At 52.1% G+C, this 115,343-nt stretch carries 109 protein-coding genes, 1 tRNA gene and 2 pseudogenes (2 of these 112 only partly in view); 64 read left to right on the forward strand and 48 right to left on the reverse strand.

Features of this window, described 5'->3' with window-relative positions; all coding sequences use genetic code 11:
• The 3 genes from ABA45_RS09305 to ABA45_RS19360 all read right to left on the reverse strand — a co-directional run.
• Positions 1-1,671: the 5' portion of an isocitrate/isopropylmalate family dehydrogenase gene (locus tag ABA45_RS09305; RefSeq protein WP_048385574.1), read on the reverse strand. 66 nt of this gene lie to the left of the window's left edge; 1,671 of the gene's 1,737 nt are visible here — the first part of the coding sequence; its start codon is at positions 1,669-1,671; its stop codon lies beyond the left edge, outside the window.
• 37 nt (positions 1,672-1,708) lie between these two features.
• The gene (locus ABA45_RS09310; RefSeq protein WP_048385576.1) at positions 1,709-3,172 is read right to left on the reverse strand and encodes a malate:quinone oxidoreductase; all 1,464 of its coding nucleotides are present in this window, start codon (positions 3,170-3,172) and stop codon (positions 1,709-1,711) included.
• A gap of 280 nt (positions 3,173-3,452) precedes the next feature.
• A complete protein-coding gene (locus ABA45_RS19360; protein WP_227505994.1) occupies positions 3,453-3,740 on the reverse strand; it encodes a hypothetical protein in 288 nt (95 codons plus the stop codon).
• Positions 3,741-4,206: 466 nt separating this feature from the next.
• Here ABA45_RS19360 and nhaR point away from each other — a divergent pair, with 466 nt between their 5' ends.
• The 10 genes from nhaR to ABA45_RS09370 all read left to right on the forward strand — a co-directional run bounded on the left by nhaR (position 4,207) and on the right by ABA45_RS09370 (position 15,453).
• Entirely contained in the window at positions 4,207-5,109 is a 903-nt protein-coding gene (gene nhaR / locus ABA45_RS09325) for a transcriptional activator NhaR (RefSeq protein WP_048385583.1), read from the forward strand.
• A gap of 181 nt (positions 5,110-5,290) precedes the next feature.
• Positions 5,291-8,017 carry a cation-transporting P-type ATPase gene (locus ABA45_RS09330; RefSeq protein WP_048385585.1) on the forward strand — a complete coding sequence of 909 codons (2,727 nt, stop codon included), beginning with the start codon at positions 5,291-5,293 and terminating at the stop codon, positions 8,015-8,017.
• Positions 8,018-8,019: 2 nt separating this feature from the next.
• On the forward strand, positions 8,020-8,640 hold the full coding sequence (locus ABA45_RS18290; RefSeq protein WP_053076159.1) for a Na+/H+ antiporter subunit E: 621 nt from the start codon (positions 8,020-8,022) through the stop codon (positions 8,638-8,640).
• Positions 8,637-8,894, forward strand: a complete 258-nt coding sequence (locus ABA45_RS09340; RefSeq protein WP_048385586.1) for a monovalent cation/H+ antiporter complex subunit F — start codon at positions 8,637-8,639, stop codon at positions 8,892-8,894. Before ABA45_RS18290 ends, ABA45_RS09340 begins: the two co-directional genes overlap by 4 nt.
• On the forward strand, positions 8,891-9,277 hold the full coding sequence (locus tag ABA45_RS09345; RefSeq protein WP_084708315.1) for a cation:proton antiporter: 387 nt from the start codon (positions 8,891-8,893) through the stop codon (positions 9,275-9,277). Before ABA45_RS09340 ends, ABA45_RS09345 begins: the two co-directional genes overlap by 4 nt.
• Complete coding sequence (locus ABA45_RS09350; protein ID WP_048385588.1) at positions 9,267-9,569, forward strand: DUF4040 domain-containing protein; 303 nt, start codon at positions 9,267-9,269, stop codon at positions 9,567-9,569. Before ABA45_RS09345 ends, ABA45_RS09350 begins: the two co-directional genes overlap by 11 nt.
• The gene (gene mbhE / locus ABA45_RS09355) at positions 9,553-10,416 is read left to right on the forward strand and encodes a hydrogen gas-evolving membrane-bound hydrogenase subunit E (RefSeq protein WP_053076160.1); all 864 of its coding nucleotides are present in this window, start codon (positions 9,553-9,555) and stop codon (positions 10,414-10,416) included. Before ABA45_RS09350 ends, mbhE begins: the two co-directional genes overlap by 17 nt.
• Complete coding sequence (locus ABA45_RS09360; protein ID WP_048385590.1) at positions 10,413-10,709, forward strand: NADH-quinone oxidoreductase subunit K; 297 nt, start codon at positions 10,413-10,415, stop codon at positions 10,707-10,709. Before mbhE ends, ABA45_RS09360 begins: the two co-directional genes overlap by 4 nt.
• On the forward strand, positions 10,709-12,235 hold the full coding sequence (locus ABA45_RS09365) for a complex I subunit 5 family protein (RefSeq protein ID WP_048385592.1): 1,527 nt from the start codon (positions 10,709-10,711) through the stop codon (positions 12,233-12,235). The genes ABA45_RS09360 and ABA45_RS09365 overlap by 1 nt, the downstream gene beginning before the upstream one ends.
• A complete protein-coding gene (locus ABA45_RS09370; RefSeq protein ID WP_048385594.1) occupies positions 12,232-15,453 on the forward strand; it encodes a proton-conducting transporter transmembrane domain-containing protein in 3,222 nt (1,073 codons plus the stop codon). The genes ABA45_RS09365 and ABA45_RS09370 overlap by 4 nt, the downstream gene beginning before the upstream one ends.
• 131 nt (positions 15,454-15,584) lie before the next feature.
• On the opposite strand, the gene ABA45_RS09375 is transcribed toward ABA45_RS09370, so the two are convergent.
• From ABA45_RS09375 to ABA45_RS09400, 7 genes are all read right to left on the reverse strand, one after another.
• Positions 15,585-16,763 carry a CynX/NimT family MFS transporter gene (locus ABA45_RS09375; RefSeq protein ID WP_048385596.1) on the reverse strand — a complete coding sequence of 393 codons (1,179 nt, stop codon included), beginning with the start codon at positions 16,761-16,763 and terminating at the stop codon, positions 15,585-15,587.
• Between the two features lie 37 nt (positions 16,764-16,800).
• The gene (locus tag ABA45_RS09380) at positions 16,801-17,373 is read right to left on the reverse strand and encodes an acyl carrier protein phosphodiesterase (RefSeq protein ID WP_048385598.1); all 573 of its coding nucleotides are present in this window, start codon (positions 17,371-17,373) and stop codon (positions 16,801-16,803) included.
• Between the two features lie 57 nt (positions 17,374-17,430).
• The gene (locus ABA45_RS09385) at positions 17,431-18,090 is read right to left on the reverse strand and encodes an alpha/beta hydrolase (protein ID WP_048385599.1); all 660 of its coding nucleotides are present in this window, start codon (positions 18,088-18,090) and stop codon (positions 17,431-17,433) included.
• 128 nt (positions 18,091-18,218) lie between these two features.
• Entirely contained in the window at positions 18,219-18,341 is a 123-nt protein-coding gene (locus ABA45_RS19605) for a hypothetical protein (RefSeq protein ID WP_264753014.1), read from the reverse strand.
• A 71-nt stretch (positions 18,342-18,412) separates the two neighbouring features.
• Positions 18,413-19,663, reverse strand: a complete 1,251-nt coding sequence (locus ABA45_RS09390; protein ID WP_048385601.1) for a hypothetical protein — start codon at positions 19,661-19,663, stop codon at positions 18,413-18,415.
• The gene (locus ABA45_RS09395; RefSeq protein ID WP_048385604.1) at positions 19,663-20,301 is read right to left on the reverse strand and encodes a condensin complex protein MksE; all 639 of its coding nucleotides are present in this window, start codon (positions 20,299-20,301) and stop codon (positions 19,663-19,665) included. The genes ABA45_RS09390 and ABA45_RS09395 overlap by 1 nt, the downstream gene beginning before the upstream one ends.
• A complete protein-coding gene (locus tag ABA45_RS09400) occupies positions 20,291-24,067 on the reverse strand; it encodes an ATP-binding protein (protein ID WP_048385606.1) in 3,777 nt (1,258 codons plus the stop codon). Before ABA45_RS09400 ends, ABA45_RS09395 begins: the two co-directional genes overlap by 11 nt.
• A 262-nt stretch (positions 24,068-24,329) precedes the next feature.
• Here ABA45_RS09400 and ABA45_RS09405 point away from each other — a divergent pair, with 262 nt between their 5' ends.
• The gene (locus ABA45_RS09405; RefSeq protein WP_048385608.1) at positions 24,330-25,256 is read left to right on the forward strand and encodes a DNA replication terminus site-binding protein; all 927 of its coding nucleotides are present in this window, start codon (positions 24,330-24,332) and stop codon (positions 25,254-25,256) included.
• Between the two features lie 50 nt (positions 25,257-25,306).
• Here ABA45_RS09405 and ABA45_RS09410 read toward each other — a convergent pair whose 3' ends face one another.
• The gene (locus tag ABA45_RS09410; RefSeq protein ID WP_048385612.1) at positions 25,307-25,909 is read right to left on the reverse strand and encodes an ATP-dependent zinc protease family protein; all 603 of its coding nucleotides are present in this window, start codon (positions 25,907-25,909) and stop codon (positions 25,307-25,309) included.
• Between the two features lie 261 nt (positions 25,910-26,170).
• Here ABA45_RS09410 and ABA45_RS09415 point away from each other — a divergent pair, with 261 nt between their 5' ends.
• Positions 26,171-27,583 carry a TrkH family potassium uptake protein gene (locus ABA45_RS09415; RefSeq protein WP_048385614.1) on the forward strand — a complete coding sequence of 471 codons (1,413 nt, stop codon included), beginning with the start codon at positions 26,171-26,173 and terminating at the stop codon, positions 27,581-27,583.
• Positions 27,584-27,660: 77 nt separating this feature from the next.
• Here the strand turns inward: ABA45_RS09415 and ABA45_RS09420 are convergent, their stop codons facing one another.
• A complete protein-coding gene (locus ABA45_RS09420) occupies positions 27,661-28,854 on the reverse strand; it encodes a 1-acyl-sn-glycerol-3-phosphate acyltransferase (RefSeq protein WP_048385616.1) in 1,194 nt (397 codons plus the stop codon).
• 322 nt (positions 28,855-29,176) lie between these two features.
• Between ABA45_RS09420 and recQ the strand changes: the two genes are divergently transcribed.
• The 5 genes from recQ (at position 29,177) to selD (ending at position 36,281) form a co-directional block, all read left to right on the forward strand.
• Positions 29,177-31,036 (forward strand): DNA helicase RecQ, encoded by a 1,860-nt coding sequence (gene recQ / locus ABA45_RS09425; protein ID WP_041635222.1) that lies wholly within the window; start codon positions 29,177-29,179, stop codon positions 31,034-31,036.
• Positions 31,037-31,153: 117 nt separating this feature from the next.
• On the forward strand, positions 31,154-32,680 hold the full coding sequence (locus tag ABA45_RS09430) for a bifunctional GNAT family N-acetyltransferase/carbon-nitrogen hydrolase family protein (RefSeq protein ID WP_048385618.1): 1,527 nt from the start codon (positions 31,154-31,156) through the stop codon (positions 32,678-32,680).
• Between the two features lie 92 nt (positions 32,681-32,772).
• Positions 32,773-33,069 (forward strand): hypothetical protein, encoded by a 297-nt coding sequence (locus tag ABA45_RS09435; RefSeq protein ID WP_227505996.1) that lies wholly within the window; start codon positions 32,773-32,775, stop codon positions 33,067-33,069.
• Positions 33,070-33,252: 183 nt separating this feature from the next.
• Positions 33,253-33,966, forward strand: coding sequence for a hypothetical protein (locus ABA45_RS09440; RefSeq protein WP_048385620.1), 714 nt, complete (start codon positions 33,253-33,255; stop codon positions 33,964-33,966).
• Positions 33,966-36,281 (forward strand): selenide, water dikinase SelD, encoded by a 2,316-nt coding sequence (selD, locus tag ABA45_RS09445; protein ID WP_048385622.1) that lies wholly within the window; start codon positions 33,966-33,968, stop codon positions 36,279-36,281. The genes ABA45_RS09440 and selD overlap by 1 nt, the downstream gene beginning before the upstream one ends.
• Here the strand turns inward: selD and ABA45_RS09450 are convergent.
• Entirely contained in the window at positions 36,275-36,718 is a 444-nt protein-coding gene (locus tag ABA45_RS09450) for a hypothetical protein (RefSeq protein WP_227505997.1), read from the reverse strand. The two genes, selD and ABA45_RS09450, sit on opposite strands and share 7 nt — an antisense overlap.
• Positions 36,719-36,935: 217 nt before the next feature.
• On the opposite strand from ABA45_RS09450, the gene ABA45_RS09455 reads away from it, so the two are divergent.
• From ABA45_RS09455 to ABA45_RS09465, 3 genes are read left to right on the forward strand one after another with little or no spacing between them, the layout of a single operon-like run.
• Entirely contained in the window at positions 36,936-37,853 is a 918-nt protein-coding gene (locus tag ABA45_RS09455; RefSeq protein WP_048388915.1) for an ABC transporter ATP-binding protein, read from the forward strand.
• 19 nt (positions 37,854-37,872) lie between these two features.
• Complete coding sequence (locus ABA45_RS09460) at positions 37,873-38,634, forward strand: ABC transporter permease (RefSeq protein WP_048385624.1); 762 nt, start codon at positions 37,873-37,875, stop codon at positions 38,632-38,634.
• A complete protein-coding gene (locus tag ABA45_RS09465; protein WP_048385626.1) occupies positions 38,631-39,143 on the forward strand; it encodes a DUF192 domain-containing protein in 513 nt (170 codons plus the stop codon). Before ABA45_RS09460 ends, ABA45_RS09465 begins: the two co-directional genes overlap by 4 nt.
• On the opposite strand, the gene ABA45_RS09470 is transcribed toward ABA45_RS09465, so the two are convergent.
• On the reverse strand, positions 39,140-39,931 hold the full coding sequence (locus ABA45_RS09470) for an enoyl-CoA hydratase (protein ID WP_048385628.1): 792 nt from the start codon (positions 39,929-39,931) through the stop codon (positions 39,140-39,142). The genes ABA45_RS09465 and ABA45_RS09470 overlap by 4 nt on opposite strands.
• Before the next feature lie 135 nt (positions 39,932-40,066).
• On the reverse strand, positions 40,067-40,552 hold the full coding sequence (locus ABA45_RS09475) for a YehS family protein (protein ID WP_048385630.1): 486 nt from the start codon (positions 40,550-40,552) through the stop codon (positions 40,067-40,069).
• Positions 40,553-40,672: 120 nt separating this feature from the next.
• Between ABA45_RS09475 and ABA45_RS09480 the strand changes: the two genes are divergently transcribed.
• Positions 40,673-41,473: a hypothetical protein gene (locus tag ABA45_RS09480; protein ID WP_227505998.1), complete on the forward strand. Its 801-nt coding sequence runs from the start codon at positions 40,673-40,675 to the stop codon at positions 41,471-41,473.
• 26 nt (positions 41,474-41,499) lie between these two features.
• Here ABA45_RS09480 and ABA45_RS09485 read toward each other — a convergent pair whose 3' ends face one another.
• Positions 41,500-42,147, reverse strand: a complete 648-nt coding sequence (locus ABA45_RS09485) for an alternative oxidase (protein WP_014871307.1) — start codon at positions 42,145-42,147, stop codon at positions 41,500-41,502.
• Positions 42,148-42,643: 496 nt separating this feature from the next.
• Here ABA45_RS09485 and ABA45_RS09490 point away from each other — a divergent pair, with 496 nt between their 5' ends.
• Positions 42,644-43,918, forward strand: coding sequence for an MFS transporter (locus tag ABA45_RS09490; RefSeq protein WP_048385632.1), 1,275 nt, complete (start codon positions 42,644-42,646; stop codon positions 43,916-43,918).
• A 31-nt stretch (positions 43,919-43,949) separates the two neighbouring features.
• Here the strand turns inward: ABA45_RS09490 and ABA45_RS09495 are convergent, their stop codons facing one another.
• The gene (locus tag ABA45_RS09495) at positions 43,950-44,483 is read right to left on the reverse strand and encodes a DUF1569 domain-containing protein (protein WP_048385634.1); all 534 of its coding nucleotides are present in this window, start codon (positions 44,481-44,483) and stop codon (positions 43,950-43,952) included.
• A gap of 228 nt (positions 44,484-44,711) precedes the next feature.
• Between ABA45_RS09495 and ABA45_RS09500 the strand changes: the two genes are divergently transcribed.
• Positions 44,712-45,842, forward strand: coding sequence for an L-dopachrome tautomerase-related protein (locus tag ABA45_RS09500; RefSeq protein ID WP_053076162.1), 1,131 nt, complete (start codon positions 44,712-44,714; stop codon positions 45,840-45,842).
• A gap of 24 nt (positions 45,843-45,866) precedes the next feature.
• On the opposite strand, the gene ABA45_RS09505 is transcribed toward ABA45_RS09500, so the two are convergent.
• Positions 45,867-47,069, reverse strand: a complete 1,203-nt coding sequence (locus tag ABA45_RS09505; RefSeq protein WP_048385636.1) for a CaiB/BaiF CoA transferase family protein — start codon at positions 47,067-47,069, stop codon at positions 45,867-45,869.
• Between the two features lie 221 nt (positions 47,070-47,290).
• Between ABA45_RS09505 and ABA45_RS09510 the strand changes: the two genes are divergently transcribed.
• From ABA45_RS09510 to ABA45_RS09545, 8 genes are all read left to right on the forward strand, one after another.
• Entirely contained in the window at positions 47,291-47,521 is a 231-nt protein-coding gene (locus ABA45_RS09510) for a hypothetical protein (protein ID WP_048385638.1), read from the forward strand.
• A 504-nt stretch (positions 47,522-48,025) separates the two neighbouring features.
• Positions 48,026-49,183: a substrate-binding protein gene (locus tag ABA45_RS09515; protein WP_048385640.1), complete on the forward strand. Its 1,158-nt coding sequence runs from the start codon at positions 48,026-48,028 to the stop codon at positions 49,181-49,183.
• Between the two features lie 87 nt (positions 49,184-49,270).
• Positions 49,271-50,107: a branched-chain amino acid ABC transporter permease gene (locus ABA45_RS09520; protein WP_048385641.1), complete on the forward strand. Its 837-nt coding sequence runs from the start codon at positions 49,271-49,273 to the stop codon at positions 50,105-50,107.
• Positions 50,100-51,929: a branched-chain amino acid ABC transporter ATP-binding protein/permease gene (locus tag ABA45_RS09525; RefSeq protein WP_084708316.1), complete on the forward strand. Its 1,830-nt coding sequence runs from the start codon at positions 50,100-50,102 to the stop codon at positions 51,927-51,929. Before ABA45_RS09520 ends, ABA45_RS09525 begins: the two co-directional genes overlap by 8 nt.
• Positions 51,926-52,660 (forward strand): ABC transporter ATP-binding protein, encoded by a 735-nt coding sequence (locus tag ABA45_RS09530; protein WP_014871316.1) that lies wholly within the window; start codon positions 51,926-51,928, stop codon positions 52,658-52,660. Before ABA45_RS09525 ends, ABA45_RS09530 begins: the two co-directional genes overlap by 4 nt.
• Before the next feature lie 30 nt (positions 52,661-52,690).
• The gene (locus tag ABA45_RS09535; protein ID WP_014871317.1) at positions 52,691-52,876 is read left to right on the forward strand and encodes a hypothetical protein; all 186 of its coding nucleotides are present in this window, start codon (positions 52,691-52,693) and stop codon (positions 52,874-52,876) included.
• Entirely contained in the window at positions 52,873-54,273 is a 1,401-nt protein-coding gene (locus ABA45_RS09540) for an amidase (RefSeq protein ID WP_048385643.1), read from the forward strand. Before ABA45_RS09535 ends, ABA45_RS09540 begins: the two co-directional genes overlap by 4 nt.
• The gene (locus ABA45_RS09545; RefSeq protein WP_084708405.1) at positions 54,248-55,186 is read left to right on the forward strand and encodes a nitrilase family protein; all 939 of its coding nucleotides are present in this window, start codon (positions 54,248-54,250) and stop codon (positions 55,184-55,186) included. Before ABA45_RS09540 ends, ABA45_RS09545 begins: the two co-directional genes overlap by 26 nt.
• Before the next feature lie 80 nt (positions 55,187-55,266).
• On the opposite strand, the gene ABA45_RS19365 is transcribed toward ABA45_RS09545, so the two are convergent.
• Both ABA45_RS19365 and ABA45_RS09550 read right to left on the reverse strand, forming a co-directional pair.
• Positions 55,267-55,554 (reverse strand): DMT family transporter, encoded by a 288-nt coding sequence (locus ABA45_RS19365; protein WP_227506215.1) that lies wholly within the window; start codon positions 55,552-55,554, stop codon positions 55,267-55,269.
• The gene (locus ABA45_RS09550; RefSeq protein WP_227506000.1) at positions 55,452-56,201 is read right to left on the reverse strand and encodes a DMT family transporter; all 750 of its coding nucleotides are present in this window, start codon (positions 56,199-56,201) and stop codon (positions 55,452-55,454) included. The genes ABA45_RS19365 and ABA45_RS09550 overlap by 103 nt, the downstream gene beginning before the upstream one ends.
• Positions 56,202-56,396: 195 nt before the next feature.
• On the opposite strand from ABA45_RS09550, the pseudogene ABA45_RS09555 reads away from it, so the two are divergent.
• A pseudogene (locus tag ABA45_RS09555) lies at positions 56,397-57,290 on the forward strand (LysR family transcriptional regulator).
• Between the two features lie 12 nt (positions 57,291-57,302).
• On the opposite strand, the gene ABA45_RS09560 reads toward ABA45_RS09555, so the two are convergent.
• The 9 genes from ABA45_RS09560 to rutR form a co-directional block, all read right to left on the reverse strand.
• On the reverse strand, positions 57,303-58,196 hold the full coding sequence (locus ABA45_RS09560) for a LysR family transcriptional regulator (protein WP_048385645.1): 894 nt from the start codon (positions 58,194-58,196) through the stop codon (positions 57,303-57,305).
• Positions 58,197-58,651: 455 nt separating this feature from the next.
• Positions 58,652-58,786, reverse strand: a complete 135-nt coding sequence (locus tag ABA45_RS18905; protein WP_157035538.1) for an SDR family NAD(P)-dependent oxidoreductase — start codon at positions 58,784-58,786, stop codon at positions 58,652-58,654.
• A gap of 41 nt (positions 58,787-58,827) precedes the next feature.
• On the reverse strand, positions 58,828-59,757 hold the full coding sequence (locus ABA45_RS09565) for an ABC transporter permease (protein WP_048385647.1): 930 nt from the start codon (positions 59,755-59,757) through the stop codon (positions 58,828-58,830).
• On the reverse strand, positions 59,757-60,851 hold the full coding sequence (locus ABA45_RS09570; protein ID WP_048385649.1) for an ABC transporter permease: 1,095 nt from the start codon (positions 60,849-60,851) through the stop codon (positions 59,757-59,759). Before ABA45_RS09570 ends, ABA45_RS09565 begins: the two co-directional genes overlap by 1 nt.
• Positions 60,844-62,364 (reverse strand): ABC transporter ATP-binding protein, encoded by a 1,521-nt coding sequence (locus ABA45_RS09575; protein ID WP_048385651.1) that lies wholly within the window; start codon positions 62,362-62,364, stop codon positions 60,844-60,846. Before ABA45_RS09575 ends, ABA45_RS09570 begins: the two co-directional genes overlap by 8 nt.
• Positions 62,361-63,452, reverse strand: coding sequence for a BMP family ABC transporter substrate-binding protein (locus ABA45_RS09580; RefSeq protein ID WP_048385652.1), 1,092 nt, complete (start codon positions 63,450-63,452; stop codon positions 62,361-62,363). Before ABA45_RS09580 ends, ABA45_RS09575 begins: the two co-directional genes overlap by 4 nt.
• Before the next feature lie 42 nt (positions 63,453-63,494).
• Positions 63,495-63,881: a VOC family protein gene (locus tag ABA45_RS09585; RefSeq protein WP_048385655.1), complete on the reverse strand. Its 387-nt coding sequence runs from the start codon at positions 63,879-63,881 to the stop codon at positions 63,495-63,497.
• 1 nt (position 63,882) lies between these two features.
• Positions 63,883-64,890: an isopenicillin N synthase family dioxygenase gene (locus ABA45_RS09590; RefSeq protein WP_048385657.1), complete on the reverse strand. Its 1,008-nt coding sequence runs from the start codon at positions 64,888-64,890 to the stop codon at positions 63,883-63,885.
• 266 nt (positions 64,891-65,156) lie between these two features.
• Positions 65,157-65,819: an HTH-type transcriptional regulator RutR gene (gene rutR / locus ABA45_RS09595; protein WP_264753015.1), complete on the reverse strand. Its 663-nt coding sequence runs from the start codon at positions 65,817-65,819 to the stop codon at positions 65,157-65,159.
• A gap of 316 nt (positions 65,820-66,135) precedes the next feature.
• Here rutR and rutA point away from each other — a divergent pair, with 316 nt between their 5' ends.
• The 6 genes from rutA to rutF are packed head-to-tail and all read left to right on the forward strand — an operon-like array spanning position 66,136 to position 70,311.
• Positions 66,136-67,227: a pyrimidine utilization protein A gene (gene rutA, locus ABA45_RS09600; RefSeq protein ID WP_048385659.1), complete on the forward strand. Its 1,092-nt coding sequence runs from the start codon at positions 66,136-66,138 to the stop codon at positions 67,225-67,227.
• A 56-nt stretch (positions 67,228-67,283) separates the two neighbouring features.
• Positions 67,284-67,979, forward strand: a complete 696-nt coding sequence (gene rutB, locus ABA45_RS09605; protein ID WP_198147152.1) for a pyrimidine utilization protein B — start codon at positions 67,284-67,286, stop codon at positions 67,977-67,979.
• Positions 67,976-68,359, forward strand: a complete 384-nt coding sequence (rutC, locus tag ABA45_RS09610; RefSeq protein ID WP_048385663.1) for a pyrimidine utilization protein C — start codon at positions 67,976-67,978, stop codon at positions 68,357-68,359. Before rutB ends, rutC begins: the two co-directional genes overlap by 4 nt.
• A gap of 16 nt (positions 68,360-68,375) precedes the next feature.
• Positions 68,376-69,176: a pyrimidine utilization protein D gene (gene rutD / locus ABA45_RS09615; protein WP_048388928.1), complete on the forward strand. Its 801-nt coding sequence runs from the start codon at positions 68,376-68,378 to the stop codon at positions 69,174-69,176.
• Positions 69,177-69,187: 11 nt separating this feature from the next.
• Positions 69,188-69,778: a malonic semialdehyde reductase gene (locus tag ABA45_RS09620; RefSeq protein WP_048385665.1), complete on the forward strand. Its 591-nt coding sequence runs from the start codon at positions 69,188-69,190 to the stop codon at positions 69,776-69,778.
• Between the two features lie 11 nt (positions 69,779-69,789).
• Complete coding sequence (gene rutF / locus ABA45_RS09625; RefSeq protein WP_048385667.1) at positions 69,790-70,311, forward strand: NADH-dependent FMN reductase RutF; 522 nt, start codon at positions 69,790-69,792, stop codon at positions 70,309-70,311.
• Positions 70,312-70,535: 224 nt separating this feature from the next.
• Here rutF and ABA45_RS09630 read toward each other — a convergent pair whose 3' ends face one another.
• The 3 genes from ABA45_RS09630 to ABA45_RS09640 all read right to left on the reverse strand — a co-directional run bounded on the left by ABA45_RS09630 (position 70,536) and on the right by ABA45_RS09640 (position 72,413).
• Positions 70,536-71,213, reverse strand: coding sequence for an HAD family hydrolase (locus tag ABA45_RS09630; RefSeq protein ID WP_048385669.1), 678 nt, complete (start codon positions 71,211-71,213; stop codon positions 70,536-70,538).
• A gap of 94 nt (positions 71,214-71,307) precedes the next feature.
• The gene (locus ABA45_RS09635; protein WP_048385671.1) at positions 71,308-71,958 is read right to left on the reverse strand and encodes a glutathione S-transferase family protein; all 651 of its coding nucleotides are present in this window, start codon (positions 71,956-71,958) and stop codon (positions 71,308-71,310) included.
• A gap of 128 nt (positions 71,959-72,086) precedes the next feature.
• Positions 72,087-72,413, reverse strand: coding sequence for a DUF1330 domain-containing protein (locus tag ABA45_RS09640; protein WP_053076163.1), 327 nt, complete (start codon positions 72,411-72,413; stop codon positions 72,087-72,089).
• Between ABA45_RS09640 and ABA45_RS18910 the strand changes: the two genes are divergently transcribed.
• The 6 genes from ABA45_RS18910 (at position 72,412) to oppF (ending at position 79,040) form a co-directional block, all read left to right on the forward strand.
• Positions 72,412-72,564: a hypothetical protein gene (locus ABA45_RS18910; RefSeq protein WP_157035540.1), complete on the forward strand. Its 153-nt coding sequence runs from the start codon at positions 72,412-72,414 to the stop codon at positions 72,562-72,564. The genes ABA45_RS09640 and ABA45_RS18910 overlap by 2 nt on opposite strands.
• 885 nt (positions 72,565-73,449) lie before the next feature.
• On the forward strand, positions 73,450-75,060 hold the full coding sequence (locus tag ABA45_RS09650; RefSeq protein ID WP_048385674.1) for an ABC transporter substrate-binding protein: 1,611 nt from the start codon (positions 73,450-73,452) through the stop codon (positions 75,058-75,060).
• Between the two features lie 117 nt (positions 75,061-75,177).
• Entirely contained in the window at positions 75,178-76,098 is a 921-nt protein-coding gene (oppB, locus tag ABA45_RS09655) for an oligopeptide ABC transporter permease OppB (RefSeq protein WP_048385676.1), read from the forward strand.
• Positions 76,099-76,110: 12 nt separating this feature from the next.
• Positions 76,111-77,037, forward strand: coding sequence for an oligopeptide ABC transporter permease OppC (oppC, locus tag ABA45_RS09660; RefSeq protein WP_048385677.1), 927 nt, complete (start codon positions 76,111-76,113; stop codon positions 77,035-77,037).
• A 12-nt stretch (positions 77,038-77,049) separates the two neighbouring features.
• Positions 77,050-78,039 carry an ABC transporter ATP-binding protein gene (gene oppD, locus ABA45_RS09665; RefSeq protein WP_048385679.1) on the forward strand — a complete coding sequence of 330 codons (990 nt, stop codon included), beginning with the start codon at positions 77,050-77,052 and terminating at the stop codon, positions 78,037-78,039.
• Positions 78,039-79,040 carry a murein tripeptide/oligopeptide ABC transporter ATP binding protein OppF gene (gene oppF / locus ABA45_RS09670; protein ID WP_048385681.1) on the forward strand — a complete coding sequence of 334 codons (1,002 nt, stop codon included), beginning with the start codon at positions 78,039-78,041 and terminating at the stop codon, positions 79,038-79,040. Before oppD ends, oppF begins: the two co-directional genes overlap by 1 nt.
• Before the next feature lie 329 nt (positions 79,041-79,369).
• Here the strand turns inward: oppF and ABA45_RS18565 are convergent, their stop codons facing one another.
• The 6 genes from ABA45_RS18565 to ABA45_RS09695 form a co-directional block, all read right to left on the reverse strand.
• Positions 79,370-79,687 carry a glutathione S-transferase N-terminal domain-containing protein gene (locus ABA45_RS18565; protein ID WP_227506002.1) on the reverse strand — a complete coding sequence of 106 codons (318 nt, stop codon included), beginning with the start codon at positions 79,685-79,687 and terminating at the stop codon, positions 79,370-79,372.
• Between the two features lie 154 nt (positions 79,688-79,841).
• Positions 79,842-80,873, reverse strand: coding sequence for a threonine aldolase family protein (locus ABA45_RS09675; RefSeq protein ID WP_048385683.1), 1,032 nt, complete (start codon positions 80,871-80,873; stop codon positions 79,842-79,844).
• 413 nt (positions 80,874-81,286) lie between these two features.
• A complete protein-coding gene (locus tag ABA45_RS09680) occupies positions 81,287-81,718 on the reverse strand; it encodes an MAPEG family protein (RefSeq protein ID WP_048385685.1) in 432 nt (143 codons plus the stop codon).
• A gap of 206 nt (positions 81,719-81,924) precedes the next feature.
• Positions 81,925-82,596: a hypothetical protein gene (locus ABA45_RS09685; protein WP_048385687.1), complete on the reverse strand. Its 672-nt coding sequence runs from the start codon at positions 82,594-82,596 to the stop codon at positions 81,925-81,927.
• A 415-nt stretch (positions 82,597-83,011) separates the two neighbouring features.
• Positions 83,012-83,098, reverse strand: a tRNA-Leu gene (locus ABA45_RS09690).
• A gap of 75 nt (positions 83,099-83,173) precedes the next feature.
• Complete coding sequence (locus ABA45_RS09695) at positions 83,174-83,806, reverse strand: class I SAM-dependent methyltransferase (RefSeq protein WP_048385689.1); 633 nt, start codon at positions 83,804-83,806, stop codon at positions 83,174-83,176.
• Between the two features lie 233 nt (positions 83,807-84,039).
• Between ABA45_RS09695 and ABA45_RS09700 the strand changes: the two genes are divergently transcribed.
• From ABA45_RS09700 to ABA45_RS09720, 5 genes and pseudogenes are all read left to right on the forward strand, one after another.
• On the forward strand, positions 84,040-85,467 hold the full coding sequence (locus tag ABA45_RS09700; protein WP_048385691.1) for a cytochrome ubiquinol oxidase subunit I: 1,428 nt from the start codon (positions 84,040-84,042) through the stop codon (positions 85,465-85,467).
• A gap of 2 nt (positions 85,468-85,469) precedes the next feature.
• Positions 85,470-86,469 (forward strand): annotated as a pseudogene (gene cydB, locus ABA45_RS09705) (cytochrome d ubiquinol oxidase subunit II).
• Positions 86,470-88,236, forward strand: coding sequence for a thiol reductant ABC exporter subunit CydD (gene cydD / locus ABA45_RS09710; RefSeq protein ID WP_048385692.1), 1,767 nt, complete (start codon positions 86,470-86,472; stop codon positions 88,234-88,236).
• Positions 88,229-89,866, forward strand: a complete 1,638-nt coding sequence (cydC, locus tag ABA45_RS09715; RefSeq protein ID WP_048385694.1) for a thiol reductant ABC exporter subunit CydC — start codon at positions 88,229-88,231, stop codon at positions 89,864-89,866. The genes cydD and cydC overlap by 8 nt, the downstream gene beginning before the upstream one ends.
• A gap of 28 nt (positions 89,867-89,894) precedes the next feature.
• Positions 89,895-91,052, forward strand: a complete 1,158-nt coding sequence (locus ABA45_RS09720; RefSeq protein WP_048385696.1) for an iron-containing alcohol dehydrogenase — start codon at positions 89,895-89,897, stop codon at positions 91,050-91,052.
• A 32-nt stretch (positions 91,053-91,084) separates the two neighbouring features.
• On the opposite strand, the gene ABA45_RS09725 is transcribed toward ABA45_RS09720, so the two are convergent.
• From ABA45_RS09725 to ABA45_RS09735, 3 genes are all read right to left on the reverse strand, one after another.
• Entirely contained in the window at positions 91,085-92,326 is a 1,242-nt protein-coding gene (locus ABA45_RS09725; RefSeq protein ID WP_048385698.1) for a saccharopine dehydrogenase family protein, read from the reverse strand.
• Between the two features lie 83 nt (positions 92,327-92,409).
• The gene (locus ABA45_RS09730) at positions 92,410-93,348 is read right to left on the reverse strand and encodes an electron transfer flavoprotein subunit alpha/FixB family protein (protein WP_048385700.1); all 939 of its coding nucleotides are present in this window, start codon (positions 93,346-93,348) and stop codon (positions 92,410-92,412) included.
• The gene (locus ABA45_RS09735) at positions 93,348-94,097 is read right to left on the reverse strand and encodes an electron transfer flavoprotein subunit beta/FixA family protein (protein WP_048385702.1); all 750 of its coding nucleotides are present in this window, start codon (positions 94,095-94,097) and stop codon (positions 93,348-93,350) included. The genes ABA45_RS09730 and ABA45_RS09735 overlap by 1 nt, the downstream gene beginning before the upstream one ends.
• 373 nt (positions 94,098-94,470) lie before the next feature.
• Here ABA45_RS09735 and ABA45_RS09740 point away from each other — a divergent pair, with 373 nt between their 5' ends.
• Positions 94,471-96,123 (forward strand): electron transfer flavoprotein-ubiquinone oxidoreductase, encoded by a 1,653-nt coding sequence (locus tag ABA45_RS09740; RefSeq protein WP_048385704.1) that lies wholly within the window; start codon positions 94,471-94,473, stop codon positions 96,121-96,123.
• Positions 96,124-96,183: 60 nt separating this feature from the next.
• On the opposite strand, the gene ABA45_RS09745 is transcribed toward ABA45_RS09740, so the two are convergent.
• The 5 genes from ABA45_RS09745 to ABA45_RS09765 all read right to left on the reverse strand — a co-directional run bounded on the left by ABA45_RS09745 (position 96,184) and on the right by ABA45_RS09765 (position 100,693).
• A complete protein-coding gene (locus ABA45_RS09745) occupies positions 96,184-96,645 on the reverse strand; it encodes an FKBP-type peptidyl-prolyl cis-trans isomerase (protein WP_048385706.1) in 462 nt (153 codons plus the stop codon).
• A 106-nt stretch (positions 96,646-96,751) separates the two neighbouring features.
• Positions 96,752-97,798, reverse strand: coding sequence for a phosphohistidine phosphatase SixA (gene sixA / locus ABA45_RS09750; protein ID WP_048385708.1), 1,047 nt, complete (start codon positions 97,796-97,798; stop codon positions 96,752-96,754).
• Between the two features lie 64 nt (positions 97,799-97,862).
• Complete coding sequence (locus ABA45_RS09755; RefSeq protein WP_048385710.1) at positions 97,863-98,936, reverse strand: NAD(P)H-dependent glycerol-3-phosphate dehydrogenase; 1,074 nt, start codon at positions 98,934-98,936, stop codon at positions 97,863-97,865.
• Positions 98,937-98,977: 41 nt separating this feature from the next.
• Positions 98,978-99,469, reverse strand: coding sequence for an STAS domain-containing protein (locus tag ABA45_RS09760; RefSeq protein WP_014871361.1), 492 nt, complete (start codon positions 99,467-99,469; stop codon positions 98,978-98,980).
• 18 nt (positions 99,470-99,487) lie between these two features.
• The gene (locus ABA45_RS09765) at positions 99,488-100,693 is read right to left on the reverse strand and encodes a PP2C family protein-serine/threonine phosphatase (RefSeq protein WP_048385712.1); all 1,206 of its coding nucleotides are present in this window, start codon (positions 100,691-100,693) and stop codon (positions 99,488-99,490) included.
• Between the two features lie 171 nt (positions 100,694-100,864).
• Between ABA45_RS09765 and ABA45_RS09770 the strand changes: the two genes are divergently transcribed.
• Complete coding sequence (locus ABA45_RS09770; RefSeq protein WP_048385714.1) at positions 100,865-102,337, forward strand: HD domain-containing protein; 1,473 nt, start codon at positions 100,865-100,867, stop codon at positions 102,335-102,337.
• Here ABA45_RS09770 and ABA45_RS09775 read toward each other — a convergent pair.
• Entirely contained in the window at positions 102,312-103,388 is a 1,077-nt protein-coding gene (locus tag ABA45_RS09775; RefSeq protein WP_048385716.1) for an NAD(P)/FAD-dependent oxidoreductase, read from the reverse strand. The two genes, ABA45_RS09770 and ABA45_RS09775, sit on opposite strands and share 26 nt — an antisense overlap.
• Positions 103,389-103,428: 40 nt before the next feature.
• Between ABA45_RS09775 and ABA45_RS09780 the strand changes: the two genes are divergently transcribed.
• The 10 genes from ABA45_RS09780 to ABA45_RS09825 all read left to right on the forward strand — a co-directional run bounded on the left by ABA45_RS09780 (position 103,429) and on the right by ABA45_RS09825 (position 112,084).
• Positions 103,429-104,385: an acyl-CoA desaturase gene (locus ABA45_RS09780; RefSeq protein ID WP_048385718.1), complete on the forward strand. Its 957-nt coding sequence runs from the start codon at positions 103,429-103,431 to the stop codon at positions 104,383-104,385.
• The gene (locus ABA45_RS09785) at positions 104,382-104,849 is read left to right on the forward strand and encodes a nuclear transport factor 2 family protein (RefSeq protein ID WP_048385720.1); all 468 of its coding nucleotides are present in this window, start codon (positions 104,382-104,384) and stop codon (positions 104,847-104,849) included. The genes ABA45_RS09780 and ABA45_RS09785 overlap by 4 nt, the downstream gene beginning before the upstream one ends.
• Positions 104,846-105,640: an SDR family NAD(P)-dependent oxidoreductase gene (locus ABA45_RS09790; protein ID WP_048385722.1), complete on the forward strand. Its 795-nt coding sequence runs from the start codon at positions 104,846-104,848 to the stop codon at positions 105,638-105,640. Before ABA45_RS09785 ends, ABA45_RS09790 begins: the two co-directional genes overlap by 4 nt.
• Positions 105,641-105,673: 33 nt before the next feature.
• Positions 105,674-106,939, forward strand: coding sequence for an NAD(P)/FAD-dependent oxidoreductase (locus tag ABA45_RS09795; RefSeq protein ID WP_048385724.1), 1,266 nt, complete (start codon positions 105,674-105,676; stop codon positions 106,937-106,939).
• Between the two features lie 87 nt (positions 106,940-107,026).
• Entirely contained in the window at positions 107,027-107,920 is an 894-nt protein-coding gene (locus tag ABA45_RS09800; protein WP_048385725.1) for a DUF1365 domain-containing protein, read from the forward strand.
• The gene (locus ABA45_RS09805; RefSeq protein WP_048385727.1) at positions 107,908-109,191 is read left to right on the forward strand and encodes an SAM-dependent methyltransferase; all 1,284 of its coding nucleotides are present in this window, start codon (positions 107,908-107,910) and stop codon (positions 109,189-109,191) included. Before ABA45_RS09800 ends, ABA45_RS09805 begins: the two co-directional genes overlap by 13 nt.
• Positions 109,188-109,709 carry a DUF2878 domain-containing protein gene (locus tag ABA45_RS09810; protein ID WP_048385730.1) on the forward strand — a complete coding sequence of 174 codons (522 nt, stop codon included), beginning with the start codon at positions 109,188-109,190 and terminating at the stop codon, positions 109,707-109,709. Before ABA45_RS09805 ends, ABA45_RS09810 begins: the two co-directional genes overlap by 4 nt.
• Positions 109,706-110,515, forward strand: a complete 810-nt coding sequence (locus ABA45_RS09815; RefSeq protein ID WP_048385732.1) for a hypothetical protein — start codon at positions 109,706-109,708, stop codon at positions 110,513-110,515. Before ABA45_RS09810 ends, ABA45_RS09815 begins: the two co-directional genes overlap by 4 nt.
• 90 nt (positions 110,516-110,605) lie before the next feature.
• Positions 110,606-111,418, forward strand: a complete 813-nt coding sequence (xthA, locus tag ABA45_RS09820) for an exodeoxyribonuclease III (protein WP_048385733.1) — start codon at positions 110,606-110,608, stop codon at positions 111,416-111,418.
• A gap of 36 nt (positions 111,419-111,454) precedes the next feature.
• Positions 111,455-112,084 carry a TetR/AcrR family transcriptional regulator gene (locus tag ABA45_RS09825; protein ID WP_048385735.1) on the forward strand — a complete coding sequence of 210 codons (630 nt, stop codon included), beginning with the start codon at positions 111,455-111,457 and terminating at the stop codon, positions 112,082-112,084.
• Between the two features lie 23 nt (positions 112,085-112,107).
• Here the strand turns inward: ABA45_RS09825 and ABA45_RS09830 are convergent, their stop codons facing one another.
• The gene (locus ABA45_RS09830) at positions 112,108-112,560 is read right to left on the reverse strand and encodes a phasin family protein (protein ID WP_048385739.1); all 453 of its coding nucleotides are present in this window, start codon (positions 112,558-112,560) and stop codon (positions 112,108-112,110) included.
• Between the two features lie 201 nt (positions 112,561-112,761).
• Between ABA45_RS09830 and ABA45_RS09835 the strand changes: the two genes are divergently transcribed.
• The 3 genes from ABA45_RS09835 to ABA45_RS09845 form a co-directional block, all read left to right on the forward strand.
• A complete protein-coding gene (locus ABA45_RS09835) occupies positions 112,762-113,193 on the forward strand; it encodes a TIGR01244 family sulfur transferase (protein WP_048388932.1) in 432 nt (143 codons plus the stop codon).
• 48 nt (positions 113,194-113,241) lie between these two features.
• Complete coding sequence (gene hemH, locus ABA45_RS09840; RefSeq protein WP_048385742.1) at positions 113,242-114,357, forward strand: ferrochelatase; 1,116 nt, start codon at positions 113,242-113,244, stop codon at positions 114,355-114,357.
• A 119-nt stretch (positions 114,358-114,476) separates the two neighbouring features.
• Positions 114,477-115,343, forward strand: the 5' portion of a protein-coding gene (locus ABA45_RS09845) for an esterase/lipase family protein (protein WP_048385745.1). 336 nt of this gene lie beyond the right edge of the window; 867 of the gene's 1,203 nt are visible here — the first part of the coding sequence; its start codon is at positions 114,477-114,479; its stop codon lies off the right edge, out of view.

Here is a 115,343-nt window from a genome sequence, read left to right on the forward strand (position 1 = left end):
GTCGACGGTCTTGCCTTTGAGATCCGCGGTGACAATACCCCTGTCGACGGTGTCGGTAAGGGCTGCTTTGAGGTTCACCGCGTACATGACCAGAGGTTCGTTGCCTTCGCGCTCGCCCAGGTTTTCCAGGGCGTTAGCGAGCGCGAAAATCAGCGCGGAGGGGTTGAAGTGGGCGTCGCGGCCGTCACTCTCTAAATATTTCAGGTAAAGATCATGAGCTGTGCCGTGGGGCGCCTCAAAAAGCATGGTGCCGGCCTTGCTCTCGATGATAGAGCTGGCAGTGGCCAGGCTGCCGCCGAGAGCGGCAGAGATGTCCGAGAAGATATCGCCGTCCAGATTCTGGGACGGATAGAGCGCATTTCTCGGGGGATCGGTGATCATTTTCTTAAGCTGACTGGAGGGCCGCATGATCATGAAGGACGGCGGCGGTGTATGCTCCCGGGCCAGTTCCCGCCGCACTTCGGTGATAACGTTGCTGAACACTTCGTCGTATTCCATATACTCGCGCTTGAGACCGAAGTAGACCTCTTTGTTCTTGCGGGAAGCGTCACGAAACACCTGCGCCACCCAGTCTTTGATGGCTTCATGGTCATTGGACATGAACAGTATTGGGTCGCCGTTACCAACGCGGCGAGCGTGCTTCTCTTCGCCGTCTACGATCACCTTGAGGATGCCATCTTCCTGCGCCGGCATATTGAAGCTGCCGTACTGATCGCCACCGCCGGCAGTCATGCGAGAAATAGACACATGGGCACTGCGGCTGGGAATACCGACCTCCCTCAGCTGATTGACCAGTTTGAGCAGCTTGCGCCCTGTCGTGTTGTCAGGCACGCCCCAGAGCGCGCGAGCTGGCGGATTAGAGACAATACGCGCGGCCTGGGCGTCGATGAGTTCGTATTGGTAGCTCAACCCCAGGTACTTGATTTTCTGGCGGTAGTCGCTTTGGTAGATGTCTTCAATCACCTCTCGCATGGCACCGTCGTAACCAGGGATAACGGTGTCTTTCAGGCCCAGATAGACATCCCGTTTTTCGTCAATGGCACGCTGAAAAAAGCGGTGAGCCCAGGCTTTGACGTCTTCGACATCGTTCGTGGCCAGCAGCCATGGGTCTCCCTTGCGAAGCTCACGGCGGTGCAGTTCCACAGGGTCGCCGCTGCTGCCGACAAACATCAGCTTGACCACGCCTGTGACCTGGGACAGCTGGTTGAAGCTGTCTTTGATGCCGCCGAACTCCATGGTGTCCACTTCGATATCGCGACCGACCCAGTCCGGACGGCTGAACTTGAGGTTGCGAAACTGGATGTCTTCGCGGGTTATATTGCCGCTGATGCCCTTGCGAATGGCGCCGTTAGGAGATTTGGTGGCCAGTGGGTGAAGATTGTCAGGGTCCACATTTGGGTGTTTGCGAAGCAATTCTTCCAGTTGCTGACGGTTAACTGTCATGCCAGCGTTTTTTACCCCCACACCATGGCGTTTGAGGGCGTCAATGGCATCAGTCACCGCTTGGCCGTTGGTCAGCAAGCGGTGTTCCGCGGACAGGTCTATTTCCTCAAGCTGGATAGTCAGGCGCGCGGTCACGAATTTCTTGAGAATGTGCTCGAAAGCAACTTGGGCCATTTCATCGCCATGAAGAATGACCAAAGTCGACGTTACATTAATCCTGCTGTCCATAGATTACTCTCCGCGATATTGGCAGTGTAGGTCGATTTTATTGCGCCTTGGGCTGAATTATTCCCAACAGTTGGTTAGCTGCATCGCGAACCTCCCGGTAACGATCAGGATGACTGATGAGTGTGTCCAGATCATCCTCGGGGAAAATTTCGCTCTTCTTTTTCCTGGCTTCCTCTTTTGCAAAGACAGACGGTATCAACTGTTCCAAACAGCGCAACATAACCTCAGGCGAAACCGACGCCCCGGGCGATGCTCCCAATAAAGTCCCGTAAGTTTTGTCTTTAGACACAAGGATTTCTGTGCCCATTTGCAGGTCGCCGTCTTTGATGATCTGCGCTCGCTGGCCAGCTTGAACCGGTTTCCAGTCAAACTTTTTACTCAAGCCCGGAGCAAAGCTGTCCAACTCCTCGAACATGGTTTTTTCGCCTTTGAAGGTCTCTGAAATCAGATATTTAACCAAGGGGAAATGCTCTAAAGCGACATTCAGCAAACCAGGGATGTCATGGGGGCGAATTGACCTGACGTAATCAACAAACCCTCGATCTCTCTCGAGGCGGGGCTTAAATGAGGCGAAAGGGCCAAACAATAAGTAATGTTTACCGTCAACTACCCGCAAATCCAGGTGCGGTACGGACATGGGAGGCGCGCCCACTTTCGCTTTGCCATAGGTTTTAGCCCGGTAATAACCGGCTTGCTCTTCACTAATCGGCGCCCGAAGAAAACGCCCGCCCACAGGGAAACCGGCAAAACGGTTTCGGAACGGCAAGTGGGTTTTTTTCAGGAGGGGAAATGCGCCCCCGCCGGCGCCTACAAAAAGCACATCGGCTTTGTGTTGAACAGGTTTTCCGTTGCATTCAGCCTTGATAACCCACCGCCCGGTTGGGCTCTTCTGCACACGCTTAACGTGGGTACCGTACTCAAACTTCACCCCCAGGTGTTGGGCTGCGTAAGCCGCCATTTGCTCCGTTAACGAACCAAAATCAACGTCTGTACCCGTCTCAATGACGGTAGCCGCCATTTTTTCATGGCGTGGGCGCTCGTCCATGGTGTAAGGAATCCAGCTCTTAATTTCATCGAAGTCCTCTGAGTAACGCATGTGCTCAAAGAAATGATGGGCCGACATTTCCTTGAACCGCAACCGCAGTTCCTCAATATCAGATTCGGAAACAATGGTGCAGTGTTTGGTTTGGTTGATAAACGTTTCCGGCTCTTTTATGGCTCCCTTTTCGACCAGATGAGCCCAGAACTGCTTCGCGACATTGAACTGGGCGTGGATCTTCAGCGCTTTTTCAACCGAAATGACCTCTTCATCGACTGGCGTGTAGTTGAGCTCGCAGTTCGCTTCATGCCCCGTGCCAGCGTTCCAGAATGGAGAGGAATTTCCCGCCCCGGCACTGTCTAGTCTCTCTAAGATGGTGATATTCAAATTCGGTGCAATCTCTTTCGCCAAGGTGGCAAAAGTGGTGCCCATAATTCCTGCGCCTATGATCACTACGTTCATAAAGGTCTACTCACCAGCGTCAAATTTCAAAAGGACTCGCTAGAGTCTTGGTTCTGTATCAGCGTTAACTCAGCTGGTTGCCAACAGAAAGGCGACGGACGCGCTTCCCGATGGCCGCATAAATGGCGTTGCACAATCCCGGCACAACCGACGGCAGGCTAGGCCCAGGCCTCGCCTTTTTTCTATCTTGCGCCCCCAGCACGCTTCTGCGGTGGCACGCTCAATCACCCGTCGCATCCGGCCGATATCGATAGGGTGCAGGTCCGGATCCTCACCGTAATTACAGCCATAACCAGCGGTCAGGTTGTGAATTTCCCAGGCCGGCCCAAGCAGGTCCAAGCAGGTCCAGAACATAATCACGATGGTCCTTGCCGGCTGCCACCGCCATTTCAGGGGCAAAGCTCTGAATTACCCAAGCATGAGGCAGATTGTACACCGATCGGAACCAGCCAATACGCACATGAGCCGTTGCATGTGGATTTTCCAGCCGAATAGCAGGAATATCGAATGGCATGGTGTTAAAACTCATGCCCAGCTCGAATTCCCCTTTGTGTTTGGGATCCGGCATGAAAAGCGACGCAATGCTGGGCAAAAAGGTCCGCTGGCGCCAGCTGGTGGCCTTGCCCTCGGCGTCTAGTCACGCTTCCAGATGATCGACGGAAACCGCATGGAAGTAAGCGTGGTGGATATCATCCTCGCGGTGCCTTCGCGGGCTGCTCTTAAATGTTGAACCGAGGCCCGGGCATTGCGACCCTCCATAACGGCCCAAGTATTGGATGCTACCACGGCAACTCCGCCCAGAGGATTAAATGCTGCGGGCGTGCGATGACCACCTCAAACCAGTCCTCTGTATAGCCACCTTTGGCGGACCCATGTGCTAAATTAAAAAAACGTTTATACTTTTCGTAAAGTTCGATTAATTCGAAGTAATAAAATAGCAACAATTGGCGAAAAAATAAGAGCGTACCGGCATCAAAGTGATCTCGACTACCGTCACTTTGATGTAAAAAACTGAACAGCAGAGGCAGCACTGAATGCCAAACGCAATAAATTATAAACACTTGAATTACTTTTGGACTGTGGCCCATGAAGGCAGTATCGCAAAAGCCAGTGAAAAACTTCACATAACACCACAAACAATCAGTGGCCAGCTGTCGTTGCTAGAAAAACGCATGGGCAATGAATTGTTTGAGCGAGACGGTAGAGGCTTACGCTTAACCGAAACAGGCCGTTTAGTCCTGCGTTATGCAGATGAAATTTTTGAACTGGGTAAAGAATTAAACGATGTGTTGCGTGGTGTTCCAGCCATAGGCCCATCAGAATTTATTGTTAGCTCAGCAAGCGCTCTGCCTAAAGCTATTGTTTACAAAATGATTGAACCAGCGCTTCGTATTGATCGGGATATCAACTTAACGAGTCTCGAAGGGCCGATCGAGTCTATTTTGGCCGACTTGGCCATTCATAAAGTAGATCTGGTGTTGAGCGATAAACCTGTAACCGGCGCGCTAAATATCAAAGCCTACAATCACAAGCTAGGCGAAAGTGGACTGACATTTTTTGCATCTCCACTTCTGGCTAAAAAATATAAAAATAATTTTCCTTACTCACTTAATAATGCTCCGTTACTATTACCTACCAAACAAAATGAAATTCGCCAGTTATTTGACCATTGGCTTAGCGAAAAAAATATTTATCCTATTATCCGCGGTCAATTTGATGATAGTGCATTGATGAAGGCTTTTGGTCAGGCAGGCATGGGTATCTTTTTTATGCCGTCCATAATCGCAGATGATGTATGTAGAGCATTTAATGTCAAAGTTATTGGTGAGACCAATGAAGTTAAACAACAGTTTTATGCCATATCTGCTGAACGAAAAGTGAGGCACCCCGCCGTTGCCGCAATTTGTGATGCTGCTAAATTGCTACTCCTAAAATAACGATCGAAAACTCCGGTAATCCATCTAATCACCTTCTGTGTATACGTTTCATTTTCTAATAAGTTCTTTCATTGTAAGTGCAATACATCGAATATTACGAACAAAAAGTAATATTTATTCGATTTTTATATAATCATGGAATAATTTACCATTACTTCAGTCAGAAAAACTGGAGTACTTTATGCACCAAGAAAAATCTTGGCACAGCCAATCTGCCGATTCGGCGGCGATAGAACTCAAAACCGATATCAACGTCGGTTTGTCCAGCAATGAAGTCGACAATCGACAACAAAAATTTGGTTTAAATAAGCTCACTGAGCACAAAGGAGCAGGACCGCTTAAACGCTTCCTAATGCAGTTTCATCAACCACTTGTTTATATCCTACTGGCGGCCGTTGCTGTCACGCTGGCGCTTCAGGCTTGGGTAGACTCCGCGGTTATTTTTGCGGTCGTTTTTCTCAATGCGATTATTGGTTTTGTGCAGGAGTCGAAAGCATTACAGGCTATAAGTGCCTTATCAGGTAGCTTAAAATCCACGGCCACAGTTATTAGAAACGGTAAGCGCGATACCATCGACGCTGAAGGGCTCGTCCCTGGTGATCTGATTGTGCTGCAAGCAGGCGATAGAGTCTCAGCGGATGTGCGACTCACTAAAATCCGTGATCTGCAAATCGATGAATCCGCGCTAACGGGCGAATCGGTGCCAACAGAGAAAGCGACTGCGGAGCTGCCAGATAAGAATCAACTGGGCGATCGTCACAATATGGCTTTCTCCTCAACACTGGTGACCTATGGCACCGGCATTGGGATCATTACTGGAACCGGTGATGACACTGAAATCGGCAAAATTTCAACGTTAATCGCCACCACAGAAACCCTGGATACGCCGTTAACAAAACGCATCAAACACTTTAGCCATCTATTGCTGTACGCCATCGTTGCACTCGCTGTTTTGACGGTCTTTATCGGCTGGCTCCACGGCCAACCTCTATTGGAATCGTTTATGGCTGCTGTAGCGCTGGCGGTGGGCGCAATCCCAGAGGGTCTTCCGGCAGCAGTAACCATCATGCTTGCCATTGGTGTTTCGCGTATGGCCAAACGTCAGGCCGTGATTCGTAATCTGCCGGCAGTAGAAACGCTGGGCAGCACGACCGTCGTTTGTTCTGACAAAACGGGTACCCTCACAAAGAATGAAATGACCGTTGAAGAACTGTGGAGCGGGGGTCAACGCTTTAAAGTCACTGGCAATGGTTACGATCCTCAGGGAGAGATTCATTTTAACGACAACGCCGTCGATGTAGCGTCCCATGTGGCCGTGTTAGCTATATTGGAAGCAGGATTACTTTGCAATAACGCAGACTTACACGAGCCTGTTGGCGATCAAAAGCAATGGCGCATTACCGGCGACCCTACCGAGGCTGCCTTGCTGGTAGCCGCAAGAAAGGCAAAACTCGACACTCAATCGGTTGTCGCTGAGCGATTAGACAGCATTCCGTTCCAATCAGAATATCAATATATGGCAACGCTGCATCAGCGATCGGATGAACGCTGTATCTATCTGAAAGGATCCATAGAAAGTGTATTACCCAAGTGCACCTTTATGCTGGGTGAACGCGGAGAACAACAACCAGTCGATGCTGATGTTGTCAAAATGCACGTTGAAGAAATGGCGGGACGTGGACTCCGTGTTCTGGCCTTTGCTCGTAAATTAGTCGACAGCACACTTGATACCATTAACCACGAGCATGTCGCCGACGGGCTTGAGTTTTTAGGGTTACAGGCGATGATAGACCCCCCTCGCCCAGAGGCCATCCTTGCAGTAGCAGCTTGTTATCAGGCTGGCATTGACGTGAAGATGATCACCGGGGACCACGCGCTAACGGCAACCAGCATTGCGCGGCAGTTAGGCATTCTTACTGACAGCGACACTAATGGTGCCATTACCGGTTACGATCTCGCGCAACGCCCGGAGAGTGAATTTGCCGAGCTAGCCAACAACAACAAAGTCTTTGCACGAGTTACTCCCGATAACAAATTACAACTGGTAAAGGCGCTTCAGCGGCTGGGCCATGTCGTTGCAATGACGGGTGACGGTGTAAACGACGCTCCCGCCTTGCGCCGCGCTGATATAGGCGTCGCCATGGCTCTCAATGGTACTGCTGTCGCTCGCGACGCCGCAGACATGATGCTCATTGACGACAACTTTGCGACCGTTGTAGCGGCGGTGGAAGAAGGGCGCGGTGTGTTTGGTAACTTGAAAAAGTTTATCGTGTGGACATTGCCCACTAATGGCGGCGAGGGCCTGGTTATTTTATTAGCCGTTGTTCTCGGTGTATCGCTACCATTACTACCGGTGCATATTCTTTGGGTGAACATGACAACCGCTATTTTTCTCGGGCTGATGTTGGCGTTCGAGCCAAAAGAGGCTGATATCATGCAGCGCCCACCGAACAAACCCGATGCACCTATCTTAGATTCAGTCCTGTTGTGGCGTATTCTTTTAGTGTCCACCTTGTTGTGTGTCACGGCATTCGGTCTATACAAGCTTGAGCTTTCATGGGGCGCAAGTGAAGCCGAGGCACGAACGGTAGCAGTAGCAATGTTTGTGGTTGGTGAGGCCTTTTACCTGCTGAACTGCCGCTCACTTGAACGCTCGGTATTCTCTGTCGGCTTATTCAGCAACATCTGGATCTGGGTTGGCATCACAGTCATGGCTGTACTACAACTCCTGTTCACCTACTTGCCCATTATGAATGTCTGGTTTGATACAGCGCCCATAAGCGCTGAGGCTTGGCTAAGAGTGTTTGCGTGTGGCTTGCTGATATCAATGATTGTTGGTCTTGAGAAACGCTGGCGGTATCAGAGTAAAGCACAGCAACTTCGGAAAACACCGCTGGCGGGAGAATAAGTATGGCAACTCCCAAGGACAAAGACACTGCGCAAACTCACAGACCCACGAGGGATGAGACAAAGAGTTGGAGTTTTATCACAAGCTTAAAACCTCTGCTCTTTTTTGCGGCTCTGTGGTGGCTGCTGACCGAAGGTGACGTATATTCCTGGGTGATTGGGATTATTGTCGTCCCTTTTGCGGCCTGGCTTAGCATGATTTTGTTTAAGGACATTGGTTTTCGAAAAAATCGCCCGGCGCACTCCGTCAGCCAAATGCAGCGAATTTATGTACTGCGACTCTTTTATTTTTTACCCTTCTTTTTACTAAAATCAATACTTGGCGGCTGGCAAACTGCAAAGTTAGCTATTCGCCCAAGCATGCCGGTAAATCCCGGATTTTTTCGATACAACTTAAGGTTGCAAGGTAGCTCTGCACGCCTGTTTTTTATGCATCTTGTCAGTTTATTACCAGGCACCGTCAGCACCAAACTGCAAGACGATCAACTCTTAATACACGCCTTAGATATGACATCGCAGAATAACAACGATATAACCCAGTGCGAACAACAAGTTGCCAAGCTATTTAGTGGTGAATCGATTCAGTTGTCCACTCATGCCAATAAATCGGGAGATCTACAATGATCGAGTATCTATCTGTCATCGTGGGCTTGTTAGTGTTGGCGCTTTTGGTGGGTTTGGGGCGAATACTGTTGGGTCCGAGCTCAGCCGACAGAATGCTTACCTCACAATTATTTAGCACGGCAGGTGTATCCATACTCATTTTATTGGCCATCATTCAAAATCAATCTGCGCTGATCAATGTTGCTTTTGTGTTGGCGCTGCTAGCACCACTGACGTTAATTACCTTTGTTCGCTTGAGGAAAAGGTCCTTATGAGTCTATTGGATGTATTTACAGTAATTATGACGGCAAGCGGCTTATTTTTCTTTTTCGCTGGCAGTATCGGGATAGTGCGCTTCCCTGACGTATTCTGCCGTCTACACGCATTAACCAAAGTAGACAATCTGAGCTTGGGCTTAATTGTGTTTGGTGTATTGCCACAGGCTGCATCTATTTTCGATGCCTTGCAGATAATTATTATTTGGCTTTTGGTCATGGTGTCTGGCGCCGTAAGTTGCTATTTGGTTGCCAATCAAGCCGAAGAAGATTTGTCGACGGACACTGCCTTTCAACCAAACACTCTTAACAATGCACCTATGAGGCAATTAATTAAACCGATAAAAAACTCATCAACAGGTAGCACGAACAATGGAATTTAATATTTTCATCGACGGATGCCTTGTTATAGGAATATTAATCCTCGCTTGTCTGTGCCTGGCGACTAAGAGCTTATTTACTGCCATTGTTTTGTTTGTCAGCTTAGGCTTACTGATCGCTATTGCCTGGGTGCGATTAAACGCGCCAGACCTGGCGATTGCCGAGGCTGCAATTGGCGCCGGATTAACCGGTGCCTTCTTGTTGGCAACCTGGCGACGGCTGCGCGTTGCACCCGCTAATGATGACGCGAACGCGCCCAAGAAGAGTGGGGGCGACAATGTTCAAAACTCCTGATTTTAAAGAAAACAATCACGCAAATGAACTCCCTGTTGCGACTAGAATATTGTGTGCAATCGCGATTGGTGCTTTGGGTTTCGGCCTAATTTTTGCGCTGATACTGACTGACAATATTTCATCCTTACTACCTGAGTTAGTTCAGAAAAAGCTCACACAGAGTGGCGTCGAAAATCCTGTAACAGCGGTATTACTAAACTTTCGAAGTTACGACACCTTGCTGGAAATTGGCGTATTGCTTACCGTCGCGGTTGCAATGTTGCCGAACTCACATTTTGACTCTGACGTTAATCCTGACATGCCTGGCAGTAATCGATCGGACGATCGCTTGGTGTCCATCGTTAATGACGCTCCTGTCAACCATCCACTCGAAGCATTATTACGATGGCTGATACCGATGATCATTGTTATGGCAGGCTACATGCTTTGGACGGGTGCCGCTTTGCCCGGAGGAGCTTTTCAGTCAGGAGCATTACTTGCCGGTGCAGGTGTGTTGGCTCAATTATCAGGGCGACTCCAGTTTTGTTTTACATCGACAGTGGCGAAATTATTGCTAACTATTGGTCTCATTACCTTCGTGATGGTAGCCGTTGGTGTTGCTACTACTACGGGGGTTATTTTGCAATATCCACTCGAATTAGCGGCGCCTCTCATTTTATTAATCGAAGGTGCAGCCACACTATCAATCGCCGCTATTCTACTACTGTCATATAACACCCTAGCGACTCAAAAATTCGAGAGTTCGTCTGAGCCCTCTGTGTTCGATAAACAGCCGTCAGCTTTGAGTAAGACCTCAGCGCCAAATGAGACTCTACAATCACAGACAACGGAAGGTCCAAAGCCATGATTCAAGATTCACTTTATATTATGGCGAGTATCGGACTGTTTGGCATTGGTTTGTACGGGGTTATTGTTGCACCCCATATTCTTAAAAAGATACTCGCCATCAACATTATGAGCGTGGGTGTATTTATGTTGCTAGTGGTAAGTGCCAACAACATGAATAGCACACCAGACCCAGTGCTTCACGCCATGGTTTTAACCGGCATTGTCGTTGCTATCGCGGGCACTGCGTTGGCTTTATTGCTAGCGGTTAAAATTCATTCATTGAGCCCAGCCTCTGATAAGGATGGCCGTTAATGGACTCTTTGTTTAATCCAGACATACTGCTACCAACGCTAGTGGGCTTGCCACTGATTGCGGCGATTCTGACAACGTTGTTGAAAGGTCCTGGCTTGCGTGCCTCGATCAGCATTGCAATGGCATTAATACAATTAATCATTGTTGCCACCTTATTATTGTGGTTTTCCAACAATGGTACAAACCTGGAAACCCAATATCAGCGGTATTCCTTGGGGGGGTGGGGGGCGCCCTTGGGAATTGATCTGGCCATCGACGGTTTTTCCGCGCTGATGCTTGTGCTGACGGCAGTGCTTACCTTAGTACTCACTGTTTATAGTCGATATTACTTCTTTGAACCACATTCTCGACTGGATAAGACGGCCCGCTTCTGGCCATTGTGGTGGTTACTGATTATGGGTATCAATGCTCTGTTTTTATCAGGCGATATCTTCAATATCTATGTCACACTTGAAATTGTTGGCCTGGCAGCAGTATCCCTGGTTGCGTTGGACGGTAGCCGCGCCGCATTGACAGCCGCCCTGCGCTATCTTTTAGTTGGGTTGTTGGGTTCTTTGTGCTACTTGCTTGCCGTCGTTTTATTATATCGAGCCTACGGTACTCTCGATCTCGCCCAACTCAATGCAATAGCAGAACCGACGGTAATTACTTGGGCTGCACTTGCACTAATAACGACAGGCTTATTGCTAAAGACTGCTTTAGTACCCCTGCATTTCTGGTTACCTCTGGCCCATGGCAGTGCCCCCGCCCCGGTCAGTGCCATACTGTCGGCTTTAGTGGTCAAAACCTCATTTTACCTATTAGCTCGATTTTGGTTGGACACCCTCGCCCCCGCTGCCACAGATTATGGATTGCTTATGCTGGGAGTATTGGGCGCAGCGGCAATCCTTTGGGGCTCGATTCAGGCACTACGAGCAACGCGCTTAAAATTAATGGTGGCCTACTCCACAGTCGCTCAACTGGGCTATCTATTTTTACTTTTCCCTCTCTTCTCGCCTGACGAAGGCGCTCGTGGAGCTGGTTTAAGCGGTCCAGCGGTCAGCGCGGTCGGCTATTTTATAGTGGCTCATGCCTGTGCCAAGGCCGCTATGTTTCTAGCCGCTGGTAATATCATGCGTACGTTTGGTCACGACGAAATTGCTCGTTTACATGGCTTGGCCAAATATATGCCTTTGAGTTTATTTACCTTTGCGATTGCAGGAGCCAGCTTGATTGGCTTACCGCCCAGCGCCGGATTTCTTTCAAAATGGTTACTGCTCAATGTGGCTATTGATACCGCTCAATGGTGGTGGGCAGTCATCATTTTAATGGGTGGATTGATGGCAGCCATGTATGTTTTCCGAGTGCTTAATAGTGCCTTTGTCAGCGTCGACGAAAACGCACAGATCGAGCCAAAAAACCTGCCGACCAACAAACTACCCACGATGATGTCTTTATGTGCATTTTTGCTGGCCATGCTCACTGTCGTCTTAGGATTTAATGCCGAGCTGATTCTCGATCTTGTCACTGTTGGAGAAGACGTATGACCTGGCAAAATACCCTGCCCTTGTTGATTGTGTTAAGCGCATTGGTTCCAGGAATAATTATTTTTCGAATCGATGAGAATCATCGAGGCTTGCGCACCTTATTTAATCTTGTAGCCGCACTTTCTTGTGTGATTTTGATCGGCGTGATGGTTTTTGGTGTTTCTCAAGGTGTCGTTTTCGAAACACGTTTACCCTTGCTGCCAGATATAGAATTGGTATTAAACGCCGACGCACTATCGCTGTTGTTTGTCAGCTTATCTGGTGTGCTCTGGCTTGTAACAACAATCTATGCCATTGGTTATCTCGAAAAATCACCCAATCGCAGCCGTTTTTTTGGTTTTTTCAGCCTCTGTGTCAGCGCAACCATCGGGGTTGCACTGGCTGGCAATTTAATCACCTTCCTGATTTTTTACGAATTACTTACGCTAACAACCTACCCATTAGTCGTGCATAAGGGCAACAGTGCATCACTCAAGGCCGGACGGACTTACTTGATCTACACCATGGTTGGCGGCGCACTCTTACTGGCCGGTGTTGTGTGGCTGACAGCTCTGGCAGGACCATTGGATTTTACGGTAACAGGTGTACTGAAGAATCTGCCCGGCTTAGACCCACTCCATTTACAAATCATTTTTGGGTTACTCATTGCGGGTCTTGGTGTGAAAGCTGCTCTGGTACCTCTACACGGTTGGCTACCAGTGGCTATGGCGGCACCTGCACCTGTCAGTGCACTGCTGCATGCGGTTGCCGTGGTGAAAGCGGGAGCCTTCGGCATTGTACGCGTCGTTTATGATGTTTACGGTATTGAGTTTGCTAGAGATTTGGGGCTAACCATAGCATTGGCAGGCTTGGCTTCATTTACCATTGTTTATGGGTCGACCCGAGCTTTATTCCAGGATGACTTGAAAAAACGGCTCGCCTATTCGACGGTCAGTCAGGTCTCCTATATTGCACTGGGCACTGCGATTGCAGGCCCTATAGCCACTATTGGCGGTATCGTTCACCTAGTCCATCAGGGACTCATGAAAATTACCATGTTCTTCTGCGCCGGTAATCTCGCAGAGACCCTGGGCGTTCATAAAGTTAGCCAAATGGATGGTGCCGGCCAACGTATGCCATGGACGATGATTGCCTTTAGTGTGGCTGCAATGAGCATGATAGGGGTACCACCCGCAGCCGGATTTGTATCCAAATGGTATCTGGGTGCGGGTGCATTGGAGGTGGAAAGTTACTGGATTATTGGCGTCTTGGTGATCAGCAGCCTGTTAAACGCGCTCTATTTTTTACCGATTCTCTATGCGGCCTGGTTTAAGCCTCAAGCAGGCCCCTGGCCTGCAGAGCAACCCAGAGGCTGGTTGGAAACACATTGGATGCTGCTGCTGCCACCGGTTATTACAGCGTGTTTTGCACTCTTAGTGGGCGTGTTCGCAGGATCCCCTGTTAGCCCTCTTAGTTGGGCTAAGTTGATTGCTGCCCGGGAATATGGCGTCGAAGCCGTAGGAGAACTTCGAAACAGCAGCCTGTTAGTACCCATGTTGTGGTGGCTTATTGTTATTCCTCTAATCTCAGCCTTATTGCTGTTATCAAAACGCTTTCAACGATGGAGCCTATGGTTGGTTCCGCTCGCTGCGGTACCGGCTTTGGTTGCGGCAGTCGTGCATCCTCAGGGTGAAAATTTCTTGCCCTGGTTATTTTTTGGTAGCGTTATCAGCCTGGATAATACCGGGCAGGTTTTTCTGTTGTTAGCAGCCGTACTGTGGCTAGTCGCTGGCCTATATGCCATCGATTATCTTCGAAATGACCCGCACAAGGTGCGTTTCTCGTTATTTTTGTTACTGGCCATGAGTGGTAATTTTGGTTTGATTCTGGCCCAGGACCTGTTTGGTTTTATCACTTTTTTCACCCTGATGAGCCTGGCGGCTTATGGTTTAGTGATTCACTCCGGTACTGACGAAGCACGGCGGGCAGGTAAAACGTATATGCAATGGGCCATTATTGGCGAGGTTTTACTGTTCGCTGGCATGACCGGTCTTGCTGTTAGTAATGAATATCAAAACCTGGGCAAACTCGATATTGTTTCGCAGCCTAGTTGGGTCATCGGCCTATTGCTGGCCGGATTCGGCGTGAAGGCAGGCGTATTTTCTCTGCACGTATGGTTACCGCGCGCGCACCCCGTCGCCCCTATACCAGCCAGTGCATTGCTCAGTGGCATTATGGTAAAGGCGGGTCTGCTGGGGTGGATTAAGTTTCTGCCATTGGGTGACGTTGCCTTCGTAAATTTTGGTGTTATTTTCATCACGCTCGGCTTAACGGGAGCCTTTCTCGCTATTATCGCCGGTGTTGTGCAGCGCAATCCAAAAACACTGCTGGCATACTCAACGCTCAGTCAAATGGGTATTATCACGGCGGGCATAGGGGCAGGTTTGATGGCACCCCAACTTTGGCCGGTGTTGTTACCCGCAATCGTATTGTATGCCATGCATCATGGCCTGGCTAAAGGTGCCCTGTTTTTAAGCGTAGGCTTTAGCCAACACCTGTCGCATAAACGTTACGGTCCGTTTATCTGGCTCGGTATTTTATTACCGGCCCTCGCGCTGGCTGGACTCCCCTTCACTAGCGGGGCGTTGGCAAAAGCAGCTCTCAAAGTATCGGTTACCGATATCAGTTGGTTAGCGACTGCATTGCCGATTACGGCAATAGGCACTACGTTTTTAGTACTCCGATTTATGAGCTTAATGCGAGATGCCAGCGCAAAGGCAGAGAAAGACTCTCAGCTTAGTTGGGCAGCTGGCGCAGCTTATACCCTCATACTTCTGTTATCGCTTGGTATCTTATACACGTTGCCGCAAGCACAAGGTTTCTTGCCAGCTCTGTTTACAGGGAGTGTGCTGTGGAGTGCGCTGTGGCCATTTATCTTAGGACTGACTTTGTACTTTGGATTCCACCGCTATGTAGCACGCTTAAAACCTGTACCCGCGGGAGACCTTGTGATTATTTTTGAAGTACTTGCTGACTACGGGAAACGGTTTTTCTCTCATGCAGGTCAAATACTAAGCAGTCGCCACTACGCCGTGAATAATTATTTGCACACTCGCCGGGCTCACCCACTTTGGTCAAAAAAGTTTCCTTTATCCGGCGGATCAATCAACATGGCGCATCCTGGCCTTATTTTTATCGTGATTTTATTGATTACGACAGGCTTATTGGCATTTGGTTAATGGGTTAAATGGTTCCCGGCGCGTAACCAAATCTTCTGAGCGCACTTTTGCTCTCGTTACGCGGCTTGTTTCAGTCAGAACCTTGTCTGACAACTCATGGGCATTCAGTTTCAATGATGGTGCTGTTTGCCCTAATCGTCCAGCACGTACCCATCGCGGCCGGCTTTCAGACCTGCCAGCGTTGCACCTAAGCCGATCGCGATAAGAAATCCGCCGGCGGCCTGCCAGCCGCCGGACACATCGCGCAGCACGCCAACCAGCAGCGGCCCAAAGGCTGCCATGATATACCCCAGGCTTTGCGCCATTCCGGACAGGCGCCCGGCGCCATCTGCGTCTCTTGCTCTTACCACCAGTAAGGTAAGCGCCAGACTAAAGCCGCCGCCCTGACCAAGACCCAACAGCACAACCCATAGCCACATCTGATTCATTGGCCCGTAAATACAGCCAGCAAGGCCAACGATGACCAGCAACATCATCAGAGAAATCATCGCTCGCTGATCGCGCATTTGACTCGCAATTAAAGGCGCTGCGATGGCGCTAACCACTTGCATTAAAATAGACGCTGACAGCGCCAGGCCGGCTTCAACGGCGCTGATGCCGCGGTCTTGTAAAATGGTTGGCAGCCAGCCAAATACGGTATACGCCAATGACGACTGCAAACCCATATAAAGAGCTATTTGCCACGCCAGTCGATCACGGTATATGGATTTTCCACGGAGTTTTCTCGGTTTGACGCCTAGCTTTTTATCACTTAACTGAACCCACCAGGCCACAAGGGCGATAACGGCAGGCGCCAGCCAGAAAGCCAGTGCCGGACGCCATTGCTGATGAAACAGTTCTCTCAGAGGTTCTGTTGTGCCCGCCGCAATGGCGGCACCTGAGCAGAGTGCCGCGGTATAGATGCCCGTCATTAAACTCGCGTGGTTGGGGAAATCGCGTTTCACAATACCCGGCAGTAACACACCCATAATACCGATACAGCCCCCGGCTATGGCTGTACCGGCAAACAGACCCGCCAAGCCAGAATAGGGCCGCACGAGCAGTGCCAGTGCTAACACAGCCAGAACAACCAGAACCGTTCTTTCAATACCCAGGCGGCTTGCCAACTTAGGCGCCAGCGGTGCAGCCAGCCCCAAAAAAAGTACTGGAAGCGTCGTCAGAATGCCGAGTGCTGTAGACGACAGAGTGAAGCTGTTGCCGATCGTGCGCAGCATAGGGCCGATACTGCTAAGGGCTGGACGCAGATTAAGGGCGACCAGCATCAAACCAATAAAAGCCTGGATGGCTTGCCGGGTTTCGAGTTTGCTCATTGCAGTAGGAGTCCAAGTCTAAGAAGTCGAAACTACATTAAGTTTTTCTGGCAAAGTTTTGTAGTTGCGGGAAAAAACTCAGAAAGTGCTGTTCCAGACGAACGTCGTTAGCGCGAATTTCATCAATAATGCCGGCAAACTGATTGGGGAAACGAATGCGCTCGGCTACCCGGTCTAAAGCGTCGCCAACATTGTTCAGATTCTGGTAAGCACCGAACCAGTCATGGCGAACCATGTGGCGTGTAACTCTCACCATCGGTGCTGGCATCAGGTGTTCGTTATGTTGAAGCTCCTGATACACACGATGCACAAATGCATCGCGTGACGCCGGGCTAAAACTCTGCCAGTGGCGCAGCAGGTAGTGATCGTAAAGTACATCGAGGGCCACCCCGGCAAAGCGCCTGCGTTGGGCCGAAAACAAACGTTTACTGGCGAGCACCTCGGCGTGGCTGTCCGTGAACACGTCAACGGCTATATGATGGCGAACGCCTTCCTGCACCTTGTCCGGTAACGCAGACAGGTCGACGCCGCGACAGAAGTCGCCGAGAATGCTTCCAACATGACACTCGGCAGAATCCGGAGCCAGAAAAACGTGGGCAAGATGGTTCAACGAAAGCGTCCTGTCGGGTTACTTATCAGTGTATGCCTCTAAGACTGCAAGTGGTCATTACAGAGCGTATTTACGAATGAACTGGCCGATTTCCTGGATTTCCTCAAGGCACACGCTGTGTTCCATAGGAAAGGTCATATAGGCCGGCTGATAGCCCATGTCATTAAGTGCTTCCAAACTGCGGAGGCCCAGAGTTTCCGGAACCATCGGGTCAGAAGTTCCGTGATAGATATTGATGGGAATACCGGCGTTGGCCTGCGAAGGAACCACCGACTTTGCGGTGGCAAAATAAGTTGAAAGTGCCAGAATACCGGCCAGGCGCTTCGGATACGTAAGGCCTAATTCATAGGCAACCGCTCCACCCTGCGAGAAACCGGCAATCACGATGTTTTCGGAAGCGATGCCACGTTCTATCTCCCGATCCACCAACTTGCCGACAGCGCGGGCCGAAGTCATCAATTGCTCGGTATCGATGACACGATCAAGGTCCATTGCTTTGATGTCATACCAGGCCGGCATGGACATGCCGCCGTTGATCGTGATCGGCAGATTAGGCGCGTGTGGGAATATAAAGCGCACAGCGGCGTCGTCTGGTAAGCCGAGCTCGGGTACTACGGGTTCAAAATCGTGTCCATTGGCGCCCAGACCGTGCAGCCAGATGACGGCAGCCGTGGGGTTCGCTTGGGTTTCAATCTCAATAGTTTGAAGATCCTGCACCTGATACCTCGTTTCTTCGAAAAAGACGTTGCCCGGATTAGCCCGGAGTGTTTTATTTTACATGTGCATTCAACACACTCGAAACCTGCGAGGGCCCCGATGAGCGGCCGAAAATAAGTCAGTCTACGCTACCCTGCAATGGCAACCAGAGGCAAAGCCCGCGCCGTTATATGTTCCTGCATGATGGCACACTCCTGATTGGCCATAAACGCCAGAATACCGCGCACTTTCAGTGCCCAGGCCGGTTTCATGGTGAATCTGTGTCCAGACCCTATTGCGGGCGGCGCTGCGTTTGCTGCCCTGCAACAGAGTGGCAATAGCCTTAAATTCGGCTTTCATTATTTCTTCGTAAAGTCATGCCGGTTATGTAGAGATTATCTGTGTAAAGCGGGTCCAGCTGGCTTTTGTATTCCACTGCAATCTGGCTCTGGTCGTTGGGTGCCAGCGAGTTGATCTGTGCTTCCAGCGTGGACAGCCAGGTGGCAGCATCCAATGTCAGACCGCTGCCGCTGAGGGCCTCTAAGGCATCAATTTCGCCGTCGCCAATATCGCCATCCACCACGAACTGCACCAACTGTTCAATCAGCTCATCCACCGGATCTTCTTCTTCGAGGTCAGAGGCTCCAACAACGTCGAACTCGACGGTTTGCAGAGCAGATGTCGGTTCAGTGCCTTGCGGGTCAGCGCCCAAGGTGCGGGCGGTTTGCGCCAGAACAATCAGGTCTTCATCGTCTGTTGGGTCATAAATATCACCACGAGCGATGATTGCGAAAGGCGCAACCTTGTTCAGCGGCGCCGGGCAGTGGCCGAGGTCCAGGTCGTCAATAGACGGGATATAACCGCGATTGTTGGCGAAATAGCTTTCAAAGCCACCCACCAATTTACTCAAACGTTGATCTTCACGCAAGCGCACCAGCGTCAGGCGCAGCTGATTAAGGGCATAGCTGAGGTTTTTCTGGCCTTGTTCCAACGCCGCTGGCAGATATTTCAGTAGCAGCCGTTTCAGGAACGGATCGTTGCCGGCCTGATCGGCCAGGTCCTGGGTGTTAAAGCTTTCAAACAAAGTGTTTAGTTGCCCTGCCCGCTCGATCACTTCGTGGTTCTTGCGAATTCGCAGATTCATATCGGTAATGTAGCTGAAGCCGCTACTGATGTAAGACGAGAAGGTATCGGTGGCGTTGCGGATGTCTTCAATAATTTCCGATAGGCATTCTTTAATTTCACTCTCAATTCGCAATTTGTCCGTGAACGCTGCGCGTTTTTTAGCTTCGCGATAATCCACAAACAGCCTATTCAGATCGCTCCAAAGGCGGTCAACCTGGGCACTGGCAAAGCGTCGGCGTTCCGATTCGGTGATGTGGTCTAACAGCCGCACCAGAACATTTTTCAGCTGCAGGTCTTCTGTGTCCCCCAGGCGCCACACCAGACGGTGGTGTTCCAGGGTTTCCAGTACGCCAACGTTGTCGTCGTTCAGGGCAATTCGGTTGCCACGGTTCAGATGGGCTTCCAGAATTGCGTCACCGTAAGTGGCCAGCGCCCGCAGGGTGGATTGCGCATCGTGGGTTCTGGCCATCAGACAATCCTCAGCTGCGGGTCGTCTTCAGTGCTGTCTTCGCGGATGCCTTCATGGGCCTGAATGAACGTCATCACGTCGTACAACCAGCTCCATTTTGCCGTCGCCAAAAACACGCTGCCGCTGGTGCCGATGGGTTTTAGATAGCCGGCTTTAGTCAGGTTCTCAAGCACCACACGCAATTGGCCTGCGCTGTCGCTGCGTTTGGTGCGGAACAGGTCTTTTTCACACAGCGAACGCAATTTGGCTTCGAGCGACGGCGCAGTGGAAATGCGTTCCAGCAATTTGCCTTCACGCAGGTGTTCGCCCGCGGAAATTGGGCGTTGTGCGGCTTCCACCATCATCACCAGCCGTAAAAATTGCACCAGGGCTTCCAGGTGGTTGGCCACTTCGCGAAATTGCTGGCGCACGGCGTCTTTGGCGTCGGGGCGCGACAGATCCTGGTAAGAACACAGCCAGGCATCGTGGCTACTGGTTTGGCGCAGGGTACGGTTCATCTGTTGTAGAAAATCCGAAACTTTTTGCTGCACCGGTTGCGTCAGTAAATAGTTATACAGTTCATCGTGGCTGTATTCACAGATGATTTCACCGGCCAGTAAGGCGCTTACCGTACGTTCGAACAGTGGATTAGTTTGCATGACTGCCTCCTTCGATGGCGCTGGTAAACAAATCATCTGTCAGGTCGTCCGTTGCATCAGTGGCCGAACGCGGGCGGGTTACACTGGCCAGAAAATCGCTTTTCGGCGCGCTTGGTGCGGCGTTTTCAAAGTTGTGTACGCGGCCGTGCTGCAAGCTGATCTTGTTTTCAAAGAACTTGCGCAGCGGCCGGTCCAGTTTCGGACAGGCTGAGATCATGGTCAGGTTGTTGTGTTCCAGCATTTCTGCCATGCGTGCGATGTTATTGGAACTAAGAGTGCCCAACTCGTCTATCGGCCAGGTAATGCGGGTGTTCTTGTCCGGGCACAGGTAGCGAGTCAGGCCCATGAACACCGCCATAATCGCCAAGTACGTCAGGCCCTGGGAACTGGCGGTCAGGAAGTCGTTGTCGTTACGAATCACCGCTTCGCGACCGTTTTCTTTCATGGTCAGATGCATATCCACCATGGATTCCACACTTTCACCCAGGCTAGCCGATTTCAAAGTGTCGCTGACCAGCTGGAACGCCATGGTAATGCTGTCATCCGGCATTTCGCGGCGGTGCACTGCGTGCCATTCGCGCCACTGCACCACAAAACTCTTCAGGGGCTGCCAGCTTTCGTCGTCTTCAATCCGCGGCCTTAGCACCACTTGAATATCGCTTAGGGATTCAATGCGCTGATCAGTGTTGATTTTCTGGCGCAGAGTGCGGGACACGGCTTTCACTTCCCGAGCCATGGTTTCCAGGCTGTCGAAATAACGGCACAAGGTGTTGGCTTCAGAGGTAAACTGATCCACCAAAGTAGAGCGCAGTTGCGGAATGTCGGTGTCCAGAAGTGAACGCAAGTCTTGTACTTGCATGAGCTGGAAAGCCTCATCGAATTCCTGGGCTGGGTCTGCCAGACGCTGCCGGCGGAATTCACTCAGCTTTTGCCAAGCGCTCTGGATTTGGGTGCCGTTGTACTGATTCAGCACTGTGAGCGCGCGTTTGAAGGTAGCCATCACCTCGCGGCGCAGCTTGTCCAGACGCTCGTAGGCATCCTGCAGTTCGCCGGTCAGATTAACCATGTTGCCGGGCATCGCCATGTCATCGGGGGCGGTTTCGAACTTCTTCAGAATACCCTCGGCTTCCTCAATCTGCTTGGCCAGCGCGCCGATTCTCTGCTGATGCCGAGTAATGTCCGCATTTACCTGTTTAACACTTTCCTGGTGCTTGCGCAGACGTTCGCTGCGTCGGGTTTTTATGTCCGCAACCTGTTTCTCCAGCAGGTTGCAGTCGCCAGTCAGGCCGTCTTTACGTGACCAGTCCTTGTCGAGCCAGTTTTTGTATTCGCGCACTATAGGCTCGGCTTGCTCAATTTCTTTCACCCGGTTTTTCAGGCTTTCAGCCTTGGCACGTGCTTGCTGCACCACTTTTGGATCTATGCCTTCGTCTTCTAATTTCTGGTTAAACGCCGTTTGTTTCAGCTCCAGGCGTTGTTCGTGCTCGCTAAGGGCTTGCTGAACCCGTTGTTGAGCGTGATCAATATTCAATTGCAGCTGGGATTCGCGCTCGGCCCACTGGCCGCGCAAATCCATTAAACGCTTGGCAAACTGGCTGGTGGTGGCGGTTTCGCCCATTTCACTGTCTTTGTTGAACTGCTCCAGAAGGCTCTGTAGTTCGGTCACTTTTGCGCCTTGGGCTTGCTTGCGCTCGTTCAAAGCCTGGCGGATTTGCTCCCGCAGGGTCTTTAGGTAGTCACGCTGCCGAGTGAGCGAGTCATCAGTGAGCTTTTTCTCAGTGTTCATGTGTTCTACAGCGGAACACCGTGCCTGGTAGGCATCATTCCGATTACGCGCGGCTTTCTCTGTGTCATCCCGGGTTTTTCGTGCGGCCTGGCGTTTTTGATCAATGTTGTGCAAACGCGCTTGCAGGTCTTCTTCTGAGGCCGCAAAGTCTGGTGCGGAAATCGCATCGGTGTTCAGTACCCAGCCCATAACTTGTCGGCGTTCAGCAGCTGCAGTGCTGTGCATTAACGGGTTAAGGTCGGTACGCATCAGCAGATCGGGGTGAATCACTTTTGCCAAGCCGTGGGCCCACCCCGAATCTTGTTTGCGCAACGCGGAAAGCCAGGTGTCATTATCTGGCGAAATCTGACGCTGTAAATCTTCAAACGCCGCCGTTAGTGCATCGATTTGCTCTTGAGCGTGCAGAAGGTGTTTCTGAGCGGTATCGCGATCTTCCCGAGCCTGGTCTTTTTTGCGGTTAGCGTCGATCAACTCGCCTGAAACATGCTGCGCCTGTTCTTCGGCGTTTTGCACGGCCGCCTCGGCAGCGGCTATCTGACCGGTTTCGTCATCGTTATAACTTTGATTATCACGCAGGGTTTCGGCGCGGGCCAACTGGCTTTGAATGGCGGAGCGTTCCTGACTTCGCTCTTCGCGCTGCTGGCCTATTTCACGGGTTTTCTCGTGGTCCAGAGCGCTGATGGCTTTGTCGTGTTGGTAAGCCGCGTCTTTGCGCGCGGTCTCAGCGTCGCTGACCTTCCGCTCGCGATCGCCCTGCTCGAGGGAAAAGGCACTCTTTAACTCACTGACCTCGTGTCTGAACTCGCTTTCGACCTGAGTCACTTTGCTGGTCAAGCCAGTCAGATCCGAATCAGCATCGACTTTTTGGCGGCGATATTCACCAATATTTTGAAGATCCTGGGTCAGTTCAGGCGCTCTTTCGGTATCGTAGTACTCGCGCTTTTTATAGATGCCGTCAAGGTCACCCTCTTTCACTTTCAGCTCGTAGTTTTTGTCCGCCAGAACCCCCGCAATCTCGTCGTCGGACTGGCGCTGCTGTTCGCTTTCCTCGTTAATACGCTCTTTCAGTTTGGCGATGTCGCGGGCAATGTCGGCTTTACTGTCATTGGCCTCGTCGACGGTCGCCGTCAAGCTGGCGACTGTGCGCCGGCTGGCAGCCAGAATAGCCTGGCGCTCATTTTCTTGCTGCAGGCACTCGCGAATTTTGGCTTCTTCTTTTTCAAAAGCCTTGATGCTGCGAATATCACTCACCAGGCCGCTTTCGTCGATGGTTTTGGGCCGACCATGAATGTGAATATTGTCAAATTGTGTTTCGCAAATCATTGCTTTGAAACTGGACATCAAACGGTTTTTATTCAGCACCACGTGGGTCAGACGTTCAATATTGCTCATGTGCGTGTCGGCACTCCCCATGCCAAAGTCCGCTGCTAGGCCTTGCAGTTTGCGCGCATCAGCGGCGGAACGTTTCAATAGGCGGGAGTTGCGCTGGATAATGGCGCGGTAACTGGTGATGGTGTCGATTATCCGAGACACATTGCGCTTTAACTCGCGAAGCTTTTCAAAAACGGCGTCGGCGGTTGCACCGGCTTTCAACATTTCGATGACGTCTGGCGCAAAAAAAGTGTCCGCAGCTGAACCTTCCACAAAGCGGTAGCACAGCTTCCCCGAGTGGTGCCGAAACATGACGGAGCAACAAGTACCGCGGTGGCGGCTGTACTCGAAAATCACCAGGCTCTGCAGGCTCGGCAAGTAGTAATCCAAAAACGACAGGCGGCCGGAACCCTTGCTGACAATGCGCTCGGGTTCTTCGCCGTAAAACGCCGGAATTAGCGCCAGAATCGAGGTTTTCCCGGCGCCGTTCACGCCGCCTACATGGGTGCGCTCGCGGCAGTCGATGCGAATGGTCCGGCCCTTCACCTGGGTAAACGAATGGTGCAGGATAATACTCTCCAGCCCATAATTTTGCTCTGTCGCAGCCACCGTCTTTCTCCTCGCTTTAATGCCTGATCAGTAGATTTCCGGCGGGTATTCTAGCTTGTTTTAAGCGTAAACCCGTGCTTAATCGGAAGGAATTTGTGCAATGTGCCGCGATGAAGACCTTGGCTGCGCTCTATTAGCCGTTTGATTAATGTGTGTTCGTCCGGTTACCTGTTTGTTGGGCATAATGTTAGATGTTGAGGGTTAGTGACCTTTTTGATACGCTGTTGCATGTTGGTATAGTTTTAACAAATCAGGAAGTAAAATGGCTTATTCGCTTTTACAACTAGACACTCTTCAAAAAATTGTTCTGGCGGTTGAATGTCTGGAGCGCCTCTGTGCCGACGCCAAACAATTGTTGAAGCAAGCCAACCCCGTTCAATGCCGCATCTATCAAATCCCGCGCACTGTTCGTGAAAACGAGAGCCAGCCTGTGACCGATATACATCCCACCGACCTTTCTGGAACAGAAGCCTTTCATGCGGCACTTCACGCAATGACTGATTGGTACGGCCATCCGCAATACAGCACCAAAGTTGTCAACCGGGTTCCCGGTGCATTGGTGTTGACCAACGTCGATGAAAGTCAAATTCTAGATCGAATGGCTGAGATCAATCGCAGCAAGACCTCCATAGAGTCTCTAATACCAAGCCTTGGCAATCGGGATGATCGTTTCGAACTGCTGCACAGGCATTTTCCCTGGCTGATTCTGGCCCAACTTACCCGACGTTTACAGGTTTTGCCCTGCTCTCCCCCACTGCAGTCCTGCACCTTTACCTGGGGCATAAAAACAGAGATTAAAAAGATGACTGCGGATCAGGTATGCGAAAGGCTGGAATCGTTTCGGCAACGCCCGCGCTCAACGATTGACGACGTTCCCTGGGACATCAAGATTGATCGAGAAATTATGGCCATTCGCTCATTGCCAGCATCCGCACAACTGCGGTCGCGCCGCGTACTTCGTGTTCGCCCGTTAGCAAATCTTCGCTATCGCGCGATTGATGGCGAACCGGCAAAAACCTACATGCGCGAAGCCCATACGCCTATTCTAATGCTGAACCCTAGCAGGCCGATTAAGCTGGGAGTTCTGAAAAACTACGATGTGCAAACTCGAAGCGGTCGCCAACGTCTTAAAGACCGTAGGCACTATGAAAAAGTAAGTGATTTGTTGCCCATATACCTGCAATCCTAATGGTTTTAACCGCGATAACTGCGCTTAACCGCAACCAACGCGATGCAAATTCACGATGGAGTCTTATTGTTTTCAGCAATTTTCTCCAGGCTAATAAACTCACACTGTTTAACAGCAATAAAGCCGTTCGTGGAATCCACCAAAATGTTGTCGTCGCTCATAAAACGACGACCCAAAAGCACTGGGTAGGAAAACTTTGCGCGATCGGCCAATGAAAACTGGGTTGTATGCACTTCGCCCGACACGCAAAAATCCATGTTTACCACATAGCGCCGTTGCGATGGTGCTCCCTTGCGTTTAACCAGCACTACCCGCTCCACCGGCAGTTCAAATTCCAGCACCACTTCGTCATGGCTGATCTTCCCTTCGCTGGGCTGGTCTTCGTGGTCGCCCAAAGGCAACTCAAAGCTAACCCAGCGTTCATCGTCTTTATCGAATTCCTCAACATTCACCGCGTGCAGCGATGACGTCTTGGCACCCGTATCCAACCTTGCTTTTAGCCGCACGCCGCTGTCCTGCATTACCACCCATTCCACAAATCCAAGAGTTTCGCCGGGGCGTTTGCCATTGGCTTTGTCTTGGGCGCTGGCAAGGGATGCCCACGAAAGCGCGGTGACAAGCGCAGTGATGAGCAAAAAGCGTGCGTGATTCATAATCCGTCCCGTTTGATGAAAGATAACGTTTGCAAGCAGTGAAAGACCCCCAAGATAACCTCTGATAAAACATGATAAAAGCACTCGATGATGCTTTAACAGCAATGTAATTGACCGGTAATCAGGGCCTTTTTTAACACCGCCCACGGCCCGCCAAGTTGCGGAGCTGGCGCCTCGGGAGTATCCTTGGCAACCTTTGTATAACCTCGATTCGAGTACCGTTTGAGAAACCTCACGCCCGTTGTATTTATCATCAGTGCCATGTTTATACTTTTAAGTATTTTCATGATGTTACCGCCACTTATTCTGATGGGTTCTGACGCTCCTAACAGCGCTGCGTTTATGGAATCGGCGGGCATTGTGTGCATATTGGGGCTAGTTGGCATACTGGCAACCTATCGCCAGTCCAGAGACTTGAAACCGCGTTTCATGTTTATGCTGACAGTATCGAGCTGGTTCTTCATCGCTATGTTTTCTTCGCTTCCTTTTTATCTGAGTGATAACAACATATCAGCGGCTAACGCTTTTTTTGAGGGAACCTCGGGCATCACCACCACCGGTGCAACGGTATTCAGTAATCTGGACACTATGGACCGTGATCTGCTGCTTTGGCGTTCTATTCTGCAATGGATAGGTGGCATTGGCATTATCGGTATGTTCGTTGCTGTGCTTCCATTTTTACGGGTAGGCGGTATGCGCCTTTTTGCTACCGAATCGTCAGAGTGGACCGACAAAGCTCTGCCCCGGATGAAAACCCTGAGTCGCGGATTATTAGGGGTGTACCTACTTTTCTCAGTAGTCGCAGTACTGACCTATTGGGTGTCGGGCATGACATTGTTTGATGCCTTTAACCATGGCCTAACGAGCATCTCCACCGGCGGCTTTTCTACATCAGATTTGTCTATGGGCAAATTCAACGACCTAATTCTCTTGGAATCTACGTTTTTTATGATTCTGGGCAGTGTGCCTTTCTTTCTATTTGTGCGGGAATTGCATGGCCAGCGTGGCGTGTTGTTCCGTGACCAACAGGTGCGGCTATTCCTGATCATCCTGCTGATTGTACCCTTGCTGTTAACGCTGTATCGCTGGGCGGTATCTGCCGTTCCCTTCAATCCGGTTAGCAATTACATATCCACACTGTTTAATGTCACCTCCGTGGTCACCACCACCGGTTACGCGTCGGAAGATTACTCTGCATGGGGCCCGTTGGCCTTTGTTGTGTTCTTCTTTTTAATGTTTGTGGGCGGTTGCTCCGGCTCCACATCTGGCGGCATGAAAATATTTCGCTTTCAACTGTCAGTCATTGTTCTACGTGAGAATCTGATGCGCTTGCTTCATCCGCGGGCCGTATTAACCCGTAATTACAACGGTCGTGCCGTTAGCGACGAGATTATTACCTCGATGATCGCCTACACATTCATCTTCCTGCTGTGCCTGTTGATTTTGACGGTTTCGCTGGCCGCTATGCAGCTGGACTTCACCACGTCTTTGTCCGGTGCATTGACGGCTTTGACCAATGTTGGTCCGGGCTTGGGTGATATCATAGGCCCTGCCGGGAATTTTGGGCCGCTGCCAGATGCCGCTAAATGGCTGTTGGGCGTAGGTATGCTGATGGGACGTTTAGAAATATTGAGCGTGGTAGTGGTGCTGTCGCCGGCTTTCTGGCGTAGTTAAACGTGCCGCGCCTAAGCGCGGCAGTTCCGTACTTTCTAGTCAATTCCTGCCAAACTAATCAAGTTCCAGCACTCTCATCAAGTGCTTACGTCAGCCGTGCTCATGGCGTTCAGCGCACTCGTTACCGGGTTAGCGTACATGTCCAATAGGTAGGGCCGCGCGGCTGCTTCACAAGCATCTAGACGTTTCTGCAGCTCGTTCGCAGCGGCTTCCAAAGCCTGGCGCGTGCAGCTTTCGGCTGCAGCTAGAGAAGCAAACAGACCGGCCTCTATCGGCCCCCTACCCGCTGCAGCTTCACGCAACTGGTACGCCACCAGATTGGATGGGTGCAAGTGATAGTGGCTGTGAATTTCCCTGTCAATCCGCGCCGCTAACGCTTTTGGGTTGGCCTCTGCGTCTTCGATGGGTGCACCGAAGTGCACGTGTACGTGGCCTTTAAAGCCGGTTAGTCCGCGCATAATCTGGCTGGTATCTTCGCCTTCTGCTTTTAGGTACGCACCCGTGCGGGCCCGGATTTCCAGCTCATTGGCTTTATCCAGATCACAGGGGTCAAATTCATAGGCAATCGATACCGGCACAATACTCAGCCGGTTTATCGCTGTTTGGAAATCCAGTCCGGATTTTTTCGGGCTCATGTGAAACATCTTCACAATAGCGGGATCTGTGCGGTCTATACCGTCTTTAGCCCGCCCTTCACGTTGCGCAATCCACACCCCGTTGTGGGTCTCGATGCTGTGAGTGATAAACTCGGATAGCATAAGGTAAGCGTCGCGTATTTCCCGTGGGCTGGTCATGCTGCGCCGCACCACAAAGCTCTTATTTAATCGCATCATTTCAGCAAACACACGATTTTCGAGCAAGTTGTCGCCAATGGCGATGCGAGTGGTTTTTAGCCCTTGGTTGTACAACAAGAAATTTACAATCATTGGGTCAAAAACAATGTCGCGATGATTACAGATAAACAGGTGGGTAGATTCCTGCTCCAGATTCTGTAACCCGCTCTGGGTAACCCGGGTGGTGGTCTTTCCGACCAGTTCGCCAACATAGCCCGACAACGACGCTTGCAGATCGTCGATACGAGTGAAACCACCAAAGCGGCGGCGCAACCAATAACTCACAATTCCCCGCAACATCGCCGGCGCCCAGCGTGCAACTCCGGGCGATTTAATACGGCCAATCAGGTTCAGAAATTCCCGATCGTGCACTAATCGTTGTATTACGGCGGAAGTCTCTTCGTCCGAGTAAGGACGAATGGCATCAAATTTCTGCATTAATAGTAAAACCTTGTGTTAGTCGAGAGCCGCGAGCCTTGGTAAGAATCACGCTTTTGCAAAGGCCCTAAATCTTTAACGCTATTGTATCGTTTTAAAAGCCAATTTTCCTTAAACGTTAATGAAGCTGCACGAATTTTTGCTACGCCTGTGCCCTCAAATGACTTAGCTTTCGTATTATGTCAGGGCACGTGCGTTTTTTTGCCATCCCACGAAGCAAAACACCCACTCCGAAATCTGCTATGATTCTGCCGCAGAAATACACAGCACCGCTCGGTCGGCGCTGCTCCACTCAGGCGGCTTGCGGGTAAACACGTTTATTATGTACTCCCATCAGGACTTCGAACAGCTCTCAAGCGAACGACCTACAGCCGTGCAGACCCCGGAACAGGTGCTGCATGAAGTGTTTGGCTATGACAGCTTTCGCCCGTTACAGGAGGACATTGTAAAAGAGCTGTGCGCCGGCGGCGACGCGCTGGTGCTAATGCCCACCGGCGGCGGTAAATCCCTGTGCTATCAAGTTCCAGCTCTGGTCCGCCCGGGCACCGGTATCGTGGTGTCTCCGTTAATAGCGTTGATGCAAGACCAGGTAAATGCCCTGAAAGAATTGGGAGTTCGAGCCGCTTTTTTGAATTCCACTATGGACTTCGAGCAAGCCCGAGCTACCGAATACGCTCTGATGTCGGGTGAGCTGGATTTGCTGTATTGCGCTCCGGAGCGGCTGATTCAGCCCCGCACTATAGAACTGCTGCACAATACCTCCATCGCTCTGTTTGCAATCGACGAAGCTCATTGTGTTTCACAGTGGGGTCACGACTTCCGTTCGGATTACTTGCAGTTGAGCATGCTCGCGCAAACTTTTCCCGACATACCACGTATCGCTTTGACGGCTACTGCCGATGAGCGCACCCGTAAAGAGATTGCCGAACGCCTGTCGTTAACCCAGGCCCGACATTTTATTAGCGGTTTTGATCGCCCTAATATTCAGTACAGAATTACGCCAAAAATTAATGCTAACAAACAGTTACTCGACTTTATTAAAACCGAACATGAAGGCGATTGCGGCATCGTTTACTGTCTTTCCCGGAAAAAAGTAGACGCCACCGCAAAGCTATTGCAAAGCAAAGGTTACAACGCACTACCCTATCACGCCGGCTTAGCTGCAGATGAGCGAGCATCAAACCAGAACCGTTTCCTGCGCGAAGACAGCATTATTATTGTGGCTACCATCGCGTTTGGTATGGGCATAGACAAACCGGATGTGCGCTTTGTCGCCCACCTCGATTTGCCAAAAAGCCTGGAAGCTTATTATCAGGAAACTGGCCGTGCTGGTCGCGACGGCAAACCCTCTACTGCATGGATGGTTTACGGCCTGCAGGATGTGATCAAACTGCGACAAATGCTAGAAACATCCCAGGGTAACGATCACTTCAAACGGATTGAGCGGCAAAAGCTTGACGCCATGCTGGGCCTTTGTGAGGTTACCGGTTGCAGGCGCAAGGTACTGCTGAACTACTTCGGCGACGAACTGGACCAACCCTGCGGTAATTGCGATACCTGCCTGACGCCGCCAGAGACCTGGGATGGCACCGTTGCCGTACAAAAAGCTCTGTCTTGCGTATTTCGCACCGGTCAGCGCTTTGGTGTGACCTACCTGATTGATGTGCTGCGCGGATCTGAAAACGATCGCTTGGTTCAAATGGGTCACCAGCAGGTGTCCACTTACGGAATCGGCAAAGACTTAACCGCCAACGAGTGGAAATCGGTGTTTCGCCAACTGGTGGCAAACGGCTATCTAAGAGCAGACCCAGACGGTTACGGTGCTTTGCAACTGACCGAACAGTGCCGCCCCCTGTTAAAAGGCGAAGCCAGCGTTCAATTACGTAAAGATCCGGAACCACCAAAAAGTACGGCCAAAGGCAGCTCACGCTCCGCTGCATCGGTGCGGGAGCAGATTACGGATCACGACGGCTGGGAAGCGCTGCGGGCCTGCCGCAAACAGCTCGCGGATAAGCAAGGTGTGCCGCCTTACGTTATTTTCCACGACACCACGCTGTTCGACATGCTGGAGCGCCGGCCGGCCACTCTGGAGGCGCTAGCCGAAGTCAGCGGGGTGGGTGCTGCTAAGCTGGAAAAGTACGGGGAGCTATTTTTACAAACGCTGAACAGCTTGCGCGTCTGAACGGAACGTCATACCTGGATTTTCCACTTCTGTTAGAATCAATTGTCCTTTACTTTCTGGGAGCGCGTGTTTTTTCCGCGCCACCAACTGACTGAACGCCCACCGGAGCCCCTGTTCATGGCCCATGAAGAACTGCATTTGAACCTTCGCAACCTGACGTTGGATGATTACAACCAACTGCAAGTTCTGATGGACCGGGTTTACCATGATATTGGCGGAGCCTGGCCACGCGACACCATCAAGGCCCTGGTAAAACAGTTTCCAGATGGCCAGATCTGCATTGAAAAAAGTGGCGAACTGGTAGCCGTGGCGCTAACGGTGAGCGTGCAGTACGAAAGGTTCAGCAATCCGCACACTTATGATGACCTGATTCTGCGTGATGAAAAACTCCGACACGACGTAAAAGGCGATTCGCTGTACGGCCTCGATGTCTTTATTGACCCCGAATACCGCGGTTACCGCCTCGGTCGCCGGCTTTATGAGGCCCGCAAAGAACTTTGCCGCTCCATGAACCTGCGCGCCATTTTGGCTGGGGGTCGTATTCCGAGTTATCACAAATACAAAGACCACGCTACCCCGGCCGAATACATTGAACGGGTAAGCCGTAAAGATATTTATGACCCGATCCTGAGTTTTCAGCTGTCCAATGATTTTCAGGTAACCCGCTTGTTACACAAATATTTGCCGGAAGATGAAAAATCTCTAGGCTATGCAACCCTGCTGGAATGGCGGAACATTCTGTATGTTCCCCCGTCCTCGGTTCTGAACGCACGTAAAACCCAAGTTCGCATGGGTGCAGTGCAGTGGCAGATGCGTGAGTTTGCATCGGTTGAGGAAGTGTTAACGCAGGTTGAGTATTTTGTTGATGCCTTGTCAGACTACAAAAGCGACTTCGCCCTGTTTCCAGAGTTTTTTAACGCGCCCTTGATGGGCCTGACGGATCAGGTCGACCAAACACGCGCCGTACGTTTCCTTGCAGGGTTCACTGAACAGTTCCGTAATGAAATGTCTGACATGGCGGTCAGTTACAACATCAATATAATCACCGGCTCAATGCCGCTGATTGAAAATGACCGGGTCTACAACGTATCGTACCTGTGCCACCGCGATGGCCGCGTAGACGAGCAGCGTAAAATTCACATCACCCCACATGAACGCCGTGACTGGGTGATTGAGGGTGGGAACGAGTTCAAGGTGTTTGACACAGACGCCGGCCGCGTCGCTATTATGATCTGCTACGACATTGAGTTCCCGGAGCTGGGGCGCATGGCAGCCGAGCAGGAGGTAGACATCATTTGCGTGCCCTTCTGGACCGATACCAAGAACGGCTATCTGCGAGTGCGTCACTGCGCACAGGCCCGTGCTATTGAAAACGAATGCTATGTGGTCATTACCGGCAGCGTTGGCAACCTGCCAAAGGTAGAGAACCTGGATATCCAGTACGCGCAGTCTTCGGTATTCTCGCCCTCAGACTTTGGATTTCCCCATGACGCGGTGATGGCTGAAACCACTCCGAACACCGAAATGATCATGTTTTCTGATATGGACCTTGAAAAGCTGACGCTGGTGCGTAACGAAGGTTCGGTGACCAATCTTAAAGATCGCCGGGTTGATCTCTATCAGCTAAAAACACGTCCGTTCTAATGATTGGCTTGAAAAACTGGTCGAACCTAGTACTTTAGGAAGCGAGCAACAAGGTTCGTCAAACGTTGACATGACGGCAGGAATTTTTATTGATGAATGAAGCATTACCCGATTTACGCGCCCGCTTCCACTTTCGGCATGGGCTGTTTCGTAAAGAACGTGTGGATGTTCCAGTGTTTGAGTTAGACACTTACGGATGCGTATTGAAAAGTGACAAAGTGTTCGAACCCGGCGACACCATTATTCTGGACTTGGTGATGACCATGCCAGTAGACGACATTTGCGCCCAAGGCATAAACGGCGTAATTATCCAATGCCGAAAACACTGTAGTAATTTTTTTTACTCCGTTGAGTTTGTTGATCCGGACCGGCAAAAAAACCCCATCTAAGTGATAACTTAAGTCGTATTCGCAGTGTCTTAACCAGAAAGCAGTCCATTCGGTCCCGCCGCTCATAAGGCCCTGGCGCAGCGTGGCATAAGACGGCCTGAACCAGCTTTGTACTGATTTTCAGTTATTCAGTTTTGCTATTCACCGCAAATGTATTGCCCCAACCCCCCTGAGAAAAACATCATGGCCAAGAAAGAAAAGTCAAAAAATGTCGAAAAAATTGTAAAAAAAGTAAACAAGAAATTCGCTAAAACCACGTCACACATTGAAAGTCTGTTTAATGATGCTTTAAAACAGTTCGACAATCTGCAAACCCAGATAAAACAGCCTGTGCACAAGCTGCGTAAGGATATTGACGAACTGCGCGATCGCGAAATGAAGCGCTTCAACGACGAATTCGAGCGCCGGCTTCAGGAATTTCAAGAAATGCAAAACAGCCTGCTGGAACGATTGGGCATTGGACACGCCGACGAAGATAAGCCAGACAACAAGAAACCGGTGTTGCCGACTCCTGCAGTAGCCAAGAAAAAAAAGGCAAAGCCTGCGGCTGAGTCTGTTGTAGCCTCAGAATCCACGCCATCAAAATCAAAAGCACCCATAAAAACCAAGGTCAAAGCCGCACCTTCACCTACGCCTACATCTGCTAAAGCACCGGCAAAGGCACCGGCTCAAGCTCCGGCTAAAACCAAAGCAAAAACAACTCAACTGGCAGATCCTTCCGACCTGACCCGAGTCAAAGGCATTGGCCCCGCTACCCAGAAAAAAATGAAAGAAGCCGGGTTGAACACAATCAGTCAGATTGCCAATCCCAGCGCCGAAGACCAAGAAAAGCTAAAAGCATTTGCCAGCATCAAGGACTTTGACCAACTGGCAGCTGAAGCCAAGAAAATCGTTTAATGCAAACGCCTGACCAGCCTGTATTACAGGACATTGTCCTGCTTGGCGGCGGGCACAGCCACGTCGGGGTTCTGCGGCAGTTCGCCATGAATCCCGTACCTGGCGTGCGTTTAACGCTGATTTGCCGCGACACCGACACGCCCTACTCTGGCATGCTGCCCGGTTACATTGCAGGCCACTACAGCCATGACGACATCCATATTGATTTAAGCCGACTGGCTGAGTTTGCAGGAGCGCGCTTTTACCGGGACGAAGCCATTGGCCTGGATACTGCCACCCAACAGGTTATCTGCCGTGATCGCCCGCCCGTCAGCTACGATTTGCTCTCTATCAACATTGGTTCTTCACCGCGCACTGCCGGAGTGAAAGGTGCCGCCGAACACGCAGTACCAGTGAAACCTATTAACCGCTTCAATCGGCACTGGCTGGACTTGCTTGACCGCATAAAACAACACCAGGGCCCGTTCACATTGGCTGTAGTAGGTGCGGGCGCTGGTGGCGTTGAAATGGCTCTGGCTATGCAATACCGCTTGCACAACGAACTACGCGATGTTGCCAACCAGGCGATAGAACTCCACGTGCACATACTGGATGCCGCTGACACGATATTGCCCACCCACAACCCAAAAGTACGCGCCCTATTTGAACGCACTCTGGCTGAGCGGGGTGTGAATGTTCATTTGGGTGCGGCAGTCACCGGAGTAACCGCCCGAACCTTACAAATTGAAGGCGAAAAAACGCCCTTGATGGCGGACGAAGTGCTCTGGGTAACCCGCGCCGGCGGCCCGAAATGGCTGGCCCAAACGGGGTTGGCACTGGACGACGGTTTGTTTATTCGAGTACGCAATACGCTTCAGGTTGAAAACAACGATCGCATTTTTGCGGTTGGCGATATTGCCAACATGATTCACCACCCGCGGGAAAAAGCTGGAGTATTTGCGGTACGCCAAGGCAAGCCGCTAGCGGATAATCTGCGCCGGATGGCCCTTGGCAAAACGCCGTTGAACTATCACCCTCAGAAAAAATGGCTGGCGTTGATTTCCACCGGTGACCGCTACGCGGTAGCCTCGCGCGGAAAGCTGAGCGTATCGGGCGCATTGGTGTGGCATTGGAAAGACCAGATCGACCGTCGCTTTATGAAGAAATTTAAAGAATTGCCGGCCATGCCTAACAAGCTGGTTAAAGCGAATACCGCCGCTGCACGTTCCACCGAAGACGCCGCCCAGGCGCTGTCTTTGGCCACCATGCGCTGCGGCGGTTGCGGTGCTAAGGTCGGTAGCACAGTGTTGTCGCGCGCGTTGTCAAAGCTTCAGCCGGTGAACCGTGATGATGTCATTGTTGGCCTTCACGCTCCGGATGACGCTGCCGTACTGCGCATGCCTCCGGGCAAAGCCATTGTACAAACGGTGGACTTCTTTCGTGCTTTCATTGATGACCCCTACCTGTTTGGCCAGATTGCCGCCAATCACAGCCTGGGGGATATCTTTGCCATGGGTGCAACGCCGCAAAGCGCTACGGCTATCGCCACCGTGCCCTATGGCATCGAAACCAAAGTGGAAGAACAAATCTATCAAATGATGGCCGGCGCTGTGTCGGTGTTAAATGATGCCAATTGTGCTTTGGTAGGCGGCCATACCGGCGAAGGCCAGGAACTGGCTCTCGGGTTTGCGGTGAACGGCCTGATTGATCCGGCTGTGCTGATGAGCAAGGGCGGAATGCAACCCGGTGACGCTATTATTCTCACCAAGCCCATAGGCACCGGAACTCTGCTGGCTGCACATGCACAGCTGATTGCCAAAGGCCGTTGGATTGACGCAGCTCTGCGCTGCATGACGCAGTCCAGTGCCAGCGCTGCCGAGTGTTTTCAGCAACACCAAGCAACAGCTTGCACCGACGTTACCGGCTTTGGCCTGCTTGGACACCTGGCAGAAATGCTACGCCCATCAAATTGTGCTGTGGAGCTTAACCTTGCCACCATACCGCTACTGGACGGTGCATTAGAAACCAGCAGCCAGGGCATTTTAAGCTCACTTCACATTGCCAACAGCAGCGCAGCCAGCAGCATTGAGCAGGTCAGCCAGTGGCAAAGTCATCCGGTTTATCCGCTGCTGTTTGACCCACAAACCGCAGGAGGCTTGCTAGCAAGCGTACCTGCAAACAAAGTTGACGATTGTTTAATGGCATTACGCCGGTGTGGTTATGCTCACGCCGCGGTTGTCGGCGTTGTTAAAAAAAGTGAAGCATGGGTTATAGGAACACCCGCAAGCGACACTGATAATATCGCCAACGCCAACATAACTTTGGTCGATCAGTAGGCCTGAAACACCATCCTGAACGGCGGTTGATCGACCAGCGGCGTCATGCCTTTTTGCAAGTCTACACGCCAATTCATAGCGTCGCCGGTGGTGCAAAAAGGCGCGTAAAATTCGGCGTAATAATCATTGCCGTTGCGCACCAGTGGCACCGGGTATTCGCCCATGTACATAGACTCGCCGCGTAACACCACTAATAGCGGCTGAGGCGCGCCAGGAGCTACAATGTCCAAGCGGTAATTGTTCTCGGTGTCGTTATTCGTGGTGATATCAGACAGGCTTACCCGCCAGTTCTGGCCCTGTTGCGGCCAGTCGCAGTCGCTCTTTTGCAGGTTACAGGTGCTGGTCTGCTGCCCCGTATTTTTACTATTCGAGCTATCCAGCCAGCGCAGCGCCATAGCAGCGACAGCAATCAATACGATAATCAGACCTATTTTCAAACTCGAAACCTTTATCCCACGTATCATTGGCACACCTTGCTGGTAAAGCAGCATTATGGACAGTTCTGCCGCTCATTCAAAGGTTTCTAAAGCAACCGAAGTCATGACAAAATGATCGCTTGCTATCATTCAGCCAATGTTTATCTATTGGAAAACAGGCCAGTATTTACTTTTTTTAAAGCAGGCCAGTGTTTATTTTTTACAACAGGATGGTGCCGTGCAACCGGAAATTTCCATAAAAAACCTCAACAAATCCTACGACAGCGGCTTTCAGGCCCTGAAAGACATCAACCTCGACATTAGCCGCGGCGAAATATTCGCGCTGCTGGGCCCCAACGGCGCGGGAAAAACCACGCTGATCAGCATTATCTGCGGTCTGGTGAATATGTCGTCGGGTCAGGTTCTGGCTGCGGGTAACGATATCATTCGCGACTACCGTCGAGCTCGGCAAGCCATAGGTCTTGTGCCGCAAGAACTCGCCACCGATTCGTTTGAAACCGTTTGGGCCGCTGTCTCTTTCAGCCGAGGATTGTTTGGTAAACCGGCAAACCCGGCTCATATTGAAAAAATATTGAAGGCTCTATCGTTGTGGGACAAACGCAACAATCACATAATGACGTTGTCTGGCGGCATGAAGCGCCGAGTAATGATTGCCAAGGCTCTGTCCCACGAGCCACGCATCCTATTTCTGGACGAACCCACCGCTGGTGTAGACGTAGAACTGCGTCGGGATATGTGGGCGCTGGTGCGCCAACTGCGGGAAAGTGGCGTTACCATCATTCTGACCACCCACTACATCGAAGAAGCCGAAGAAATGGCGGATCGTATTGGAGTTATCCGTCAGGGGGAAATCATACTCGTGGAAGACAAAGACCAGCTGATGAGTAAGTTGGGGAAAAAAGAACTGCGCCTGCAATTGCAAAACAAACTCGAATTTTTGCCCCCCGAATTGGCTGCGGAATCTTTGGAGCTGTCCGAGTCTGGCCAGGAACTGATTTACACCTTCGCCCAACACGAGCAGACCGGTATTGCCCAACTGCTAAGAACCCTGGGCGACCTTGGAATTGAATACCGCGACTTGAAAACCCGGGAAACCTCTCTCGAAGACATATTTGTTGGGCTGGTGCGTGAATGAACACCCTACGGAGAACAGCATGAACCTTTACGGCGTAAGCGCCATTTATAAATTTGAAATGGCCCGCATGCAGCGAACCCTAATGCAAAGCATACTCTCGCCTGTGATTTCCACGTGCTTGTATTTCGTGGTTTTCGGTTCGGCCATAGGCGCTCGCATGGGTGATATTGGCGATGTGCCTTATGGCGCATTTATCATCCCCGGGTTAGTCATGCTTTCACTGCTGATGAACAGCATTTCCAACGCGTCTTTCGGCATTTACATGCCAAAATTTTCGGGCACCGTCTACGAGGTGCTATCGGCGCCTATATCCTATATCGAGGTGGTACTGGGTTACGTGGGTGCTGCGGCCACAAAGTCGGTGATACTAGGGTTGATCATCCTGGCTACCTCTAAGTTTTTTGTCGATTACAGCATTTTGCACCCGTTCTGGATGGTATCTTTCTTAGTACTCACTTCCGTCACCTTCAGCCTGTTCGGCTTTATTATTGGCATTTGGGCTGACAATTTCGAAAAGCTACAAGTTGTTCCAATGATGATTGTGACTCCATTAACATTTTTGGGCGGCACATTTTATTCAATCGACATGCTGCCAGAGATCTGGCAAACCATCAGCCTGTTCAATCCCGTGGTGTACCTGATCAGTGGCTTTCGCTGGGCATTTTTCGGCGTGTCTGACGTCCACATTGGCGTTAGCCTACTTATGACGTTGGGTTTTCTCACCGCCTGCTTAGTGACCATCAGTTGGATTTTCAAAACCGGATACAGACTGCGCCCATGAACCTGGTCGCGTCAAAACCAAAACTTATCGCCTTGAGTGTATCGCTGCTGATGGTGGCGTGCACCACTGGTGCCCAAGCCCTTGAGTCCCAGGTGTTGCCGGCGCAATCAGCATGCTTTGTGAGTAAAGAACAGAGCGTTTCTGTTAGCCTGGAATGGGCCGAAACAGCAGAACAGCGGCGCATCGGCCTGATGGGACGGGACAAACTGGAAGAACACAGCGGCATGCTGTTTGACTACAACAGCCTTCAGTCTGCCGAAAACAGCTTCTGGATGCGCAACACACTGATAGCGCTAGACATTGCCTATGTAAACGAGCAAGGAAGCATTGTGGCCATTAATCGGATGGCGCCTTGCAAATCTGTTGCGGCGTCCAACTGCCCGATCTACCCGGCGGGCGCCGAATTTGTCCAAGCTATAGAGATGAACGCCGGATTTTTTAGCCGTTATCAATTAACTCTGGGCGATCGCTTACAGACAGCTCCGGCGCTTTGCGCCAGCAGACCTTAGCGATCCTGCCACTTAGCCGGCCGCTTCGCCAGAAACGCGCAAATTCCCTCTTCCGCATCCTCAGCTTCCAGGTTCGTTGCCATCACCTGCGAGGTGAAGGCGTAGGCTTCATGCAGGGGCATTTCCAGCTGACGATAAAACGCCTGTTTGCCGATTTTCAAAGTATGGCCGGACTTGCCAGCGATTGTACCCGCCAGCTGTGCAACCGCATTATCCAGTTCACTGTCGGCAACCACCCGGTTCACTAACCCGATCTGCTCTGCCCGGGCAGCACTGATCATCTCGCCGGTGAGCAACATTTCCATGGCGTGTTTTGGTGATACGTTGCGGGACAGCGCCACCATTGGCGTGGAACAGAACAAACCAATATTCACCCCGGGCGTCGCGAAGCGCGCCGTTTCACCGGCAACCGCCAGATCACAACTGGCCACCAGCTGGCAGCCAGCCGCTGTGGCTACGCCATCAACTCGGGCAATCACCGGTTTCGGCAAATTCACAATCTGCTGCATCACCTTGCTGCACAACTCAAACAGAGACAGCATAAACGGCGTGCTGCCGAGCTGACCCTGTACCTCTTTCAAATCGTGACCGGCACAAAACACCTTGCCACTGGCGGCCAAAACCACAACCCGCGTGGCGGCGTCATCGGCCAATCCCACCAACTGATCATGCAACGCTTGCAGCATCGCCATCGACAAACTGTTACGACCGGCCGGATTATTCAGTGTAAGCGTGGTGACGCCGTCCAAATTATCGACTAATAGCAAGGAATCCGATTCAGACGTCATGATGTTCTCCTTTTATTAACCATTTTTATTCAGAACATTAGATTGCGCATTCAAGTATTGAATAGCCTGACAATCATGTCGAAGCGACATTGGTAGCATGGCGGAGATTTCATCTGCCGGTGGTTGGGTATTTTGCTATGATTCAGCGTCTGAAGCATCATGGTTTGGCCGTACCTGGCGCTGCAAGCCCAGCAAAAAATTTCGAAGAATCTGGTCTTTACACTCTCGATAATTCTTATTACCAAGCTTGCGGAAAAGCGCACTTAATTCATGGTTACTTAATTGAAACTCTACCAACTGAAAAATGGCCAAAATATCATCAGCCTTTAAATTTAGAGCAATTCGCAGTTTCTGGAATACAATATTATTATTCAGCTGCGTCTCTGGCCCTGGCTGCTCGCCATCGCGTTTACCACGCTTATAAATAATAAAACCATTAAGAAAAACAGCTAACGCCGTGTCATTGAGCTTCAGAAAAGTATCGTCTTCTTCTTTTTTCAGCCAAGCAGAGACCTGCTCTTCGGTTACGGTAAAGTCAGCTAAAGAGAAGATTTCAATCGTAGTACTGTCATTTAAATCAAAGATATATCGCACACGGCGCAAAACATCATTATTGGTCAAAATATAATTCCTAGTCTTAGGTGAATCCAGCTCAGTTAAAACCGTCTTTTAAAACCCAGCATTTTACCATAACTGCAACTTCTAACCCGAACCGATTGTCACTTTTCTAGTGATCTTCGAATGTTCATTAATCTCAACCTTTCCTGTAGTGGCAGACCAAATTTGATGATCGATTCTCAGACAGAAGACGTGATGCAAAGCGTCGAAAAGGTGATTCAAGACTCCCTTCGATTCAAGCTGAAACTTGACATCGGCGAAGACGCTTACACCTCGTTAAAGCTTAAGAAGTACTTCCTCGACAGTGTTGATGCAGTTACCGGCGCAACAACGGGCGTTGCCGTTGCCCAGTCGTCGTTGGTCGCTTCAACCTTTTTTACTCAATCGGGATTTCTGGGTGTGCTGGGGATTGGCACAGCCGCCACACCGGTTGGCTGGGCCATAGCCGCATGTGTCGCTGGTGCAGGGCTGAGTATTGTTATCGGCAAATATTTTGTTCGTGAATCGTCTGGCAGAGTGAAATCGATTCCGGATTTTATCAATACGCCTCTGGATATTTTAGCCACTGGCCTTTTTGACATGATCGCTATGCTGGGGGTAAAACGGGCTTCCCTGGATGGCAAAGTGAATCACCAAGAGCGAGAGTTTATTAAGTTCTATTTTGTAAACCAGTGGGGCTATGACATAGGCTTCGTCGATAAGGGACTCTTGCTGATCGAGTTACAGGCTGATCAATACACTGTGAAAGGAATAAGCGAGCAGCTTGCTCGCTTTAAAAAATCCAACCCTGACTGCAACTACAAATTCATGTCTAACGAGATCATCTCGTTTCTTACCGGTTTGGCAGAAGCCGCGCCCCTAAGATTCCATCCCTTAAGAGGCGGCGGCACTGGCACTGCACATTTAGTCCAAATATTTAATTAAGACCCTGGTCTCAAAAAAATACGTAATCAATGGTCAAAGCTATCGGCAAAGCGGTGGTTGACATCCCGATGACCCGCTTCATCAAGCCTGACCACTATAATGACATCGCGCAAAGTCGCATCAGCGGGCAATTTCCAATAGTCAATTGCGATCTGCGGCGCGGCCACGTTTTCCAAACGACCACTGTCCACCTCAGCCAGGTATTCGCCATAGCTATAGACCGCCTCTTCTTCGAAATAACCTACTAGCCTATGTGCGGTGCGGCCAGAAACAATATAAAGAAAGAGAAAGCTGGTAAAAAAAATCCCCTGCGCAAGCAAAATCAGCACCCGTTCCAAAAAGCTGGGCTGAGCAATTTGTACAAACGTCATCAGGTGCATGCGTTCGTTTTCAGCCTCCTCCAGCAGTGTGTGGATCCATTCCCGATTGTCTTCCATCCGACGAAGCGAGCGCATGTGCCCGACCATCCCGCCAACCATCCCCGGCACAGCTGCTACGGTTTCCAACACCACCGCACGGTGTCCATAGCGCTTGGCAAAAAAAAGATCAGCAAAAAAACGTAGCAGCCTGGTTAAGCGAAAGGCCACGCGGTCAGAAAAGCCCGAAGGGGTATGGTGTTTACTCAGCGGATCACTGTTGTGTTCCGTTGAAAAAGACCCCAATGCTTCGTTCATGTTAACGATCTCCAAATTAAGCGTATCAAGACCCCATAAAAAACACTGCCGAGGTGGGGAATGCTCACGGCACCTATAATTACGAGGTTCACCAACCAGTTAGATCACTGTCCCTTGCACACTACTCGAATGTAATCATTTACTTTCTAGGTGCTGGTGCTGACCCACTTTCTGAGAAATCAGCATGACACCAAACGAGGAAGCACAGGCTTGGCAACAAACTATCACTGACTGGTAAGCACCCGGCGTGGCACACTGGGTTGTCTGCCTGGGTGACGCGATCAAACCGCTGGAAAACTTTAAAGCTTCGCTCGTCGGAGCTCTTTTCTGCCTGTGTTCTGTGTCGTTAGGAGAATAGATCTTTCCCGGTTTTGTGAAAGGCCCAGTGATCTAACTGATTGGTGAATCTCGTAATTGCATCTATAAACCTGACCCGACTTCCGGCCTCCATGCTCCTGTTTCCGGGAATTTTCGATGCCTTACTGGCGGAGGTGGCATGAAGTCTCTCTCGAACACAGGGTTTGCGCTCTTTGGTGCAGTCCTGATCGCGATTAGCTACGGGCTCGCGCGCTTCGCCTTTGGTCTATTTGTACCCCCTATCCGGGCCGAGCTGGGTCTTACGCCTGAAGTAATCGGTATCATCGGCGCGCTGCCGCTTATCAGTTTCCTTCTGGCGACCTTGGTGGCACCGCTCTCCGCCGATCGTCTCGGTGCCCGCAATACGGCCGTCCTGTCGTGTGGTTTCGGCGTCGTCGGTCTGGCGCTTATCAGCCAGGCGTCTGATGCTCTGTCGCTCGGAGTAGGTGTGTTTGCGTGCGGCATTTGCACCGGCCTTATGATGCCGGCGCTAACGGCTGCCATGCAGGCTATGGTGAGCCGCGCGGTGCACGGCCGTGTCAGTTCAGTCATGAATGCGGGCACCAGCATTGGCGTCGTCGTTGCCGTACCGGTGGTCCTTTTCCTATCTGGCGCTTGGCGGTACGCGTACCTGTCCTTCGCCATCCTGGCGGGGATTGGCGTCATTGCTGCGTGGTACTTTATCCCTTCCGTGTCTCGGGTCATTCCCGCGAACGCTGCGTCGACAACGCCAATCAGCGGCCTGCAGTGGTGGCGTCTGTTCAGGCTTTCGCTATTTGCATTCGTGATGGGTTTCGTTTCCTCTGCATACTGGATCTTCGCTCCCGATTTAATGGTCACCCTCGGCGGCCTACCGCCCTCTGCAACCGGGTGGCTATGGCTCGCGGTTGGTATTGCCGGCATCGGAGGTGCCGTGGTGGCCGACCTGGCCGATCGCAACAACCCACCCATTACACACTCGCTAATGCTGGTAATGTTATCCGCGAGCCTGGCACTGCTTGCTGCCAGCCCTGATCAGCTGGTGCTCGCGGCATTCTCTGCGCTGGTCTTCGGTCTGGCCTATATGAGCCTGACGGGGCTCTATCTGATGACGGGCATTCGCCTGTTGCCGGGCCGATTGTCGATGGGGCCGGTACTGCCATTCATGGCTGTCTCGCTCGGGCAGGCAACTGGCTCGCCTGTTGTCGGCATGCTGGTGAGCAAATTTGGCTACGCCAATGCATTTTCCACTTTTTCCGCGATCGGAATCCTGGTAGCCATGTTGTCGCCCCTATACCCGCGCTACATTGACCATGAACCCGAGGAGGAACAGGTTGACGACCAAACCGGCCTGCAGGCGGCATACGATTACCAGCTCCTGGACGAAGATGGCGAGCCGTTGGCACCCGTCGCGGATGAGGCCGAGAACCCTTAGCAAGCCGCAGCAACTTCAAGCGTCTTCTTGACTAACTGGTTAGTTCTATCTCCAGAAGATGATTGTAAAAGTGCATTGCATGCGCCTGTTCATACTGTTGTTTGGTCATGTTTCCATAGGCGAAGTGCTCTGCCAGATGGCCATGATAGCCCTTAAACTTAATCATCGACTCCTTGAGCCGCTGATAGGCGTATCTTATATCGCCGCTTTCCTTGATCAAAGGAGCCCCTGGAATTGCCTCGCTCAAGTCATGAGTCATTTTTCCTTTTGCAGAAAATGCGGCAAATGCCAGTTTGCCAACGGTCTTCTTGAAAAGAGCTGGCTTGTGCTCAGGAAAACTGGACATCGAGAACTCAACGCTTTGGGCCGAATGAATCAGTATCTGATAGATATTCCATTCTCCCAGTGTCGCGATCTTATCGTTCATCAACTTATCGAGAGTTTTAAGAGAAGCATCAATTGTCAGTGCTCTATCGTTAGATCCACTTCCTAACCACACAACACCGCTCGTACCAACAACAAACCCGCCAGCCATTATTCCTAAGAGAACATTTCGACGATTCATCTAATCACCTCATATAAGCAGACACTGAGCTGAGCATCTTCACTGGAGTCATTAAGATCCTACCCGCCCCTAATTTTATGACTATTCCTGCAGTTGTTACCACTAAACGACCCGCTGATCGCACCGTCGATTGTTACAGTATGGTTGACGGCTCATTTTGTTGGCATTTTTTGATCGGTCGTCCAGTACAACTCGTACATGCGGGCTTAATTTATTAAGGAGAAAGTTATGACGATTCGTGTTTCAACGCGCGCATTGGGCGCGCTGCTAATACCGATGCTTCTGGCTGGTTGCAATGCCGTTGGCAACTGGAGTCACGGCGGGGCCGTCGCAACAAACGCCGCGACACTGGAGCCGGTGCGAGGAGAAATACGAACCGTCGCAATGTTGCAAATTCGCCCCGGCAACGTGGCCGTCAGTGCGGACGGTCGTGTTTTTTCCACTATCCATCCGATGGACGGCGATCACGACGTACAGCTCATTGAGGTGACCGGCCCCCACAGTTACCGTGCCTGGCCGTCCACCGAGGTTCAAACGCACAATGGCAACTACCAGGACGCCACGATCGACTCGCCTCTAGGCATTGCACTGGATGGCCAGGGTGGGCTCTGGATTACCGACACCGGCAATCATCTGGGCAAAACCCGAATCTGGGGGTTTACTATCGCCTCCGGTGAATTGATTCAGAGAGTAACCCTGCCAGCAGATGTGGCGCCGAAAGGCAGTTTTATTCAAGATTTGGTGGTTGACCGCAAACGGGGCTTTGCCTATCTGGCGGATATCGCCAATCCCAGCCTGCTGACGGTCAATCTGGCAAGTGGCGACACCTGGCGCTTTCAGGGTCATGCGTCGCTTCAACCACAAGCCGATGCGCGCCTGGTGATCAATGGAGAGGCCATACAGTTTGGCGGCGCACCCGCGAACGTCGGGGCTAACCCCATCACCCTGTCAGATGACCGCAGCACCGTCTACTTTGGTGCCATGAATGGTCTGGACTGGTTTAGCGTGCCCGCCAGCCTGTTGCGCGAGCACGCCAGTGACGGACAAGTTGCAGATGCGATTGTCCGGATTGGGCCCAAACCGGTGTCTGACGGCGCCGATACCGACGCTGCAGGCCGCCACTTTTTCACCAACCTGAATCACAACGGCATTGATATTCTGCTGCCTGGAGGTAGCCTGGAACCCCTGGCACGAGACGAGCGTCTGAGTTGGCCTGACAGTGTCCGTATGGGCCCGCAGGGCTGGCTCTACGTTGCGGTCAACCAGCTGCACAAAGCGCCTCCCTTCACCGGTGGTAAAGATCAGGGTAAGCCGCCCTACTCTATCTATAAGGTCTGGGTTGGAGACGTTGAAGAGTAACACTGCAATTATTCATGGCGGCACTTACTCTGGTAGGCCTGGCAGGCCTGCCACGCCTGAATCGATCAGGGTCTGTATGTCATCCGCGGAATAGCCGCAGGCTGCCAGCAAAGCCGCAGTGTCCTGACCGAGAGCCGGGGCACCTTGCAAAGGTTGCGTTGGCGAGGCTGAAAAACGTGCCGGGGCGCGGGTCTGGCGAATAGAGCCAGCCTGCGGGTGGTTGTACTCCACCAGTAAATCATTGGCCTGAACCTGTGGATGATTCAGCACCTCCGTGCGGGTCAGTACCGGCGCGCAGGGCACTGACTCTTCCGCCAGTCGCGCCAGCCAGTGCTCTGCCGAGTCTGTTTTGATCACGGACTGGATCAGATCGAGCCGAGCATCGATGTTTTTCTGCCGCAGCTCTGCCGTCAAGAACCTCGGGTCCTCGGCCCATTCCGGCCGATTCACAGCGCGGATCAGAGCCTGCCACTCGCGATCATTCTGCACCGCGATGGTGACATAACCGGTAGTCGTCTGGTAGATCAGATCCTGAAAACTGGCAGCGGCCTGCTGAGGCAATGCACCTTGCACAAACGTCTGGCTGCCCATATCGGAACTCCACAGAAACGCGATGATGGCGTCCAGCATGGACAGCCGGACATGTTGACCCTCACCGCTGCGCTCGCGGGCAAACAGGGCCGCGGTGATGGCTTGGGCAGCAACAACACCGGTGAGTTTGTCAGGCAGAATGGTTCTGACCAGTTGCGGACGCCGTTCGTCAGTGCCGGCCTGCACCGTGGCCAGACCCGACAGGGCCTGGATCAGCGGATCGTAAACCGGCCGTTGGGCGAAGGGACCGGTGTCACCAAAGCCACTGATGGACACCATAATCAGGTTCGGGGCCACCTTGCGCAATTCGTCCTCGCCCAGGCCCATCCTGTCGATTACGCCAGGACGAAAATTCTGCACGAACACATCAGCGGTAGCCACCAGCTTTAACAGCGCTTCGCGACCCGCCGGCTCTTTCAGATTGAGCGCCACCGACTTTTTATTGCGGTTATTATTGAGAAAAGACGCTGACACATTGCCCTGCCGGTTGGCGGCAGACCGGGTGAAATCGCCGCCGGACGGATTCTCGACCTTGATCACCTCAGCGCCCTGGTCTGCCAGCATCATGGTAGCCAAAGGGCCAGATACCATGGCGGTCAGGTCAACAATTCGGATGCCGTTGAGTGGGCCAGTCATGTAGGTGCTCCTGTTATTTAGATGCTTCTGTCATCTCCACTGACCCGATGGTACTCGTCGCTGATGATCAATGAGTATTCATATCTGAAGTGATCCAGATTAGCCGATACCCTTTAACCCAATCGCGACCGTATATCGAGAAAGATGAAACGCTTGCTACACACGAGTTTAAACCGCTAATGCTTAGCGATAGCCACCGAAACGCTAGAAGGGAAGAAAAATTGTCGTCACAACGTCGTAATTGGAATGTCTGGTTAACCCTGCTGTTCGGCGCTTTAGGGCTTATTCACGTATTCAGTATGTCCGCAAGCGCCGTAGCAGAATTGCCCCACATACTGGCGGCATTAACCGTTCTGATCCCGCTGACGATGTTCGGCATTGTGTTGCGAAGCCCCTGGCCAGCGGCACTGGCGCTTATTCTCCTCGGTGTTATAAACATAACGCTAACCTGAAGGTTGTTCAGCCCATCAAAGATTGATATCAGGCCAGTGACGGATTATTGCTGCGCCGTGGAAAGACCAACTTGGTCGAAAATATCCTCCTGATCTTCCTCAATATTCTTAGAAAATTCAACATTTTCATAGCGCTATATCTCTTTCTTGCGGGAGCGCTTAAATAGGTTAGACGCGTCATCCGTCGTTTTCGCCCTGACATCTAACCGACGAGGCAAGTTACCCTCGCAGCTATTTTCTGCTCGTTTTTTAAACATAACGTTGAGTCCGTTTAACTGGCATCCGGTTTTATTTTGGTGCGAGTTGGTGCGAGCACGCTCTACGCTGGGTCACTTCTTTTTCCTCCTGCCTTCACTATATTTTCTAAATTTATGTATTTTATGTTTTTTTTTGTAACTGGCTTAATTAATGCTCAGATCCGGATGCACCAAATTATCAGTTGTCTTCCTGAACTAAATTGAGAACACATTTTTTGCCCCCCTCAAAAAATCTGGAGAAACAACCATGAGTATTGCGAAAAAAATTGTCACATTAGCAGGCGTAGTTTGTTTAACAGTCACAACATGGGCCGTTGCTTCTGACCCGATCGTCATTGGTGTACCTACTGGCTTAAGTGGAGCTAATAGCACTGTGGCGCCTGCCGTGGTGCAATCCTCTGAAATGGCTGTGGCAGAGATAAATGAAAGCGGCGGTATTCTAGGCCGACAAGTCAAGTTAGAAATTGCAGACGATGGCAGCGGTGCATCTGGTGCTCAGCGTGCTTTCGACGACTTGATCATCAATCGAAATGCCGACGTTATCATTTCCATGGAAACCAGTGCCGCTCGTAACGCCGGAATACCGATCGTCGAACGTAATCAAGTTCCTTACATCTATACCTCGCTTTATGAAGGGCGCTCCTGCAGCCCTTATCTTTTCGCGAATGGCGCAGTGCCAGAGCAGATGGTCGGCCCTATTGTTGACTACTTCATCGATGAGAAAGCCTCCAAACGCTTCTTTCTTGTAGGCAGTGACTACGCCTTCGGCCGAGGAATGCTCGAGTTCACTCGGAACTATATCGAGGAACGAGGTGGAGAAGTCGTAGCAGAAGAGTACCAACCAATGAATGCGACAGACTGGACGTCGATCATTAGCCAAATGCGGCGTGAAAAACCCGATGCGGTCATTATGTCAACCGCCGGCGGTGCACCCAACGTGACGTTGCAGCGCCAATACAAGGCTGCTGGCATGCAAGCATTGGTTGGCAATTTAAGCGTAGACGAACTGACAGCACAGAGCATGGGCGCAGACGCTGAGGGAATCTACATTTCCGCATCCTATCTCACTGCTATTAAAAGCGACGTAAACAGCAGATTTCTAGAGCGCATGGAAACCTACTTTGGAAGCAAACTTCTTACCCCAAATGACCTGTCTGTTCCTCAGTACGATGCCATCTACCTTTACAAAGCGGCCGTTGAAATGGCTGGCACCACGGATGCCGATGCGGTCATCGAAGCGTTGGCGAAGGTCTCATTCGACGGCCCCAGAGGAACTGTACAGATGAGCGCTCAGCGTCATGCGCCCCTCACGATGCACCTTGGACGTGTTCAGGGTAACGGTAGTGTGGAAGTGGTGCAGATATTTAAAAACGTAGATCCCGGTGAGCAATGCCCAACGACCTGATCCCGCTTTAGTTCTCATATTCGTCACACCAGACCACCGTGGAAGATCAGGTCATGGTGTGACGGATAACAGCGAGAGACAACCAACATGCTTTATTTATTTCTTGACATCATTACGACTGCAGCAATCCTCTTTATTGTTGCCTCTGGTCTGCTGATCATCTTCGGAGTAATGAAGATCATTAATTTTGCCCATGGTGTTTTCCTTACCATCGGTGGTTATGCCTCATTGGTGGTGACCCATTTTGACTGGAACCCTTGGTTCAGTATGCCACTGGCCTTTGTCGCAGGTTGCCTCTTCGGTGCAATCATAGAGCGCACGGTGCTGCGCTTTCTTTATCATCGCCCGCTGGATGCAATCCTGGCGACTTGGGGTTTAGGCATCGTATTAGGGCAATTAATCATTATCGGTTTCGGCCGTGAGGTACAGTTTGCGGCCGGGCCGGTGTCAGGCGCAATGGAGCTATTCGGCGATTTCTATTCGAAATACCGGCTGTTACTTATTATCTTTTCAATGCTGGTAGCAGGAGCAATGTGGTTGCTGCTGAAGGGAACCCGAATTGGTTTGCAGACCCGTGCCGTCATCATGAACGAGCCTTTGGCCCGCGGTTTGGGCATTAACAGTTCGCGTGTACGGTTGATCACCTTTTCCTTCGGTGCTGGCCTCGCGTGTCTAGCCGGGGCTTTCATAACGCCACTGTCCAGTGTGGATCCCAACATGGGACTACCGTGGCTGGTTAGCGCGTTTATGCTGGTTTTGGTGTCTGGTAACTCATTCCTGGCCCTCGCCTCTGCTTGTATAGTACTCGGCGGTGCTCAGGTGCTGGCAAGCACCTACATTAGCCCGGTCATAGGTGGTTTAACGCTCGCCGTACTGGCCGCCCTTCTGTTGCGTATTCGTCCAAAGGGGTTTGCATATGACTAGGCTTGTCACTGGTGCCGACGCAAATCGCACTTATCTTGGCCTGCCGCTTCATGTTCGTTTCAAAGCGGTGAGCATCCTGACAGGTCTGGCCTTGCTGGTGGTGCTCGTCGGGCCTTTTGTTCTGGACCCCTACACCCAAAGCGTTCTTGTAAGAGCGTTCCTGCTTGCAATTACCGCCTTAACTGTCGACCTGCTGTGGGGCACCACAGGGATCCTGACTTTCGCCCAAGGTGCTTTTTTTGGCATCGGCGCCTATGCCGCCGGGCTCATGTTCACTCATGTTGGCTATACGGTGGGTACAATGATGCTTGCCTTGTTGGCGGCAATAGCTGTGTCCATGCTCGTTGCCGCCTTTGTTGGCTGGCTCGCCTTTTGGCAAGGTGCAACACCGCTGTATGTGGCGGTGGTTACGCTGGTCTTGCCGATCGTTGTGGTACAACTAATCTACTCTGGTGGCACTTTCACGGGTTCCAGCAGCGGGCTGGTGGGTTTCGATGCGCCAACTTTGTCTATGACCGGCTGGTTCTGGTTTACCGGTACCCTGATGGTTTTGTTAACAGCATGTGCTTGGGTTTTCATCCGTAGCGATTATGGCCGCAAACTTAATGCGGTGCGCGACAACGAAACACGTAGCCGTTATCTTGGAATCCCGACAAGCAACGTGAAGATCATTCTGATGATGTTCATGGCCGCGCTGGCTTCGTTGGCAGGTTTCATTTACGCCTGTGTAGGCACCATCGTTGCACCAGAACATGCTGATTTTGTCTTTGGTACGGAACTGGTTATCTACGTTGCCCTAGGCGGACGAGGCACTGTTCTGGGGCCGGTCATTGGCACTATCGGGTTAGAGTGGGCCAGTGCCTATGTCAGTAGCATCCTTCCGTTTGTCTGGACCATCATCATCGGTGCCATCTTCGTCGTGGTGATTGTAGTACTGCCAGAAGGATTGCTTCCTCCTATCTGGCGAACCCTTGCGCGAAGGCTCCCTGCCCGTTTTGTAAATACTGCTAAAAGTACACGGGCAACTGTTTTTCACCCTCTCGTTGAGATCGGTGCTAAATCATCAACAACCTCCCTGACTCAGCCCGCCCTCAGCCTGACCGGTGTCACCAAGCGCTACGGGCATCTGCAGGTGCTGGATGGTATCGACATTCAAATAATGCCAGGAGAACTGGTGGGTATTGTCGGCCCCAACGGGGCTGGAAAAACCACACTCATGCGCTGTATAAGCGATGGAATGGAGCGCAGCAGCGGTACAATTAAAGTGAATGGCAAAAGCATCGACCACAAATCACCTGAGGGCATTACCGCATTAGGGCTTGGACGAAGCTTCCAGAACACCAGCTTGTTCGGAAGCCTTCGCGTGTCTGAGTGCCTCCGCCTTGCGCGCTACCGCCATAATAAACCATCAAAAATCGACACGGCAGACCGAGTCGGACTTCCCCTCGCCGCTATGGAAGTTCTGGAGAGCACAGGATTGCAAACGCAGCTGCAGGAGCAGGTTAACAATCTGCCCCATGGCATGAAGCGAGCATTAGAGCTAATCATGGTGCTTTCCTTAGAACCAAACGTGCTACTACTTGATGAGCCTACAGCAGGACTGACCAAGGCAGACAGGCTCATGATTGGCCGAATTCTGACGGATTTACAGAACCGCCTTGGCCTTGCCATCGTGCTGATAGAGCACGATTTTGATTTCGTCAAACAGGTCTGCTCCCGACTGGTGGTTCTTCACCGCGGAGAACTGATCCTAGACGGTCCGGTACAGGAAGTAGTCAACTCCGATCTAGTGCAAGAAATTTACTCGGGGCATGTCGAATGAGCGCAAATATTAAAAAACCCACCGTCGGCACCGTCTTGGAATGCCACCATCTGAGCAGTGGCTACGATGATGCGGTTGTCATCGAAGACATTAATATTCAGATAAGCGCGGGGCAGATCTTTGCCATCCTCGGTAAGAATGGCATGGGCAAGTCCACCCTGCTGAAGACCATCATGGGCTTTCTCAAACCCACCCACGGCGAAATCACCTTCGCAGACGAGCCCATAGGTGGCGTCGAGCCCCAAAAACTCGCCCGACGCGGCATCGCATATATCCCTCAGGAAGCCGCCATTTTTCAGGACCTGACGGTAGAGGAAAACCTGCGTTTGGGCCTATCAAATGACCGCCTGCTACCGAGCGGTATGGAGAAGATAGCAGCCTATTTCCCCATCCTTCCTAAGCGACGCAAACAGTTTGCGGGCACTTTGAGCGGAGGAGAGCAGAAGATGCTACTGATGGCTCGAGCACTGATGAGCAACCCAAAATTGATGCTCGTAGACGAAATAAGTGAGGGGTTGCAACCCACTATGGTGGAGAACATAACGAAAGTGCTCAGACAATTGGCGACAAACGACAACGTGGGCATCCTGCTGGTGGAGCAGAACGTGCGATTCGTGAGTCGCGTCGCCCACTCGGTGGCGCTATTGGAAATCGGGCGCATCGTGCGTGAAAAACAACTCGACGATGGCACGGATAACGAGCAAGGACTGGCAGAAATGATGCGCGTCTGAACCCTCATACATCAACAAGGAAAATCATTCGTGAAGACACTCCCTCACATTTTTGGAATCGCGCTTGATGACGAACGCTTGGCCCAGATAGTGGAAGCCTATCGACCAATCTTAGGCGAAATTGAAAAACTGCGGACGCTGGATCTCAAGGCAACGTACCCTGCAGTCCATTTCAACCCGTCAACCGCCTACGCCAAAGGGGAAACAAAACAATGAACAGCTCCCCGAACTTTTGGCCACTCCACCAGCAGGTGGCAGCGATCGCAAGGGGCGAGCTCTCTGCACGGGAACTTGTCCTGGGCTATACGGAGCGTCTTACCGCCTTCGACGGCACACTAGCAACTCATGTCGAGCTCAGCCCTACTGCTCTGGACGAAGCAGCGGCAATTGACGATGCAATTGCCAGAGGTAAAACCCTTGGCCCCTTGGCTGGAGCCTGTATTTCGGTCAAGGACAATTACCTGACCAGGAATATGCCCACAAGAGCCGGCACTGACGTGGATGAGCTCTGTTTTCCTGAAACGGATAGTCATGTAGTAAGCAAGCTGCGCGACGCCGGTGCCGTCATCCTTGGTAAAACACGAATGCACGAGTTTGCTTGGGGCAATATCACGCCGCCTACTCGTAACCCGTGGAACACCGACTGTGTGCCCGGCGGTTCCAGTGGCGGCTCAGCTGCGGCCGTAGCGGCCGCACTCTGCAGCTCGGCCATGGGTTCGGATACTGGTGGATCGGTGCGAATTCCCGCCACCCTATGCGGAATTGTCGGGCTCAAACCCACGTTCGGGCTGATTGGACGAACGGGTATCGTGCCGCATAGTTGGTCACTCGACCACGCCGGCCCGCTAACCCGATGCGTAACCGATTCAGCCATAATCCTTGAAGCCCTGGTAGGCCGGGATGTTAACGATCCCTCTTCCGTAAACTCCCCAGATGCCAAATACCAACCGCCGGCAGACCTCACAATTTCCGGCCAACGCGTGGGTGTAATTCGCAACCACTTCTCTGAGCGTCTGTCCACAGACGTGACCGCAAGCTTCGATAAGGCGCTTATCTGGCTAAAGCAAAAGGGTGTGGAGATCCACGAGTTCGATGTGCCTAACCTTGACTATGGCCTGGGCGCAATTTTTGCCATCGAGCTGGCTTCATCCTCCGCCTATCACGAACACGCGATACAGCGAGGCTTGACCCGTGGTTTCAATCCAGATGTGCGAGATTTGGTGGAAATGGGTCGACTGGTTTCAGCGGTGGATTATCTGCATGCGGAACAGTTGCGCACCGAGTTATGTAAAGATTTTGCGAAGATATTCGACACAGTGGATGTCGTAATCAGTCCTACCAGCCCGATCACTGCTTGGCGCGCCGGACAATGGGAACTTGAAATTGACGGTTCATTAGAAAGTGTACTCGCGGCATCATGGCGGTTTACCTATCCTTTCAATCTCACTGGTATGCCAGCCATTACTGTACCTGCAGGGCTTGATAGAAACGGCTTACCCATAGGGTTACAAATTGCAGGGCCGCCATTTTCTGAACGCAAGATCCTTACAGTTGCGGCCGCTTTTGAAGCAGAGCATTCCTATGCCGATGCGACACCTAACGGGTTTAACTAAGTACAAAAAAGCGGAGAAGACTGTGAGCTCAAACAACAAAGGACGTCAGGAAGCCCTCGTGCGGGTTGCCTGCATTCAGATGGAACCTAGGATAGGAGACGTCCAAGGCAATATTGAAAAAAGTATCGCAAAAATAGAAGAAGCAGCAGGTGTTCAGGGCGCCCGCTTGATTGTCCTTCCAGAACTGACGAATTCAGGGTATGTCTTTAAGTCGAGAGAAGAAGCCTTCGCATGTGCAGAAGTCGTGGGCAGTGGGCCAGCATCAATAGCATGGATGAAATTGTGCCGCGACTACAATTGCTGGATTGTTGCCGGTATGGCAGAGCGCGAAGGTGACCGACTGTTCAATGCAGCTGTATGCTTCGGACCGAATGGGCACGTAGGCACCTTTCGCAAGATACATCTGTGGAATCAGGAGAACTTGTTCTTTGAACCCGGCAACTTGGGATTCCCAGTCTGGCACACCCCTCTTGGGCGCCTGGCGTGTTGTATATGCTATGACCTCTGGTTCCCTGAGAGCTTGCGGATTGCGGCGCTTCAAGGTGCAGACATTGTATGCATTCCTACAAACTGGGTACCGATTCCCGGCCAGGACCCAAACCGGGAGACCATGGCTAACATCTTGTGCATGGCCGCAGCTCACAGCAACTCTGTATTTATTGCAGCTGCTGATCGAGTAGGTACCGAACGCGGTCAGCCGTTTATTGGCCAAAGCCTGATTGTAAGTTATACCGGATGGCCAATAGGCGGCCCTGCTAGCTTCGACCAGGAAGAGATCGTGTATGCAGATCTAAACCTTGCCGATGCCCGCCGCAAAAGGAATTGGAACGAGTACAACCAACCCCTTCGGGACCGTCGGCACGATGTTTATGACAAGATGCTAGGAAGTCAGAGTCCTCCTGGCTGGCACTAATTAAAAGGGGGTTACCCCAGGAGCAGCGCCTTTACGCCATACCCTCCGTTCTAACGCGAATTTTTCAGTATCAAATACACTTAGCCGCTGACGTGTTCGGACGGAGCCTGATCCTCCGCAACGCCGTGGGCTTTTTTTGTCTTAGGTAACGTTGCATAAAGAGACGCAATAACGATCAGTGACCCACCGAACCACCCCAGCGGTCCAATGTCTTCCCCCAACCACCACACAGCGAAGATAGCGCCAAATGCTGGCTCCGATCCCATCAACAATGAAACCTTAGAAGGGCTGAGTTTTCGGGTCCCGTAATTTTGTGCGAAAAAGGCAAATATCGTACAAAAACAACCAAATAAACAACTATTAGCCAGAAGTTGCTGGAACTCGGAAGTCGCATCAAAAAGTTGGGCTCAGTGGCCCAAAGTGCTACCAGAGCGCCTGCGGCGACAACGCCGGACTGGATTCCAGTCAAGCTTATGGTTGAGATATCCTTGTCGGTGGTCAGTTTCTTGGTGGTGGTGACCATAAAAGCGCGTAAGACCGCAGCGACCAGTATCAGGGCGTCGCCCAAGTTAAATGCCATGTCGTGGCTAATAGTTAAGAGCCCTACCCCCGTGAAGGAGGCCACCGCGAGCATGAAACTTTCCCGGCGCGGCTTCTGATTGAAGATCAGCCACTCGGTATAAGGCGTAAATAGCACACACAGGCTAATCAGGAGCGCGGCGTTAGCGGCACTGGTATGCAGTACACCGTAGGTCTCAAACACGAAGACGGCCAGCAATATGCAGCCGGTTGGTAGGCTAACGCGCCAATCGCGACCCTTGCCTGCTCTGTACTCCCTGATGAAGAATGGGAGCAAGCAGAAAAAAGTCAGCGAAAATCGAATCGCAACAAATCCCATAACGGAATAAAAAACCAGCGCTTCTTTTGAAAGGCCGTAACTGGTTCCCCAAAAGGCTGCAACCAGCAACAGAAGACACTCCGCGACGGGGAAAGCGTTCCCTGATTTAGCCTTCATCGCGAATACCTTTACCTTCCTGATCGCCTTTTACGCTACCCATCTCTTTCATCGTCTTTACCATCTCAATTAACAGACTTGTGGTTCAATCAGAGCAAGTATGTTATCCAAATGGCACGCGCGACATTAGCCCGTATTAATGCAAAGGAGTCTTTCGTTATGAGCATAAATCGAGCAATAGCACTGATGCAGGACATGGCCGTCTTTGTCGCCGTTGTTGAAGCGGGTTCGTTTACCTCTGCTGCCAAAAAGCTCGGCGCGACCACGTCCTCCGTGAGCCGGCAGGTTTCGCGTCTTGAAGACTGCCTTCACATCAAACTGCTGGAGCGGACCACTCGAAACCTTCGTCTTAACGCTGCAGGTGAACGAGTTTTCGCGCAATGCCGGATAACTCTAGACTCTGCACGTGATGTGCTGGACGTAGCGGATCAGATTTGTGGCGAGCCTCAAGGGCGGCTGAAAATCGGCGTACCCAAGGCTTATGGTTCCCAAGTGTTGAAAACCATTATTCCGTCTTTCCTGAACACGTATTCCAATGTCGAGATTCAGCTTCTGGTTACCGACAGAACAATGGATCCATTTTACGATGACGTGGATATACTGGTGACAATCACGGATAAACCGGTCGAGAGCTTAGTTGCCGTTTGTCTGGGCGAAGTACGCTAAGTGCTTTGCGCATCTGAAAGTTACATCGCAAAAAGAGGACATCCTACTCATCCGAGTGAACTGGCTGACCACGACTGCCTTTCCCTGGGCGAGTCGGCCTTCGACAACGTCTGGTCTTTTGCCAAAGGGTGCGAAACAGCAAGCGTCACGACCTCGAGTCGCTATATCGCCAACCACACCGAAATTCGCAAAGACGCGGTTTTAAACGGGTTCGGAGTAGGCCTGTTTCCCGACTTTTCGGTAACCGAAGAAATTGAAACGGGGGTTATGACTCAGATACTGGCGGATTGGTCGATCGTTGGGAAATACCAAGGGCAGGTAAATCTGCGGTACCCACAATCACGATATATCTCACCGTTGGTCAGAGCATTTGTCAATTTCGCCAAGGAAAGTTTAGGGGCCGGGGCAGTTCAGGTTTCGTAACAAAGAAACAGGCTAGCGTAAAAATGGCCCGGCCAAGCGTTGTTGCTGTGCTCGGACAGCTTCCGTCAGAAAGTCCATCAAGGCATGAATCCTCACTACGCCTCGCAGGCCTGGGTGCATCAGAAACCACAAGCCGTATTCCAGCTCGGGGATGGGATTTGTGAGCTGGATAATGTCCGGGTCTTCGTCCGCCAGATAACAGGGCAAGACGGCCAGCCCCATGCCAGAGCGAATAGCGCTGAGTATGCTGACCAGAGTATCAACACGGTAGACGCAGGCTGCCTTCAGCTCGTTATTGTCCATCCACTGATTCAAGGCTGAATCCTTTAGTCTTGGCCCCGCACCGATCCAAGGCTGGCTGACAAGCGTCTCGACGGAAGCGCCCGGTGTCAGACCAAAGCTTCGGTGTCTGTAGACGGCCTGGCCAATGGTGGTCAGCGGTCGGCCGATCAGGTTTTCAGGGGGACGGTTGGATGGGCGAATGGCGACGTCCGCTTCCCTGCGTGTCAGGTTGAACAACTCATTGGAGATGGCAACATCCAGCACGATGCTTGGATATTTACGCCGGAATTGCGTGAACATAGGCGCCAGCAATCCCATTAACAGGGAGCCCGTTGTGGTCGCCCAGATTTCTCCACTGGGCTCCAGGTCCCGACCGGCGACCTTACGTTCGGCGGCTAAGGCGGCCTCATCCATAATTCTGGCCGTGTCGGCGAGTTCTTCCCCCGCAAGAGTTGGCCGGTAACCGGTACGACTCCTCTCAAAGAGCGTAACGCCCAAGCGCTGTTCAATATCGCCCAACCGCCGGAAAATAGTCGCGTAACTTACACCCAGGGCGCGTGAGGCGCCAGATAGAGAGCCTGCGTTTACGATTGCAAGGATGATCTCAAAGTCATTCCATGCCAGAAGACTCCGTGTTTTCTAGGTAACGGTAGAGGACTGTTTGCTCAGCTTCCCTGTTTTTTTTGCAAAGTCTGTACTCACTTTTTTGGAATAGATTGCATTGTAAAACAACATTAGCACGTACCTGAACCCATGAGAAAACGATTGCTCCTGTTTTTAGGGGCGAGGTTATGGAGAGCAGAGACATGATAATTTCAGAAGAGGTACGGTATTTTCAGGGTGGCGACTCGTTTACTCGCCGGGAAGACGGTTAAGTGGCAGACAGAAGTGTCGACGACTCGCTTGAGGGAACTATCCCGCTCAGGTACCGGGATGGGATGGGAGGTATTGATCTTGAGCAGGTGAGGCGGGATCAGCTCCAGGCTCGGCGACAGGTCGTCCGGGCGATGATAAGACGCTTGGGAAAGCTGCTGCGCCGGCGTTGAGAAGTCGTAGGCGCGACTGCGCGCAGCCTCGTTCTAAGAACCGAGGATATCCAGTCGTTCTTGCCGGCGACCCCAGATGACCAGTAGCCAGTCCTGCGCGGCCAGCTGGCGCGCACTGGCCGCGCCGAAACCGGATGTCGCTCCGGTAATAATAGCGACACCTTGCATGCAAATATCCTGTTCTCAATTATCAAAGCGATAGCGCCGACTCAGCGACGCTCCTCGCGAATGAAGGGCTCACCCAGCGCGCCAGGCTGGCTATTGTTGTCACGGCTGACAATCGCCACCCAAATCATCACCCCCAGGGTGACGGCGTATGGAGTCATGAACACGAAGTACTGTGGTAGACGGATACCCGAAGCTGCCATCTGCGGAATCAGTGCTTCGATGCAGCCAAACAGTAAGGCACCGGCGAGTGCTTTCCAGGGTGCCCAGCGGGCAAAGATAACCAACGCCACAGCAATCCAGCCACGACCACCGATCATGTCGGCAACCCACATCTTGGTGCTCAACACTGATATATAGGCGCCGGCCAAGCCGATCAGCGCTGAGCCGGCAGCAATTGCTGCGCAGCGATAGGCCAGAACAGATATGCCGGCGGCATCCGCCGCTTGCGGGTTTTCACCTACGGCGCGCACGCGTAGGCCCAGCACGGTGCGATTCAATACCAGTACTGCCAGCAAAAAGATGACTGGAGTCAGATAAACCACCGGGTTCTGCACGAACAGCTTGCCCACCAGGGGGAGCTCAGACAGCGGCCACAGTGGCTGAGCCTGCAGCCCCTGAACAGGTTTGTTGGTCCAGTTCATCAAGGTGCCGAGCAATCCGGTCAGGCCCTGACAGAAGAACACCAGCGCCAGCCCCGAAATTACCTGATTGATACGCATCACCAGCACCATCAGCGCAAACAGCTGCGACACCACGGCGGCTGCGATCATGGCTATGATCAGGGCCCATACCGTCGAACCACCGGTCATAAGCGACGCACCGATACCCGACAACGCACCTACCAGCATCAAACCTTCCGCACCCAGCGCCAATACACCGGTGCGCTCGATGAGGATCAGCCCCAACGCCGCCAAAGCGAAGGGTACTGCGAAGTCGGGGATGTTGCCAACCCAGCTTATAAGCATGGTCATCAGCTCTGCCCTCCTTGAATACGGCGGATACGGTGATGAATAAAAAACTCCGAAGAAGCCACGCAGATCACCAGAATGGCCTGTATCAGTTGCACCATGGAGAAGGGAATTTGATAGAAGACCTGCAGACTTCGGCCCGCCACAAACAGCGTTGCCACCAGCAGTGCTACCACCGTGGCGGCAATTGGCTGGTTACGTGCCAAAAAGGCAATCAAGATGCCGGAGAAACCGTAACCTACGTAAAACGATTGAGTCAGACGCCCTTCCTGCCCCGCCGTCACCATGAAACCAGCCACACCAGCTAACGCACCGGACAGCAACACGGTGCCCAGAACTACCCGGTTCACCGGCACGCCGACTGCACGCGCTACGCCAAGGCCGTTATCGACAAAGCGCAGATACAAGCTGGCGCGCGACACACCGGTAAACCAGAGTACAAACAACGCCGTTAATAGTGCCAGCACTACCGCCAGACTTAGTCCGTCGAACACTTCGGGTAGGCGCTCGAAAGTGCGGTACTGGGGTGAATAAGGAAAGGAATCTCGTGGGTCCTTCCAGCTTCCGTAGACAAGATGCAGTAGAAAGTTCAGCGCTATGTAGTTGAGCATCAGGGTCGAAATGATTTCGTTGACCTTGAGATGTAGCTTCAGCAGTACTGGCGTCAGCGCCCAAAGCAGACCGCAGATCAGCGCACTGAGCATCATCAACGGTAGACGCAACGAAGGCGGTCCAATCTCGAACAACGAAATAGCCGTGGCGCCGATTGCGCCCCAGATCATCTGCCCTTCAAGGCCCAGATTCCAGAAGCGCGCGCGGAAGGCCAAGCACCCTGCCAGACCAACCATGATAAGAGGTGCCGCCTGGAACAGAACCGCTCGCAGGCTCTGGCTATCAAACAGAGTGAGAATCACAAACTCGTTGAGTAGCTCGCCCGCGGGTACGCCGGCGGTTACCAGAATCGCTGCCGAAATCAGCAGGCCGAACACCAAAGCCAGGGCAATGACGATTGCCTGCCAGTACCAGGACATTTGCTGACGCACTTCCAGCGTGTAACGTCGCACCAGCAAGGGTTGAAAGTTCGTCGCATCAAACATGGTTCACCATGGCTTGTCCTATCGCCTGGCGGTCTGCCGGTTGGGCAAATTCGCCGATAATGCGTCCAGCCGACATCACGCCAATGCGATCTGCCAGCGCCATTACTTCATCCAGGTCTTCACTGATCAGTAGCACCGCGGCACCTGCATCCCGCGCGCTGCGTAAGCGCTCGTGCACCGCCAACGTGGCGCGTACATCCAGCCCGCGACTGGGGCTGTGAACGATCACCAGTTGCGGCGGGCGATTGAACTCGCGGGCGATGACCAATTTCTGCGCGTTACCGCCAGAGAGCAGCGCAGCTTTTTGTCGCAGCGAGCGCACCCCCTGCACATCAAACTCGCTGACAGCCGCTGCCGTATCGGCTTCAATGCGGCCTCGGTTCAGGAACCAGAATGGTCCGTAGCGCCCGCTGTGAATTTCGCCCATAGCGAAGTTGTCACTGATCGACAACGGCGCAGCCAGGGCTGCGGAATAACGATCAGCGGGAATACTGGCGATGCCCAATTCACGGCGCCGCGCAGCAGTCAGCTCGCGCAGGTCCCCCTCGCCGATCAACTGCATCGCGCCAGAGACAGGTTCTGGTAGACCCATCAATGCGCCGGCCAGTTCGCTTTGACCATTACCGCCCACTCCAGCGATGCCATAGATTTCCCCTGCTCGCAGGCTCAGATTAACACCACGCAATACCGGGGATTGGGAGTCACTGGAGCGCAGATTGCTGACTTCCAGCTTAACCTCGCCGGCCGCGTGGCTTGCCGGAATTTGGGGTGGGGTCGGTGCGTCACCGACGGTCAGCTTGACCAGTTCGCCAACCGAAACCGATTGCGGTTTGAGGCTTGCTACCGTGCGGCCTGCGCGCATGACGGTGACCTGGTCGGCGTAGCGCATGACATCGTTCATCTTATGCGTCACGAGGATGACGGCAGCGTCTTCCTGATGAGCAAATTTCTGCACTGTGGTCAGCAGGTTTTCTGCTTCCGCATCCGTGAGCACTGCAGTAGGTTCGTCCAGAATCAGAATGCGGGCACCGGCCAGCAACACCTTGAGAATTTCAACGCGCTGCTGTTCGGCAACCGACAACTGGTCAATCCTTGCAAAAGGATCAATACTGAATCCCAGTTTGGCCGCCGTGGCCTTGATTTCCTCGGCGACTTGCTGCAAACGTTTGCGATAACTGCCGGCCTGCTGATTACGCTGGCCGAGCAATATGTTTTCAACAACGCTAAAAGGTCTAACCAGCTTGAAGTGTTGATGCACCATCCCAATTCCCTGGTTGGACGCATCCAGCGGCCCTTTTAAACGCACCAGATTGTCATCAATGAAAAGCAACCCGGTTTCCGGTGCGTACAGCCCTGCGGCAATATTCATCAATGACGATTTGCCTGCGCCATTCTCACCCAGCAAGGCATGCACTTCGCCCCAACGGGCCGTAAAAGATGCGCCAGAAAGAGCCTTGAAGCCGTCAAACGATTTGCTGACGGCGTCGAGTTGGATAGCGTTCCTATGACTCATTGCTGGTTAATCACTCCCGCTACGAACCAGTCCATCGACCACAAATCGCCATCAGACAGGGATTCACCGGCGGCCAATTTTTCATTACCGTCACGATCAAACAGAGGGCCCGCGTAGATGAGCTTCTCACCCTTGAGCAGTTCATCACGCTGAGCCATGATCTTCGCCTCGTTTTCTTCGCTCACAGCTTTGCCGCAGCAGGCAATATCAGTTCCGCCCTGCTCCATCGACAACAGTGCGCCATGTTTCGTTGGCTTCCAGTTGCCGGCCATGATTTTCTTCAGCTCGGGAGCAAGAAAACGATCCCATACCCAAACCGAAGAACAGACGGTGGCTTCAGGTGCAAACTCGCTCATATCGCGGTGATGACCAGTACCGTGGACACCGCGCTCTTGGGCAACAATCTGCGGAGTTGGACTGTCTACGTGCTGGCCGATGACATCCGCACCCTGATCAATCAGCGCGGTCGCAGCGGCGCGTTCCTTGACCGGGTCGTTCCAGGCACCGGTGTATATTACCGTCACGGTGGCATCAGAATTGATCTCTTGAGCGCCCATCGCAAAGGCATTGACGGTCCAGTTAACCTGACCGAAGGGGTTGGCAGCGACAAAACCGAGCTTGCCGGTCTTGGACGCCGCACCTGCGGCCATGCCACACAAGTACTGACTCTCGTAAGTGCGACCGTAAAAGGACACCAAATTGTCTGAATTGGTGGTACCAGAACCGTTCAGGAAGGCCACTTCAGGATATTTCTCGGCCAATTCCTTAAAAGTATCGGAGTAGCCGAAGGCTGTACCAATGATGATGTTGGAGCCACGCTGAATAAGCCGCTCAACCGTTGGGCGAATCGCTGAAGCGGTTTCCGGTACGCTTTCTACGTACTGAATTTTCAGATCAATATCTGTTTCCAGACGCTGGCGTGCTTCATCAAAAGCCTGGGTCCAGCCACCGTCATTGCGAGGGCTGATGTAGAGCATGGCAATTTTTGCCGGACCATTGAAGGTAAAGCTGGTTTCTTGCGCCGAAGCGGAGTTCATCAGGCCGCACGCGGCTAGGGCACACAGGGTGCCCGTGAGTAGACTCTTCATTGCCAAAATCCTTCTTGCAGTGGGTCGTGGGGGTAAAGTTTCTTAAAACATGTGATTAATCCGGAATACATTGCCTTCCGGGTCGAGCAGAACTGCCTGATACCAGTTGTAGTAGGTGGTATAGGGCGACTTGATCAGGCTGGCGCCGGCCTCGCAGGCGATTGGCACCAGGCGATCGACGTCTTCGGGGCTGTCGACATCGATGTTTAATAGAAATTTGCAACCGCGAGTGTCTGCATATTCCGACAAGTGCAGCAGGTCATAGGCATCAGGGGCATTGAAACCAATGCAACAGCCACCGGCATTCAACCCCCGAAAAATTGGAGAACGTATCGCCTCTACTTCCGGGAAGTCGAACACGCGCTGATAAAAACCGCTTAAAGCTTCGATGTTGCGGGCGAAAACATTTACATAGGAGAGTTTGCTCATGTCACGCCACCTTGCTGCCGCCAAAGGTAGTCTGGCGAACAAACTTGGATTGCAGGTGGTCACCGGATGTGACCGGTGCGTAGCGCGGTTCGCCGCCGGCTGGCAAACAGCTGGGCAAACACTCGACCATGACGTCGTAATTGGGCTGATGGAAGAACACCAGTGACTGACGTTGTTGATCACCGTCGGCATTCTCCGGCGGGTTAACCACCCGGTGTAGGGTCGAAATCCACTGGTCGTTGGTCCACTGCATCATCAGGTCGCCGATGTTGACCACAAAACCGTCTTCGACGTAAGGCACATCAACCCATATGCGTTCACGGTTGCAGACCTGCAAACCACCGAGCGCGCCGTCTGGCTTGACGATTGTCAGACTGCCGTAATCGGTGTGCGCACCAGCCCGCAGCTGGCCTTCTTCAATGCCTGCTTTCAAATGCGGATAACGTAAACTGCGGAACATGCTTATGTGGTTATCAATCTTGTCATCGAAGAACAACTCGGGCAGTTCCAACGCCAAGGCGAAAATCCGCATCAGGCTGCGAGCCAGATCACCCATAGCTTCAAAGTATTCAGCGTAGGCTGTATCGAATCCCGGCAGTGTGGTCGGCCATACATTTGGTGCAAAGTGCGGACCGGCCAGCTCTTCGGAATAATAAGGCTCAGCGGGCACATTCAACGGTCCGATTGAGAAGGATTCCTTCAGATCGCCCGGCGCAGCTTTCTCCATGGAGTACGACAGACTTTCTTCGGCCACCGCGCTGTAGCCGCGCACCATGTCCGGACGCGGCCTGTTCGCCTTGCGTTTTTCATCCAGCGGCAGATCAAAGAAATTGCCGGTCAATTTGCTGACTCGCTCAATCAGTTCTGCTGGAATCTGATGTTGAGTAATAACCAGAAAACCAATATCGCGGCATGCCTGATTAACTTCCTTGGCCACAGCGGCCTTGCCCTCGGCTGTTCTGCCGAAATAAGGGGCAAGATTGATGATCGGAACATATTGAAGCGTCATACGATTGCATCCTCCGACTAAAATTCGAGCGCGGGCTCAACCGGCTACCGATCTTAAGAAACGGCAGGCGATATAGATCGCCCACTGCTTCGAAACGAGGAAATCAAAAGCAGCAACTATGCCAATAAAAGTTTATTTACGAATAACAAGGAGTTGAGTATTTGCAAAGGCTTAGGTTTGATCAAGCGGTCTGAATTAGAGCACCTGGTTTGTGCAGTCAGCCCAAAAATAGGGCGATGTTGAAGCCACCTCAGTCGAACAGACTCTTAGGAGCGTGGGCAGATACCCTGTAGCACCAGCAACTTTAGGTTGGCAAGGGTTTCGGCAAAAAAAGCCGGATCATCCAGCGTGTGGCCAGACACCGCTTCTACCTGTACACGGAAGTCTGCGTAATGCTGGGTTGTCGCCCAGAGAGAAAAAATCAGGTGGTGAGGATCAATAGGTGCCAACTTACCGGCTGCTATCCAGGCGTTGATCACCGAGACCTTGGACTCGACGATCTCGCGCAGAGACGTGCGTAACTCTTCCCGCAGCAACGGCGCTCCCTGAATCATTTCAAGACAGAAAAGTCGTGACTCGGCAGGGTTGTCACGTGACAGCTCAAGCTTTACCTGCAAATAGTCGCCGATGGCATCCACTGGATCTTGCTCAACAGTGAACGTCTGAAGCGGCCGCAGCCAGACATCCATCAGTTGGCGCAGCACGTTTACATACAGCTCTTCCTTGGAGGTGAAGTAGTACAACAGATTGGTTTTGGATACATCGGCCTGGCTGGCTACTTGGTCGAGACTGGTGCCATGCACACCATAGCGAGAAAAAATATCCAGCGCGGCGACCATGATGGCGCTGCGTTTGGTTTCCATCAGGCGCTTGCGCCGATTCAATGTTTTCTCGCTCGGCACCCTACTGCGCGCCTTCGTCCTACTCACAGGAACGCCCTGCCGCTGTATCTGCTTGTTCACTCTGGTTTCAGCCTTATTGTTTGGTTGTGCGCATTCTAACCTCTTACACGGCCTACAGCTCAAGCTCTTGACTCATGCCCCAATTCGGACCGTGGCGCACAAACCAAGTGCTCTAATTCAGACTGTTTGGTCTAAACTAACTATCAGTAATTTGTCAAATTATTGATAAATAACATAAAAATTAACATGGCACATTTGATGCCTTTGTCTCAAGGCAGCCCAGGCGCAGAGCAACACGCTGTGAACCTTGGCATATCGAGTACCAGACCCAGAGGGCAAAGCAATGAATGTAGGCATCTTCATCCCCATCGGAAATAATGGCTGGCTGATCTCCAAAAACGCCCCACAGTATATGCCGACCTTTGACTTGAACAAGACCATAGTGCAGCGCGCAGAGCACTACGGTTTCGAGTTTGCTCTGTCAATGATCAAGCTGCGGGGCTTTGGTGGTGAGACCGAGTTTTGGGAGCACAACCTGGAATCCTTCACGCTGATGGCGGGCCTCGCTGCAGTCACCGATCGCATCCAATTGTTCGCTACGGCGGCCACATTGACCATCCCGCCGGCCATAGTGGCGCGCATGGCGTCCACCATCGACTCAATCTCGCATGGCCGGTTCGGCATCAATCTGGTCACTGGCTGGCAGAAACCCGAGTACTCACAGATGGGTCTGTGGCCCGGTGATGAGTTCTTTGCCAGTCGCTACGACTACCTCAGTGAATACGCTACCGTATTGCGTGATTTGTGGAGCAATGGCACCAGCGATTTTAAAGGCGACCACTTCCAGATGGAAGACTGCCGCGTCAGTCCAATACCGCAGGCTGACATGAAGATTATCTGTGCAGGGCAAAGCGAAGCCGGCATGGCATTTACCGCCAAGTATGCCGATTACAACTTCTGCTTCGGCAAGGGCGTCAACACACCCAAAGCTTTCGCGCCTACCGTCGAACGACTGGAAAAGGCCATGGTCGGCAGCGAACGCGACGTAACCTCGGTTGCGCTGTTCATGGTGATCGCAGACGAGACCGACGAAGCAGCCCGCGCTCGCTGGCAGTCGTACAAGGACGGTGTTGATGAAGAAGCCGTGGCATGGCTGGGTCAACAAGGCGCCGCAGATACCAAGTCGAAGGGTGATACCAATATTCGGCAGATGACCGACCCTACTTCTGCCGTCAACATCAACATGGGTACGCTGGTAGGTTCCTATGAGGCGGTCGCGAGTATGCTCGACGAAATTGCCGAGGTACCGTCAACCAGCGGCGTGATGCTGACCTTTGATGATTTTGTCCAAGGAATAGAGAACTTTGGCCAGAAGATTCAGCCGCTGATGAAGAGCCGCAAACACGTAACCGAGATGCTGGAGCAGGTCGGATGAACAGTCCGAGTATACCAGTTGTTGGTTATGCGCCGAATCACAGCCACGACAGCAGCATGATTCTGCCGGCGCGCCCCGAGGCTCTGGCCATGAACGCTAACGACAGCGCACTGCTCGTGGTTGATATGCAGAACGCCTATTCAACCAAGGGTGGCTATCTGGATCTCGCCGGATTTGATATCACCAGCACCGCTCCAGTCATAGAGTCGATCGTCAGAGCGATCAAAGCGGCGCGTGCTGCGGGTATCCAAGTAATTTTTTTCCAGAACGGCTGGGACCCGGAGTACGCCGAAGCTGGAGGCCCCGGATCACCCAACTGGCACAAGTCCAACGCAATGAAGACGATGCGCAAACACCCTGCACTCATGGGTACGCTGCTGGCCAAGGGCACCTGGGACTACGATCTGGTGGACGAACTAAGCCCCCTACCCGGTGACTTGGTGGTGCCCAAACCACGCTACAGCGGCTTTTTCAACACAGCGCTTGACAGCCTGCTGCGCAGCCGAGGCATCCGTAACCTAGTGTTTACCGGCATCGCTACCAACGTCTGCGTGGAATCAACTCTGCGGGACGGTTTTTTTCTCGAGTACTTCGGTGTCGTCCTCGCTGACGCTACTCACCAGGCCGGCCCCGAGTTCGTCCAGCGGGCGTCCCTGTATAACATCGAAACTTTTTTTGGCTGGGTCAGCACAGTCGACGACTTCTGCACAACCCTCGCAACCTCTACTCAGATTCAAGGAGCAACCGCATGAGCAAGCAAACTGTTCTTCCCCCCGGCACCGGCAAACCTTTAGCCCCCTTCGTTCCGGGCTCTATGGCTGACGGCATTCTATATGTTTCCGGCACGCTGCCTTTCGACAAGGACAACAACGTGGTGCACGTCGGTGATGCTGCGGCGCAAACACGTCATGTGCTGGAAACCATCAAAGGTGTCGTCGAAGAAGCCGGCGGCACAATGGACGATGTGACCTTTAACATGATCATGGTGCGCGACTGGAGTGACTACGCTGCGGTCAATACGGTTTATGCTGAATTTTTTCCGGGTGAAAAGCCTGCTCGCTATTGCATTCAATGCGGTTTGGTAAAACCGGACGCACTGATCGAAATTGCGAGTATCGCGCATGTCGGCTAATTCAGTGAGCAACTCAATGCATATTGAGTTTCATGGCCGGCAGGACGCCAATGCGCCGACTCTGGTGTTCAGCTCGGGGCTAGGTGGTGCCGCGCACTTCTGGACACCGCAGCTGAAAGAACTGGGTAGAGACTACCGCATCATCCTCTACGATCAGCTCGGTACCGGACGAAGCCCCGCGTTACTTCCGGAGAACCACAACATTGGCGACATGGCCTTTGGGCTGCAGGCTTTACTGGCGGCTCATGACGTGGGTAAGTACCACTTTGTCGGCCATGCGCTCGGCGGCCTAATCGGCCTGGAACTAGGGTTGCAGCAAGCGCCGGGGCTTTCTACTCTAACCCTGATGAATGCCTGGGCCGAGGCCAGCCCGCATACCGAACGCTGCTTTTCTGTGCGCAAAAAGCTGCTGGCAGGTGTTGGTCCAGCGGCCTATGTCGAAGCGCAGGCGCTGTTCCTTTATCCACCTACCTGGATAGCCGAACACAGTGAGCGTTTGCGGGCGGAGGACAGTCAGCAGGTCTTGGATTTTCCACAGGTAGATAATTTACTTCGCCGTATCACAGCATTACTGAGCTTCAGCCCGGGCGAGAGGCTTCACACTATCAAGCTACCGACACTGCTGATCGCCAATCGCGACGACATGCTGGTGCCCTGGACCTGTTCACAGTTACTGGCGCAAGCGCTGCCCAATGCCCATCTCAAGGTTTTCAGTTATGGTGGCCACGCATCGAGCGTGACCTGCGCCGAGACCATCAACAAAACACTGTGCGACTTCATCGTCAACGCCGCGCAAACTCCCATCACATTCGCCTGAGCGAGGGCACCATGCACGAATCACTGGACCAGAGCGCCCTTGCGCAACTCTTCACCGACGCTCGTAGCCATAACGGCTGGCAGGATCTGCCTGTAGCAGACAGCCTGCTGGAGCAGATATACGACCTGGTCAAAATGGCCCCGACTTCGGCCAACTGCAGCCCTGCACGCTTCGTCTTCGTACGCACCCCTCAGGGCAAGGAATGGCTCAAACCCTGCCTGTCATCCGGTAATCTGGAAAAAACCATGAGCGCGCCAGTCAGCGTGATTGTCGCCTATGACAGCCGCTTCTACGATGCTCTACCCGAGCTCTTCCCACATGCAGATGCGCGCAGCTGGTTTACCGGTAGCCCGGAGATCAGCCATGAAACAGCTTTTCGTAATAGCTCCATGCAGGCGGCCTATTTCATCATGGCCGCGCGGAGCATGGGTCTGGATACCGGCCCAATGTCTGGCTTCGATGCCAAGGTACTTGATCAAGCGTTCTTCAGCGACAGCCACTGGAAATCGAACATGTTGATCAATCTCGGTTATGGCGATAGCGGCAAGGTGTTCGACCGTCTGCCTCGTCTGAGCTATTCCAAAACCTGCATTCTTACTTGAAGGAGTCATCTATGTTAGCCGTCAAAAAACCGGTCTTACCGCCGGTGGAATTGAGCCGCGACGATTTTCGTAATGCTATGGCGGTCCTAGCTGCAGCAGTTAACGTGGTTACCACCGACGGCCCCGCTGGCCGAGCCGGCTTCACCGCAACCGCAGTTTGTAGCGTGTCGGACGAACCGCCTAGTCTCCTGGTGTGCCTTAACCGCAATGCATCTGTGTACGATACCTTCTGTGCCAACGGGCATTTGTGCGTGAACACCCTGACGTCCGACCAGCAGGCGCTATCGAATCTGTTCGGTGGCAAAACTTCCATGGCGGAGCGGTTTGCAACCGCTGACTGGAGTATTGAATACACTGGCTCGCCCATACTAGATGACGCTTTGGTCAATTTTGACTGTCGCATCAGCAACCGCGTCCAGGTCGGTAGTCACGATATTCTCATTTGCGAGATTGTTGGCATTCGCCAGCGTGAACGCGGTGATAGCTTGATCTACTTTCAGCGCAGTTATTGCAACACCCAGCAGCTGACCTGACCTGACTTGATAGGGTCGCAGCAAAAAAGGTCGTTTTGTTGTCTGCGCTGGCGTGATCACAAGGGCGACAAATCACCTTCTTCATGCTCTGCAAGCCCGGCTGCGTCGTGTTATGGCAGCGTATGGCAGACATGTTAGGCCTCGTCTATGTAGCGCGGCAGGCGTTACATAGCAGTCACTGATTCTGTATGACCATGCGGCCTGGAACCTACTGAAGCGACTCGTTAAGACTCACCCGCACTATCCAAGTAGACCCTTTGGATATATTCACGTGCAGCATTCATAGATGGCAAAACCGCTGAGGCTAAAGAGAAATCGTGGTGCCTGGACATTTCGGTAGGAATGACGAGGCATCTGATACCGGCCATCGCCGCTGCACGCAGACCATGCTCTGTATCCTCGATCGCTACACAGTCTTCTGGCATCAGGGACAGGCGCTCAAGAGCCAGCAGGTAGCAATCCGGTTCAGGTTTGCTTTTAAGCACATCGTCTCCTGAAACAGTGAGACTAAATAGCGACTCGAACTCGTTGACACGTAACGTCACACGCACGCCACTCGCGCTCGCTCCGGTGACAACGCCGAGCTTCAAACCTAGTTGATGAAACGACAAAATTGTTTGGGCAACGCCCGGCATCAGAGGAAAGGATTGCCGCTTAAGGTACTGCGCGGTTTCACGGTTCTTTGCTTCCATAAGGGCAATGGCATCGGTCGGGAGGCCAAACCTACCAACCAAATCGGATGCATTCGCGGGGGTTGGAAGACCAGCATACAAGTCCTTGTACTGTTGATCGGACAACTGAAACCCATATGTACTAAGAACCGAATTCCAAATTTCTAGATGAGCCGGTTCGGAATTGACAAGTGTTCCGTCGTGATCGAATAGTACGGCTTGAATAGACATATTGCGAAGGGTCCTATGCAGAGTTTAACGGCAACAACACGCGCAGCTGCAGAATGGAAGCGAAGCCGCAATGCTGTCGCCGAGCCCGTGATTGTTATATTCCTACCTCGTCCACGTCTATGGTTTCAGGTTCAGCGTGAGCTTGCCTAACCCACTCGCCCATTTGTTCATGGTCGAGAATGAAGTGCATATATTCTGCAGATACAGTCGAGACTTTGATCCCATAGGTTTTAAATCGCGACGCAACTGGAGCGAACATGCAATCTGCAATAGAGAACTCACCGAACAACCAAGGACCAACACTCGAATAGGTTTCTCGGTACTGTGACCAGATTTGATCTATCCGAGCTAACTCCCGTTCAAGAGTCGCATTGAAAGGGACTTTGCGCCCGATCGCGCGGCAATTCATTGGCAATTGGCCGCGAATTGCTGGAAAGCCAGAGTGCATTTCAGCACTGCAGGATCTTGCTTCTGCTCGTGCGCGAACGGAACTCGGCCATCCGCCGCCATCCAGATACTGCTCTGAAATGTACTCGCAAATTGCCAGCGAATCCCAGACGGTCAAATCACCATCCTTAAGCAAAGGGACTTTCCCTGCATCAGTGTGCTGGGCAATAGTGGCGCGAGTGTCGTCCTGGTTCAGTGAAATCCGCACTTCCTTAAAAGCCAGACCGTGAACCGACAAAAACAGCCATGGCCTTAACGACCATGACGAGTAATTCTTATTCCCTATGACGAGTTCCACAATTCACTCCTTGAAATATAACGCCTCAAACACTGGCACAGCTTCACTGCATCCGGTGCTTTGATTTTTTTAGCGACTAGTCTGGCGTATATCCTTATCCCACCCGGACGCTAATGCCATTCTTACGTTCACTTATTGGGGTAAAGCATGTGGTGCAAGCCTTCGACGATGACTAGATTCCCACCATTCGACAGTTTGTTCGTTCTTGCATCTAAAAGCGGGGCATATTCTGTCGAGTTATAGAAAGCGAGAGCAGCGTCTTTCGAAGGAAATCGAACGACAACGGTCCAATTACCATACCATTCACCTTCGAGTTCTTCCGCACTGCGGCTCGCCACGAGAAACTCACCGCCATACTTTGTCACTAAGGAAGCAACCGGCATGCCGTATTTGTCAATGTACTCCGGATAGTCCTTGACAGTGATTTGTCCGATTACGAAGCCAGGTCTCGACATGAAGTTCTCTCTTTCTGCTGTTGTGGGCGGTGGGTCAAGTATGGTTCAAGACGATGGTACTGGCGTTTCAGCCACTTACGCCCGCTATGCACCGGTCACAAAGCCGCAGCAAAGCGTCGGTTTTTCACCGGTGCATAGCCTGGTGACGTGAGTTTAGTCGACAACGAACAGCTTGGCTCCCTGCTCCGTCGATGAACGGTGAAGCTCTGCATTGTCTGGGTCGTAAACGAACCATTTCAGGGTCATTCGGTCAGGATTTCTGACCGAGACATGGAACGTTCTTAGGTTATACCCGAACCCGTACTTACCACCAACGACACCAAGCCTAAAACGCTTTTCAGGGATGGGCTTAATGAATTGCCATGCCTTCACTGGGCTGGTCACATCCATTCCACCACTTCATGTTGTGCCTATACCATGAAGACTCTACTGTCGGCGTATATATATGAACAAGTCATTCACTAAGTCATCCATAGACAAGCACTCCTTGTTTTCTTTTTCATTCCCTCCTACTCAGCATAATTCTGCGTTATATCAGAGCCTGCCTAATGAATACCCTATGACAAGTAGGTATTATTGCTTAAAAATATAAAATATTGTACGTTCATTTGATAGTACTAGGAAATGGTCAAGGAACTTTGCTCAAGAGCGTTGCATGAGTTGGGAGTAGCGGTGTCGATCTGAGTGCTTTCCCTACCAAAGCAAGGGCCAATATTAGTTACCAAATACACCTTGTTCAAACGGTGTTATCACGATGCCAATTACCTTTGTTCTGATTTATATCAAGAATCAAGGATCCAATTATCCGAACCCATAGTATTTTCAAGCCTTATAGGCATAAAAATTCATTTTTTAGCACATGCGTATGAATTTTATCTTTGTTAGACGTACAACTTGTACACGCAATTTTGATTGTAACCTTAAGTAAAATGAGAAACTGTGGAAACGTAAGACAAATAAAAATAAGCAAAGATAAAGTCCTTGAATTTGAAAAAAACGCACACACAAAATTTGATTAACAAGGGACATTATCAAGATGAAAAAAACATTGCTCGCCAGTGCCATTATTGCCACTACATTTATCGCTATGCAAACTCAGGCAGCCAACGTACCCGCCGGCGTAGAATTAGCCGCAAAGCAAGAACTTGTTCGCGGTGGTGGCTCCGAGCCAGCAACACTGGACCCACAAAAAATCGAAGGTACGCCGGGTTCTATACGCTCACGTGATCTGTTCGAAGGTTTGTATAACCAAGACGGCGATGGGAACCAAGTCCCTGGTGTTGCAACAAGTTACGACGTAAACGCTGATAACACTCAATACACATTCCACCTTCGCAGAGATGCGAAATGGTCTAACGGCGACCCGGTCACTGCTGAAGACTTTGTTTACGCTTTTACTCGCGCCGTTGATCCAGCTCTTGCTTCACCTTACGCATGGTTCATGGAAATTCCTTCCATTGTGAATGCCACTAAAATCATCGCGGGTGAAGCCGAGCCTTCGTCACTGGGCGTAAAGGCAATTGATGCTTATACCTTCCAAGTTACCCTTGAACGTCCTGTACCTTACTTTGTCAAAATGACGTCCCATCAAACCATGTTTCCAGTACCAAAAAAAGTCGTCGAAAAATGGGGAAGCGACTGGACAAAACCGGAGCACATGGTGTCTAACGGCGCGTATAAAATGGACGCGTGGATCGTCAATGAAAAAATGGAATTTACTCGCAATACCCACTATTGGAATGATGCCAAAACCATCATCAACGAAGTCACTTATTTGCCGATTGAATCTCCAAATGCGGAGTTAAAGCGATTCCAGTCAGGTCAAATGGACCTTAGTTACGAGTTACCAAATGATCACTTTAAGCAGCTCATGCGTGACATTCCAGATGAAGTCAGCGTCACGCCAAAATTGGGAACATATTACTACCAATACAATATAACCAAAGCACCTTACAATGATGTGCGAGTACGTAAAGCTTTGTCCTACGCAATTGACCGTGATGTGATCACAAAATTTGTAACCGGCACCGGTGAACTTCCAGCGTACTCTTTCACGCCCGAAGTGGTAAACGACTTTTCACCCGCAACGCCCGAGTATGCAACGTGGACACAAAAAGAACGTAACGAAAAAGCTAAAGCACTATTGGAAGAAGCAGGGTTTAATAAGAATAACCAGCTGTCCTTCAGCTTGCTTTACAACACCAACGAAAACCATAAAAAGATCGCCATTGCGATTGCTTCTATGTGGAAAAAGACGTTGGGCGTCAATGTCATTTTGGAAAACCAAGAATGGAAAACGTATCTAGAAACAAAAAAACATCAGCAATTTGATGTCGCTCGCTCAGGTTGGGTGGGTGACTACAACGAAGCGTCTACCATGCTAGATTTGTTAACAACAACCCACGGCAACAACGATGGCAAATACAGCAATGCAGAATACGACACGCTATTAACAGAAGCTCGTACCATGCAAAAGCCAGCAACGAATTACAACAAAGCGGAAGAAATTGCCATTGAGCAAGACATGGCGGTCGCGCCTATTTACCAATATACCGAAAAGCGTCTAATAAAAAGCTACTTAGGCGGCTACATGCCGAACCCTGAAGACAACATTTACGCTCGTGATATGTACATCATCAAGCACTAAGGCGTTTGTAGTGTGTCCTGAAAATAATGCCTAGCGTCTCGGCGCTGGGCATTTCTTGAACTCGATGCGGTTTCCTTGCATTAGTCGTCACGCAACGCGTCTGATTCGGTAATTTTTATGTTTACATTTATTTTAAAGCGCATTTTAGAAGCTATTCCAACCTTGTTCATTTTGATTACGATCTCTTTTTTCTTGATGCACTCCGCGCCAGGCAGCCCTTTTTCCAGCGAACGGGCTTTACCGCCTGAAGTTTTGGCCAACATTAACGCTATGTATCATCTAGATGAGCCGGTTATTAACCAGTTTTTTTACTATCTAGGTGGCTTGCTGCAAGGAGATTTAGGCCCTTCCTTTCGCTATAAAGATTTCACAATCAACGAACTGATTGCTCAGAGCTTTCCTGTCTCTGCAGAAATTGGCCTCTGGTCTTTTCTCATTGCGCTGACTATTGGCGTGGGTTGCGGCATTACCGCCGCACTGCGCCAGAACTCGTGGTTGGATTACAGTGTCATGGGCGTTGCTAACCTGGGAATTGTATTACCTAATTTTGTGCTGGCTCCTTTGTGTATCCTGTTTTTCTCAATTTATAACCATTGGCTACCACCCGGAGGCTGGAACGGCGGCGCATGGCCTTACTTGGTTATGCCGGTGATCGCCATGTCCACCAGCTATATTGCACAGATCGCCCGCATCACTCGCGGCAGCATGATTGAAACCATGCATTCCAATTTTATCCGCACCGCGCGGGCCAAAGGCTTGCCAAAATATCGCATTATTCTCCAGCACGCGTTGCGTCCCGCCATGCTGCCTGTCGTTTCTTACCTTGGACCTGCGTTTGTCGGCATTGTGACAGGGTCAGTCATTGTCGATGTGTATTTTGGCACTGGCGGTATTGGTCAGCACTTTATCAATGGCGCCTTGAATCGCGATTACTCCATGGTTATGGGGGTCACCATTTTGGTTGGCACACTCACGATTCTTTTCAATGCCATTGTCGATATTTTATACGCTGTTATTGACCCGAAAATCCGCTACTAAGGCCTTGCTATTGTGATTACTACGAAAGACAAAATTCAGGCCGTCGCACAGTTCGCCGAAAAAGTGGTAGACGTAGAAGGTCGCAGTTTGTGGCAAGACGCACGTCGTCGCTTTTTCTCTAACCAGGCCGCGGTGATCAGCTTGGTTGTGCTCTGTTTAATTGCTGCCATTGCCCTATTAGCGCCACTATTCAGCCAATGGCATTACGAAGACATCGATTGGGAAGCGCTCTCTGATATTTCGGTATTAGGTCGTCCAAACATAGAAAATGGCCACTATTTTGGAACAGATTCCCTGGGACGCGATATTTTTGTTCGCACCATGCAAGGCGGACAAATTTCCCTATTGGTTGGCATCATGGGCAGCGCCGTGGCGATTGTCATTGGCACGCTTTACGGTGCCACGTCTGGCTACATTGGTGGGCGTGTCGACAGTGTGATGATGCGGTTTCTAGAGATTTTGAACTCCTTTCCCTTCATGTTTTTTGTAATTATTTTGATGACTTTGTTTGGTCGTCATATCTTTTTAATTTTTGTCGCCATCGGCGCTATTTCATGGCTCGATATGGCACGGATCGTTCGCGGTCAAACCCTGAGTTTGAAACACAAAGAATATATTGAGGCCGCTCACGCGTGTGGCGTATCAACGCCGAAAATTATTTTGCGTCACATTGTGCCAAACGTTCTCGGTATCGTGGTGGTTTACGCCACCTTGCTGGTACCGAACATGATTTTGCTGGAATCTTTTATCAGCTTTTTAGGCTTAGGGGTTCAAGAGCCTATGACCAGCTGGGGCGCGCTGATATCAGAAGGTGCTCAAAACATGGAAATTGCCATCTGGCAATTGGCTTGGCCGCTCGGTTTCTTAGTCGTTACTCTGTTTTGTTTTAACTTCCTCGGCGATGGCTTACGCGATGCGCTTGATCCAAAAGACCGCTAAGGAGGAAACCCTATGAGCGTATTACAGACAAAGCATTTGTTAGAAGTCAGAAATTTACGAGTGAATTTCAGAACGCCAGATGGTTTTGTGACAGCGGTGAATGACCTGAATTTCACTTTGGCACAAGGCGAGACCTTAGGTATTGTTGGCGAATCGGGTTCTGGTAAAAGCCAAACCGCCTTTGCGCTGATGGGATTGCTAGCCGGCAATGGCGTTATCGAAGGGGAAGCACGCTTTAACGAGCAAAATATTCTTAACCTGAATGAAAAAGCAATGAATCGCATTCGTTCTAAAGAAATTGCGATGATTTTTCAAGATCCAATGACCTCTTTGAATCCTTATATGAAAGTCGGCAAGCAACTGATGGAAGTGCTCACTTTGCACAAAGGCATGAGTAAAGCCGAGGCGTTTGAGGCCTCGGTCAAGATGCTCGACGCCGTCAAAATGCCCGAAGCGCGCAAACGCATGAAAATGTACCCACACGAATTTTCCGGCGGTATGAGGCAGCGCGTAATGATCGCCATGGCGCTGCTGTGTCAACCTAAGTTGCTGATTGCCGATGAGCCAACCACGGCGCTCGACGTCACCGTGCAAGCGCAGATCTTAACCTTGCTGAACGAATTAAAAGACGACTTCAATACGTCCATCATCATGATCACTCATGACCTGGGCGTGGTTGCAGGATTGTGTGACAAAGTATTGGTGATGTACGCCGGACAAACCATGGAATACGGTACCGCAGAAGACATATTTTATCGACCAACACATCCCTATACGCAAGGTCTGCTAAACGCCATTCCGCGCCTGGACGCCGATGACGATATGCTGTCTACCATTCCGGGAAATCCACCTGACTTATTACATTTGCCACCGGGTTGCCCGTTCCACGCGCGCTGTGAATTCGCCAAAGAGCGCTGCTTAGAACGTATGCCGACATTGCAAGAGTTTGCACCGGGTCAGCTACGTGCTTGTCATAAACCCCTGGATGGGTGGGTTACCTAATGAACACCTCAGATAACATTCTAATGGAAGTGAGCAACTTAAAAGTCCACTTCAATATCAAATCCGATAACGCTTGGCCTTGGCAAAAAGGCCAAGCGGTAAAAGCCGTCGATGGCGTCAATTTAACCATTTACGCCGGCGAAACCCTTGGCGTAGTCGGCGAATCCGGTTGTGGTAAGTCGACTCTCGCCCGCGCTTTACTGCGTCTTGTGCCCATTACCGAAGGTAATGTGGTGTGGCTTGGCCAAGATCTAACGAATCTCGATAAAAAACAACTGCGCAGCAAACGCCAAGAGCTGCAAATGATCTTTCAGGATCCTTTGGCGTCTCTGGACCCTCGTATGACGGTAGGGGACATTATCGCCGAACCACTCAATACGTTTCGACCAGAGCTTTCAAAAGACGCGGTGAAAGCTGAAGTTCGTAAGATTATGGATCGCGTAGGCTTGTTACCCAATGTGATTAACCGTTACCCACATGAGTTCTCCGGTGGCCAATGTCAACGAATCGGTATTGCGCGCGCTTTGATTCTGAAACCTAAATTAGTCGTGTGCGACGAGCCGGTGTCTGCTTTGGACGTATCGATCCAAGCTCAGGTGGTCAACTTGCTAAAAGAGTTACAAGCGGAAATGGGGTTGTCTTTGGTGTTTATCGCGCACGATTTGAGTGTGGTAAAACACATTTCAGATCGCGTTTTGGTGATGTACTTGGGCAATGTCGTCGAGTTAGCCAGCAAACGTGCGCTTTACGATAATCCCAAACATCCGTACACCAAGGCATTGCTATCAGCCGTACCAGTACCCGACCCAAAAGTAGAGCGTGGTAAGAAAATTCAGTTATTAACGGGGGATGTACCTTCTCCGATCAGCCCGCCTTCAGGCTGTGTTTTCCGAACCCGTTGCCCGCATGCTAACAAAGGGTGCGCGCAACAAAAGCCCCTCTTGCAGGTGTTGTCCAAAGAACATCAAGTGGCTTGTTCGCGTTTAGCTGAAATTGCATAACGGGAGAATGAATGCGATCAAGACATAAAAACCGCTTTAAAGTCAGGAAAGCGTTGTTTCGGAGGAAAATTGAAAAGCGTCTACTAAACACGAGACCGTTAAGTTAAAGCTATCGTGACCAGCTGGAAAGAGTTTAAGTTATTTTCGTACTTCTTTGAAGACGTTGGTTTTTGTATTAATAATACTTATAAAACAAACGGTTACGATTACTTCCTAGAAAGTGAATATTGCAGTTGTTGGAAGAAATCCGCTACTATTTGATCGATTTTTTCTACGTAAGGACACAAGAGATTTTTCGACAAATGCGAGTGGAACCCTACCCTTGAGGATTACCTGGGCGCTCGCAAAACCCTAAAGCCGAATACGCTCAACGGCCATCCGCCGCCATCCAGATACTGCTCTGAAATGTACTCGCAAATTGCCAGCGAATCCCAGACGGTCAAATCACCGTCCTGAAGCAAAGGGACTTTTCCTGCATCAGTGTGCTGGGCGATAGTGGCGCGAATATCGTCCTGGTTCAGTGAAATCCGAACTTCCTTAAAAGCCAGACCGTGAACCGACGAAAACAGCCATGGCCTTAACGACCATGACGAGTTCCAAAAATCACTCCTTGAAATATAACGCCTCAAACACTGGCGCAGCTTCACTGCACCCGAGTGCTTTGATTTGTTAAGCGGCTAGTCTGGTGTATGTCCGGTCAAAGTATTCAGGGTCAGGTCTTGTCTTTTGCCCATCCTGAAGTGGTCAAGCACTTTGTGACAACCCAGTGAAGCTGCTTTTCTCAATTCAACAACGGCGGATTTATAACACCAGTGCGCGCAAGTCCGATAGAAACTTGTCCACCTGGGCGTCGGTGGTGGACCAGGAACACACCAGACGTGAGCAGCCACCAATAAAATTATAGAACCGCCAACCCTTGGCGCGGAGCGCAGTCTGGACCAATTCCGGCAACTCCACGAACACACCGTTCACCTGGCGCGGGTGGCGCAGCTCAATTCCCGGCAGCCCCACCAGCCCATCGGCTAGTCTTTTTGCACAGGCATTGGCATGGCGGGCGTTGTCCAGCCAGACATTGTCTGCCAGCAAACCGCACCAAGGCGCAGAGATAAAGCGCATCTTCGACGCAAGCTGTCCGGCCTGCTTGCACCGCCACTCGAAATCTTCCGCCAGTTTCCGGTTGAAGAACACAACCGCTTCACCCAGCGCCAGGCCGTTCTTGGTGCCGGAGAAACACAGAACATCAACGCCCACTTTCCAAGTAATCTCCGAAGGATGTACGTCCAGCGCCGCCACCGCATTGGCAAAGCGGGCGCCATCCATATGAATACTGAGCTTATGGCGATCGGCCACTGTTCGGATGGCACGCAGTTCTTCGGGCGTGTAAACGGTACCCAGCTCCGTCGACTGGGTGAGGCTCAGGGCTTTAGGTTTGGGAAAGTGGATGTCGCTGCGCTTGGTCACCAGCTGCTCGATGCTGGCTGGCGTCAGCTTGCCGTCGGGCCCATGCCCTAGCAACAGCTTGGCACCATTGGACGCATACTCCGGCCCTCCGCACTCGTCGTTCTCGATGTGCGCCATCTCATGGCAGATCACACTGTGGAACGACTGGCCGATAGAGGCCAGCGCCAGCGAATTGGCGGCGGTGCCGTTAAAGACGAAGTAGACATCGCAGTCGGTATCAAAAAGCGCGCGCAGGCCATCAGAGGCCCGCTGGGTCCAGATGTCCTCACCATAGGCTGGTTCGTCCGACCGGTTGGCCTCGGCCATAGCGGCCCAGGCCTGCGGGCAAATACCACTGTAATTGTCGCTGGCAAACTGCTCAGACTTAGACACAAATGCACTCCTGAAATTATGGTCCGGTTAGCGGACAGCCCTTTACGTTACACGGTTCTAGTCATTACGCCAGTAACGCCAACGCCTAAAGCACTAACTTACCAAGCAATCTAATGATGTGCTACATAAGTAAACCAATGGTCCCTCTAAAAGCTCTCTGCAAATCATCGACCGGCGGAGAAACGGGGTTATGGGCGTGTGTACTTTGAAATCAGCGCATGCTGAAAATCACCTGATATACACCCATACGCCTTACAGCAGAGCCGCTGGCCTATTTGTGGGTGGCAGAAAGCCCTGACACCCTAGACAAGGAAACAGGCGAAGTGCTGGGAGAAAACCCACACATTCACCTGATGATGAAATGGCAAGTGCCGTTCAAGCATTTTGCAGCTTGGGCGTCGCGGATTGAGGCGTTATGGGGCAACGGTTTTGCCGGCCAATTTCCAGACTGCTATCACCAGCATAGCCAAAAGCACCAAACACCCGAAAATGAAAAGGCGCATTCTCACTGGCACATAGTTTGAACCCACGTGCACGTATGCATGGGCGTACCGGCTAGCGACAAAGAGCCAAGCCAGAACGACCGCAATAGTTCCGGCAGCGTGAATACTGTCGAGAACCAGACAAAGGACATAGAAAAGGACCGGGACTTCAAATTGATTGGCAATATTGTTGGAAACTTGGACCACGTCCTCCGGCCATACCCGACTATCCAATGCTGCCTGTCGCCGGTTAACCTGGCCAGTTTTCACAGCCCTGGCCTTTCTCGCACCAAGAAAGACAAACATCGCTAAGGTCAGGAAAACCTGTGCCAGGACGGGCCAAAAGATATGGCTAGAATTCATCTCTGACTCCTTATTTTTAATGCATAACACCAATATTCAGCGGCGGTCTTTGCGTAGCGAAGCGGAGAAAAGGCCGTCCGGCGGGGGCCCGTCAGGGCCGGAGCGAACTGGAATGACTGGTTAGGCATTTGGGCCATAATCTTTGCCAGCATTCTTTTCAAAATGCCTAAGATACTTGGTCATTATTTTCGCATGCTTGCCAGCACCTAGCGCTTTTGCGACGAGGATGTGCGATATAAATGTCCTATACATATAATTTCATAGGTCGCGCGCATGCTCTTCGATGCGAGGTGTGCCAAGCATTCCCTTGATGTGAAACCTTGGCGGGTACCCTCCATATTTATCCATAATGTGAGGGATGCCCCATGCACAAAACCTGAGTATGCTTTATTAATTGATCGAGCCAGCTCGACTCCCCGGCTGAGGTATAATTCCACCCCTTCTATTTTCGCTATGTAAGCCCTGATTTTCTTTCTCGAGACCATTGGGCGCTTCTGCTCCGACGTGAGTGGGTCGCCTGAATCGTTAAACTCCTCCTCCCAAAAAACAGTCAAGAATTTTTCGTGTAGCTCTGTGATGCTGTCATTGGTGACTGCATAAACGAGGAATAGGATGTCCTCATTTGCCTCATCTAAAACCCGTTGCACAGCAGCTTGCTCGTGCACGAACCCATGTTCAAGCAAGACTAGAGCTGCTCGTAACGTACTTTGAGCATGCGCCAGCTTCTGAATAATAGCCTGGTAGATGTCCTTTTCTTGAAAGCGGTAAACCTCGCCGAACGATTTCCGGACGAGATTGGGTTTTTCCCGCATAGCCTCTTCGAAATCTCTAAACGAGACCTCCATCAGCTCAAGAATCTTACGGATATCTTCATCCATATTTGGGTGCCTAATAGTTATTAGACCGCGTTCCGCGATATTGCAAAATAAGGGCGTTCCACATAAATCCGCATCCATCTTTGATCTTGAGGCCTTAAATCCGCACGTTAACAAGAGCTTAGCTCATTCCACCCAGTGTCGCCAAGTAATCGCCTGACCTCTCGTTTTCGCTCGCACAGCAAGACTGCATACAGTTACAGCTTTGGAAAGTTCGAACTATTATGGACGCGATTGCAGGATCACTACTAGACGGTTTTCGTGTGAGACTATCCATGCGGTGGAGTGGTTTTCTGACCAAGCCCATTACGTATCGAGAATGCAAATTTTTGGAGGGATGCTGCACATCTAACTGTTTACATGAGAAAGACGGCGATGGAGAGGACTGAAGAGTAATTTTATAACTTATTGATTCTAATGGTGCTCCGAACCGGAATCGAACCGGTACGACCGTGAGGTCGAGAGATTTTAAGTCTCTTGTGTCTACCTATTCCACCATCGGAGCATTTCGAGGGGATGTTTTTGAGCGAGGAATTGTATAAGGCCACGTTCGGTAACGCAATTCGGATTGGCTTCTAATTTAAAAGATCTGTTTTGAGTGCACCGCAACACCTCGATAAATGTAGCCGGCAATGCGCGGCGCTTTTGCTAGATAGAAGGTGTCTAGCTCAACGATTTCAAAGTCTGCGCTGCGGATCAGGTCGGCAATGGGTCGGTTCAGGTGGCAGCCGCCGCCAATGCGCTTCCAGGCCGGCGTTATTCGGTGTTGCCAGCGCTGAACTTTGGCATCCGGTGATTCGCCGTGCTCCAGAAACAGCAATTTGCCATCGGCGCGCAAAACTCTTTTCATTTGGATCAGTGCTTTTTCCCAGCCGGCTATGCTGCACAGCGTAAAGGTGAGCACGACTGTGTCTATGCTGGCGTCTGCCAGCGGAATTTCCTCGCCTGGTAAATCCAGCCATTCTAGGGGCACTGGTGATCGGTTGGCATTGTCGATGGCTTTGTGGCGCATCCCGGCCGACGGCTCCAGGCCGTATACCCGCGCAACTTCATTGGACCGGTATAGCGCGAGGTTGATGCCCGAACCCATTCCCACTTCCAGCACAATCCCTTTTGCCCTGGGCACCAGGCTCTGGCGCAGCGCCATCAGGCCTTCACTGGCGCATACTTTGGAAATCAGGTGCGGGAGTATTTTTTCTTGGTAAAATCCCATTCGTGACACGCCTGTAAGGTGTTAATTTCTCTAGCTAAGCTATAGTTCGAGTGCGTCGCAGTCTTCGGCTCTTAATATAGATCATGGGTGCGACAATCTGTCCGACGCGCGCGTCTGTATAAGCTAGTACGATGCAATAACCTGCTGGTAACAACAACACTAAAAGTACCAAAGGCTGTCGGCGCCAGGGGCATAAGCCCCGTGGTCTTGTGTGTGAAGTTACCGGAGGTTCTATGGAACTCGATCCCATCCTGTTGTCGCGAATACAATTCGCATTCGTGGTTTCTTTCCACGCCATTTTCCCAGTATTTACTGTGGGTCTTGCTTCTTATATTGCCGTACTGGAAGGCTTGGCCTTTAAAACTGGCAATCAATCATGGGTTCGCCTGTCCTCATTCTGGACCAAAATTTTCGCCGTGGTTTTTGGCATGGGCGTGGTGTCCGGAATTGTTATGTCGTTTCAGTTTGGTACAAACTGGAGCAATTTCTCCCAAGCGACTGCCAACTTTCTGGGGCCGATGCTGACTTATGAGGTGATAACGGCGTTCTTCCTCGAAGCTGCGTTCCTGGGCGTTTTGCTGTTTGGCCGTAATAAAGTCCCGCCCGGTGTGCATTTGTTTGCCGCCATTATGGTGGCGACCGGAACCTTCATATCGACCTTCTGGATTCTATCGGCCAACAGCTGGATGCACACACCAGCAGGCGTCGAACTGCGTGACGGCATTTTTTACGTGACGTCTTGGACTGAAGCGATTTTCAATCCTTCCTTCCCCTACCGCTTTACCCACATGGTGCTGGCATCGTTCTTAACGGGTGGCTTTGTTGTCGCCGGCGTGAGCGCCTGGTATCTGCTCAAGGGTCGCGAAGTAGATGCCAACCGGAAAGCGCTGTCTATGTGTTTGTGGCTGCTGTTAATAGTGGCGCCGACTCAAGCGGTCGTTGGTGATTTTCACGGTTTGAACACACTTGAGCACCAGCCAATGAAAGTGGCCGCGATGGAAGGCCACTGGGAAACCGGGACTAACGTGCCTCTGTTGCTATTCGCTATTCCAGATCAGAAAAACCAGACCAATCATTTCGAAATTGGTATCCCCAGCCTGGCGTCACTCGTGCTCACCCACGATTGGAACGGCGAGATTTTGGGCCTGAATGAAGTCGCGGTTGATAAGCAGCCTCCGGTTGCGATCGTATTCTGGTCGTTCCGCGTGATGGTAGCCCTTGGTCTGCTAATGATTCTGGTCGCGCTGACGGGCTTGGTCCTGCGTCGTGGTGGCAAATTCTGGCGCACAAGATGGTTTCTGCAGAGTCTGCGCGTCATGAGTATTACACCATTTCTTGCGGTACTGTCAGGATGGTTTGTGACTGAAACTGGTCGCTCGCCCTGGCTGGTGTACGGCATGCTCGATTACGCAGCAGCCATTACACCGTCACTGACCGGCACTATGGCGCTGTTCACTCTGATTGGTTATGTGGTGGTGTATTCGATGGTGTTCTCGGCCGGTCTTTACTACTTGATGCGGGTTTTGTTTGAAGGTCTCGAGGCAGACTATGAAAAGCCTGAGTCATTGACCGAACGGCCGAAACGTCCTCTGTCTGCGGCGCACACTCAATTTGAAATTGGTAAAATTACAGGGCGGCCGGTTACCCAAGGAGAACACTGATCATGGGAATGATTGATTTAGCACTGGTGTGGGCGTTCATTATCGGTTTCGGCATAATCATGTATGTGATGATGGACGGCTTTGATCTGGGCGTGGGGATTTTGTTCCCCTTCGCGCCCTCGGAACCCGATCGCGACACCATGATGAATTCGGTGGCGCCTGTTTGGGACGGTAACGAAACCTGGCTGGTGCTTGGCGGTACCGGGCTGCTTGCGGCATTTCCTCTGGTTTACTCCATATTGTTGCCCGCTCTGTACATCGGGGTGTTCCTGATGCTGGCCGGGCTTATTTTTCGGGGTGTTGCGTTCGAATTCCGTTTTAAGGCGCAGAGCTCGCGCTATTTGTGGAATTGGGCGTTTGCCGGCGGCTCTACCTTGGCAGCGTTTGCGCAGGGTGTGGTGGTAGGGAGTTACATTCAAGGTTATGAAACCGCCAATCGAGTTTACGTCGGTGGCGCGATGGACTGGTTAACGCCGTTCACCATTATGACTGGCCTTGGCTTGATTGCCGGCTATGCACTCTTGGGCTCCACCTGGCTGATCATAGAAAACCGAAGGTCGGCTGCAAGAATGGGCATACAAGATCACCTTGCCTCTTCTTACGGCGGTTTTGGTTGTGTTCGGGATTATTGGTGTATGGACACCGTTCGTGGATGACATGGTGCGTAACCGCTGGTTCGAAAACCTGACCGTGATTTGGGTACTGCCGTTTCTGACCTTGTTGTTTGCGTTTCAGATTTTCCGCTCTGTGCGCAACCGACTTGAAGGTATGCCGTTCGTAGCCACCATGGGGCTGTTCATCACGACGTATCTGGGGCTAATTGTAAGCCGCTGGCCTTACCTGGTGCCGCCCAACTACACCCTGTGGGATGCCGCGTCGGCCTACAGTTCGCAGTTGTTCCTGCTGGTCGGTCTACTAATTGTTATTCCCTTTGTGCTGGTGTACACCGCTTGGACCTACTGGGTATTCCGCGGCAAAGTACGCGCCGAGGGATACCACTAAGTGGCTGAACCCGATGCGCGAAACACTAGCGCCTTGAATAACGGTGGTACCGGTGATTCGTCGCCGGCACCACTTAGTGCAGAAGTGAATCAATGGTTACAGGGCTTGGCCAAGACACACAGCAAAAGCGTCATCAAAACGGCGGTAGCTGGTTTGTTTGCAGGCTTTGCTACCATTGTACAAATGACCTTGTTAGCCACGATTATTCACCAGGGCCTGGTGGAAAAAGTCGCTTTGACTGCATTGACACCGTATTTTCTGGGATTATTGGCCACGTTAGGGCTGCGGGCGCTGGCTCAGGGCTGGCAAACCACTCTGGCGTCGCGCTGCAGCCAGCAGGTGCGCCAACAGGTACGTCAGCAACTTAACGATTGTTGGCAAGCCACCGGGCCGGTAAGCCTGAACCAGTCTTCTGCTGGCACCCATAGCCGCGAGTGGCTTGACCACGTTGATGCTCTGCACGGTTTCTTCGCACGTTTTCTGCCGCAAATGCTGATTGCCACCCTGCTACCGCTGATGATTTTAGCGTTTGTATTCTGGTTAGACTGGCTAGCGGCAATATTTTTAATGTTGGCGGCACCCCTGATTCCGTTGTTCATGGCATTGGTAGGTATGGGCGCTGAATCACTGAATCAACAGCACTTTCAAACCGTCAGCCGCCTGTCCGGCCAATTTCTGGATAAGGTGCGCGGGCTGACCACTTTGCAACTGTTTCAGCAAACTGGCCCCGCTTCCGAGGTTCTGCAACAGCGCTCGGACCAATACCGGTTTATCACTATGAAAACCCTGCGGGTGGCGTTTTTGTCGTCAGCCGTGCTGGAGTTCTTTTCGTCTGTGGCCATCGCCGTTATAGCCATGTATATCGGCTTTGGTCTGTTGGGCTCCATCGTTTTTGGCCCGGCAGCGGATTTAACGCTGTTTTCCGGTTTATTGGTGTTGCTGCTGGCACCGGAGTTCTTTCAACCCTTGCGCACGTTGTCACAGCACTATCACGATCGTGCATCCGCTTTGGGTGCCGGCGCTGAAATTTTCAGCCGGCTTAAAGCGTCAGAGTCGACTGGCCAGCGGGTTCGCCCTGCTCCTTCGCAGAACAGCACCGGGGTGATGGTTCAAGACGTCAGCGTTGGCTTCGGCTCTGGCTTTAGCAAAAACAAGCTGCTGTTTGACCGGGTGTCGTTCAGCGTTGGCCGCGGCCAGGCCCTTGCGCTAACGGGCCCCTCCGGAGGTGGCAAAAGCACCTTACTGAATATGATTGCGGGATTTATTGCCCCACAAAGCGGTGCCATTACCATTTTTGACAAAGCCCCGGGCCAGCAAGCGTTTGGCTGGTTAGGACAAAAAGGCTTTTTGATTGATGGCACCTGGGCCGACAACCTGCGCTTAACCGCACCGCAGGCCAGCGATAGTGAGATAGCTGACGCGCTGGCACAGGTTGGCCTGGGCCCTTTGCTTGCTGAACGCGCAGAGGGCATTTACAGCAAAGTAATGGAAGATGGCCAGGGCTTGTCGGGTGGGCAGTCACGGCGCCTGAGCCTGGCGCGTATTCTGGTGGCAGATTATGACCTGATCCTGCTGGATGAGCCCACAGCAGCGCTGGATGCCGACAGCGAACAGCACATTGTGCAAACCCTGTCCAAATTGAAGCAGCAAGGAAAAACCCTGGTATTTTCCAGTCACCACACGGCGTTGCTCGCATTGGCTGACCGGGTACTGCAGGTGGTAGATGGCCGGTTGCAGGCCACTGCTGAAGGAGGTCACCATGATTGATGCTCTGCGCCCCTGGTTGCAGTTGGTTTTCCACCGCCGTAACCGCTTACTGATTGGCGCTTTTTTGATTCTAGTTACGCTGCTTGCGGGTATCTCTCTGTTGGCGTTGTCTGGGTGGTTTATCACCAGAACAGCTCTGGTTGGCTTATTGATCGCCATGGGTATTCAGGCCACGATCGAGCTGTATCTGCCCGGCTCGGCCATTCGCCTGTTTGCAGTTTCGCGTACCGTATTCCGCTACCTGGAGCGAATTTACAATCACGAAACCGTGCTACGACTGTTGGCAGACATTCGGGTAACCCTGTTTAAACGTCTGGCCTTTGTGCCCCGCAGCCAGCGCTCGCCAATGACGGGCGCACAATGGCTGTCACGCTTGCTCACCGATGTAGACGCACTGGATACACTTTACCTGCGCCTACTTGCTCCTGCGTCCCTGGCGGCGCTGGTAAGTGTTGGGGTTATTATCCTGGCCGCGACGGTGTTTAGTGTACAAACCGGCGTTTTGGTCGCTGCGTGCCTGGGCCTGGCTTTTGCATTGGCAACAGGCGCTGTCTACCTGCGCACCCATACCCTGGCTCAGGCTCAGAGTGAACGCCAAGACACGCTACGCAGTCAGTTGGTTCAGCACATTGAGGGTTATGCAGAGCTCACCGCTGCAGGCCATGCCCGTGACCACAGCGCCTTGTTGATGCAGCAGGCCGAACAGTTAACCAGTGAGCAATGCACTATTGAGGCTCGAGCTGGCTGGCACCTGGCAGGCTCGAACCTGTTGATAAACCTGGCAGTGGTGGTGGCTCTGTGGATGGGATTTAGCTTGTACCAGCAGCAAATGCTGTCGGGTCCGGTGCTGGTTTTGCTGCCTATCGCTTTATTGGGATTGGGCGAGGTGTATGGCGTGTTGCCCGACGCATTTTCCCGCCTTGGCGGCACAGTGGCCTCTGCCCGGCGCTTGAACCGCGATACCGCAGAAAGCGCTGGGCACGGCGGTGTCACCTTGGCGAAGACAACTGACCTGGAAACGCCTGATAACGGCGATTTTGCGGTCTCGGTTGATGATTTGCAGCTGCGCTACGGCGACAGTCAGCCTTTGCTGGCTCGCCCTCTCAGTATCAAGCTGAAGCCCGGGGAGTGGCTCGGTTTTACTGGCCGGTCAGGCAGCGGAAAATCGTCTCTGGCAGACGCTTTAAGCGGGCTAATACACCCATCAAGCGGCAGCGTTAGCAGCCTTCCGGTTGCTTACCTGACTCAGCAAACCTATCTGTTTGACGACACTTTAAGCATGAACTTGAAAATGGCCAACCCGGAGGCCAGCGATGACGATCTGTGGCAAGTGCTGGACTTGGTCGAGATGGGAGACCGCTTTGACGAAGAGCCGGCCCAGCTGGATACCTGGCTGGGCAGTGGCGGCAATTTGCTGTCTGGCGGCGAAGCCCGGCGCATCGCGCTGGCGCGAGTGCTACTAAGCCCTGCGACCGTGTTCGTGCTGGACGAGCCATTCACCGGTGTCGACAAAGCCCTGCGCGACCGCATATGCTGCCGTTTGGAACAACGTTTGGCGGGCCGTACGGTGATCAGCCTGGCTCACAGTGTGGATGCACTGGCAGGTGGCACCGCTACGATTGCGCTTTAATACAAATATAAAAATTTCGGGATCTACTATGTCTTCGCAAATAATACTTCCACGCATTCTGCAGGTTGGCGCCGGCGCCAGCGAAGAATTACCCAATGTGCTCGCCAGCCTTAACTGCAGCCGGCCGCTGATTATTACCGACAGGATGATGGTCGAACTGGGCTATGCAGAATCGCTCAAGGCATGCCTGTTGCAGCGTTCGATCAGTGCCGATGTGTTTAGCGATACCGTCCCGGAACCTACAGTGGGCTCTATTCAAGCCGGCGTTGAGCAGGTTCGCAACGGCGATTACGATTGCATTGTCGCCCTGGGCGGTGGCAGTCCGATTGACAGCGCCAAAGCGATTTCGATATTAGCCCGCTTCGGTGGGGTAATGAGCGATTACAAATTTCCGCGCATCGTCAATGAAAGCGGTATTCCAGTAATTGCGGTGCCAACCACCGCCGGTACAGGTTCGGAAGCCACCCGCTTTACCATCATCACGGATGAGACCAGTGATGAAAAAATGCTCTGTGTGGGCATTGGCTTTATGCCAGTTGCGGCGCTGGTGGACTACAACCTGACTCTGACCGTGCCTGCCCGAACCACCGCCGATACCGGCATAGACGCTCTGACTCACGCGATGGAGTCTTACGTCAGTCAGAAAGCGAATTTGTACAGCGACTCCCAGGCGTTGGCCGCCATGCGCTTGCTGGGACCCAATCTGCGTACCAGCTATAAAGACGGCACCAACAAACCGGCCCGTGAGGCCATGATGCTGGGTTCAACCTTGGCGGGCATCGCATTTTCGGCGGCGTCCGTAGCGTTGGTGCATGGCATGAGCCGCCCTATCGGCGCTGCGTTTCATGTGCCGCACGGTTTATCGAACGCGATGCTGTTACCAACCATTACCGAGTTTTCCATCCCCTCAGCGCCCGAACGCTACGCAGACTGCGCTCGAGCCATGGGCGTTGCTGACGAGGCCGACACCACCGACAGCGCTAATCAGAAACTGCTCAAAGAACTCTATGCGCTCAATGAAGAGCTTCAGGTACCCACCCCTGGCGGCTTTGGAATTGATCGCGCCAAATTCTTTGAGTTAATACCGACAATGGCTCAACAGGCTTTGGCGTCGGGGTCCCCCGGCAACAATCCGCGAGTGCCAACGGCACAGCAGATCGCCGCGCTTTACGAGAATCTCTGGTAGGACAGCAACATGCCGTTGACTGGAGCCCCGCTTTAGCGGGTTTCCAGTACGTTAAAGCTCAAACCGGCACGTCTGGTTAAACGTTCCAGCAGTGGCTGGCCTAGCAAGGATGCCGGGGTCCAGAAACCACCGTCCCGATTTTTTGGAACGTCAAATGCCAGGCACGTTGCTGCTTCGCCGATCATGCGGCTGGTGGCGCCGTAACCCGGATCACGATCGCCTTTAACTTGGGTAATGATCGTACGCCCGTCATCTGTTTTTCCCACGAATCGCATGTCAAAAAACCCGGTCTGCTGGGCCTCCGGGCTTGGACCTTCTCCTGGCTGTGGCACGAATTTTTCAATAGCCCAGCGCGTTGGTTTCACCGCAGAACCCATGAAAAACCCTGCCAACGCTGCGGTTATGCCGTAAGCAGCCAACCGGCCCTTCACACCGCGGCCGGTCATAACGGCTTCGTCGTAAGTGAATTCCTGGCCGTAGCGTGTATCTTGCAGAGCGTTAGAGCGGTGAATAACGCGAGTGTTGATGGCGCCCATCACAAACGGTGCCAGCCAGCTGTTCAGGGTTTTATCAAACCCCGGGCCTTTGAGCGAAGGCTGGCGAGTTTTTGACCGATGGCCAGCGGGGCTGATGGAGAACGGGTTCGCCATAGAGCGTCGCAGTTCGGGATCGGCGGCCATTTCCTTGGCGATGTTGATCATTGACGCGACTGTGCCGCCGGAGAGCGTTCCCTTGGCCGCTTTCAAGCGCATACGCACATCCAGGCACACCCTGCCAAAAGCGCTCTCTGCCTGTTGCTGAAGGAACCAGACGCCCATGTCTGACGGTATAGAGTCGAAACCACAGCAATGAACGATGCGTGCACCGGATTCTTTCGCCGCCGCTTCATAGCGCGACACCATTTTGCCGATCCATTGTACTTCGCCGGTAAGGTCACAGTAGTCAGTGCCGGTTTCGACGCAGGCTTTGATCAGTGGTTCGCCATAAATCGCATAAGGGCCGACCGTAGAAATAATAACCCGGGTGCGCATACACAATGCTTGCAGCGCTGGCTCGTCGGTAGCATCGGCGACCAGTAACGGCAAATCGGCAGCGCCTGTCCCCAGCTGGTTTCTGAGTGTTTCAAGCTTTGACTGTGAGCGGCCGGCTATGGCCCAGGAAACATCACCACCCACGCCATGGGTGTCGTACAAATACTGAGTCAGAATCTGACCGACAAAACTGGTTGCGCCGAACACCAACAGATCGTAAGGGGGCTGTTTACTTGCACTCATCACTTTTCTACCTGCGTTTTTAAATGTAACTTCATAAAAAAAGGCACCAATAAGGTGCCTTTTTCAATAGAAACAATACTTTATTACGCTTTCTTAAGTTCTTCTTCAAGTTTCGGTATTGCTTCAAAAAGATCTGCAACCAGGCCGTAGTCTGCTACCTGGAAGATAGGTGCTTCTTCGTCCTTGTTGATCGCAACGATCACTTTAGAGTCAGACATACCCGCCAGATGCTGAATGGCACCCGAGATACCAACGGCAATATACAGCTGTGGCGCAACGATTTTTCCGGTTTGCCCTACCTGCATATCGTTGGGCACGAAGCCGGCGTCAACAGCGGCTCGAGATGCTCCGACAGCGGCACCCATCAAGTCGGCGATCTGCTCCAGCATTTTGAAGTTTTCGCCGTTCTGCATGCCGCGACCACCAGAGACGACAATCCCGGCACTAGCAAGCTCAGGGCGGTCCGATTTCGCTTTTTGCTCACTGACAAACGTGGACAAACCTGCATCTTTTACCACGACCAACTGTTCCACCGATGCGGAGCCACCTTCTGCTGCTACCGGGTCGAAGCCGGTTGGGCGCACGGTGATCACCTTAACGCTATCGCTGGATTTTATAGTGGCGATGGCGTTACCCGCATAAATCGGGCGAACAAAAGTGTCTGGGGCTTCAACTCGAATGATGTCAGAAATCTGGGCCACATCCAGCAATGCCGCTACGCGGGGCATGGTGTCTTTGCCCGTGCTGCCGGCAGCTGCCAGGATGTGGGTGTAACCCTCGGCCAGCTCAACAATCAACTGGCTCAGGTTTTCACCCAAAAAATGGCCATAAACCGCGTTATCAGCAACCATCACCTTATTAACACCGTCAGCTTTTGCTGCGGCTTCCGCAACGGTGCCCACGTTTTCACCAGCGACCAACACATCGATGTTGCCACCGATAACCTTGGCGGCTGCAATAACACTCAGGGTCGCCTGCTTCAGGCTGCTGTTGTCATGTTCAGCAATTACAAGGATGCTCATCAGATCACCTTCGCTTCGTTCTTCAATTTGTTAACCAGCTCTGCCACGTCTGCCACTTTGATACCGGCCTGGCGTGAAGCCGGGGCTTCCACGTTGACAGTTGTCAGGCGCGGAGTGACATCAACACCCAGATCGGCCGGGCTAATAGACTCTAGAGGCTTCTTTTTTGCTTTCATAATGTTAGGCAACGACGCGTAACGCGGTTCGTTCAAACGCAAGTCCGTGGTAACAACCGCGGGCAAGGTCAGTGAAACGGTCATCATGCCGCCATCTACTTCACGAGTTACGTTTACTTTGTCACCGTCGATCACAACTTCAGACGCGAATGTGCCTAAGCTCATACCTGCCAGCGCGGCCAACATCTGGCCAGTCTGGTTGTTGTCTGAGTCGATGGCCTGCTTACCCAGAATGATCAGATTGGGTTGCTCTTTATCAGCCACAGCTTTTAACAGCTTGGCAACCTGCAAAGATTGAATTTCTGCGTCTGTTTCAACGTGGATGCCACGGTCCGCGCCCAATGCCAGAGCGGTGCGAATCTGCTCCTGACAAGCCTTCGGGCCAATAGAAACCACCACAATCTCGTTCACAACACCCTTTTCTTTTAGCCGAACCGCTTCTTCAACAGCGATTTCGCAGAATGGGTTCATTGCCATTTTGACGTTAGCGAGATCAACACCAGAGTTGTCCGGCTTTACACGCACTTTTACGTTGTAGTCAACTACTCGTTTTACAGCAACCAGAACCTTCATAGATTCCTCGTTCTTCTACGATGTGTTTAAAGACGTATCAGCAAATTCAATGGAACTATTTGCTGCAAGAGTGAATCGATTCTGCCGATAAAGCGAAAGCGGGTCAATACAAATGGCGCCGTTTAGGTCATGCCGACACAGCCGTAGCGGCTTGAGAACAGGGAGAAAATCCCCACAAATCAATTAAAACAAACGTTTGTTTAGCGTACCAGAAAGACGCAATAAGAGTTACCATACATATAACGCAAGCTTAACTTTAGCAGCACGCAGTCGTCTGCAGGGTTTTTTACACGTATAATAGCGCACAGATTTTGAATAGCCCGGTTCAGTCGTGACTGTCCAACATTTAAAAAATATGGTTGAGGAGACTAACGTGGAACGCGAATCGATGGAGTTTGATGTCCTGATCGTCGGTGGTGGTCCTGCTGGCCTTTCGGCGGCCTGCCGCCTAATGCAACTCGCCCAGGATGCAAGCCAGGAATTAACGGTTTGCGTGGTGGAAAAAGGCTCCGAAATCGGCGCCCATATCTTGGCCGGTACCGTTTTTGAGCCAACCGCTTTGAACGAGCTATTTCCAAATTGGAAGGAGCTGGGCGCACCGTTGAACACTCCGGTCACCCGTGATGATATTTTCCTGCTTAAAGATCAGGAAAAGGCCACAAAGATACCCAATGCTTTTGTGCCAAAGAATATGCACAACCACGGCAACTACATTATTAGCTTGGGTAATTTTTGCCGCTGGCTGGGTGAGCGTGCCGAAGAGCTCGGTGTTGAGGTCTATCCCGGTTTCGCGGCTTCGGAAACAATTGTTGAAGACGGCCAGGTGAAAGGCATTATTACCGGTGATATGGGCGTCGCCCGTGATGGCAGCCATAAAGACAGTTACATGCCCGGAATGGAGCTGCGCGCTAAATATACCTTGTTCACAGAAGGTAGCCGTGGTCACTTGGGCAAACGGTTGATCAACGAATTCAAACTAGACGCTGGCAAGGATCCCCAGCACTACGGTCTTGGCATTAAAGAGCTGTGGGACATAGATCCAGCCAAACACGAACCGGGCCTGGTCGTGCACACCACGGGCTGGCCATTGAGTGAAAGTAACTCTACCGGCGGTTCCTTCCTGTATCACCTTGAGGGTGGCCAGGTGTATGTGGGCCTGATTACCGATTTGAACTACAGCAACCCTCACCTGAGCCCGTTTGATGAAATGCAGCGGATCAAACACCATCCGGAAATCAAAAAGCATCTGGAAGGCGGCAAGCGCGTGTCTTACGGCGCCCGGTCCATCACCAAGGGCGGCTTTAATTGCCTTCCCAAAATGAGTTTCCCAGGAGGCCTGCTACTGGGTTGTAACGCCGGAACCCTGACCTTCTCCAAGATTAAGGGCTCTCACACGGCCATGAAATCTGGAATGATAGGCGCAGAAGCGGTATTTGAAGCGCTGAATGCAGGTAAAAGCGGTGAGGAAATCACCAGCTTTGAAGACCGTTTCAAAGACAGCTGGCTCTATAAAGAGCTCTATAAAGACCGTAACTTCGGCCCAAGTATTCACAAATTTGGCCCGATCATTGGCGGTGGCTTGGCGTATCTGGAGCAGAATATTCTAGGCCGCAGCTTGCCTTTCACGTTGCACGACACTGTGGCCGATCACAATACGATGAAACTGGCTGCTGACTGCAAGTCGATCAGCTATCCGAAACCGGACAATCGACTGACCTTCGACAAGTTGACGTCGGTGTTTATCTCTAACACCAACCATGAAGAAGATCAGCCAGTTCACTTGCAGCTGAAAGATCCAAGCATCCCGATAGAGCACAATTTGCCGAAGTACAACGAAGCGGCTCAGCGGTATTGTCCTGCAGGCGTGTATGAGGTGGTTGCAGCGGAAGATGGCAGCGGCAAACGCTTCCAGATTAACGCGCAGAACTGCGTACACTGCAAAACCTGCGACATTAAAGACCCGTCCCAAAATATTACTTGGGTAACGCCAGCAGGCGGCGGCGGTCCAAACTACCCGAACATGTAATAGTATCAGGCAAAAAAAAGGCTCCCTCGGGAGCCTTTTTTACGCACAGTTCACAATAGATCAGTTAATGTGGCCGTGTTCCTGTTCTTCGTCTGTTGCGTCGCGAACTTCAACAACTTCAACATCAAAGTGCAGGGTCTCGCCAGCCAGGGGATGGTTGGCATCAATAGTGACGGTTTCGTCACCTACTTCAATGACGCGTACCACCTGAGGGCCATTCGGCGTCTCTGCCTGGAACTGCATACCCGGTTCAATAGACTCTACGCCTTCGAATGCGCTGAGAGGAACCGGCTGAACCAGCTCGTCGTTCTTTTCGCCATAAGCTTCAGTAGGGGCCACTGTTACTTTCATGGCGTCACCGACGGTTTTTTCATTCAGTGCGCTTTCCAGCCCACCGATGATGTTCTGTGCGCCTTCCAGGTAAGACAGCGGCTCCCGACCTTCTACGCGGGAGGAATCCAGTTCTTCTCCCTGGTCATTGGTGAGAGTGTAGTGGATGGATACAACGCGGGGTTGTGCCATGTGATCTCCTTGCTTGTCTTAAATGACTGTATTGAATTCATGTGTACCCAGCTTAACAACGACTAAACCGCGATACTCGTCATTTTTTGGGGCGCAGGTAGAGTTTTCAACCGTTGCCTGTCAATTTAAAGAAATTTCCTTTGCTGAACACACCAACCATGGATTCTCCATCCACTATACGCTCAACGGCCAAATCCGCCAATTCGTAGTAAGCCGCCGTCACCAGTCGTGCGTGCACACCATGGCGCACCGCTATCAACGGTCGGGGCTCACCGGTTTCCCCGTAGGTCTCGATTTGCAGCGGGTGGTCGGCGCCAATACTGAGGATTTCTCCGACATTGGTGGTTAGCGTTAACGTTTGTTGTTCGCCCTGCCCGCTCACCGTTAACGAATGAGCCAACAGCGGTGTGTCGTCCACTTGAATGCGCCATTTCTCGACCGGTGAAATCAGGTAATACTCGCCGTCGTCTTCTAGCCGTAATATGCTGGAAAACAGCTTCACCAGCGCCTCGCGCCCTATAAGATTTCCTTTGAACCACCATTGACAGCTACGATCTATGCGCATTTCCATATCGCCGGAGAGCGGCGGGTGCCAGTCTTGAAGTGGCGGTAAACCTTTGGCAGGAACAGACTTTGTGAGCGGCTCCAGATCTATCGACTGTTGGCTCATAGACACCTCCCTTGACGGGTCGTTGCGGTAAAGGTCAGGTGAAAAACAGGTTTTCAGGTCAGCGCAGCCGGGGCCGACAGTGGCCATATCCAGCAGCACGGCCTGGGCTGTCATGAACGCTGCGCCACGCCTGTCGCCTTCTGTCAACAGGCTGGTGAGCACGCCTACCAATGGCATGTGCGATACCAGCAATAACGGTGAAGCCGTATTGGCCAGTAAGGCGCCCAGGCAATGAGCAGGATCGTCGTCTGGCGTAATGAACAGCTTTTCTTCAACCGGACAATTCAATATTTCAGCCACTATCGCAGCGGTTTGCCGGGCACGCACCAAGGGGCTACACCATATAAGCTCAGGGCGGCTATCACTTTCCGCTAGCTGGGCAGCTACTCGGGCAACCTGTTGCCTGCCCGCATCGGTAAGCTCGCGCTGGTCATCCTGTGCGTGCCGGCCCGCTTCGCCGTGGCGCATTATAAGAAGCTTCATCAATAACCTCTAACCGCATGATTAACTTTAAAAACGTCGATATTGGATCGCTATTAGGCCGCGATTAAACAATGGTGCGCGGCAGGATAAACTCCACATCGGAGTTCTGCGCGGCCGTCATCAAGCCGCTGATAACAGCCTTTACAGACGCATTGCCATATAGAATTTCGTGTAAGCCGTGCACCAGCGGCATTTGAATACCCATGGCCTCGGATTTTTCGCGCACCAGTTTCAAAGTGTAAATGCCCTCTGCAACCTGCCCCAGCTCCGCCGCGGCTTCATCAAGCGGCTTGCCTTTGCCAATGGCGTAACCAATACGGAAATTCCGGCTTTTAGCGGATGTGCAGGTCACAATCAGATCACCAACGCCGGCAAGCCCCAGGAAGGTCATAGGATTGGCCCCCAAACTGACTGCAAAGCGGCTCATTTCCGCCATGCCACGTGTAATCAGCATGGCTTTGGCGTTTTCGCCCATCTCCAGAGCAGAGCCTAGCCCGGCGACAATGGCATAAATATTTTTCAATGCACCCGCCAGCTCCACACCGTACATATCCACGTTGGCGTAAACCCGAAAATACTCACAGCCCAGCAGATTTTGAACGCAGGCGCGCACTTCTGGGTCTTCTGAGGCTATGACGGTGGCGGTCAGATCACGATTTACAATCTCCGCTGCCAAATTGGGGCCGCTGAGCACACCAATACGGCATTGAGGAATTTCATCCTGCAGTATCTCGCTCATTAGCTTGAAACCCTGGGCTTCAATACCTTTAGTCAGGCTAACGACTATCTGGCCATCGCGGAAACAATCGGCGTGCTGGTGAATAACGTCACGAAAGGCTTTTGATGGAATTGCAACAAAGACAATTTCAGCGCTGGCAACTGCGCCGGGAAAATCTGTAGTGGGTTCTATATCACCTGCCAGCGCAATGCCGGGCATGTAGCGCTCATTTTGACCGGTTTCGCGGATGCTGTCGGCTTGAGCTTGGTCACGCATCCAAAAATGTACCCTATGGCCATTTTCAGCCAGCACCTTGACCATGGCTGTACCGAAACTGCCGCCGCCGAGCACCGCTACGTCATGGCAGACCGGCAGACTGGAAGAGTTGCCCTGCTCGGGCGCTGCTGTGTTTTCGGACATAGGTTTTTTCACTTTGCAGGAATGATCATTCCGTTTTTCGCTCAGCCGGTTTCTTGGCATTCCAGGGCGTGAACCAGATTCTTGAATTCTTCCCGATTGTGACTGTTCATACTCATCAGTATTTTATGGGCTTCCAGTACTTTGTCGCGAACCTGTTGTTCACTCGCCTTCAACTCCGGAATTTCTTCCAGGCGCTCCATGCTGGAGACCGGCTCGCTGACAATAATAAAAATACTGTCGAAACCCATCGAAACGATGATGCGTGTGATATCCGGGTGGGTGGAAATCAGGCTGGGCGTGCATCCGCTCTGTTTTTTGGCAGCCAATGCTATTTTTGCCAAAAGTCCCAGAGTTGTGCTGTCGATGACTTCCGTTTCAGACAAATCGATGACCACGGTTCTGAAATTGGGATCCTGAGTAATGGATTCAACCAAGTTGTCCAGCGTCGAGCACAGATTTAGGCGTATTTCACCAACAAACCTCAAGACATAAATGCCTTTTTCTTCCGCTTGCAGAATTTTATAACCAGCCATTTTCCATACTGCCACTGTTTAGGACGACGGGCTTTCTGAATCACTCAACACATCAGTGACCGACACCATAGCGATATCGTCGGGTAATTCCGTCATTTCATCGAGATTCAAAGCCTCGCTCAAAGAGGCGATAGTGTGACGACCTCCCGATACGAGTTCAAGTAGTGTTCGTTCCTTTTCATCCAGGCTTTTAGCCGGTATGACCTCCAGGATACCGTCTGAAAACATTAGCAACCGGAACGGCGCCGTCAACGCCAGCTCAAGTACCTGCCATTCCGGCTCTTCAAACAGCCCGACGGGGAGCCCGCTACCTTCCAAAAATCTTGCCGGCTGATCTTCAAACGCGATAATAGGCATCGGGAGATGAGCACCTACCGTGTAGCTCAAAACCCGTGTTTTCAGGTCAATGATGCCCATGAAAATAGTGACGTGTTTGCCTAAGCCGGTATCCAAAAGCTCTGAGTTTATACGTTGTAAGAAGAGCTCAGGGTGCATGATTTCATCATTAAACCCGCGCCTTAAGTCACGCCGCAGCCTGCTCGTCAGATTCTTCAGTAATACTGTAACAAACGCAGAGCTGGCACCGTGGCCAGACACATCTGCGATGTACACCATAACTTTGTCATCGGTTAACTTGAAATAGTCCAGAAAATCGCCGCTCAGAAACAATGATGGCTTGATCAGATGATCAATAACCACGCCGTTCACTTCCATGTTGTGTTCTGGCAACATTTTCATCTGCACTTTACGGCCGGCCCGGTGATCCGCGCTGAGCTCGGACATACCCGATCGCAACTCCCGATTGGCATCTTCCAGCTCTTGACGGTATAGCTGATTCAAGCGATTGATTCGTGCTCGCTCAAGCAGCTTTGCAATGACATCGTCCAGAGCGTTACGGTCTGAACTGCAGGGTTTTAGCAGGAAATCTGAAGCACCGGCTCGCATGACCGCTACAACATCAGCACCTGTGGCCTGTTCAGCACAGGCCACAATCGGTATAAAATATTCGCTGTTTTCGAGGTGGTTTGCCACGTCCCGAATGGCGTCTGACGGTAAATCTGCAAATATGATGTCCGGTGCTGGCCCATCGTAAAGCTCAATGGCCGCTGACGGAGTTGAATAACCCAACGCGTAAAAGCCGCGAACTTCCAAATAACGGGACAGTTCAGCACGTGCATTTGCGTCAGAATCAATGATCAGAATGCGCTGAGTACGCGAAACCATGGCAGCTGCCTTAAACGACTGACGAGAAGCGGAAAACAGAGAATACAAGGCTTATTCTGACAGTCCTCTGTGATATAACAACCGGTACAAAAACCGATACGAGACGATTACAAAATCATTACGAAATCATCACCAAGCCAAGAGTATCATCAATTTTAGGGAAAGCCGATTATGAGGCGCGCCGTAAACGACTTGCTCGGAGCCTACGACAAACTGATTATGGATCCGGTTCACGGGGCCATTCCCCTGTACCGTCATGAAATAGAGGTGATAGACCACCCACTGTTCCAGCGCCTGCGCAATATCTGCCAGAACGACATTCTCAGCCTGGTGTTTCCCGGCGCCACCCACTCGCGATTCTTACACAGCATTGGTGTGATGCACGTGGGCACACGCATGTTCCGTGCGATGATCGACGCCTATCTGCGCGAGCGCCAACTCAGTGAACAAACCGACCTGAACCTGAGCCAACTTGACGCTATCGACTATCTAGCCAAGACCATTCGCTTGGGCTGCCTGCTTCACGACAGCGGTCACTCCAGCTTTTCTCACCAGTTCACCCAAGCTCGGCACATTCGCGAACTGATGTCGCGGCCAGGAAGATTTGAGGATTTGTGGGCCGATGTGGACTTTCGTCAGTACCACCCGCAGCCACCGGAGGAACTGGAGCACGAGCATTATTCCGTGCGCGTGGCGCACGATGTTCTGAGCGCAATAGATTTGGCCGCCGCCGGGCTGAACGCGGTCGACGTTATTGGCATTATGGAAACCACAGAAGTAAAGCCAAGCCCTACTTTCTGCAAGCACGCAGTGACTTTTTGGGAATTTATCGCCGGGGCTGATGCTCACGGCGGTGCCATTGTGGAAAACGATATTCCAGGAATGGTCATGAACTTGCTGTCGTCTATCGTATCCGGCGAAATCGATGCTGACAGAGCCGATTACATGCTGCGAGATGGTTTTCACTCGTCTGTCACCATTGGCGGCTTTAATCTGGACCACCTGTTGAGCAACCTGCGCTTTGGCTGGAACCCCCATGAGCCGTGGCTAGGACTGGCCATCACCCAGAAGGGCTTGGGCGCACTGGAGGATTTCGTTTACAGCCGTTATCAGATGTATCGCAAGGTGTATGCCCACAAAACAGCGCTGGGTTTTGACTGGCTGCTGCGCGAGGCCATCAACGAAGTATTGGATGATGAAGAAAGTTTCCACTGGATTGATACATGTCTGAGCAATATGCAGTGGTTTGCGGAGCTAACGGACAACTTCTTTTGGGAAGCGTTTCGTAAAGTGGCGCGACGCCAGCCAGAAAGCTTTTCATTCTGCATCGTGAACCGGGTAAAACTGCAACACTTGGATACCCGGGAAGATCTGAACCCAGACGCCATCGCCCAACACAGCCACTGGCTGGCCGGGCAGCTGGCGCTAAACCCGGCCAATGTGGTGACCTGTTCGATGTATACACGTTTTTCCAATATTCAGGATAATTTCAACGGCATAAAGGTGCTTATGCGCAACCCCGTCAACCGACGCAGGTCGCTGCAGAAAATCACCGACGTCAGCGCTTTTTTCAGTAAGTTTGGCGACGGCATCATCACCCATTTTTACACGCGGCCGTTTACGCCTGCTCCGATCCACCGATAGCATCCACCAGGCCCACGGCGCTGTTGTAGGCGCCTTCTATGCGCCCACCTGCCAGCCAATCACCGGCCAGCCCAAGTTGCTCGCTGGCAAACCAGAGGTGGCCAGGCTGAGGTTCGCCACCGGCATCCGAACGGGCGTAAAGCCAGCGGTGGGTTAAGGTTTCAAGCGCCGGTTCAGCGTTACCGCTCAGTTCGGCAAAAGCCGCTATTAAGGCGTCTACCACTTGCTGGGGGTCGTCATCTACGTGGGCATTTGTCCACTCGGGAGTTGCATGCAGCACCCACCAATGGCCCGCAGCAGGTTCATCAGATGCGTTCTCGCGACCCGGCTTGCTGGTGTTATCCGCTACCCAGAACAGGGGTGAATTGGCGACTCGGGCACCCTGGAAGCGCGGCCAGGGGTTAGTGCTGAACTTCACTGCTACCGCCCAACACGGTAAAATCTGTGCCACCGCCGTGTTCAGTTCGATGGCAAGTTGCGCCGCGCTACTGTCTGCCAGCAGCTCACGAGCCTGAGCCGGCGGTGCGGTGATAATAACTTGGTCAAATGCGCCCAGATTCTGGCCATCAGCGTCCTGCAGATGCCATTTTTTTACCTGCGAGTCACGGTGTAGCCTTGCTACCCGGGTCTGCGCCTGAACATTCAAGCCTGCAGACAAGCCTCGGGTAATGGCGGTCATTCTGGGTGCACCGACGTAACGTTGCTCGGTGGGAAACTCTGACCAGTCGCCGTTATCCTGCTGATAGCCAAGCAGCCCGTGCCAGGGAACAACAGTTTGCTCGCCGGCATGCCGACGTAGAAACGGCAGAAAATCCGGATTCCGCGTTGTAAAGTACTGGCCGCCCATGTCCACTGATGTGCCGGCCACCCGTTTTGTAGACATCCGGCCACCGGGGCCACGGCTTTTCTCGAAAAGGGTCACAGTGTGCCCTTGAGCCTTGAGCAAAACGCCTGCGGTCAAGCCCGCCACGCCTGAACCAACAATGGCAACAGAACGTATAGTGTCGTTAATAGTGCTCACGGTTTCGTCAGAAGAGTTGTTCTGGTACATAGTGGTGCAATTTCCATCAGTAATTAAAGGCTTAAAGGGTATGACCCCAGTTCGACATTGGTTACTAAATATCGTTCGATGGTTTGATTCCGACGCAGGCGCGGACAACCTCGACAGTGATTCACGGGCGTTCAACCTAGTCCGCGTTATACCATTTATTGCCCTGCACCTGTCATGCCTCCTAGTATATTTTACCGGCACCAGCACTTTTGCTGTGATGTTTGCACTGGCGTTTTTCTGGATACGGATGTTTGCGATTACTGGATTTTATCACCGCTATTTTGCCCACAAAACGTTTAAAACAAGCAGAACTACCCAATTTATTTTCGGGGTCTTAGGCGCCAGTTCTGCGCAACGCGGGCCCCTTTGGTGGGCGGCACATCATCGTCATCATCACCAGCATTCAGACCAAGAGCAAGACTTGCACTCGCCCCAGCAAGGCGGTTTTTGGTGGGCACACGCAGGATGGTTCACGTGTGACGCCGGTTTTGTTATGAACGAACGGAAAGTGCGCGATTGGTTGAAATTCCCCGAGTTGCGCTTTATTAATAGGTTCGACGCTTTGGTGCCGGCCATCGCGGCACTGATGATTTACGCAGTAGGTGAAGGCTTGGCAGCTTGGGCGCCCGGGCTGGGAACGAATGGCTTCCAGTTATTAGTTTGGGGCTTTTTCATCTCTACTGTGGTGCTGTTTCACGCTACGGTGTCCATCAACTCGCTGTCGCATGTGTGGGGCAAGCGACGTTTCGAAACCGGAGACGACAGCCGCAATAACTTCTGGCTGGCATTGCTTACTTTGGGTGAGGGTTGGCATAACAACCACCATCGCTGGCCGCAGTCTGTTCGCCAAGGTTTTCGCTGGTACGAAATCGACATTACCTGGTATGGCCTGTGGTTACTGGCCCGGTTGGGTATTATTTGGGATCTGAACCCAATTCCGAAAAGCGTTCAGGAAGAAACTCGCAAGTTGGATTCCATTAGGAGAATGCAGTCATGACCATCGCGTCAACAATCGAGGTGGACTCACAATATGCGGCCACGCCTCACGTTGTTAATCGCTTTCGAGAGTTGTTTAACACATTGGACAAAGGCAACCTGAACAAGCTAGCCGGAGTTTATGCTGAGCACATCCACTTCAAAGATCCTCTGAGCGAAGTTCGTGGTCTGGATGAGCTGACTCGTTATTTTGCGGGCTCGTATCAGAACGTCATCGCCTCCCACTTTGTATTTGGTCGAGAAGTCGTTGACGAAGGCACCGTTACCCTTCCCTGGACTATGTATCTGCGCCACAAGCGCATCAATGGGCGCAGAGAAATTCAAGTAGAAGGCATCAGCCATTTACACATTGACTGTGGCAAAGTTAATTATCATCGCGATTACTTCGATGCCGGCCAGATGCTCTATGAAAATTTGCCACTGCTGGGCGGTATTATTCGCAAGATCAAGGAACACGCCGGATGAAAAAGGTGCTTCAAAAAAGCAGTAATATCTGGCTTACAGGCGCAAGCTCCGGCATTGGCGAGGCACTAACCCGTGCGCTTGTGGCCGACGGCCATAAGTTGGTACTCACCGGCCGTCGCCCGGAGCCCCTGCAAAGCCTACAACAGTTGGCTTCAGACCGTATCAGTGTGGCTACCGCTGACACCACCAGTAGCGATGACCTGGTGATAATTGCGCCAGTTTTAGAAAGCCACGGCCCGCTAAACATGGCCATTTTGAACGCGGGCACCTGTGACTATGTCGACATTGCTAACTACAGCAGCGACGTTATTGGTAACAACATCATAACCAATGTGATGGGTACTGCCCGCAGTCTGGACATCGCATTGCCAGCGCTGCGACGGGCTCGCGCCGCAGGCGAACCAGCGACTCTGGTCATCGTCAGCTCGTCAGCCTGGTGGCTGCCGTTCACACGGGCGGAAGGCTATGGTGCTTCCAAGGCGGCCCTCAGCTATTTGGGCCATTGCCTTCGAGCCGATTTGGCACCAGAGGGTATTGATGTTGTCGTGGTATCGCCTGGATTTGTGAAAACGCCCCTGACCGACCTCAATGACTTTCCCATGCCCTTTATTGTGACCGCCGAAGAAGCCGCTGAGCGCATTGTCAGCGGCTTGAAGAAAGGCCATCGTGATATTGCCTTCCCCAAACGGTTCACTTGGGCCATGAAGCTCTTGGGCGCAATGCCACAACCGGTTGTTGACCGAATGGCAGCCGCCATGGCGCGGCAATCAGCCGCTAACGCTTCCAAATAACCTGACACAATCTCGGCATAAGGCGAATATTGAATGAGTTTTCAGCGTCAGCGAATTGCTGTCATTGGTGCCGGAGTGTCCGGCCTCACAGCAGCCTGGCTGCTGGCAGAGCACCACGATATCGAAATTTTCGAGGCAGCGGATTACGCTGGAGGTCACACCAATACCGAACAAGTCCCCTCGGGCGGTCGATTCTGGCCGGTAAACACCGGATTTATTGTCTACAACGACTGGACCTATCCGAACTTTATCAAGCTGATGGATCGATTAGGGGTAGCGTCAGAAGTCAGCGACATGAGTTTCAGTGTCGACAGTCGCCGCACGGGCCTTCAGTACAACGGCACGAACCTGAACACTCTGTTTGCCCAGCGCCGCAATCTGTTAAACCCTCGATTCCTGAAAATGATTCGCGAAATTTTGCGTTTCAACAAGGAAACCCAGCAGCAGTTGGCCGATCAAAGCATCGACGACAGCGAAACCCTGAGTAGCTACCTGGACCGCAACGGCTACTCGGCATACTTCCGACAGTTCTACATCGTGCCTATGGGGTCCGCTATTTGGTCGGCGCCCGAGGTGGTACTTGAGCGGTTCCCGATACGCTTCTTTCTGCAATTTTTCAGCAATCACGGCATGTTGTCGGTTGATGACCGGCCAACCTGGCGGGTGATAACCGGCGGTTCTGCACAATATGTGGGCAAAATGATGGACCGCCTGGACGGCCGACTACGGTTGAATAGCCCGGTGCAGCAAGTGAAACGTGACGCAGACGGCGTTACCGTGGTGCGCGCAGGCGAAGAGCAACGTTTTGACCAAGTTGTGTTTGCCTGCCACAGCAACCAGGCGCTGGCCATGCTGGCGCAGCCCACCGACGCTGAACAACAAATCCTTGGCGCCATCGCGTACCAGAATAACGATGTGGTATTGCACACAGACGCCAGTGTGCTGCCATCGAATCGCCGGGCTTGGGCGGCATGGAACTATCTGATCCCCGCGAGTAGTCACGAGCCGGTGTCGGTAACCTACAACATGAATGTTCTGCAGAATTTCCACAGCGCGGAAGAGACGTTTTGCGTTACCCTGAATCGTAGCCACGACATAGCGCCCGACAAGATCATTAAAAAGTTTGAGTATGCTCATCCGGTGTTCACCCTGGAGGCTGTCGCGGCGCAAAAACGCTACGATGACATCGGTAACCAGAACCGCAGCCACTTCTGCGGTGCCTACTGGTTCAACGGTTTCCACGAAGACGGCGTAAACAGTGCGTTGCGGGTAACTCGCGCCTTTGGTGTAGAGCTCTAGCCATGCGCAGTATCCTGAACAGTCATTACCTGGATAGTCACTATTTAAAGAGTACCTATCTAAAGAGTACCTACTTGAAGAATAACTATGAGCAGTAATTGGCTGGAAGGCAGCATACGCCACCGGCGTCAACATCCAGTTCAACACGAATTCAGCTACCACACCGGTATGCTGGCGCTGGACGTCGACAACTGGCAGTTAGCCACCACGGTTAGCCCATTGTTTTCTGTGGAACGGTTTAACTGGCTGTCGTTATACCGGAAAGACTACTTTAGGCCAGACCACGGCCGTCTGGGTCTGGCGCTGCGGGACTACGTTTGTGAGGCGACAGGCTGGACCCCCGATGGCAAAATCGAGCTGATCACCCACCCGCGCTACGTTGGTCATGTGTTCAATCCGGTAAGCTTCTATTTCTGCTACGCCAAGGGTGATACCGCTGAAACCGGCGCGGTACCACGGGTCATTATCGCGCAGATTACCAATACGCCCTGGCATGAACGCCACGCCTACTGCCTCGAAACCGTCGGCCATCCCCCTAACAATGCCGGCTGGCGTAGCGAGCTATTCGAGTTCGAAAAACGCTTCCACGTGTCACCCTTCAACGGCATGCATCAGAATTACCGCTGGACCTTCAGCTTTCGTGGACCGCAATTGCGTGTTCACATGAGTGTGATGGAAGAGAATACCCGTCAATTCGATGCCACCCTAGTGGTCCAACGCAAGCCGCTCAGTCGTAAGGTATTGCATGACAGTTTACGCCAGTTTCCGCTGGAAGCGCTTAAAGTCAGCGTCGGAATATATTGGCATGCGCTGAAACTAAAACTGAAAGGTGCACCTTTTTACACCCATCCGGACAAGTTGGATTCCAACGATCCGGCGTTCAGGCTGGGGCAAGAGGATTGCGGCTTGGATCTTGTGCCAGAGCAGTCGAATGCACGATCCCAAGGGTCAAGTGGAAAGGTAAGCTCATGGAGAATATGAATACGCCCTCAGCGGTTTCGGCGAAAATAACATCCGCTCTGCGGCCCTCTCCTATTGCTAGCCGAGTGGCGCGTTCGCTGGTAATGCAGCAGCTGATGCGCTTACAACAAGGCACACTGGTTATTCGTGAAGCCGGCGCCAGCGATGTCACCGTAGGGGATGGCAACAGTGCCTACCCCACTGCCGAGTTGGTCATCCATAATCACAGTACGTGGCGCGACTTACTCACCGGCGGCAGTATTGGGGCGGCTGAAGCCTTCGTGGCCGGCGACTGGAGCTCCCCTAATCTGGTGTACCTGCTGCGTTTTTTCAGCCGCAACATTGATTTGATGAACAGGTTTGAAGATCGTTTCAGCTGGGTAACGAAGCCCACCCTGAAGGGATTGCACTGGCTTAATCGCAATACTCCCGAAGGATCGCGTAAAAACATCAGTGCCCATTACGACCTCGGCAATGACCTTTTCGAGCTGTTTTTAGACCCATCCTTGATGTATTCATCGGCTATCTATCAAACACCGGAAAGTACTCTTGACGAAGCGTCGACCTACAAACTCGATGTTATCTGCCGCAAGCTGAAGCTCAAGCCTGGCGACCAAGTCCTTGAAATCGGTACTGGTTGGGGCGGTTTCGCTATCCACGCTGCCAAGCATTATGGCTGCCACGTGACCACCACCACCATTTCGGCTGAACAATTGGCACTTGCAACACAAAGGGTCGAAGCGGAAGGCCTTCAAGACTGCATCACATTGTTATTTGATGATTACCGCGACTTGAGCGGCCAGTACGACAAACTGGTGTCTATCGAAATGATTGAAGCCGTTGGCCCGCAGTTTTTGCCCAGTTATTTCGGCCAAATCAGCCAGTTGTTAAAACCTGACGGCCTTGCGCTGATACAGGCCATCAACATGCCGGAGCAGCGTTACCAGCGAGCCTTGAAGAACGTTGATTTCATTCAGCGCTATATCTTTCCCGGCAGCTTCATTCCCTCTTTTGGAGCCATGGTGGGAGCGGTGCGCGAGCAAACAGACCTGGTGCTTGCCCACGTTGAAGACTTGGGATTTCATTACGCCCGTACTCTTGACGACTGGTGTCAACGCTTTCAGGCTCACAGCCAAAATCTTCACCAACGAGGCTATGACGACGCATTCCAGCGCCTTTGGCACTTCTATTTTGCGTATTGCGAAGCGGGGTTTAGTGAACGAGCTATCGGCGTAGCACAAATTGTTATGGCGAAACCCGGCAGCAAGCACGCGCCCATACACAGCGTATGATTTCTTCAAAAACCTATCGCAACATCCTGAATTTCGTCATGTTCGAGCTTGGTTGGCTTGCCTGCGTTTTGCTCTCGCAGACCTGGGCGCTGATCATTGTGGCGGTGTTCTTGTTGGTGCATTTTGTTCTGGTCAGTCAGTACAAAATGGACGAACTGAAATTTATTGTTATAGGTACTCTGGCAGGTTCTTTACTGGATGGCCTTTGGCTGCGCACCGGCATTCTTGCCGACACCAGTGGCGCTGCCATCACAACGCCGCTCTGGCTGGTTGCGCTTTGGGCAATCTTTATGACCTCACTTAACCATTCCCTGAAGTGGCTGGGCAGCAACCGGCTGCTGATGTTGCTGATAGTGCCCATTGCCGGGCCTTTTGCCTACTGGTCCGCCAGCGCACTTGGAGCCGTTACCCTCCCTAATTTGCTGCCGTCTTTACTGGCATTAGCTGTGGGGTGGTTGGTGTTTTTTCCGGCTCTGTTGTCTCTGCGCGACTTTCTGTACCCAAGGCTTGCGCGATGAACGCCCGTAAAGGCAAGTCAAAACCTGGCTGGAGTGTGACTACTGCCCTCGCCGCAACGCTGGCGTGGGCGCCTGCGATAGCCGACGCCGGCGCTGAGTTCCACTTTACCGGCAGCGCTCGCCCCTTGGACAGCGCAAACGCTGGCAGCGAGCTTTACCGCGAACAACATGTAATACAGGGAGTCTGCCGCGGCAATCAGTTCAAACCGCAGAGCCACAGGGTTGAATATTTTGACGCCAGTTCTGATGCCCCGTTCGCTTTCAAACAGCTTCGCTATGACCGCGACAACCAGCCTAGCCTGCTGCGCCCTGACGTGGAGTTCGTTCAACCCCGATTCAACGAGCGCCTGACGGTCGGCTATGATTCAGGGAGTATTGCCATCGAATGGCAATCACCCGCCCAAGAACTCGAGCAGTTTCGTTTGGACAGCAATAACAGCTTGGTGGTAGATTCCGGTTTTGACAATCTGGTCCGGCAAAACTGGCAAACTGTGATTGAGGGCGGTTCTGTAAACTTCGAGTTTCTGGCGCCAACCCGCGGCAGCTATTATGGTTTTGTGCTGGAACCGGCCGACAGTAAGAGCGACAACGACCGCATTCGCGCCGATCATCTGATTCAGATTCGCCCAACCAGCCTGTTTCTACGATTGATAGTGGAACCTATTTTACTGGGCTATAACCAGCAAGGTGCGCTGACCCATTATTCCGGCCTGGCCAATATCCGTTTCAACCCGCAAGAAAATATTCAAGCGGATATCGTCTACAGCGTAACTGAGTATCCCCCCTGTCCGCTGCTGGCACCGTAGACCATTCCCAATGGCGACAACCAAGCCCCATTCCCTCACCCTTTCAATGTGTTAAACTTAGGCTAAACTTGTGTCGGAGAACCGTCCCCCATGATGTTTGTGTCGTTCAACGTTAACAGCATTCGTATCCGCCTACATCAGCTTGCCGCTGTTATTGAGCAGCTGGAACCGGATTTTATTGGTTTACAGGAAACAAAAGTCAGCGATGAAGATTTTCCGCTGGCAGACATTGAAGCGATGGGTTACCACGTGCATTTCCACGGCCAAAAAACCCATTACGGCGTGGCGCTTATGTCAAAAATGGCGCCGGACAAGGTCTATAAAGGCTTTCCTGACGACCTGGACAACGCCCAGCACCGACTGATTACCGCAGACTTTATTGTGAATGGTGAAACCCTGACCGTGATCAACGGCTATTTTCCCCAGGGCGAAAGTCGCGATCACCCGGTGAAGTTTCCAGCAAAGCAGAAGTTCTATGCAGATCTGATGAGCTATCTGGATGAGTTGAAGCTGCGCGATACCAAAGTGGTGGTGATGGGCGATGTGAACATTTCCCCGACTGATAAAGATATCGGCATTGGCGCGGATAACGCCAAACGTTGGTTGCGTAGCGGTAAATGCAGTTTTCTGCCCGAGGAGCGCCAATGGCTGGGTGAGGTTGAAAGCCGTGGTTATACCGATGTATTTCGCCACCTTCACCCCAACGAGGCGGATACGTTCAGCTGGTTTGATTACCGCAGCAAAGGGTTCGATCGCGAGCCAAAACGCGGGCTGCGCATTGACTTGATAATGGCCAGTGACAACTTGCTGCCCCAAGCGAAAAGCGCTGGCGTCAGCTATGATGTTCGGGCTATGGATCGCCCTTCTGATCATGCTCCGGTATGGGCCAGATTCACGCTCTGATTCTTTCTTCGTCAACCAGGGAGGTGGTCGCGCGTTATGGCAAAGATCAAAACTCGCGATCGCATTCTCGATACCAGCCTGGCGTTGTTCAACGCCTTGGGTGAGCCGAATGTAACCACGCTGCTGATATCCGATGAACTGGACATCAGCCCGGGTAACCTCTACTACCACTTCAACAACAAAAGCAACATTGTCAGTGAACTGTTTGAAAGCTTCGAGCTTCAGATGCACGACCTGCTGACAGTGCCTGATGACGTCAGCATAAGCCTGGACCAGCAAAATTTCTTTTTGCACCTGTTGTTCGAAGCGGTAGCCCGCTACCGTTTTCTGTATCAGGATCTTGTCAATGTGCTGTCGCGCCATCCTCGGCTACAGCCAAAATTTCGCAAAATATTGAAGCTGAAAAACACCGCGTTCCACACCATCTGCACCAGCTTCAGCGCCCAGGGGTTTATGACCATCGGCACCGAAGAGTTAGCGACTTTATGTGACCAGTTAACGCTAACCACTTGCTACTGGAGCAGTTTTGATACGCTTTCACATCTCGATGACCGTAATGCGGTGGACCCTGGTCGCGGCGTATACCAGACCATGTGCCTGATGTTGCCTTACCTGGCAGCAGAGGAAAAAGAGCAGGCATTGCTGATCAGCAGAAGTTATCTATAAAACATTGGGCTCTGGTGAGAGTGTCACTCTTCCTCATTATAGCCAGGCGTTAATTTCTTAAAACGATCGAGTTCAGCTTCCAGGCGTTCTACCCGCTTTTGCAAGCTCATGATATCTTCCTGCCGATATATTCCCAGGCGACGCAGAGCGCCGGATACCCGCTGATCGAACAAATGCTCTAATTTATCCCAGGTGCCAGTGGCGCGCTCGCGTACGCCCTCTACCCGATCTTCCACCGACTTCAGTTGCTTCTCAACCACACCGCGGGTGCGGTTTTCCATCTGCTCGCCTTCCTGGACCAGGCGTTCGAAAAAACGACCGGTATCTTCTTCGGCCTTGTTGAAGGCGCCTAGCCCTGCCAACCAGATCTGTCGTGCCGAATCCTTTATTTTGCCCGGCAGTTGGGCATCGGAATCCTTTAATTTGTCCGGCAGTTGGGCATCCGCATCCGTATTTTTGTCGTGCTCATCAGTCATCGAAAAACCTCCAGGCAGGCGCCGAAGCGCGAGTTACAGCAATAGACCAATTGTATTACAGGCGGCGCCCGATTGCAGTCTAGTGTCCCGTCTGGCTAATCCGTAAGCCTACTGCTTGGCGCTGCGGCTTTCTTTTGCATGTTCGCCACGGTATGCGATTATGGCCACCTGTTTTCAAAATCGATTCCGGGAGATAAAGCCGTGGACCTCAGAAAAATTGATGATCGTATTTCAGTAACACCGCAGATCCAGATAGCCGACCTACCCGCCATCGCCAGCCTGGGCTTCAAAACGCTGGTCGCCAATCGCCCGGATAACGAGGAACCTGGCCAACCACTTATGGCGGGTATCGAAGAAGCCGCACGTGAACATGGTCTGCAGTGGGTATATATGCCGGTGGCCTCTGACAACATCAGCGATGATGACGTGGAACGCTTCGGCGCAATGATCCGCACAGCCGACGCTCCCGTACTGGCTTTCTGCCGTTCCGGAACTCGATGCACTGTTCTGTGGGCGCTCAGCTCGGCTGGTGAGACCCCGGCAAAGGAAATATTCGAAAAGGCCCAAAGCGCTGGTTACAACATCAGCGGAATTGCGTCGCGGTTGGCTCAGCAGGCTCAGAAAAAGAGCTAATAAGCCGACATCCCCCCACTCGAACAGGCAATCAGTCAGGATTCATTCATGCAATTCAAAGGCTCCGAAAACTTCCGCCACAGCCAGCCGGAACGCTTGGGCGTGCTGGTTACAAATTTGGGAACACCCGATGCCCCAACCGCCTCGGCGCTGCGGCGTTATCTAGGGGAATTTCTGTGGGACCCTCGCGTAGTAGAAGTGCCCCGACCTTTATGGTGGTTGATTTTGCACGGCGTCATCCTGCGCATTCGCCCGTCACGCAGTGCCAAGGCCTACGCCGGTGTGTGGCAGCCAGAAGGCTCGCCGTTAATGATACACACAGCCAACCAGGCGAACGCCATTCGCGAAGAGCTCAAAGCCCGTTATGGCGACAATGTGGTGGTGGAGTTTGCCATGCGCTATGGCAACCCATCCGTGACCAGCGCACTGGACGACATGCAACGGCAGGGCGTGCGTAAGATGCTGGTACTGCCGCTGTACCCGCAATACTCCGCGTCTACCTCAGCTTCCACTTTTGACGCCATTGCCCAGGATTTTGCCAAGCGCCGCTGGCTGCCAGATTTTCGATTTATCTCTCACTACCACGATTTTCCGCCGTACATCGAGGCCATGGCTGAGCTTATCGAAGCCCATTGGGTTGAGCACGGGCGCAAACAAAAGCTGATGCTGTCTTACCACGGCGTGCCGAAAAAATACTTGACCAAGGGCGACCCTTACCACTGCGAATGCCACAAGACATCGCGCTTGCTGGCTGAGCGTCTGGGCTTGGCAAAAGACGAATACATGACCACCTTCCAGTCCAGATTTGGCCGTGAAGAATGGTTGAAGCCCTATACCGACGAAACTCTGAAGTCACTTCCCGACCAAGGTGTCAAATCAGTGGATGTATTCTGCCCTGGGTTTTCTTCAGATTGTCTGGAAACGGTAGAAGAAATCGACGAAGAAAACCGCGAGTATTTTATGGAATCCGGCGGTGAGGCATTTAATTACATTGCGGCATTGAACGCAACGCAGGGACACATTGATGCGCTGGTCGCCCTGATCGAGCAGAATATTGAAGGCTGGCAAATACCGTTGAACAATCCGCAACATCTGGCTGAGCGTCAGGCCCTGGCCGATGCGCAGCAGGCAACGGTGTATCCCCACGAAACCGCAAAACTGTAGCAGTTTGCGCAGGGCTTCCGCTGTACCCGGGGACAGATTTCAAATCTGTCCCCTTATTAATCTGTCCCCGTCATTTTACCTGTGTCAGAATCTTGAGCCTATGCTAAGAGGCCAACACCATGGTATCCGTCAAATCGCTACACGGCTCAGCCCAACTGCTTCTGGATGTGGCTGGTGGCGTTACCCGCATAGCCGAACGGACACATCGAACCATTGTCCGGGAGATAAACCCGTTAAACCGGCTGCGTGACATTGCAGGAGTGCCCTCTAAGGAACGGGAAGGCCAAACATATCGGTTTATTCAGTCAACCATGTCTTCATTGCAACAAGGCTTGCATCGATCCCTTGACGGGTTCTCGGCGGATGACGAACCCACACACTCGGTACACAGCGAGAAAGTCGCAGCTGCGTTGAACGGTGTCTGTGGTGATCACCTCGAAGCCAGTAACAATCCCCTCGCGATTACCATGCACTTCAGAAATAGCCAGGGCGCAAAACTAAGACCTGACTCAAGCAGCATGGGCGCCACGTTTCCCAACGCTGGCCCGCGTATTGTGGTACTGGTTCACGGCTTATGCTTGTCACACGAGTACTGGAAAGGCCACAACGAAGCAGACTTGGGTATCGAGCTGCAGCGAGCCCATGGCTTTACACCGCTTTATCTCAACTACAACACGGGCCGGCATATTTCTAGTAACGGCAGGGAGTTAAGCGAACAACTTCAGATATTAGTTGATACTTGGCCGGTCAACGTCGAAGAGCTGCTTCTGATTGGCCACAGCATGGGCGGGCTAGTTATCCGCAGCGCCTGCTGGTATGGCAGCGAGCCGAAATTACCCTGGACCCAATTGGTCAAAAAAGCGCTTTACCTGGGATCACCCCATCACGGCGCCGCACTGGCCAAAGCCGGACATTTACTCACCTTCGTCATGCACAAGTTCCGCTACGCCAGCCCCTTTGCGCTTGCGCAACACACCAGCGCCGGT

This window comes from Marinobacter psychrophilus (genome assembly GCF_001043175.1).
GTDB classification, from domain to species: domain Bacteria; phylum Pseudomonadota; class Gammaproteobacteria; order Pseudomonadales; family Oleiphilaceae; genus Marinobacter; species Marinobacter psychrophilus.

Excerpts from the sequence above, each read along its gene's own strand:
- ABA45_RS09695 (WP_048385689.1), bottom strand. The coding sequence starts at position 83,806 with ATGGGATTTTACCAAGAAAAAATACTCCCGCACCTGATTTCCAAAGTA.
- ABA45_RS09805 (WP_048385727.1), top strand. The coding sequence starts at position 107,908 with ATGGAGAATATGAATACGCCCTCAGCGGTTTCGGCGAAAATAACATCC.
- ABA45_RS18290 (WP_053076159.1), top strand. The coding sequence starts at position 8,020 with ATGGCAACTCCCAAGGACAAAGACACTGCGCAAACTCACAGACCCACG.
- ABA45_RS18910 (WP_157035540.1), top strand. The coding sequence starts at position 72,412 with ATGAAGTTCTCTCTTTCTGCTGTTGTGGGCGGTGGGTCAAGTATGGTT.
- rutB (WP_198147152.1), top strand. The coding sequence starts at position 67,284 with ATGATTCTGCCGGCGCGCCCCGAGGCTCTGGCCATGAACGCTAACGAC.
- ABA45_RS09700 (WP_048385691.1), top strand. The coding sequence starts at position 84,040 with ATGGAACTCGATCCCATCCTGTTGTCGCGAATACAATTCGCATTCGTG.
- ABA45_RS09345 (WP_084708315.1), top strand. The coding sequence starts at position 8,891 with ATGAGTCTATTGGATGTATTTACAGTAATTATGACGGCAAGCGGCTTA.
- ABA45_RS09505 (WP_048385636.1), bottom strand. The coding sequence starts at position 47,069 with ATGACTGGCCCACTCAACGGCATCCGAATTGTTGACCTGACCGCCATG.
- ABA45_RS09485 (WP_014871307.1), bottom strand. The coding sequence starts at position 42,147 with ATGAACGAAGCATTGGGGTCTTTTTCAACGGAACACAACAGTGATCCG.
- ABA45_RS09775 (WP_048385716.1), bottom strand. The coding sequence starts at position 103,388 with ATGTACCAGAACAACTCTTCTGACGAAACCGTGAGCACTATTAACGAC.
- ABA45_RS09405 (WP_048385608.1), top strand. The coding sequence starts at position 24,330 with ATGGCTTATTCGCTTTTACAACTAGACACTCTTCAAAAAATTGTTCTG.
- oppB (WP_048385676.1), top strand. The coding sequence starts at position 75,178 with ATGTTTACATTTATTTTAAAGCGCATTTTAGAAGCTATTCCAACCTTG.
- ABA45_RS09760 (WP_014871361.1), bottom strand. The coding sequence starts at position 99,469 with ATGGCTGGTTATAAAATTCTGCAAGCGGAAGAAAAAGGCATTTATGTC.
- mbhE (WP_053076160.1), top strand. The coding sequence starts at position 9,553 with ATGTTCAAAACTCCTGATTTTAAAGAAAACAATCACGCAAATGAACTC.
- sixA (WP_048385708.1), bottom strand. The coding sequence starts at position 97,798 with ATGAAGCTTCTTATAATGCGCCACGGCGAAGCGGGCCGGCACGCACAG.
- ABA45_RS09530 (WP_014871316.1), top strand. The coding sequence starts at position 51,926 with ATGAGCGCAAATATTAAAAAACCCACCGTCGGCACCGTCTTGGAATGC.
- rutD (WP_048388928.1), top strand. The coding sequence starts at position 68,376 with ATGCATATTGAGTTTCATGGCCGGCAGGACGCCAATGCGCCGACTCTG.
- ABA45_RS09520 (WP_048385641.1), top strand. The coding sequence starts at position 49,271 with ATGCTTTATTTATTTCTTGACATCATTACGACTGCAGCAATCCTCTTT.
- ABA45_RS09825 (WP_048385735.1), top strand. The coding sequence starts at position 111,455 with ATGGCAAAGATCAAAACTCGCGATCGCATTCTCGATACCAGCCTGGCG.
- ABA45_RS09650 (WP_048385674.1), top strand. The coding sequence starts at position 73,450 with ATGAAAAAAACATTGCTCGCCAGTGCCATTATTGCCACTACATTTATC.
- ABA45_RS09590 (WP_048385657.1), bottom strand. The coding sequence starts at position 64,890 with ATGACGCTTCAATATGTTCCGATCATCAATCTTGCCCCTTATTTCGGC.
- ABA45_RS09620 (WP_048385665.1), top strand. The coding sequence starts at position 69,188 with ATGCACGAATCACTGGACCAGAGCGCCCTTGCGCAACTCTTCACCGAC.
- ABA45_RS09800 (WP_048385725.1), top strand. The coding sequence starts at position 107,027 with ATGAGCAGTAATTGGCTGGAAGGCAGCATACGCCACCGGCGTCAACAT.
- rutF (WP_048385667.1), top strand. The coding sequence starts at position 69,790 with ATGTTAGCCGTCAAAAAACCGGTCTTACCGCCGGTGGAATTGAGCCGC.
- selD (WP_048385622.1), top strand. The coding sequence starts at position 33,966 with ATGCAAACGCCTGACCAGCCTGTATTACAGGACATTGTCCTGCTTGGC.
- ABA45_RS09500 (WP_053076162.1), top strand. The coding sequence starts at position 44,712 with ATGACGATTCGTGTTTCAACGCGCGCATTGGGCGCGCTGCTAATACCG.
- ABA45_RS09755 (WP_048385710.1), bottom strand. The coding sequence starts at position 98,936 with ATGTCCGAAAACACAGCAGCGCCCGAGCAGGGCAACTCTTCCAGTCTG.
- ABA45_RS09790 (WP_048385722.1), top strand. The coding sequence starts at position 104,846 with ATGAAAAAGGTGCTTCAAAAAAGCAGTAATATCTGGCTTACAGGCGCA.
- ABA45_RS09575 (WP_048385651.1), bottom strand. The coding sequence starts at position 62,364 with ATGAGTCATAGGAACGCTATCCAACTCGACGCCGTCAGCAAATCGTTT.
- ABA45_RS09470 (WP_048385628.1), bottom strand. The coding sequence starts at position 39,931 with ATGACGTCTGAATCGGATTCCTTGCTATTAGTCGATAATTTGGACGGC.
- ABA45_RS09770 (WP_048385714.1), top strand. The coding sequence starts at position 100,865 with ATGAGGCGCGCCGTAAACGACTTGCTCGGAGCCTACGACAAACTGATT.
- ABA45_RS09370 (WP_048385594.1), top strand. The coding sequence starts at position 12,232 with ATGACCTGGCAAAATACCCTGCCCTTGTTGATTGTGTTAAGCGCATTG.
- ABA45_RS09440 (WP_048385620.1), top strand. The coding sequence starts at position 33,253 with ATGGCCAAGAAAGAAAAGTCAAAAAATGTCGAAAAAATTGTAAAAAAA.
- ABA45_RS09460 (WP_048385624.1), top strand. The coding sequence starts at position 37,873 with ATGAACCTTTACGGCGTAAGCGCCATTTATAAATTTGAAATGGCCCGC.
- ABA45_RS09340 (WP_048385586.1), top strand. The coding sequence starts at position 8,637 with ATGATCGAGTATCTATCTGTCATCGTGGGCTTGTTAGTGTTGGCGCTT.
- ABA45_RS09390 (WP_048385601.1), bottom strand. The coding sequence starts at position 19,663 with ATGGCCAGAACCCACGATGCGCAATCCACCCTGCGGGCGCTGGCCACT.
- rutA (WP_048385659.1), top strand. The coding sequence starts at position 66,136 with ATGAATGTAGGCATCTTCATCCCCATCGGAAATAATGGCTGGCTGATC.
- ABA45_RS09410 (WP_048385612.1), bottom strand. The coding sequence starts at position 25,909 with ATGAATCACGCACGCTTTTTGCTCATCACTGCGCTTGTCACCGCGCTT.
- ABA45_RS09745 (WP_048385706.1), bottom strand. The coding sequence starts at position 96,645 with ATGGCACAACCCCGCGTTGTATCCATCCACTACACTCTCACCAATGAC.
- ABA45_RS19605 (WP_264753014.1), bottom strand. The coding sequence starts at position 18,341 with ATGAAACCGGCCTGGGCACTGAAAGTGCGCGGTATTCTGGCGTTTATG.
- recQ (WP_041635222.1), top strand. The coding sequence starts at position 29,177 with ATGTACTCCCATCAGGACTTCGAACAGCTCTCAAGCGAACGACCTACA.
- ABA45_RS09550 (WP_227506000.1), bottom strand. The coding sequence starts at position 56,201 with ATGAAGGCTAAATCAGGGAACGCTTTCCCCGTCGCGGAGTGTCTTCTG.
- ABA45_RS09435 (WP_227505996.1), top strand. The coding sequence starts at position 32,773 with ATGAATGAAGCATTACCCGATTTACGCGCCCGCTTCCACTTTCGGCAT.
- ABA45_RS09680 (WP_048385685.1), bottom strand. The coding sequence starts at position 81,718 with ATGAATTCTAGCCATATCTTTTGGCCCGTCCTGGCACAGGTTTTCCTG.
- ABA45_RS09420 (WP_048385616.1), bottom strand. The coding sequence starts at position 28,854 with ATGCAGAAATTTGATGCCATTCGTCCTTACTCGGACGAAGAGACTTCC.
- ABA45_RS09735 (WP_048385702.1), bottom strand. The coding sequence starts at position 94,097 with ATGAAGGTTCTGGTTGCTGTAAAACGAGTAGTTGACTACAACGTAAAA.
- ABA45_RS09310 (WP_048385576.1), bottom strand. The coding sequence starts at position 3,172 with ATGAACGTAGTGATCATAGGCGCAGGAATTATGGGCACCACTTTTGCC.
- rutC (WP_048385663.1), top strand. The coding sequence starts at position 67,976 with ATGAGCAAGCAAACTGTTCTTCCCCCCGGCACCGGCAAACCTTTAGCC.
- ABA45_RS09375 (WP_048385596.1), bottom strand. The coding sequence starts at position 16,763 with ATGAGCAAACTCGAAACCCGGCAAGCCATCCAGGCTTTTATTGGTTTG.
- ABA45_RS09330 (WP_048385585.1), top strand. The coding sequence starts at position 5,291 with ATGCACCAAGAAAAATCTTGGCACAGCCAATCTGCCGATTCGGCGGCG.
- ABA45_RS19360 (WP_227505994.1), bottom strand. The coding sequence starts at position 3,740 with ATGCCGGATCCCAAACACAAAGGGGAATTCGAGCTGGGCATGAGTTTT.
- oppF (WP_048385681.1), top strand. The coding sequence starts at position 78,039 with ATGAACACCTCAGATAACATTCTAATGGAAGTGAGCAACTTAAAAGTC.
- hemH (WP_048385742.1), top strand. The coding sequence starts at position 113,242 with ATGCAATTCAAAGGCTCCGAAAACTTCCGCCACAGCCAGCCGGAACGC.
- ABA45_RS09725 (WP_048385698.1), bottom strand. The coding sequence starts at position 92,326 with ATGAGTGCAAGTAAACAGCCCCCTTACGATCTGTTGGTGTTCGGCGCA.
- ABA45_RS09785 (WP_048385720.1), top strand. The coding sequence starts at position 104,382 with ATGACCATCGCGTCAACAATCGAGGTGGACTCACAATATGCGGCCACG.
- ABA45_RS09565 (WP_048385647.1), bottom strand. The coding sequence starts at position 59,757 with ATGACCATGCTTATAAGCTGGGTTGGCAACATCCCCGACTTCGCAGTA.
- ABA45_RS09480 (WP_227505998.1), top strand. The coding sequence starts at position 40,673 with ATGTTCATTAATCTCAACCTTTCCTGTAGTGGCAGACCAAATTTGATG.
- ABA45_RS09350 (WP_048385588.1), top strand. The coding sequence starts at position 9,267 with ATGGAATTTAATATTTTCATCGACGGATGCCTTGTTATAGGAATATTA.
- ABA45_RS09815 (WP_048385732.1), top strand. The coding sequence starts at position 109,706 with ATGAACGCCCGTAAAGGCAAGTCAAAACCTGGCTGGAGTGTGACTACT.
- ABA45_RS09525 (WP_084708316.1), top strand. The coding sequence starts at position 50,100 with ATGACTAGGCTTGTCACTGGTGCCGACGCAAATCGCACTTATCTTGGC.
- ABA45_RS09415 (WP_048385614.1), top strand. The coding sequence starts at position 26,171 with ATGTTTATACTTTTAAGTATTTTCATGATGTTACCGCCACTTATTCTG.
- ABA45_RS09765 (WP_048385712.1), bottom strand. The coding sequence starts at position 100,693 with ATGGTTTCGCGTACTCAGCGCATTCTGATCATTGATTCTGACGCAAAT.
- ABA45_RS09630 (WP_048385669.1), bottom strand. The coding sequence starts at position 71,213 with ATGTCTATTCAAGCCGTACTATTCGATCACGACGGAACACTTGTCAAT.
- ABA45_RS09830 (WP_048385739.1), bottom strand. The coding sequence starts at position 112,560 with ATGACTGATGAGCACGACAAAAATACGGATGCGGATGCCCAACTGCCG.
- cydC (WP_048385694.1), top strand. The coding sequence starts at position 88,229 with ATGATTGATGCTCTGCGCCCCTGGTTGCAGTTGGTTTTCCACCGCCGT.
- ABA45_RS09540 (WP_048385643.1), top strand. The coding sequence starts at position 52,873 with ATGAACAGCTCCCCGAACTTTTGGCCACTCCACCAGCAGGTGGCAGCG.
- ABA45_RS09780 (WP_048385718.1), top strand. The coding sequence starts at position 103,429 with ATGACCCCAGTTCGACATTGGTTACTAAATATCGTTCGATGGTTTGAT.
- xthA (WP_048385733.1), top strand. The coding sequence starts at position 110,606 with ATGATGTTTGTGTCGTTCAACGTTAACAGCATTCGTATCCGCCTACAT.
- ABA45_RS09360 (WP_048385590.1), top strand. The coding sequence starts at position 10,413 with ATGATTCAAGATTCACTTTATATTATGGCGAGTATCGGACTGTTTGGC.
- ABA45_RS09395 (WP_048385604.1), bottom strand. The coding sequence starts at position 20,301 with ATGCAAACTAATCCACTGTTCGAACGTACGGTAAGCGCCTTACTGGCC.
- ABA45_RS09490 (WP_048385632.1), top strand. The coding sequence starts at position 42,644 with ATGAAGTCTCTCTCGAACACAGGGTTTGCGCTCTTTGGTGCAGTCCTG.
- ABA45_RS09720 (WP_048385696.1), top strand. The coding sequence starts at position 89,895 with ATGTCTTCGCAAATAATACTTCCACGCATTCTGCAGGTTGGCGCCGGC.
- ABA45_RS09685 (WP_048385687.1), bottom strand. The coding sequence starts at position 82,596 with ATGGATGAAGATATCCGTAAGATTCTTGAGCTGATGGAGGTCTCGTTT.
- ABA45_RS09465 (WP_048385626.1), top strand. The coding sequence starts at position 38,631 with ATGAACCTGGTCGCGTCAAAACCAAAACTTATCGCCTTGAGTGTATCG.
- nhaR (WP_048385583.1), top strand. The coding sequence starts at position 4,207 with ATGCCAAACGCAATAAATTATAAACACTTGAATTACTTTTGGACTGTG.
- ABA45_RS09585 (WP_048385655.1), bottom strand. The coding sequence starts at position 63,881 with ATGAGCAAACTCTCCTATGTAAATGTTTTCGCCCGCAACATCGAAGCT.
- ABA45_RS09430 (WP_048385618.1), top strand. The coding sequence starts at position 31,154 with ATGGCCCATGAAGAACTGCATTTGAACCTTCGCAACCTGACGTTGGAT.
- ABA45_RS09810 (WP_048385730.1), top strand. The coding sequence starts at position 109,188 with ATGATTTCTTCAAAAACCTATCGCAACATCCTGAATTTCGTCATGTTC.
- ABA45_RS09580 (WP_048385652.1), bottom strand. The coding sequence starts at position 63,452 with ATGAAGAGTCTACTCACGGGCACCCTGTGTGCCCTAGCCGCGTGCGGC.
- ABA45_RS09640 (WP_053076163.1), bottom strand. The coding sequence starts at position 72,413 with ATGTCGAGACCTGGCTTCGTAATCGGACAAATCACTGTCAAGGACTAT.
- ABA45_RS18905 (WP_157035538.1), bottom strand. The coding sequence starts at position 58,786 with ATGCAAGGTGTCGCTATTATTACCGGAGCGACATCCGGTTTCGGCGCG.
- ABA45_RS09730 (WP_048385700.1), bottom strand. The coding sequence starts at position 93,348 with ATGAGCATCCTTGTAATTGCTGAACATGACAACAGCAGCCTGAAGCAG.
- ABA45_RS09495 (WP_048385634.1), bottom strand. The coding sequence starts at position 44,483 with ATGAATCGTCGAAATGTTCTCTTAGGAATAATGGCTGGCGGGTTTGTT.
- oppD (WP_048385679.1), top strand. The coding sequence starts at position 77,050 with ATGAGCGTATTACAGACAAAGCATTTGTTAGAAGTCAGAAATTTACGA.
- ABA45_RS09545 (WP_084708405.1), top strand. The coding sequence starts at position 54,248 with ATGCGACACCTAACGGGTTTAACTAAGTACAAAAAAGCGGAGAAGACT.
- ABA45_RS09515 (WP_048385640.1), top strand. The coding sequence starts at position 48,026 with ATGAGTATTGCGAAAAAAATTGTCACATTAGCAGGCGTAGTTTGTTTA.
- ABA45_RS09795 (WP_048385724.1), top strand. The coding sequence starts at position 105,674 with ATGAGTTTTCAGCGTCAGCGAATTGCTGTCATTGGTGCCGGAGTGTCC.
- ABA45_RS09365 (WP_048385592.1), top strand. The coding sequence starts at position 10,709 with ATGGACTCTTTGTTTAATCCAGACATACTGCTACCAACGCTAGTGGGC.
- ABA45_RS09570 (WP_048385649.1), bottom strand. The coding sequence starts at position 60,851 with ATGTTTGATGCGACGAACTTTCAACCCTTGCTGGTGCGACGTTACACG.